This is a genomic window from Sulfuricaulis sp. (assembly GCF_040901545.1).
GTDB lineage: Bacteria > Pseudomonadota > Gammaproteobacteria > Acidiferrobacterales > Sulfurifustaceae > Sulfuricaulis.
In genome coordinates this window covers 68,658-184,000 of the sequence record NZ_JBBDYL010000054.1, presented here as the reverse complement: position 1 = coordinate 184,000, position 115,343 = coordinate 68,658, and the positions used below count along the sequence as shown (strand labels likewise).

At 53.7% G+C, this 115,343-nt stretch carries 106 protein-coding genes and 1 pseudogene (2 of these 107 cut by a window edge); 87 read left to right on the top strand and 20 right to left on the bottom strand.

Annotated elements, in window-relative coordinates; translation table 11 throughout:
• The 4 genes from glyA to WD823_RS11750 form a co-directional block, all read left to right on the top strand.
• Nucleotides 1-916, top strand: partial view of a serine hydroxymethyltransferase gene (glyA, locus tag WD823_RS11765; protein WP_368429687.1) — the 3' portion only. It extends 341 nt beyond the left edge of the window; only the last 916 of its 1,257 coding nucleotides appear in the window; its start codon lies off the left edge, out of view; its stop codon occupies nt 914-916.
• A gap of 94 nt (nt 917-1,010) precedes the next feature.
• Nucleotides 1,011-1,574, top strand: coding sequence for a transcriptional regulator NrdR (gene nrdR / locus WD823_RS11760; protein WP_368429686.1), 564 nt, complete (start codon nt 1,011-1,013; stop codon nt 1,572-1,574).
• On the top strand, nt 1,571-2,671 hold the full coding sequence (gene ribD / locus WD823_RS11755) for a bifunctional diaminohydroxyphosphoribosylaminopyrimidine deaminase/5-amino-6-(5-phosphoribosylamino)uracil reductase RibD (RefSeq protein ID WP_368429685.1): 1,101 nt from the start codon (nt 1,571-1,573) through the stop codon (nt 2,669-2,671). Before nrdR ends, ribD begins: the two co-directional genes overlap by 4 nt.
• Nucleotides 2,672-2,682: 11 nt before the next feature.
• Nucleotides 2,683-3,339: a riboflavin synthase gene (locus WD823_RS11750; protein WP_368429684.1), complete on the top strand. Its 657-nt coding sequence runs from the start codon at nt 2,683-2,685 to the stop codon at nt 3,337-3,339.
• A 5-nt stretch (nt 3,340-3,344) separates the two neighbouring features.
• On the opposite strand, the gene WD823_RS11745 is transcribed toward WD823_RS11750, so the two are convergent.
• Nucleotides 3,345-3,905 carry a hypothetical protein gene (locus WD823_RS11745; RefSeq protein WP_368429683.1) on the bottom strand — a complete coding sequence of 187 codons (561 nt, stop codon included), beginning with the start codon at nt 3,903-3,905 and terminating at the stop codon, nt 3,345-3,347.
• A 54-nt stretch (nt 3,906-3,959) separates the two neighbouring features.
• Nucleotides 3,960-5,165 (bottom strand): serine/threonine-protein kinase, encoded by a 1,206-nt coding sequence (locus tag WD823_RS11740; RefSeq protein ID WP_368429682.1) that lies wholly within the window; start codon nt 5,163-5,165, stop codon nt 3,960-3,962.
• Nucleotides 5,166-5,534: 369 nt separating this feature from the next.
• Here WD823_RS11740 and ribBA point away from each other — a divergent pair, with 369 nt between their 5' ends.
• From ribBA to WD823_RS11695, 9 genes are all read left to right on the top strand, one after another.
• Nucleotides 5,535-6,704 (top strand): bifunctional 3,4-dihydroxy-2-butanone-4-phosphate synthase/GTP cyclohydrolase II, encoded by a 1,170-nt coding sequence (gene ribBA / locus WD823_RS11735; RefSeq protein WP_368429681.1) that lies wholly within the window; start codon nt 5,535-5,537, stop codon nt 6,702-6,704.
• Nucleotides 6,704-7,180: a 6,7-dimethyl-8-ribityllumazine synthase gene (gene ribE, locus WD823_RS11730; protein WP_368429680.1), complete on the top strand. Its 477-nt coding sequence runs from the start codon at nt 6,704-6,706 to the stop codon at nt 7,178-7,180. The genes ribBA and ribE overlap by 1 nt, the downstream gene beginning before the upstream one ends.
• 9 nt (nt 7,181-7,189) lie before the next feature.
• Entirely contained in the window at nt 7,190-7,630 is a 441-nt protein-coding gene (gene nusB, locus WD823_RS11725) for a transcription antitermination factor NusB (protein ID WP_368429679.1), read from the top strand.
• A 9-nt stretch (nt 7,631-7,639) separates the two neighbouring features.
• Complete coding sequence (gene thiL, locus WD823_RS11720; protein ID WP_368429678.1) at nt 7,640-8,605, top strand: thiamine-phosphate kinase; 966 nt, start codon at nt 7,640-7,642, stop codon at nt 8,603-8,605.
• 124 nt (nt 8,606-8,729) lie between these two features.
• Nucleotides 8,730-9,929: a formate-dependent phosphoribosylglycinamide formyltransferase gene (gene purT, locus WD823_RS11715; protein WP_368429677.1), complete on the top strand. Its 1,200-nt coding sequence runs from the start codon at nt 8,730-8,732 to the stop codon at nt 9,927-9,929.
• 14 nt (nt 9,930-9,943) lie between these two features.
• Complete coding sequence (locus WD823_RS11710; RefSeq protein ID WP_368429676.1) at nt 9,944-10,360, top strand: HIT family protein; 417 nt, start codon at nt 9,944-9,946, stop codon at nt 10,358-10,360.
• Between the two features lie 273 nt (nt 10,361-10,633).
• The gene (locus WD823_RS11705; RefSeq protein WP_368429675.1) at nt 10,634-10,990 is read left to right on the top strand and encodes a DUF4870 family protein; all 357 of its coding nucleotides are present in this window, start codon (nt 10,634-10,636) and stop codon (nt 10,988-10,990) included.
• Nucleotides 10,991-11,012: 22 nt separating this feature from the next.
• Nucleotides 11,013-11,687 carry a tRNA (adenosine(37)-N6)-threonylcarbamoyltransferase complex dimerization subunit type 1 TsaB gene (gene tsaB, locus WD823_RS11700; protein ID WP_368429674.1) on the top strand — a complete coding sequence of 225 codons (675 nt, stop codon included), beginning with the start codon at nt 11,013-11,015 and terminating at the stop codon, nt 11,685-11,687.
• A 146-nt stretch (nt 11,688-11,833) separates the two neighbouring features.
• The gene (locus WD823_RS11695; protein ID WP_368429673.1) at nt 11,834-12,334 is read left to right on the top strand and encodes a hypothetical protein; all 501 of its coding nucleotides are present in this window, start codon (nt 11,834-11,836) and stop codon (nt 12,332-12,334) included.
• A gap of 98 nt (nt 12,335-12,432) precedes the next feature.
• On the opposite strand, the gene WD823_RS11690 is transcribed toward WD823_RS11695, so the two are convergent.
• From WD823_RS11690 to WD823_RS11650, 9 genes are all read right to left on the bottom strand, one after another.
• Nucleotides 12,433-13,260: a pyruvate, water dikinase regulatory protein gene (locus WD823_RS11690; RefSeq protein ID WP_368429672.1), complete on the bottom strand. Its 828-nt coding sequence runs from the start codon at nt 13,258-13,260 to the stop codon at nt 12,433-12,435.
• Between the two features lie 95 nt (nt 13,261-13,355).
• Complete coding sequence (locus tag WD823_RS11685; protein ID WP_368429671.1) at nt 13,356-13,865, bottom strand: NADH-quinone oxidoreductase subunit B family protein; 510 nt, start codon at nt 13,863-13,865, stop codon at nt 13,356-13,358.
• Between the two features lie 11 nt (nt 13,866-13,876).
• Nucleotides 13,877-15,445, bottom strand: coding sequence for an NADH-quinone oxidoreductase subunit C (locus WD823_RS11680; protein WP_368429670.1), 1,569 nt, complete (start codon nt 15,443-15,445; stop codon nt 13,877-13,879).
• A complete protein-coding gene (locus tag WD823_RS11675; RefSeq protein WP_368429669.1) occupies nt 15,442-16,908 on the bottom strand; it encodes a hydrogenase 4 subunit F in 1,467 nt (488 codons plus the stop codon). Before WD823_RS11675 ends, WD823_RS11680 begins: the two co-directional genes overlap by 4 nt.
• The gene (locus WD823_RS11670) at nt 16,905-17,582 is read right to left on the bottom strand and encodes a formate hydrogenlyase (RefSeq protein ID WP_368429668.1); all 678 of its coding nucleotides are present in this window, start codon (nt 17,580-17,582) and stop codon (nt 16,905-16,907) included. Before WD823_RS11670 ends, WD823_RS11675 begins: the two co-directional genes overlap by 4 nt.
• A 1-nt stretch (nt 17,583) precedes the next feature.
• Complete coding sequence (locus WD823_RS11665; protein WP_368429667.1) at nt 17,584-18,531, bottom strand: respiratory chain complex I subunit 1 family protein; 948 nt, start codon at nt 18,529-18,531, stop codon at nt 17,584-17,586.
• Nucleotides 18,528-20,552, bottom strand: coding sequence for a hydrogenase 4 subunit B (gene hyfB, locus WD823_RS11660; protein WP_368429666.1), 2,025 nt, complete (start codon nt 20,550-20,552; stop codon nt 18,528-18,530). The genes WD823_RS11665 and hyfB overlap by 4 nt, the downstream gene beginning before the upstream one ends.
• Before the next feature lie 135 nt (nt 20,553-20,687).
• Nucleotides 20,688-21,977, bottom strand: coding sequence for an HlyC/CorC family transporter (locus tag WD823_RS11655; protein ID WP_368429665.1), 1,290 nt, complete (start codon nt 21,975-21,977; stop codon nt 20,688-20,690).
• A gap of 158 nt (nt 21,978-22,135) precedes the next feature.
• Entirely contained in the window at nt 22,136-22,954 is an 819-nt protein-coding gene (locus tag WD823_RS11650; RefSeq protein WP_368429664.1) for an inner membrane protein YpjD, read from the bottom strand.
• Nucleotides 22,955-23,100: 146 nt separating this feature from the next.
• On the opposite strand from WD823_RS11650, the gene WD823_RS11645 reads away from it, so the two are divergent.
• The 3 genes from WD823_RS11645 (at nt 23,101) to WD823_RS11635 (ending at nt 25,929) form a co-directional block, all read left to right on the top strand.
• Nucleotides 23,101-23,865, top strand: coding sequence for a 3',5'-cyclic-nucleotide phosphodiesterase (locus tag WD823_RS11645; RefSeq protein WP_368429663.1), 765 nt, complete (start codon nt 23,101-23,103; stop codon nt 23,863-23,865).
• 86 nt (nt 23,866-23,951) lie between these two features.
• Nucleotides 23,952-25,307 carry a signal recognition particle protein gene (gene ffh / locus WD823_RS11640; protein WP_368429662.1) on the top strand — a complete coding sequence of 452 codons (1,356 nt, stop codon included), beginning with the start codon at nt 23,952-23,954 and terminating at the stop codon, nt 25,305-25,307.
• 118 nt (nt 25,308-25,425) lie between these two features.
• A complete protein-coding gene (locus WD823_RS11635) occupies nt 25,426-25,929 on the top strand; it encodes a sigma D regulator (RefSeq protein WP_368429661.1) in 504 nt (167 codons plus the stop codon).
• A gap of 19 nt (nt 25,930-25,948) precedes the next feature.
• Here WD823_RS11635 and WD823_RS11630 read toward each other — a convergent pair whose 3' ends face one another.
• Nucleotides 25,949-26,704: a YciK family oxidoreductase gene (locus WD823_RS11630; RefSeq protein WP_368429660.1), complete on the bottom strand. Its 756-nt coding sequence runs from the start codon at nt 26,702-26,704 to the stop codon at nt 25,949-25,951.
• Nucleotides 26,705-26,852: 148 nt separating this feature from the next.
• Between WD823_RS11630 and WD823_RS11625 the strand changes: the two genes are divergently transcribed.
• Entirely contained in the window at nt 26,853-27,068 is a 216-nt protein-coding gene (locus WD823_RS11625) for a hypothetical protein (RefSeq protein WP_368429659.1), read from the top strand.
• 22 nt (nt 27,069-27,090) lie between these two features.
• Here WD823_RS11625 and WD823_RS11620 read toward each other — a convergent pair whose 3' ends face one another.
• The 5 genes from WD823_RS11620 to WD823_RS11600 form a co-directional block, all read right to left on the bottom strand.
• Nucleotides 27,091-28,056, bottom strand: coding sequence for a diguanylate cyclase (locus tag WD823_RS11620; RefSeq protein ID WP_368429658.1), 966 nt, complete (start codon nt 28,054-28,056; stop codon nt 27,091-27,093).
• A gap of 87 nt (nt 28,057-28,143) precedes the next feature.
• The gene (gene rmuC / locus WD823_RS11615; RefSeq protein ID WP_368429657.1) at nt 28,144-29,364 is read right to left on the bottom strand and encodes a DNA recombination protein RmuC; all 1,221 of its coding nucleotides are present in this window, start codon (nt 29,362-29,364) and stop codon (nt 28,144-28,146) included.
• Nucleotides 29,357-30,022, bottom strand: a complete 666-nt coding sequence (locus WD823_RS11610) for an HAD family hydrolase (protein WP_368429656.1) — start codon at nt 30,020-30,022, stop codon at nt 29,357-29,359. Before WD823_RS11610 ends, rmuC begins: the two co-directional genes overlap by 8 nt.
• Nucleotides 30,015-30,725 (bottom strand): bifunctional 2-polyprenyl-6-hydroxyphenol methylase/3-demethylubiquinol 3-O-methyltransferase UbiG, encoded by a 711-nt coding sequence (gene ubiG / locus WD823_RS11605; protein ID WP_368429655.1) that lies wholly within the window; start codon nt 30,723-30,725, stop codon nt 30,015-30,017. The genes WD823_RS11610 and ubiG overlap by 8 nt, the downstream gene beginning before the upstream one ends.
• An 84-nt stretch (nt 30,726-30,809) precedes the next feature.
• A complete protein-coding gene (locus WD823_RS11600; protein ID WP_368429654.1) occupies nt 30,810-32,129 on the bottom strand; it encodes a TRZ/ATZ family hydrolase in 1,320 nt (439 codons plus the stop codon).
• Nucleotides 32,130-32,456: 327 nt separating this feature from the next.
• Here WD823_RS11600 and WD823_RS11595 point away from each other — a divergent pair, with 327 nt between their 5' ends.
• From WD823_RS11595 to WD823_RS11270, 66 genes and pseudogenes are all read left to right on the top strand, one after another.
• A complete protein-coding gene (locus WD823_RS11595) occupies nt 32,457-32,693 on the top strand; it encodes a hypothetical protein (protein ID WP_368429653.1) in 237 nt (78 codons plus the stop codon).
• A gap of 629 nt (nt 32,694-33,322) precedes the next feature.
• Nucleotides 33,323-35,002: an AIPR family protein gene (locus WD823_RS11590; protein ID WP_368429652.1), complete on the top strand. Its 1,680-nt coding sequence runs from the start codon at nt 33,323-33,325 to the stop codon at nt 35,000-35,002.
• 141 nt (nt 35,003-35,143) lie between these two features.
• On the top strand, nt 35,144-36,331 hold the full coding sequence (locus WD823_RS11585; protein ID WP_368429651.1) for an IS4 family transposase: 1,188 nt from the start codon (nt 35,144-35,146) through the stop codon (nt 36,329-36,331).
• A 357-nt stretch (nt 36,332-36,688) separates the two neighbouring features.
• The gene (gene mtnA, locus WD823_RS11580; RefSeq protein ID WP_368429650.1) at nt 36,689-37,753 is read left to right on the top strand and encodes an S-methyl-5-thioribose-1-phosphate isomerase; all 1,065 of its coding nucleotides are present in this window, start codon (nt 36,689-36,691) and stop codon (nt 37,751-37,753) included.
• A 377-nt stretch (nt 37,754-38,130) separates the two neighbouring features.
• A complete protein-coding gene (gyrA, locus tag WD823_RS11575; RefSeq protein WP_368429649.1) occupies nt 38,131-40,686 on the top strand; it encodes a DNA gyrase subunit A in 2,556 nt (851 codons plus the stop codon).
• A 335-nt stretch (nt 40,687-41,021) separates the two neighbouring features.
• Nucleotides 41,022-42,110 carry a 3-phosphoserine/phosphohydroxythreonine transaminase gene (gene serC / locus WD823_RS11570; protein WP_368429648.1) on the top strand — a complete coding sequence of 363 codons (1,089 nt, stop codon included), beginning with the start codon at nt 41,022-41,024 and terminating at the stop codon, nt 42,108-42,110.
• Between the two features lies 1 nt (nt 42,111).
• Nucleotides 42,112-43,275, top strand: a complete 1,164-nt coding sequence (locus WD823_RS11565) for a 3-phosphoglycerate dehydrogenase family protein (protein WP_368429647.1) — start codon at nt 42,112-42,114, stop codon at nt 43,273-43,275.
• A 4-nt stretch (nt 43,276-43,279) separates the two neighbouring features.
• On the top strand, nt 43,280-44,383 hold the full coding sequence (gene pheA, locus WD823_RS11560; RefSeq protein WP_368429646.1) for a prephenate dehydratase: 1,104 nt from the start codon (nt 43,280-43,282) through the stop codon (nt 44,381-44,383).
• Nucleotides 44,384-44,515: 132 nt separating this feature from the next.
• On the top strand, nt 44,516-45,625 hold the full coding sequence (gene hisC, locus WD823_RS11555) for a histidinol-phosphate transaminase (protein WP_368429645.1): 1,110 nt from the start codon (nt 44,516-44,518) through the stop codon (nt 45,623-45,625).
• 47 nt (nt 45,626-45,672) lie between these two features.
• Nucleotides 45,673-46,536, top strand: coding sequence for a prephenate dehydrogenase (locus WD823_RS11550; protein WP_368429644.1), 864 nt, complete (start codon nt 45,673-45,675; stop codon nt 46,534-46,536).
• 110 nt (nt 46,537-46,646) lie between these two features.
• Nucleotides 46,647-47,957 carry a 3-phosphoshikimate 1-carboxyvinyltransferase gene (gene aroA, locus WD823_RS11545; protein ID WP_368429643.1) on the top strand — a complete coding sequence of 437 codons (1,311 nt, stop codon included), beginning with the start codon at nt 46,647-46,649 and terminating at the stop codon, nt 47,955-47,957.
• 114 nt (nt 47,958-48,071) lie between these two features.
• A complete protein-coding gene (cmk, locus tag WD823_RS11540) occupies nt 48,072-48,761 on the top strand; it encodes a (d)CMP kinase (RefSeq protein ID WP_368429642.1) in 690 nt (229 codons plus the stop codon).
• Between the two features lie 118 nt (nt 48,762-48,879).
• On the top strand, nt 48,880-50,565 hold the full coding sequence (rpsA, locus tag WD823_RS11535) for a 30S ribosomal protein S1 (protein ID WP_368429641.1): 1,686 nt from the start codon (nt 48,880-48,882) through the stop codon (nt 50,563-50,565).
• A gap of 166 nt (nt 50,566-50,731) precedes the next feature.
• Complete coding sequence (locus tag WD823_RS11530) at nt 50,732-51,019, top strand: integration host factor subunit beta (protein WP_368429640.1); 288 nt, start codon at nt 50,732-50,734, stop codon at nt 51,017-51,019.
• A gap of 172 nt (nt 51,020-51,191) precedes the next feature.
• Nucleotides 51,192-51,488 (top strand): lipopolysaccharide assembly LapA domain-containing protein, encoded by a 297-nt coding sequence (locus WD823_RS11525; RefSeq protein ID WP_368429639.1) that lies wholly within the window; start codon nt 51,192-51,194, stop codon nt 51,486-51,488.
• Nucleotides 51,478-52,644, top strand: a complete 1,167-nt coding sequence (lapB, locus tag WD823_RS11520; protein ID WP_368429638.1) for a lipopolysaccharide assembly protein LapB — start codon at nt 51,478-51,480, stop codon at nt 52,642-52,644. Before WD823_RS11525 ends, lapB begins: the two co-directional genes overlap by 11 nt.
• Complete coding sequence (pyrF, locus tag WD823_RS11515) at nt 52,645-53,343, top strand: orotidine-5'-phosphate decarboxylase (RefSeq protein WP_368429637.1); 699 nt, start codon at nt 52,645-52,647, stop codon at nt 53,341-53,343. It abuts the gene before it with no gap.
• A 71-nt stretch (nt 53,344-53,414) separates the two neighbouring features.
• Nucleotides 53,415-54,413, top strand: a complete 999-nt coding sequence (gene rfaE1 / locus WD823_RS11510) for a D-glycero-beta-D-manno-heptose-7-phosphate kinase (protein WP_368429636.1) — start codon at nt 53,415-53,417, stop codon at nt 54,411-54,413.
• A complete protein-coding gene (rfaD, locus tag WD823_RS11505; RefSeq protein ID WP_368429635.1) occupies nt 54,410-55,423 on the top strand; it encodes an ADP-glyceromanno-heptose 6-epimerase in 1,014 nt (337 codons plus the stop codon). Before rfaE1 ends, rfaD begins: the two co-directional genes overlap by 4 nt.
• 34 nt (nt 55,424-55,457) lie before the next feature.
• Complete coding sequence (locus WD823_RS11500) at nt 55,458-56,759, top strand: nucleotide sugar dehydrogenase (RefSeq protein ID WP_368429634.1); 1,302 nt, start codon at nt 55,458-55,460, stop codon at nt 56,757-56,759.
• On the top strand, nt 56,747-57,292 hold the full coding sequence (gene rfaH, locus WD823_RS11495; protein WP_368429633.1) for a transcription/translation regulatory transformer protein RfaH: 546 nt from the start codon (nt 56,747-56,749) through the stop codon (nt 57,290-57,292). The genes WD823_RS11500 and rfaH overlap by 13 nt, the downstream gene beginning before the upstream one ends.
• 50 nt (nt 57,293-57,342) lie before the next feature.
• A complete protein-coding gene (locus tag WD823_RS11490; RefSeq protein ID WP_368429632.1) occupies nt 57,343-57,945 on the top strand; it encodes a winged helix-turn-helix transcriptional regulator in 603 nt (200 codons plus the stop codon).
• Between the two features lie 121 nt (nt 57,946-58,066).
• Nucleotides 58,067-59,038, top strand: a complete 972-nt coding sequence (locus WD823_RS11485; protein ID WP_368429631.1) for a UDP-glucuronic acid decarboxylase family protein — start codon at nt 58,067-58,069, stop codon at nt 59,036-59,038.
• Nucleotides 59,035-60,048 (top strand): NAD-dependent epimerase, encoded by a 1,014-nt coding sequence (locus WD823_RS11480; RefSeq protein ID WP_368429630.1) that lies wholly within the window; start codon nt 59,035-59,037, stop codon nt 60,046-60,048. Before WD823_RS11485 ends, WD823_RS11480 begins: the two co-directional genes overlap by 4 nt.
• A 40-nt stretch (nt 60,049-60,088) precedes the next feature.
• Nucleotides 60,089-61,495, top strand: coding sequence for a mannose-1-phosphate guanylyltransferase/mannose-6-phosphate isomerase (locus tag WD823_RS11475; protein WP_368429629.1), 1,407 nt, complete (start codon nt 60,089-60,091; stop codon nt 61,493-61,495).
• A gap of 2 nt (nt 61,496-61,497) precedes the next feature.
• On the top strand, nt 61,498-62,616 hold the full coding sequence (gene gmd / locus WD823_RS11470) for a GDP-mannose 4,6-dehydratase (RefSeq protein WP_368429628.1): 1,119 nt from the start codon (nt 61,498-61,500) through the stop codon (nt 62,614-62,616).
• 3 nt (nt 62,617-62,619) lie between these two features.
• On the top strand, nt 62,620-63,570 hold the full coding sequence (locus tag WD823_RS11465) for a GDP-L-fucose synthase family protein (protein ID WP_368429627.1): 951 nt from the start codon (nt 62,620-62,622) through the stop codon (nt 63,568-63,570).
• Nucleotides 63,571-63,798: 228 nt separating this feature from the next.
• A complete protein-coding gene (locus WD823_RS11460; protein ID WP_368429765.1) occupies nt 63,799-65,526 on the top strand; it encodes an ABC transporter ATP-binding protein in 1,728 nt (575 codons plus the stop codon).
• Nucleotides 65,527-65,757: 231 nt separating this feature from the next.
• On the top strand, nt 65,758-66,429 hold the full coding sequence (locus tag WD823_RS11455) for an FkbM family methyltransferase (protein WP_368429626.1): 672 nt from the start codon (nt 65,758-65,760) through the stop codon (nt 66,427-66,429).
• Between the two features lie 165 nt (nt 66,430-66,594).
• Entirely contained in the window at nt 66,595-68,838 is a 2,244-nt protein-coding gene (locus WD823_RS11450) for a glycosyltransferase family 4 protein (protein WP_368429625.1), read from the top strand.
• A gap of 86 nt (nt 68,839-68,924) precedes the next feature.
• A complete protein-coding gene (locus WD823_RS11445; protein ID WP_368429624.1) occupies nt 68,925-69,995 on the top strand; it encodes a glycosyltransferase in 1,071 nt (356 codons plus the stop codon).
• 25 nt (nt 69,996-70,020) lie between these two features.
• A pseudogene (locus WD823_RS11440) lies at nt 70,021-70,233 on the top strand (methyltransferase); the annotation flags it as partial.
• Between the two features lie 48 nt (nt 70,234-70,281).
• Nucleotides 70,282-71,298 carry a class I SAM-dependent methyltransferase gene (locus tag WD823_RS11435; RefSeq protein WP_368429764.1) on the top strand — a complete coding sequence of 339 codons (1,017 nt, stop codon included), beginning with the start codon at nt 70,282-70,284 and terminating at the stop codon, nt 71,296-71,298.
• A 58-nt stretch (nt 71,299-71,356) separates the two neighbouring features.
• The gene (locus tag WD823_RS11430; protein WP_368429623.1) at nt 71,357-72,151 is read left to right on the top strand and encodes a class I SAM-dependent methyltransferase; all 795 of its coding nucleotides are present in this window, start codon (nt 71,357-71,359) and stop codon (nt 72,149-72,151) included.
• Between the two features lie 86 nt (nt 72,152-72,237).
• Nucleotides 72,238-72,528, top strand: coding sequence for a glycosyltransferase family 2 protein (locus WD823_RS11425; RefSeq protein ID WP_368429622.1), 291 nt, complete (start codon nt 72,238-72,240; stop codon nt 72,526-72,528).
• 99 nt (nt 72,529-72,627) lie between these two features.
• Nucleotides 72,628-73,254 carry a hypothetical protein gene (locus WD823_RS11420; RefSeq protein ID WP_368429621.1) on the top strand — a complete coding sequence of 209 codons (627 nt, stop codon included), beginning with the start codon at nt 72,628-72,630 and terminating at the stop codon, nt 73,252-73,254.
• 138 nt (nt 73,255-73,392) lie between these two features.
• Entirely contained in the window at nt 73,393-74,367 is a 975-nt protein-coding gene (locus WD823_RS11415) for a GDP-mannose 4,6-dehydratase (RefSeq protein WP_368429620.1), read from the top strand.
• On the top strand, nt 74,364-75,536 hold the full coding sequence (locus tag WD823_RS11410; protein WP_368429619.1) for a DegT/DnrJ/EryC1/StrS family aminotransferase: 1,173 nt from the start codon (nt 74,364-74,366) through the stop codon (nt 75,534-75,536). Before WD823_RS11415 ends, WD823_RS11410 begins: the two co-directional genes overlap by 4 nt.
• Before the next feature lie 2 nt (nt 75,537-75,538).
• Nucleotides 75,539-76,522, top strand: a complete 984-nt coding sequence (locus WD823_RS11405; protein WP_368429618.1) for a glycosyltransferase family 2 protein — start codon at nt 75,539-75,541, stop codon at nt 76,520-76,522.
• 202 nt (nt 76,523-76,724) lie between these two features.
• On the top strand, nt 76,725-78,563 hold the full coding sequence (asnB, locus tag WD823_RS11400; RefSeq protein ID WP_368429763.1) for an asparagine synthase (glutamine-hydrolyzing): 1,839 nt from the start codon (nt 76,725-76,727) through the stop codon (nt 78,561-78,563).
• Nucleotides 78,564-78,585: 22 nt separating this feature from the next.
• Complete coding sequence (locus WD823_RS11395; RefSeq protein WP_368429617.1) at nt 78,586-80,112, top strand: hypothetical protein; 1,527 nt, start codon at nt 78,586-78,588, stop codon at nt 80,110-80,112.
• Between the two features lie 206 nt (nt 80,113-80,318).
• On the top strand, nt 80,319-81,458 hold the full coding sequence (locus WD823_RS11390; protein WP_368429616.1) for a glycosyltransferase: 1,140 nt from the start codon (nt 80,319-80,321) through the stop codon (nt 81,456-81,458).
• Nucleotides 81,458-82,366, top strand: coding sequence for a glycosyltransferase family 2 protein (locus WD823_RS11385; RefSeq protein ID WP_368429615.1), 909 nt, complete (start codon nt 81,458-81,460; stop codon nt 82,364-82,366). Before WD823_RS11390 ends, WD823_RS11385 begins: the two co-directional genes overlap by 1 nt.
• A 398-nt stretch (nt 82,367-82,764) precedes the next feature.
• Complete coding sequence (locus WD823_RS11380; protein WP_368429614.1) at nt 82,765-84,414, top strand: sugar phosphate nucleotidyltransferase; 1,650 nt, start codon at nt 82,765-82,767, stop codon at nt 84,412-84,414.
• 62 nt (nt 84,415-84,476) lie between these two features.
• The gene (locus WD823_RS11375) at nt 84,477-85,274 is read left to right on the top strand and encodes a class I SAM-dependent methyltransferase (RefSeq protein ID WP_368429613.1); all 798 of its coding nucleotides are present in this window, start codon (nt 84,477-84,479) and stop codon (nt 85,272-85,274) included.
• Nucleotides 85,274-85,987 (top strand): glycosyltransferase family 2 protein, encoded by a 714-nt coding sequence (locus WD823_RS11370; protein ID WP_368429612.1) that lies wholly within the window; start codon nt 85,274-85,276, stop codon nt 85,985-85,987. Before WD823_RS11375 ends, WD823_RS11370 begins: the two co-directional genes overlap by 1 nt.
• Nucleotides 85,984-86,574, top strand: coding sequence for a hypothetical protein (locus WD823_RS11365; RefSeq protein WP_368429611.1), 591 nt, complete (start codon nt 85,984-85,986; stop codon nt 86,572-86,574). The genes WD823_RS11370 and WD823_RS11365 overlap by 4 nt, the downstream gene beginning before the upstream one ends.
• A complete protein-coding gene (locus WD823_RS11360; protein WP_368429610.1) occupies nt 86,550-88,616 on the top strand; it encodes a uridine kinase in 2,067 nt (688 codons plus the stop codon). The genes WD823_RS11365 and WD823_RS11360 overlap by 25 nt, the downstream gene beginning before the upstream one ends.
• Nucleotides 88,613-89,383: an HAD family hydrolase gene (locus tag WD823_RS11355; protein ID WP_368429609.1), complete on the top strand. Its 771-nt coding sequence runs from the start codon at nt 88,613-88,615 to the stop codon at nt 89,381-89,383. Before WD823_RS11360 ends, WD823_RS11355 begins: the two co-directional genes overlap by 4 nt.
• 192 nt (nt 89,384-89,575) lie before the next feature.
• On the top strand, nt 89,576-90,646 hold the full coding sequence (locus WD823_RS11350) for a class II aldolase/adducin family protein (protein ID WP_368429608.1): 1,071 nt from the start codon (nt 89,576-89,578) through the stop codon (nt 90,644-90,646).
• Nucleotides 90,643-92,619 (top strand): hypothetical protein, encoded by a 1,977-nt coding sequence (locus WD823_RS11345; protein ID WP_368429607.1) that lies wholly within the window; start codon nt 90,643-90,645, stop codon nt 92,617-92,619. The genes WD823_RS11350 and WD823_RS11345 overlap by 4 nt, the downstream gene beginning before the upstream one ends.
• A gap of 99 nt (nt 92,620-92,718) precedes the next feature.
• A complete protein-coding gene (locus WD823_RS11340) occupies nt 92,719-93,942 on the top strand; it encodes a glycosyltransferase family 4 protein (protein ID WP_368429606.1) in 1,224 nt (407 codons plus the stop codon).
• Nucleotides 93,939-94,961 (top strand): polysaccharide biosynthesis protein, encoded by a 1,023-nt coding sequence (locus WD823_RS11335; RefSeq protein ID WP_368429605.1) that lies wholly within the window; start codon nt 93,939-93,941, stop codon nt 94,959-94,961. The genes WD823_RS11340 and WD823_RS11335 overlap by 4 nt, the downstream gene beginning before the upstream one ends.
• Nucleotides 94,962-94,984: 23 nt before the next feature.
• Nucleotides 94,985-96,085, top strand: coding sequence for an NAD-dependent epimerase/dehydratase family protein (locus WD823_RS11330; RefSeq protein ID WP_368429604.1), 1,101 nt, complete (start codon nt 94,985-94,987; stop codon nt 96,083-96,085).
• Between the two features lie 19 nt (nt 96,086-96,104).
• Nucleotides 96,105-97,232, top strand: a complete 1,128-nt coding sequence (gene wecB, locus WD823_RS11325; RefSeq protein ID WP_368429762.1) for a non-hydrolyzing UDP-N-acetylglucosamine 2-epimerase — start codon at nt 96,105-96,107, stop codon at nt 97,230-97,232.
• A 58-nt stretch (nt 97,233-97,290) separates the two neighbouring features.
• On the top strand, nt 97,291-98,367 hold the full coding sequence (gene rfbB / locus WD823_RS11320; protein WP_368429603.1) for a dTDP-glucose 4,6-dehydratase: 1,077 nt from the start codon (nt 97,291-97,293) through the stop codon (nt 98,365-98,367).
• Complete coding sequence (gene rfbA / locus WD823_RS11315) at nt 98,364-99,239, top strand: glucose-1-phosphate thymidylyltransferase RfbA (RefSeq protein ID WP_368429602.1); 876 nt, start codon at nt 98,364-98,366, stop codon at nt 99,237-99,239. Before rfbB ends, rfbA begins: the two co-directional genes overlap by 4 nt.
• 6 nt (nt 99,240-99,245) lie before the next feature.
• Entirely contained in the window at nt 99,246-99,788 is a 543-nt protein-coding gene (gene rfbC / locus WD823_RS11310; protein WP_368429601.1) for a dTDP-4-dehydrorhamnose 3,5-epimerase, read from the top strand.
• A complete protein-coding gene (gene rfbD / locus WD823_RS11305; RefSeq protein WP_368429600.1) occupies nt 99,785-100,675 on the top strand; it encodes a dTDP-4-dehydrorhamnose reductase in 891 nt (296 codons plus the stop codon). The genes rfbC and rfbD overlap by 4 nt, the downstream gene beginning before the upstream one ends.
• 31 nt (nt 100,676-100,706) lie before the next feature.
• Complete coding sequence (locus WD823_RS11300; protein WP_368429599.1) at nt 100,707-101,702, top strand: NAD-dependent epimerase/dehydratase family protein; 996 nt, start codon at nt 100,707-100,709, stop codon at nt 101,700-101,702.
• Nucleotides 101,702-102,736 (top strand): glycosyltransferase family 4 protein, encoded by a 1,035-nt coding sequence (locus tag WD823_RS11295; RefSeq protein WP_368429598.1) that lies wholly within the window; start codon nt 101,702-101,704, stop codon nt 102,734-102,736. The genes WD823_RS11300 and WD823_RS11295 overlap by 1 nt, the downstream gene beginning before the upstream one ends.
• A gap of 65 nt (nt 102,737-102,801) precedes the next feature.
• Nucleotides 102,802-104,727 (top strand): polysaccharide biosynthesis protein, encoded by a 1,926-nt coding sequence (locus tag WD823_RS11290; RefSeq protein WP_368429597.1) that lies wholly within the window; start codon nt 102,802-102,804, stop codon nt 104,725-104,727.
• 60 nt (nt 104,728-104,787) lie between these two features.
• Complete coding sequence (locus tag WD823_RS11285) at nt 104,788-106,143, top strand: UDP-glucose/GDP-mannose dehydrogenase family protein (RefSeq protein WP_368429596.1); 1,356 nt, start codon at nt 104,788-104,790, stop codon at nt 106,141-106,143.
• Between the two features lie 43 nt (nt 106,144-106,186).
• Nucleotides 106,187-107,056, top strand: a complete 870-nt coding sequence (gene galU / locus WD823_RS11280; protein WP_368429595.1) for a UTP--glucose-1-phosphate uridylyltransferase GalU — start codon at nt 106,187-106,189, stop codon at nt 107,054-107,056.
• Nucleotides 107,057-107,230: 174 nt separating this feature from the next.
• The gene (locus WD823_RS11275) at nt 107,231-107,788 is read left to right on the top strand and encodes a hypoxanthine-guanine phosphoribosyltransferase (RefSeq protein WP_368429594.1); all 558 of its coding nucleotides are present in this window, start codon (nt 107,231-107,233) and stop codon (nt 107,786-107,788) included.
• Nucleotides 107,785-108,537 (top strand): S-methyl-5'-thioinosine phosphorylase, encoded by a 753-nt coding sequence (locus WD823_RS11270; protein ID WP_368429593.1) that lies wholly within the window; start codon nt 107,785-107,787, stop codon nt 108,535-108,537. Before WD823_RS11275 ends, WD823_RS11270 begins: the two co-directional genes overlap by 4 nt.
• Nucleotides 108,538-108,616: 79 nt before the next feature.
• Here the strand turns inward: WD823_RS11270 and WD823_RS11265 are convergent, their stop codons facing one another.
• Entirely contained in the window at nt 108,617-109,192 is a 576-nt protein-coding gene (locus WD823_RS11265) for a CsiV family protein (protein ID WP_368429592.1), read from the bottom strand.
• Between the two features lie 66 nt (nt 109,193-109,258).
• Between WD823_RS11265 and def the strand changes: the two genes are divergently transcribed.
• Nucleotides 109,259-109,777 carry a peptide deformylase gene (gene def / locus WD823_RS11260; protein ID WP_368429591.1) on the top strand — a complete coding sequence of 173 codons (519 nt, stop codon included), beginning with the start codon at nt 109,259-109,261 and terminating at the stop codon, nt 109,775-109,777.
• A gap of 16 nt (nt 109,778-109,793) precedes the next feature.
• Here the strand turns inward: def and mfd are convergent, their stop codons facing one another.
• On the bottom strand, nt 109,794-113,276 hold the full coding sequence (gene mfd, locus WD823_RS11255) for a transcription-repair coupling factor (RefSeq protein ID WP_368429590.1): 3,483 nt from the start codon (nt 113,274-113,276) through the stop codon (nt 109,794-109,796).
• A gap of 203 nt (nt 113,277-113,479) precedes the next feature.
• On the opposite strand from mfd, the gene WD823_RS11250 reads away from it, so the two are divergent.
• From WD823_RS11250 to ispF, 3 genes are read left to right on the top strand one after another with little or no spacing between them, the layout of a single operon-like run.
• On the top strand, nt 113,480-113,986 hold the full coding sequence (locus WD823_RS11250) for a CarD family transcriptional regulator (protein WP_368429589.1): 507 nt from the start codon (nt 113,480-113,482) through the stop codon (nt 113,984-113,986).
• A 22-nt stretch (nt 113,987-114,008) separates the two neighbouring features.
• Entirely contained in the window at nt 114,009-114,728 is a 720-nt protein-coding gene (ispD, locus tag WD823_RS11245) for a 2-C-methyl-D-erythritol 4-phosphate cytidylyltransferase (protein ID WP_368429588.1), read from the top strand.
• Complete coding sequence (ispF, locus tag WD823_RS11240) at nt 114,728-115,207, top strand: 2-C-methyl-D-erythritol 2,4-cyclodiphosphate synthase (RefSeq protein WP_368429587.1); 480 nt, start codon at nt 114,728-114,730, stop codon at nt 115,205-115,207. Before ispD ends, ispF begins: the two co-directional genes overlap by 1 nt.
• An 80-nt stretch (nt 115,208-115,287) precedes the next feature.
• Here the strand turns inward: ispF and WD823_RS11235 are convergent, their stop codons facing one another.
• Nucleotides 115,288-115,343, bottom strand: the 3' end of a protein-coding gene (locus tag WD823_RS11235) for a hydroxymethylglutaryl-CoA lyase (protein ID WP_368429586.1). 874 nt of this gene lie beyond the right edge of the window; 56 of the gene's 930 nt are visible here — the last part of the coding sequence; its start codon lies off the right edge, out of view; the stop codon is at nt 115,288-115,290.

Below are 115,343 nucleotides of genomic sequence, written 5' to 3'. Positions count from 1 at the left end.
AACCGTTCTCGGCATGAGCCTCGCGCATGGGGGACATCTTACCCACGGATCCAAAGTGAATTTTTCCGGAAAACTCTATAACGCCGTCCAGTACGGTCTGAGCGACGTGACCGAGGAGATCGATTATGATCAAGTCGAAAAACTCGCGCTGGAACATAAACCCAAGATGATCATCGCGGGTTTTTCCGCTTATTCACGCGTCGTGAATTGGCAGCGCTTTCGCGATATTGCGGACCGGATCGGGGCTTATCTATTCGTGGACATGGCGCACGTGGCTGGTCTGGTCGCCGCCGGAATTTACCCAAACCCGGTTTCGATCGCCGATGTCACCACGACCACAACGCACAAAACGCTGCGCGGACCACGCGGCGGCATCATATTGGCGAAGGCCAATCCCGAGATTGAAAAGAAACTGAACTCGCTTGTTTTCCCCGGTACCCAGGGCGGCCCGCTGATGCATGTCATTGCGGCGAAGGCGGTGGCCTTCCGGGAGGCGTTGCAACCTGAATTTAATATTTACCAGCAACAGGTATTGAAGAATGCCCGCGCCATGGCGCGGGCAATTATGGATCGCGGGTTCAAGGTTGTCTCGGGCGGTACGGACAATCACCTCTTTCTGGTGAGCCTGATCGATAAGGGCATTTCCGGAAAGGATGCCGAAGCGGCGCTCGGTGAGGCCAATATTACCGTGAACAAGAATGCGGTACCGAACGACCCGCAATCGCCGTTCGTCACGAGCGGCATTCGTATCGGCACGCCGGCAATCACCACGCGCGGTTTTGGCGAAAAGGAAACCCGCGAACTGGCCGGATGGGTTTGCGACATCCTCGACCAGCTCAATGATAGCCCAGTCCGCGCAGCCGTGAAGACCAAGGCGCTGGAGATTTGTCGCAGGTTTCCGGTATATGAAACTTAGTAGCAAGTAACAAGTGGCAAGTAGCAAGTAGCTAGGAAAAATGTGCGTGAATTTTACTTGTCACTTGTAACTTGCTACTTGCTACTATTTTAATATGCGTTGCCCGTTCTGTTCCGCTGATGAAACCCGTGTCATCGATTCGCGGCTTTCCGACGAAGGGGATTCCGTGCGCCGCCGGCGGGAATGCGAAGTTTGTGGAGAGCGGTTTACAACATTTGAACGCGCCGAGTTGCGTTTGCCCCAGGTGATCAAATCGGACGGCCGGCGCGAACCGTTTAGCGAAAAGAAAGTGCTCAGCGGACTTTCCCGGGCGCTTGAGAAACGCCCCGTGGATACCGATGCGATCGAGAAAATCGTCGGACGTGTCCGGCATAAACTCATCGCCAGCGGCGAGGGCGAAGTCCCCTCGCGCAGAATCGGCGAGTGGATCATGGAGGAATTGAAAGAGCTCGACCCGGTGGCTTTTGTGCGCTTCGCTTCGGTTTATCGCAGCTTCCAGGATCTGAATGCTTTCCGCGAGGAGGTACAGCGCCTGCAGAGCGAGCCGAGCGCCGAGTTGCGCCGCAAACAGCTGTCGTTGATACCTGAGCCGGAGGTTCCCCCCAAACGAAACCAAGGTCCGGGAAGAAAGCCGAACTTGACGGGAAAAAAATCATGACGGTCTCCGCTGCGGATGCGCGCTTCATGGCGCGCGCTATGCAGCTCGCGCGCCGCGGCATGTATACCTCGGATCCGAATCCGCGTGTCGGCTGTGTCATCGTGAAGGACGGTAGAATCATCGGTGAAGGCTGGCATGAACGCGCCGGCCAGCCGCACGCCGAGATTAACGCCTTGAGCCAGGCAGGCAAGATTCATTCGCAGCGCGCCGGTGTGTATGTGACCCTGGAACCCTGTTGCCATTCGGGGCGCACACCACCTTGTACACAGGCGCTGATCGATACCGGCGTCATGCGCGTGGTCGCCGCCATGCGGGACCCCAACCCACAAGTTGCGGGAAAGGGTTTCAGGCAACTGGAAGCAAACGGCATCCAGGTGAATGTTGGCCTGATGGAGCGGGAAGCGGAGGCGCTCAATCCTGGATTTATCAGTCGCATGAAACGCGGTCGGCCTTATGTACGGGTGAAACTCGCCGCAAGTCTTGACGGACGGACGGCCATGGTGAAGGGGGAAAGCAAATGGATCACGAGCGAAGCCGCGCGTGCCGACGTGCAAAAATGGCGCGCTCGCAGTTCAGCGATTGTTACGGGAGTCGGCACGGTCCTCGCCGATAATCCGATGTTGACCGTGCGGGACATGAAGCTTGGCCGGCAGCCGTTGCGCGTGGTGGTCGACAGCCGTTTACGCACTCCGCCGACGGCGCGCCTGCTCCAAGGCGAGGGAAAGACCCTGATTGTCGCGGCCAATCAGGATGTCAACCTGGCGGAAAACCTCAAACGCTCCGGTGCCGAGGTTGCCTACATGGCGACGGAAAAAAATAACGTGGACCTGACGGCGTTGATGAAACATCTCGCGTGGCTGGAGGCCAATGAAGTGCTGATCGAGGCGGGTGAGACGCTTTGCGGTGCCATGTTGAAGGAGAAACTCGTCGATGAAATTGTGCTTTATTACGGTCCCCACGTAATGGGAAGCTGCGAACGTGGCATGTTCATGCTGCCGTCATTGACGCGTATGGCCAACCGCATCAAGCTTGATATCATCGATAGTCGACCAATCGGAAAAGATTGGCGGGTAATCGTAAAGGTAAGCGAGAAGTAACGGAATCAGCCATGTTCACCGGCATCATTCAGGATATCGGGAAAATCGTCTCGCTTGAGAACAAGGGGGGAGATGCTCAAGTCCGCATCGAATCCGGCAAACTTGAATTATCTACGGTCAAATCCGGCGATAGCATTTCAGTGAGCGGAGTTTGCCTGACGGTCTCCGCATCCCACGCCACGGAATTTTCCGCCGATGTCTCCGGTGAGACGCTGGCCCGCACCACATTGGGAAGTTTGTCTCTAGGCGACCCCGTGAACCTGGAAACATCCCTGACGCTGTCCACCCCCTTGGGTGGGCATTTGGTGAGCGGACACGTTGACGGATTGGGAAAATTGGTCAGTTGTCGCAAGCAAGGTCGATCGTTGCTATTGCGCATCCGGGCACCGGAGGGACTCAGCCGCTATCTCGCTGAAAAAGGCTCCATCAGCGTGGACGGCGTGAGCCTCACCGTCAATTCCGTGAATGGCCCGGAATTCGAGGTGAATATCGTTCCGCACACGCTTGCAAATACGACGCTTGGCAACCTCACTGCGGGGTCCATCGTTAACCTCGAGGCGGATATTTTAGCGAGATACCTGGAACGGCTGATTCAGTCAAAGCAAGCGTTGAGTAACGGGTCGGAGATTACCCGTGAGTTTCTCGCGCGGCACGGGTTCGTCAAATGATGCGATTATTTTCTCGAAACGACCTGGAAAGTCGCATTCGTTCTGGCGAGCACAATCCCCCGCGATTTATTTTTGGTCTTCATGATTAATTTACTGACGATTCGATAATTTCCCGGCGGCGCCTTTTCAGGAATAGGCAGGGGAAGTTCGGCGGCATAATATCCACTGGCCCGAAACTGATCGCCGACCGATTCCGTTTTAGTTGTAATCAGTTCGCCCTTGGCGGTATAAAATTCCCTGACTTCTTCCAGGACTTGACCGGTGGAGCTGCCACGCTGGATGTAGACCGCTTTGTGTATCGTAAGGTTATTGCACGGTTTAATGGCAGGCGGATCGATATCGATCTTGTATAGACGGATAGCGACCGGTTTTCCGCGCAGCGATAGTTTGGATAACCGTCCGACAGTTTCAGGATCTCCCGTTGCCGGTTGATATTGCGTGGTGTAGTCAGTGTCCTTGCGCTGTTCCTCAAACTGTTCACAGGTTTGTTCCTGGAATGTGGCGCAGCCGGATATCAAAAGGCCCAATCCGGTTAGCAATACCGGAAAAAACCGGCGAACCGACATGAGGCAAGGAAGATATTCCATGGCAAAAACTTGTTCCCTGAATTCCTAAACTGTCTATCCACCCCAGGCTTGGCGCAGCGATGCGTATTTGTCTTTCGATGGTTTGGCAGCCTGTTGCGTTATTTGAGGTTTCCGAGGAGACTGAATGGGCGCTTTCCGATTGGACGCTACCACGGTGGATTTATGCCGGATCGTTTTCTGCGCGCGTGCGGATTCGGCGATTGCGGATTGATGCCTGATTGTTTTCTGCATACGCCCGGTCTCGGCGATGGTGAATTCTGTTGGAGATTTGGGCAAAGGATAGAATTCAAATGCCACTGCGAGCAGGATCGCCGTTGCCACCAGCGACAAGTCCAGCCACTTCCCGCCCCAAATACGTCGTCCTGTCGTATCGGAACGCTGGCGCCAGGAATGTAACATGTCGGAAGTGGCATCGACGACGTACGAATGCCGGCGTTCAACGAGACCGAGCTTCATCAGATTAGCGCGAAATTCTTTCGCGCTCTGATAACGCCGGTTAGGTTCCTTTTCAATAGCCTTGAGGATGACCTGTTCCAGTTCGGGCGGGAGCCGGCGCTGGAATTCCTTCGGGCTGGGAGGATTTTCCATAACGTGGGCGTGCATGAGGGCGTAGTCACTCCGGCGCTCGAAGGGGAGGCGACCCGTGACCGCTTCGAATAGGCTGATGCCCAGCGTGTAAATATCAGACCGGCTATCGGTTTCACGCCCGTTGATTTGTTCCGGAGACATATAGAGAAGGGTTCCGACCATGGTGCCTTTCTGTGACGGATCTTGATTGTCCAGTAGCCGCGCAATGCCGAAATCCATCAACTTGATCTCGCCATGGCGTGTGATGAAAATGTTGCTGGGCTTGAGATCGCGGTGTACCACGCCCATTTGATGAATATATTCCACACCGCAGAGCGTCTGTTCGAAAATTTTTACTGCTTCGGAGACAGCCAGGGGACCGTGACGGCGTAAACGATTTTCGAGCGTTTCCCCCTCGACATATTCAAGCACCAGGATTTCTCCGGCGGGATGCTCCATCATTTCAAACAAGGTAATGACATACGGGCTGTTTAGACGGGCCAGTGCCCTGGCCTCGGTGCGAAACCGCTTCAGATAGTCGTGGAATTTGCAGAGGTGTGGCGGGAGCACCTTGAGCGCCACGGTCCGGTTCAATTCCGTATCGTGGGCGCGATACACCACACCCATGCCGCCGACGCCGACTCGGCTCAGGGTCAGGTAACGCCCGATCATGCTACCCGGTTCTAGCGGCTCTGCTGCCGTTTCCCCTGTGGAGGGCGATGCGGACTGCGTCCGCCTTTCTGCGAAACGGCCAGAAATGATGACGGTGCTCTGCAGTCTGTCACCCATTTTTCCTTTGGCGGACATCATTTAATTGCTACCGGATGAGAAACATATTCACGGATGCCACCCCAGGCGGAATCCGTCCCTATCCATTGAGTATGGTGGCGATATCTGCCGGATGAGGTGTCGCTGGATGAAAGCTCGAGAAATCCCGATAAGCGGTAACCCGGGTCGACCGGGCGATTCTGACGCTTGCAGCGCATCTGGCGCGAAAATAGGTGATAATACGCGCCCAATCCCTGTTTTTTATGAGATTTTATGCCGATCAGCCCGGTAAACGAGATCGTCGACGAAATCCGACACGGCCGTATGGTCATTCTGATGGATGATGAGGACCGTGAAAACGAAGGTGACCTGGTCATGGCCGCTATACATGCGCGCGCCGAGGATATCAATTTCATGGCACGCTACGGGCGCGGACTGGTTTGCCTGACGCTGACCCCCGATCGCTGCCGCCAGTTGCAATTGCCGCTCATGGTGAACAATACGGATCACCGACCCGTAACCAACTTCACGGTGTCCATCGAAGCCGCGGTCGGCGTGACCACGGGGATTTCCGCTGCGGATCGCGCCCGGACCATTCAGGTCGCGGTTAAAAAGGATGCCAAGCCGAGCGATCTGGTACAACCGGGTCATGTATTCCCGCTGATGGCTCAGCGCGGCGGCGTGCTCGCCCGGGCGGGACACACGGAGGCCGGCGTGGATCTGGCCCGACTCGCCGGATTGGAACCCGCCAGCGTGATATGCGAAATATTGAATGAGGACGGTTCCATGGCGCGATTGGGTGAGCTGGAAGCATTTTCCAGGCGCCATAGCCTCAAGATCGGTACCATTGCCGATTTGATCCGTTATCGCATGGAGCATGAATCCACCATCCAGCGCGTGGGTGAATGCATGCTGCCGACTGAATTCGGTGAATTCCATGTGATCGCCTATCACGATGATATCGGAGATGCCGTGCATCTGGCGCTGGTCAAAGGGGAAACGATTCGTAACCGCTCGACGCTGGTGCGGGTTCATGTACAGGAAAGCCTGCTGGATCTCGTGACATCGGCGCATCGTGCCGGTTCCTGGACGCTGCACCGCGCGCTGAAATATATCGCCAGAGAAGGGGCTGGAATCGTCGTTATCCTTCAACAGCAGGAGAAACCATCCGATCTCATGGAGCGCGTACGCCGTTTTCAGACACAAGACAAAACATTAGAATCGACGGGTGGTAGAAGGGAACGTGAGGAAATGCGCACATACGGGTTGGGGAGCCAGATACTCGCGGACCTCGGCGTCGGCAAGATGCGTGTATTGGGTCATGCCATGAAAGCCCCCGGGTTGTCGGGTTTCGGCCTCGAAATCGTGGAATATCTTGAGAGCGATGAGGACTTGTCGGCAACGTCACGGCACCAACAGAATAAAGAAAAGAAGGTATCCTGATGGCTGAAGTCAAAAATATTGACGGCGATCTGATCGCCCGCAACGCGCGGTTCGGAATTGCGTTGGGGCGGTTTAACAGTTTTATCGGCGAGCGGCTGCTCGAAGGTGCCGTGGATGCGCTCGTGCGCCATGGTGCTGAAGCGGCGAACATCGATGTCGTACGCGTGCCCGGCGCATTCGAAATGCCCCTCGTGCTTAAAACGATGGCCTCGTCCAAGAAATACGATGCCTTGATCGCGCTTGGCGCCGTGATACGCGGCGAGACTCCCCACTTCGAATACGTCGCGGCGGAATGTGCCAAGGGTGTTTCTCAGGTCAGCATTCAATACGATCTGCCGGTGGCATTTGGCGTGTTAACGGTGGATACTATCGAACAGGCGATTGAACGCGCCGGTAGCAAGGCCGGCAATAAGGGCGTCGATGCCGCGCTGACCGCCATCGAGATGGTGAATCTGCTGAAAAAACTGCGCGTGTGAGGGTAAAACATGAACAAGGGCAGTCGTCACAAAGCACGCCGTGCCGCCGTGCAAGCCCTGTATCAATGGCAGCTTACCCAGCAGGCGCCCGGTGATATTGAAGATCACTTCATACTCGACCATGAAATGAATGATGTGGATGTTGATTATTTCCACCATCTGGTACGTGAAATACCCCTGCACATGCACGAACTGGATGATCATATTTCCCCGCACCTGGACCGCAAGCTGAATGATATCGATCCGGTGGAACTTGCCTGCCTGCGTATCGGCACCTATGAATTCGAATTTCAACCGGAGATTCCCTATAAGGTAATTCTGAACGAGGCGGTCGAGCTTGCCAAAACGTTCGGCGCCGAGCACGGTCATAAATACGTGAACGCCATTCTCGACAAAATTGCCACGGGACTGCGCGCGCGCGAAATTCAGGCCGAGCGCTCCACGGCCTGAATCCGGCCATTGAACGAATTTGAATTAATTCGTACTTATTTCGCGCGCCAACCGGTGTCGCGCGCCGACGTAGCGGAAGGCATCGGCGACGACGCCGCCCTGCTGCGTCCCCCGCATGACCAGCAGCTTGCCGTCACCTCCGACGTGCTCGTGTTAGGGGTTCATTTTTTTCCGGATGCCGACCCCGAATCCCTGGGACACAAGGCGCTGGCCGTCAATCTCAGCGATCTGGCGGCCATGGGCGCCGAACCCGCTTGGTTTCTCCTGAATCTGACGCTTCCTGAAGCCGACACGCTTTGGCTTGAGATGTTCTGCCGCGGAATGTTTCGTCTCGCGCGCGAATTCAATGTGCAATTGGTCGGCGGCGATACCTCACGCGGACCGCTGAACATCGCGATCGAGGCACACGGTTTTGTGCCCCCGGCCGCGGCGCTGCGGCGCTGCGGCGCCAAGACAGGAGACCGAATATACGTCACCGGGACGCTTGGCGATGCGGCGCTGATGGTGAAACAACGCGCGGGAAAATTGCAACTTCCCCTGCTTGCCCTTGCGGCTTTTTCCGAGCGCCTCGACCGGCCCACGCCACGAGTAAGAGAGGGGATCGCATTGCGAAATATCGCGCACTGCGCCATCGATATTTCCGATGGTCTTCTGGCCGATCTGGGACACATCCTGGAGCGCAGCCAAGTCGGTGCGCGCATTTTTCTCGACCGGATACCGGTCTCCGAAACCTGTCGTTCACATTTGGGACAAGCCGGCTGGGATACGGTGCTGGCAGGAGGGGACGACTATGAGTTGTGTTTCACCGTGTCACCGGGAAAGCTTGAAGCCCTGGAAAAACTTCAGTTCAGTTGCAGATTTCAATGTATCGGCGAAATCGAGCGAGAACCCGGGATTCGAGTCATGGATGAATCCGGCAAGCCTTATCATCCTCGGGAAACGGGCCATGATCATTTCGCGGAAAAAACAAAGTGAATAGACAGGATTAACAGGATTTACAGGATTAGGAATAAAAGGCAAAACTAAATGTTTTTTTGATTTTAGAATCCTGTTAATCCTGTAAATCCTGTCCATTAATTTTCTTATGGAAATTATAAAAATGAAAATCGGCACGCCATTGAGTCCTAGCGCCACGCGCGTGATGTTGTTAGGGGCAGGCGAATTGGGCAAGGAAGTCATCATCGCCCTGCAACGGTTGGGCGTGGAGGTGATCGCCGTGGATCGCTATCCCCACGCACCCGGACACCAGGTCGCGCACCGTGCCCATGTCATAAACATGGCCGATGGATCGGCGCTGCGCGCACTCGTGGAAAAAGAGCGCCCGCACATCATTGTTCCCGAGATTGAAGCGATCGCCACCGACATGCTGGCCGAAATCGAGCGTGACAGGCTGGCAGAAGTGATCCCGACCGCGCGCGCGGTGCAACTTACCATGAATCGCGAGGGAATCCGGCAACTCGCGGCCGAGACGCTGGAATTGCCGACCTCCCGGTACGGATTCGCCTCCAGTCTCGGCGAGATGAAGCAGGTCATTGACGGCGGAATCGGATACCCGTGCCTGATCAAGCCGGTGATGTCGTCATCCGGGAAAGGCCAGTCTACCGTAAACGGGCCGGAGGATGTCGCCAAGGCCTGGGATTACGCCATGAGCGGCGCGCGCGTGAACCAGACACGCGTGATTGTCGAGGAGAAGATTGAATTCGATTTTGAAATTACCCAGTTGACGGTGCGCGCCATGGGCGCGGGCGGGAAAGTTGACACATATTTTTGCGATCCTATCGGGCATGTTCAAGTCAAGGGCGATTATGTCGAGTCGTGGCAGCCGCAGCCGATGACTGAAAAGGCCTTGATGCGCGCCCGTGAGATCGCCGGGAAAGTGACGGACAATCTCGGCGGGCGCGGGATATTCGGCGTCGAACTTTTCGTCAAAGGCGACCACGTGTGGTTTAGTGAAGTCAGCCCGCGCCCGCACGACACCGGCATGGTTACCATGATCAGCCAGATTCAAAATGAGTTTGAGTTGCATGCGCGCGCCATTCTGGGGTTGCCCGTATCGGTGGCGCTTCGGGCATCGGGGGCGAGCGCGGTGATTTACGGCGGCGTGGACGCTAAGGGCATTGCCTTCGCAGGCGTGGACGAGGCCCTGCGCATCCCGCAGTCCGATCTCCGCCTGTTCGGCAAGCCCGAGGCCTTCACGCGCCGGCGCATGGGCGTGGCCTTGGCCGGCGGCGACAATACCGATGAGGCCCGCGCCCGCGCGAAACTGGCGGCTTCCAAAGTCAAGCCGGTATCAGCCTGAATGGTGTCGATAGCATGATTTCGTGTTCGCTTTGTGATGCCGATCAGGAAACCTTGCTGTGGACCGACTCGCGATGCAGGGTCGTGCTGGTCAACGAACCGGAATACTCCGGCTACTGCCGTGTTATCTGGCATGAGCACATAAAGGAAATGACATATCTGGCTGAATCCGACCGCGCACACCTGATGCAGATTGTATTCCGGGTTGAGCAGATTTTGCGTGAAATAATGCATCCTGAAAAAATCAATCTTGCATCACTGGGAAATCAAGTTCCCCATATACACTGGCATATAATCCCGCGTTTTTCCGATGACGCCCATTTCCCGGATCCCGTATGGGCCGCGCGCAAACGTGACTCCAAATCGGACGGGTTGGAACGGGCCGTATTGACGCAGCGCCTGCGACAGAGTATTGCGGATATGCTCAATTGATGGCGCGACCATGAAACGCATGGGGTACCAAGTCATTCTTGCGTTTGCCGTGGGGATGATTTTTGCTCTCAGTTTGGTGAAATCAGTTATATTTACCGTGGCTTGGTGGAACGGCGAGCGAACCGCAGGGGCCTGGGAGTGACTGTGGATCGGAATATTGCCGGTACTGGTGTTCGTTTTTTTTCGATATTATTCGGTTTTTCGCCCGGGTTGCCGCGCCTGCCTCCCGCCGGAAGCTGAACCGAATGACCATCGTATGGGCCCTGGAACTCCATGAATACACCGCTAACACAGGATCACAAGTCTCAGGCTGATCTTCAATCCCTGAAAACGATTACCACGGTGGTGTATGCCTTGCAGGCGGTGGGCCTTCTGCTTGTGATCACCTACGTCATTGCCGTGATGATCAATTACCTCAAGCGTGACGATGTGCGCGGAACCTGGCTTGAGTCGCATTTCCGCTGGCAGATACGGACGTTCTGGTTTGGCCTTCTATGGTTTCTGCTGGGTGTTCTTACCTATATATTCATCATTGGCTGGATTATTCTTGCCGTGACCGCGATCTGGGTAATCTATCGTATTCTCAAGGGTTGGCTGAATCTCTACGACAATAAGCCGTTGCCCAATTAGATCGCTCGTTTTCATTACCGCCTTGAAAATTCTTTCCCTGGATACCTCCACCGATGTCTGTTCCGCTGCGATCTGGATGGATGGCGCCGTAGCGGAAAGATTCGAATCCGGCAACCGGCATTCCGAGTTCATTCTCGCCATGGTGGATGACCTGCTGGCGGAGGCAGGTCTTGCGCTCACGCAGCTCGATGCAATCGCCTTCGGCCGCGGGCCCGGGTCCTTTACCGGGCTGCGGATTGCCGCCGGTGTGGCGCAAGGTCTAGCTTACGGAGCAGGTCTGCTGGTCGTTCCTGTTTCATCGCTCGCCGCCCTGGCGCAAGGCGTGGACGCACCCAAAGTGCTCGCCGCCTTGGATGCACGCATGAATCAGGTTTACTGGGGGGCTTACAGGAAAAACCAAATGGGTATTGTTGAACTCGAGGGCGATGAGGCCGTAACCACGCCGCACGATGTGGTAATACCAAAAGATGAGGGTTGGACGGGCGCTGGCAGCGGATGGGATCAATATCATATTATCCTCTCGCAGCGTCTGGGGAATGGCGTCAGTTCATGGAAACGGCAAGTTTACCCGCGAGCCCGTCATGTCGCGCAAATCGGTGGTGTTCTATTCAGCAACGGCAAGGCAGTCCCTCCAGAACTGGCCTATCCCGTCTATCTGCGTGACAAGGTGGCGGAAAAAAAGCAGAATTTTCCCTGATAACCAACGTTTTTGTCTCATTTTAGTCTGATTGATCCTATTATGATGATTACCTGGATAGCGCGATGAAAAGATAAAGAATAATTGTCCTAGATGCAGTTATTTTTGGACGGCGATAAAAAAATACCCGCGGCAAGGAGAGTTTGGTGAATGCTCATTCGGTATCAAAAATACCGGCTTTGATAGTTGTTCTAGCACTTGCTTCGGGGTGCGCGACGATAACCACATCGGAAATGCAAGCAGTTAAAATTTCCACAATTACAGCCGACGGTATGCCGGTCATGGAGGCCGATTGTTCGGTGCAAAATGATCAAGGCAGTTGGCAAATTACAACACCGACCGTGGCCCACGTAAGGCGCTCCTCGAAAGATTTATTGGTTAATTGCAAGAAAGAAGGATTTCCTGACGGATCGATGCGTGCAATTTCCCGCGCGACCGGCGGTATGTGGGGTAATATTATTCTTTTTGCCGGGATCGGGGCAATTATCGATCACAACACGGGCTCTGGGTACGACTACCCGAATGAACTACCGGTTAAGCTGGGCGCGAACACCATTATTGATAAGCGCGATGACAAAAGTGATCCGCCGAAAGACGCCAAGAATGAAGATAGTCAGGAAAAAAATGACAGTATAGAAAAAAATTGACTCTTGAACAGCGACTTCGTTGCATATTTGGATCAATTAACCCTGTGATTGTTTGTAAACGATGCGACAAGAAATCTGGAGTCTCCGGTTGGAAGCATTTAACTCTCGATGCGTTTGCTCAGGCCGGCCCCGTACAGAATGGAAATGGCAATTTCCTCGACGGACTTGGTGGTAGTGTCCAGAATGGAGATGTGTTCCTGACGCAGTAGGGTCTCTCCGGCGCGTGTTTCAAAGCGGCAGTTTTCCAGCGACGCGTAGCGGCTCCCCGGCCGGCGTTCACTGCGGATTTTCGTGAGCCGCTCGGGATGTATCGTCAAGCCATAGAGTTTGGCGCGATACGGGACTAGCGGCTTGGGGAGTGCGTGGTCGACAAAATCGTCGGGGGTCAGCGGATAATTTGCGGCGAAAATTCCGTACTGCATCCCGAGGTAAATGCAGGTTGGTGTTTTGCCCGTGCGCGACACGCCGACCAGGATCACGTCCGCCCGGTCGTAAGTATCGGTGCTGACGCCGTCATCGTGCGATACCGTGTAATTCACCGCATCCATGCGGATCTGGTAGGCCACTTCGTTGCCCATGCCATGGCTGAGTCCAAGGGCATGGGACGATTCCAGGCCCAACTCCGATTCCAGTCGGCTGATGAAACCCGCGAAGAGGTCGAGGCACAACGCATCGGCGGTGGCGATTTCCGCGCGCGTGTCCTCGTTGATCAGCGTGCTGAGCACGATCGGGCGCCGTCCTTCCTGGAGCGCGGTGTTGTTGATTTCCAAGCGCGCGGCTCCGGCCTTTTCGACGGTGTCGATGAAGGGCAAGGAACGTTTGCGGAAATTCACGTCCGGGAATTGCGTGAGCAGTGTTTTGCCCACATGTTCCGCCGTGATGCCTGTTCGGTCCGAGACAAAAAAAACGGTACGCTGAAAATTCATTAGTGCCTGCCAATTGTGCTGTATTTTGGGAATATCCTGGCAGTATGCTACAGGGTATTTGTCTGCGCAAAGATTTTCACTGAAGCTTGCACATGTTATTTATTAATTGCGGCAAGGATGCCGCGCATCAGATCCATTGGCGTCGGTGGACAGCCGCGAATGACAGCGTCCACCGGTATTACGTTGGCGACGGCCCCGCAGGAGGCATAACTCACTCCGAATTCTCCACCGTTTGCGCCGCATTCACCTACCGCTATAACAAGCTTGGGCTCGGGTGTCGCATCGTAGGTACGCCGCAGAGCGGCTTCCATGTGGCGTGACACCGGGCCGGTGACGAGCAGCATGTCGGCGTGTCGCGGGCTCGCGACGAAATGCACGCCAAAGCGCTCAATTCCGTAATAAGGATTATCGAGCGCGTGAATTTCCAGTTCGCAGCCGTTGCACGAGCCGGCGTCCACCTGACGGATGGCCAGACTTCCGCCGAAAAGTTCGCCGATTTTTTCTTTCAGCCGCGCGCCGATTTCTGCCAGCGCCGGCTCGGCCATCTCTGGTACAGGCTCGGTAATGATGCCGATTCGCTGGATTTTGTTCAGGATACGCAACATATCACGCGTCTCTAGAGATCATGGCCCGAATAGGACCCATTGATGGATTTGTTGCATACCGGAAAATCCGGAACGATGTTATCGCGGATACACTTTTCGAGCGTGGGCCAGGTGAGCCAACTCGGGTCGCGCGGGAAAAAGCGCGCAATCCGGCCGTTATCGCCAAATCGAACGTAGGTCATGATTTCACCGCGGAACCCTTCGGTAAATCCGAGGCCTTCCGCTCCCGATGGCGGTATTCTCCAATCACGTCGAATTTGTCCCGCGGGAAGTTCGTCAATCAATTTTTCCATCAAAAAGCACGACGCCAGAATTTCCTCCGCCCGCACTTTAACGCGGGTTGCGACGTCTCCCTGCTGATACACAGGCACTTCCATGGAAAACCGGTTATACGGCGCATACGGTGAGTCCTTGCGCACGTCAAATGCCATACCGCTCGCGCGACCCACGTAGCCCAATGCTCCGAATGCCCTGGCGGTGTCAGGGTTGAGATAGCCGGTGGTGTCCAGCCGGTCTTCGAGTGACGGCAGGTCATCGATAATGTTGTACAAACCTTCGAGTTCCGTGCGCAGGAAAGTAATCTGTTTTTCCATGGCAACGGTAACTTGATCGCCCATATCCGAAGTTACTCCTCCGGGAATAATACAATCCATCATGAAACGATGGCCGTAGGCCTCGTGATTGACTCGTTGCCAGACTTCGCGCAAACGTCCGAACTGATAGAAAGCAAATGTGAAAGACACGTCATTGCATATAGCGCCGATGTCGCCGAGATGATTGGCGATGCGCTCGCGCTCGGCCATGATTGCGCGCAGAAACTCGGCGCGTTCGGGAATTTCCATCCCCGCGGCTTTTTCCATGGCCTGGCAGGCAGCCCAGGCGTGGGCCACGGTGGAATCGCCGGAGACCCGACCCGCCAGTCGTGCCAATGCCATGGCGTCGCGGCCTTCGGCGATTTTCTCGATGCCCTTGTGCGTATATCCCAACCGCTCTTCGAGATTCAGAATGGTTTCGCCCACGGCCTGAAACCGGAAATGCCCCGGTTCGATGATGCCGGCGTGCACCGGTCCGACGGGAATTTCATAAACGCCCCCGCCCTGGGCATGGAGAAAGGGATAATGCTCATCCGGCGCTGTCGGCACGGGAGGATGACCGTCGGCGGGAAATTCCCGTCGCAATGGATGTTCGCCTTCTTTCCACGCCTGATGTCGCGTCCAGCGGCGCGTGTCCGGATGACCGGTGAACGCGATGCCGAACATGTCCCGGATATGCCGTTCCGGACGGTCAGCCGCGGCGTAATACGGCGAATGCGACGGCAGCACGGGTTTCGCGCGCGGGACTCCGGTGCGCGCGATCGCGTAGGCTCCCTCCTTTTCAAAGCACGCATTCACGCTCAGCTCATCCCCCCGGTCTTCACCCCAGGCGGCGACCCAACGGCAGTTTTCGGTTCGCGCCGCTTCCGCGATCCGTCCCCAATCATCGGGATTCACCCGCATCAGGCAAGCGGGCGCGAATCCCGGCGCGCTTTCTTCCTGCATATAGACGTGCTGTCGTGAAAACAACTCAAACAGGGTTGTCATAATGGCGAACTCCCCGCAATCAGTATCGTGGCCTGCTCGAACCATTTCGCCAGAAACACGGGAATGGCGATACCCAGCCACAGTACCATCGCCAGTTGCAGCATCACCGGCAGCATGTTGGCGCGGACCGGTTTCTGTCCTTCCGGCACTTCGCCGTACACCATCGGATGCAGATGCCGGAACAGGCCGGCGAAGGCAATGGCCAGTCCGACCAGCAACGGCACTGTGAGCCAGGGCCAGCTTTTCATGGTGGCCGACAGCACCAGAAATTCACTGACGAATACCCCAAAAGGTGGGAATCCCGCGATGGCAACCGTGCCGATCAATAAACCCCAACCCACCGACGGTTGCGTCATGATCAGTCCGCGAATCTTATCGATCGTCTGGGTGCCGGCGATCTGCGCCGCATGACCGACGGTGACAAAGATTGCCGATTTGGTGAGTGAATGGACCGTCATGTGCAGCAAGGCCCCAAACGTCGCCAGCGGCCCGCCGATACCGAATGCAAAGGTCATGAGCCCCATGTGCTCGATCGAGGAATAACTGTACATGCGCTTGATGTCGCGCTGTCGGTGCAGAAACAGCCCGGCCACCATGAACGAGAGCAAGCCAAAACCCATCATGAGATGTCCCGCGAGATTATTTTGCAGCGATCCATCGACCAGCATTTTGACGCGCACCAGGGAATAGAGCGCCACGTTCAGCAGCAGCCCGGAGAGGATCGCCGACATCGGCGTGGGGCCTTCCGAATGCGCATCGGGCAGCCAGTTGTGCAGCGGCACCAACCCTACCTTGGTTCCGTAACCCACGAGCAGAAACACAAACGCAAGCGTCAGCACCGTGGGTTCGAGCTGCGACGCGGAACCGTAAAGAACATTCCACAGCAGCGCGTCGTCACGCACGGGGATAACGCGTTCCGCGGCGAAAAAAAGCAGCACCGTACCGAACAGCGCCTGGGCGATTCCGACACCGCAGAGGATAAAGTATTTCCACGCCGCTTCGACGGCCTCCGGTGTGCGATAAAGCGAAACGAGCAGCACGGTGGCGAGCGTGGCACCTTCCATCGACACCCACAGGATCCCCACATTGTTGGTAGTGAGGGCAGCAAGCATGGTGAACATGAATCCCTGGTACATCGAATGATATAGACGCATGCGACGACCGCTAAGGCGACGCGTTTCCACTTCGTGGCGCATGTATGGACGTGAAAAGATCGCCGTCGTCAGGCTCACCAGTGCCGTGAGCACCACGAGATAGACGTTAAAGGCGTCGATGTACAACATCCGGCCGGGCGAGATCAGTGTGCCGCCGTCGAATACCGTTAATGCCAGCCAAAGCGAGGTGATGAAAGTCGATCCCGACAGGACGACATTGATCCAGCCGGCTGCGCGCAGATGACCGACAAATGCCAGTAATAGAATGCCCGCCAACGGGATCAGCAGCGTCAGCCAGAGAGCGGTCATTCATCAACCTCCCGAAGCCGATTGAGCCGGTCGACGTCGAGTGAGTCGATCGAGGCGCGCATCTGGAAAAAGAACACGCCGAATAGAATCGCCGCCACCAGCACGTCGAAGGCGATCCCGAGCTCCACGATCATGGGCATGCCGTAGGTCGAGACGACCCCGGCGAAAAACAGGCCGTTCTCCATTGACATGAAGCCGATCACTTGGGCCATCGCCCGGCGCCGGGTGATCATGAGCAACATCCCGAGCAACACGATGGACATGCTCACGGCGATGATGTTGCGTGTCGCGGATGCGGCGAACTGCACGATCGGCAACGACACGTAGTAGCTGAATACCACCAGCGCCGCGCCCGCGAGCAGCAGCAATGAGGGGTAAGCAATGGGCTCGTTCTCGCGCTGGACATTGAGCCGTACCGCCAGGCGGTGCAGCAGCCAGGGAATGAGCAGCGCCTTAAGCGCGAGGGTAAGCGCGGCCGAGATATAAAGGTGCGTGTGGCCGGTGACATACGCCACCAGCGCGGTCGTGACCGCGAGCAATACTCCTTGCCAGCCGTAGGTATAGATGAGCGGCAGCTTGCGCCCCTGGGCCAGCATGAGGAAGGAGGTGAGTAGCGCGAGCGCCGCGAGTACGAGCACCGCCTGGTTGAAGAGACTCAGTTGCGCCAGCTCCATATCAGCCCCCCGTCTCCAGGATCACGTGGGTGAGCATGCCGAGCAGACTCAGGAGAAACGCGAAGCCGAGGAACTGCGGCGCGCGGAACAGCCGCATCTTGGCCATCACGGTCTCCCACACCACCAGCACGATCGCGAGCCCCATGAGCTTTACGGTGATCGCGACGGCGCCGATCCCGAGGGCCTCGGTCGTGAACTCCGCGGCGATGCCCCAGGGCAGGAAGATGTTCGCGATCAAGACGGCGTAGATCATGAGCTTGATCTGCGCGGCCCACTCAATGAGTGCGAGGTGCCGGCCCGAGTACTCGAGGATCATGGCCTCGTGGATCATGGTGAGCTCGAGGTGCGTGGCCGGGTTGTCCACCGGCACGCGCCCGGTTTCCGCCACGGCCACCATCATCAATCCCAGGATGGCGAAGACGAAGGAAGGCCGCAACACCAGTCCGCTGTTCAGTGTGAACAAGACGGCCTCCGACAGATTCGTGGTGGAAGCGGTCATGGCCATGGTGAACACCGTCATCAGCATGACGGGCTCCGCGAGCGCCCCGATCATCATTTCGCGCGATGCGCCCATGCCGCCGAAGGCGGTGCCGACATCCATCCCGGCGAGGGCGGTAAAGAAACGCGCAAGGGCAAGGAACCCGACCAGGACAATCACGTCCGCGATGGCGGTCGTCGGAAGTTGCACCGCCACCAGCGGCACGACGGCGGCGGTAAGAATGGTGGCGCCGAACACGATATAAGGCGTGGTGCGGAATACCCACGAGGCATGTTCCGCCAGCACCGTGTGTTTGCGGAACAGTTTCGCCATGTCTCGATAGGGCTGAAGCAGTGATGGCGCGGAGCGGTTTTGCATGTGACACTTCACGCGTTTCACCCAGCCGGCGAGCAGAGGCGCCATGAATAGGAATAGCAGTGTTTGCAGCGCGGCAAGCAACCAGGCCGTCATGTCACCACCCACAGGAGCAACAACAGCGTGAAGAATGAATACGCCAGGTAAGTGTGTATGCTGCCGGTCTGGATTCGGCTCACGCGGCGCGCGGCGGCGATGACGAGCTTCCCGATCGGTTCGTAGAGACGTGACCAGGATTTATCCTGTATGTGCAGTTGATGGCGGATGATTTCCGTGCGCTGTGGTTGCGTCGGGTTATGCAATTCCTCGATCTGTTCAGTGATGTCCCATACCGGTGCGAAAATACGGCGAATCGGCATGGAAAAGGCCGTAGCGGTGTATTGCATGCGTGAATTAAGCGCGCCAAAACCGCAATCCCAGGGATAACCGCGGCGGAACTTTACGGGATGGGCGCGCATCAGGACGTAACTGATGAGCGCAAACAGTACTATGCCAATAACGACCAGCGGCGCCGAGTAGGAAGCGACACGGGGAGATATCGGCGTGAGCCACAGCCAGCCTTGCGCCGTGGCGCTCACGGGCTTTACACCCAGCAGCATTTGGGGAATAGCATCGATAAGGTTGATCACCGCCGCTGGGAAAATACCGAAGATGACGCACAGCACCGCCAGCAAGCCCATGCCCGCGCGCATGCCGGTGTCCACTTCATGCGCATGCTCGACCTTGCGTCCGCGCGCTACGCCGAGAAAAGCGACGCCATAGACTTTGACGAAGCAGGCGGCTGCCAGGGCGGCGGACAACGCGAGCAGCGCGGCCGTGATCGGGATGATGGTTCGCAATACACCGCTGGCGAGCGATGGCGCCTGTAACGCGGCCTGGAAGGTGAGCCATTCGGAGACGAACCCGTTAAGCGGTGGCAGACCGGAGATGGCAAGACAGCCGATCAGAAAAAAAATAGCCGTTTGCGGCAGACGGCGGATGAGACCGCCCATGTTGTTGAGATCGTTTTCATGACTGGCATGCAGCACGGCGCCCGCGCCCAGAAAGAGCAGTCCTTTGAACAGGGCATGGTTCAGCGTGTGGTAGAGCGCGGCGATCAGTCCCAGTACGCCCAGCGCCGGCTGGCCCGCACTGATGAAGATCATCGATAACCCCAGACCCATCAGAATGATGCCGATGTTTTCCACGGAGTGATAGGCCAGCAGACGTTTCAGGTCATGTTGCATGAGCGCGTACAGCACGCCCAGCAAAGTAGACGCCGAGCCGATGATGAGCACCGCCAACCCCCACTGCCATTGAATGTCGCCCAGCAGATCGTAAGTGAAACGAATCAAGCCGTAGATCGCGATCTTGAGCATCACCCCGCTCATCAGCGCTGAAATATGCGATGGCGCGACCGGATGGGCCTCCGGCAACCAGGCGTGCAACGGCACCATGCCGGCCTTCATGCCGAATCCGAAGAAGGTCAGGGCGAAGGCGATGGAGGCCCAGGCAAGGGACAGATTCGCCGCGCGCATGGCTTCAAATGTGAAACTGCCTCCGAAACTCGCGAGCACACCGAAGCCGAGAAGAATGGCGAGACCGCCCATGTGAGCCATGAGCAGATACAGAAACGCGGCGCGGCGGTTGGCGGAGTGCTGATGCTGATACACCACGAGAAAATAAGAGGACACCGACATGAGCTCCCAGGCGACCATGAACACGAACGCATCGTCGGCAAGCAGGACGAGCAGCATTCCAAAAACGAACAAGCCGGTGAACAGACCCAGCGATGCCAGAGAGCGAATTTTGCTGTGGACGTATTCCTGCAAGTATCCGGGCGCATAGAGACTCACCGCGAGGACCAGCAGTCCGACAACGATGAAAAAGAAACCTGACAAGGGATCGAGCTTCAAATGCCAATGGAGCCAGGGCAAGCCCAGCCTTACCTGGTCGATCAGGGAAATTTCATCAATCAGCGACCACCCGCCGGCGCCGACGGCCAGCAGGCCGCACAACCCCAACCAGATTGATGAACCGTAGCGCAGCAGCCAGGGATAGCGCTCGGCATTCAGCGCGGTAATCCCCGATGCCAAGGCGCAGAACAATGACAAGTAAGCAAGGATCAGCGGCGACACGAAGGGAGAACCGGTGTTTGGGCGGCGCGGGCGAGGAGAATGACGAATATCTGCCTGTTGATGTTATTGATCCTGCTGAAGCGGCGCCGTGATCCTAGAGCCTGGAATTTGTAAATTCAAGTCGCCGATCCCGCCTCAGTCAGGAGCTGATCCGGCCGCGGGAACAGGACCCTCGGCCGGGCGGACGCGCGTAATTTCGATCGCGGTGCCGCGCGTGCGCAGGATTTCAACCTGGAAACCGTGGATCATGAGGCTGGTGCCGGGCTCGGGGATGTTTTCCAGATATTCCACAATCAGACCGTTCAACGTACGCGATTCCTCGGTGGGCAGGTTCCAGCCCAATTTCCGGTTGAGATCGCGCAAACTGACCGTGCCGCGAACGAGGAAACTGCCGTCCTTCTGCGGCAGGACGTCCTCCATCCGGCCGATGGTTTGGGTGGAGAAATCGCCCACGATCTCTTCGAGGATTTCGTCCAGCGCCACCAGACCCTGGATATCGCCATACTCATCGACCACCAGCCCGACTCGCCGTTTTACCTGCCTGAAATTCAGCAGCTGGGTGTTGAGCGTGGTGCCGGAGGGAATATAATAGGGTTCGATCAAGGCCTGTTCAAAAGCGTTCTTGTCCAGTTCCCCCTCGCGCACCAGATTAAGCACCCGTCGCACGTGAATCATGCCCATGACGTTGTCCAGGCTTCCGTGGTAAACCGGCAGTCGCGTGTATCGACTGGTGGAGACCTGGTTGAGGATTTCATCCAATTCAGCGTCGAGATTGATCCCCTCAATTTTTCCTCGCGGCACCATGACATCGTCGACGGTGATTTTTTCCAGATCCAGAATGGCCAGCAGCATGTCTTGATGCGTTTCCGGAATCAGCACGTCGGCTTCGCGCACGATGGCACGCAGCTCTTCAGCGGTTATTTCCTCGATCGGTTTTTTTTTGAAAGAAACGCCAAACAGGTGAAGCGTGCGGTTGGCAATGATGTTGATCAGCCACACCAGTGGATAAAAAATCCATAATAACGGTTGCAAAATGAACGCCGCCGGAAATGCGACACGCTCGGGATTGAGCGCCGCCAGGGTTTTGGGGGCGACCTCGGCAAAAACCAAAATCAGGAAAGTCAGCAGTCCCGCCGCCGCGGCGATTGCTTTTTCACCGTAGAGCTCCAGGGTGAGCAAAGTCGCCACGGAAGAAGCGGCAATATTGGCGAAATTGTTGCCGAGCAAAATCACGCCCAGCAGCCGGTCCGGTCGTGTCAGCAGTTTCAACGCCAGACGGGCGCCGCGATGCCCCGATTCCGCCTGGCCGCGCAGGCGGTAGCGGTTCAGTGTCATCAGGCCGATTTCAGCGGCCGAGAAAAAGCCGGACAGGAAAATAAGAAAAACCAGCGCGGCGATCATCACGCCAACGGGGATGTCGATCAAGATTACCGAATCCTTGTTGTTTGCATGTAGGAGATTCTACCATTCCTGTTGTAACGCTGTTGAGGCGTGCACCGGACTCGAACAGAAACAGCCTGAAAACTCGCGCCGTGAGGTATTTAATTGTGAATCAGGACGTGCCTGTGAAACCGGGAGGAACATCACCCGGGGCGGTGCAACAGAACCTCGAGCACGAATTTGCTGCCGAAATATCCCAGCACCAGCAGGACAAATCCGGCCAATGTCCAGTGAATTGCGTTGCGACCGCGCCAGCCGAGACGCCAGCGACCGACCAGCAAGATGGCATAAACGATCCACGCTACCACCGCGAGTACGATATGATGCGTAAACTTCAAAGGTTTGCCGAAAAGTTCGTCGGAAAAAAACACTCCACTGATGAGCGTGAGCGTCAGCAGCACAAATCCGATTCCGATCATCTGGAACATGATGTCTTCCATCATCTGCATCGGCGGCAAGGCTCTGATGAATCCGCCGGGTTGCCGGTGCCGCAGGTGACGCTCTTGCAGAAGCAGCATCAGGCTTTGCACGGCCGATAAGGACAGCAGGCCGTAGGCCAGAAAGGAAATGACGATATGTGCCGCCTGGATTCTGGAAGTGAGGGGTATGGACATTTGGCCGGGCCATAACCAGTCCACCAGTACCGTTAGGCTCGCCATGGGCATGATAATGACGCCGAGATTATCAACCGGACGGGAAAGCGAGGTAATAAGATAAAGCACCGCTATAATCCAAGCCACAAGCGAAAAGGCCGGGGTGAGCGCGAGATTCAATCCGCTTTCCAGGCGCAGCCCGGTGTAAAGCAACACGCCATGTAAAACAATTGCGCCGCATCCGAGACTGAAAATGCCGATCTTGGCGCCGCCACCGATTGATCGCCCGCGCAGCAGGTGTAATGCGAGCAGTATCCCGACGCTGAGGTACAACGCCAAGGCGAGGAAATTCAGGACGGGATTAGTCATAATGAGCCTGCGCATGATGGCATAGGTGGGTCCGCCTTTGAAAGGGCGAGGCGCTGATGAGGGCCGCGCCATCGGCGTCGCCGAACCGCGCCACGGAACCCCCGAATGCTGCGCGGATCAATGAATCAAGGAGGGTGACACACCACATGAAAATCCGGATCCTGGGAGCTAGCGGTGGCATCGGCGCTGCGGCGCGCACGACATCCATTCTGGTCGATCAGGATATCCTGCTCGATGCGGGTACGGGCGTTGGCGATCTGACGCTGGATGAATTGCGCGCCATCGATCATGTATTTTTGACGCACTCCCATCTCGATCATGTGGCCATGCTGCCGTTTTTACTCGACACCGTGGGGGCGAGCCGGCATTCGCCGGTGCGGGTATACGCCCAAGAGGCCACGCTGACGACGCTCCAACGCCACCTTTTCAACGGTGAATTATGGCCCGATTTCAGCCGTATCCCATCGCCGGCGGCGCCCTTCATGGGCTACCAGACATTGCCGGCGGGCGCTGCAATAACCCTGAATCACCGGACGTTGCGCAGTATTCCCGTGAATCATGTCGTTCCGGCGGTGGGCTATCTGGTGACCGGCGCCGGCGGCAGTCTGGCTTTCAGCGGCGACACCACGGTCACCGATGAATTCTGGCGCACGCTGAATGCCATCGGCGATCTCAGGCACGTCATCATTGAGACCAGTTTTCTGGATGCCGATGAAAATCTCAGCCGGATATCCAAACATCTGTGCCCCGCCATGTTGGCGGGTGAAATCAAGAAATTGAAGCCGGGACCGCAGGTTCACATCACGCACCTAATGCCGGGGTACGAAGACGACATCATGCGCGAGATCGCGCGGCATATCCCGCAAAGTACCCCTCAACGATTGATGCGTGGCAAAGTATTTGAACTGTGAATTTGCGTCTCGTGTCCGGCGCGCGGGACTCATCGACGGTTCAGCGTGAACTCAATGGAAAAAATCATGCGCGGTGGAGATAACTGATGTTCGACAATCTCAGCGGACGACTCCAAGCCACCCTCAAGCGTTTGCGCGGGGAAGGGCGGCTGACCGAGGATAATATTCGTACCGCCTTGCGGGAGGTGCGAACGGCGCTGCTGGAGGCCGACGTCGCGTTGCCGGTGGTCAAGGATTTCATCGAGCGTGTGCGGGTGAAAGCGGTCGGCCGGGAAGTGGCGTCGAGTCTTTCGCCGGGCCAGGTGTTGATCAAGCTCGTATACGATGAACTGGTCGCGCTCATGGGATCGGCCAATGAAAAGCTTAATCTTGCGGCTCGCCCGCCCGCGGTGATTCTGGTCGCGGGTCTCCAGGGCTCCGGCAAAACCACGACGGTCGCCAAGTTGGCCCGGTTTCTGATCCAGCGGGAGAAAAAAACCGTCATGGTCGCAAGCGTAGACGTATACCGCCCGGCGGCGATCGAGCAATTGCAGAAATTGGCGGCGTCGGTCGGTTCAGAATTTTTTCCGAGCCGTTCCGATCAATTGCCGGTCGAGATCGCGCGCCAGGCGGTGGACGCGGCGCGGAAGCGGTTGCTCGACGTGGTGTTGATCGACAGCGCCGGCCGGTTGCACGTGGACGAGGCCATGATGCAAGAAATACGCGCGGTGCACGCCGCGATCCAGCCGATCGAAACGCTATTCGTGGTGGACAGCATGACCGGACAGGATGCCGTCACTGCCGCGCAGGCCTTTAACCATGCCCTGCCGCTCAGTGGACTGATCTTGACGAAGACCGATGGCGATGCCCGCGGCGGCGCCGCCTTATCCATCCGGCAGGTGACCGGGCGGCCGGTCAAGTTTTTGGGAGTGGGCGAGCAAAGCGATGCGCTCGAAGCGTTCTATCCGGACCGCGTGGCCGCGCGCATCCTCGGCATGGGCGATATCCTGGGACTCGTGGAGGAAGTCACGCGCTCCGCCGACCGGGGCAAGGCGCGGGAAATGTCCCGGAAGCTGGCCAAGGGCAAGGGTTTCGATTTGGCGGATTTTCGCGATCAGCTGCGGCAGATGGAAAAAATGGGCGGGATGGCGGGCCTGATGGAAAAGTTGCCGGGAATCGGCGAGGTTTCCGAAGCGGCGAAGGCACAGTTGAGCGATCAACGGACGTCCCGGCTCGTCGCCATTATCAATTCCATGACGCCGCAAGAGCGCCATACTCCGGAAATTATCCGGGGGTCGCGCAAACGCCGTATTGCCGCCGGGTCGGGCACGGCGGTGCAGGAGGTAAACCGTCTGCTGAAGCAATTCGATCAAATGCAAAAATTGATGAAGCGCATGGGCAAAGGCGGATGGCAGCGCATGCTGCAAGATGTCAAGGGTCGGTTGCCGGGTTTTCCCGGATGACACCATCGATTTTGTCTAAGTGTTTCTATGGCGATGAACCATGTATTTTGATCGGTGTTAACAAATGACGGATGTGAGCGTATAGTTCCGCGACTCGGGGGAAATCAAGGGCGAATTCATGACGACGGAAAACAAGCAGAAATCGGTGCAGCGGAAGGCGAGGGGCAAGGAGCGCCGAACCGGCAGCCAGGAAATGGTGCAGAAACTGATCGCGGAGCGCACGGAAATGTTTTCCCTGTACTGTCAGCTGGCTGGCCTGCAACCCTTCGGAACCGGGAAAAACTCGCGCCTCAAGCAGGCCCAGGAACTGCTGCAGAAATTCTGCCAGGTTCTGGTGGACTACATTGCCGCCGGCCACTTCAGCCTCTATGAACGCATCATCAACGGCATGGAACGCCGGCGGCAAATCGCAACGCTGGCCGAAAAACTTTACCCCCGGATCGCCGGCGCCACCGAAACCGCGCTGGATTTCAATGACAAATACGATTGCGGCGATCACTGCGAGATTACCATGGCGTTTTCCGACGACCTTTCGCGTCTCGGTGAAAAACTCGCCAACCGCATTGAGCTCGAAGACAAATTGATTCAGCACCTCGTCTTGAACCGCCGCGCGGGCGAATAACAACCGCTCACCAGCACCGTTACTTTTGCATATAATCCCCGGCATTAAATCGCTGGCCGTTCAGGCCGCGGCTGTCAGGCCCCAGCAGGAAAAGATAGGCGGGCATGATGGCTTCCGGCGTGGGGAGTGTTTGGGGATCCTCGCCGGGATACAGACGGGCGCGCAGGGCGGTGCGCACCGCCCCGGGATTCAGACTGTTGGCCCGGATGCGCCCCTCCACGGCGATTTCGTCGGCCACGGTTTGCATCAACCCTTCCAGGGCGAAGCCGGAAACACCGTAGGCGCCCCAGTAAGCACGCCCCTTGCGTCCGGCATCGGATGTGGTGAAGACGATCGAGGCATCGGCGGATTTCCGCATCAGCGGCAGGCAGGCACGGGTCAGCATCCACGCGGCGTTCAGGTTTACCTGCAACACGCGCTGCCACATATCCGGCCGGTAGAGCTCGACCGGCGTCAGCGTGCCGGTCTCGGCGGCGTTGTGCAGCAGCCCGTCGAGCACGCCGAATTCCTGTCCGATAGTCTGCGCCGCCTGATCGAATTGCGCGGGGGTGGCCAGGGCCAGGTCGATCGACAGGATCGCCGGTCGCTTGAAACCCCGGCGTTCGATTTCATCGTAGATTTTTTCCAGCTTGGCAGCGGTACGACCCAGCAGGATCACGCTCGCACCGTGCGCGGCGAAGCTCAGCGCCGCGGCGCGCGCGATGCCGTCGCCGGCGCCGGTAATCAATATCGTACGCGCGGCAAGCAGGTTGGCGGCGGGTGAGTAAAGCGGCATGGATGAAATGATCGTTCAGGTCAAGCGCGGCATGAGCGTGGCGGGGGTCCGATTAAACCGGATTGTAGCGTAAGCCATTGGATTGCACAGTGGCCAAGGCCGGCGATCATGATTATCATGTAGCGAGGTTTCAGGCGAAGAGGACGTTATGAAAAAATTTATTTATGGCTTTGTCATCGGCGCGGTCCTGGCTTTTCCGATGGGGATCAACTTCGGCAAGGATGTGCCGCTGCTGAGCAATCCGTTTGCCGCCAAGCCGGACATTCCCAGTCGCATCGTCGAGCGCACCGGTGATCTCCTCCAGGAAACCAAAGAAACCATCCACGAAGCGACCAAGCCGGTACAGGAGCAGATGAAGAAGTAGGGCCGGTTTGCCCTCTGGATATTCAGGCGAAAGAGCTTCGGCCCTCGTCGTTGACGCAGATGCGGTTGCGCCCGCCTTTCTTGGCGAGGTAGAGCCGCCGGTCGGCCGCACCCAGAAGATGATCGATGCTGTCGCTGTAGTCCACGGCATACGAGGCGATGCCGATGCTGACGGTGATGGGCACGATCTTGTTCTCCGAGACGAATTTCTCCCCCTCGATGGTCGCGCGGATGCGCTCGGCCATGACGGCGGCGCTGAGTCGATTCACGCCCGGCAGCAGGATCGCGAATTCCTCGCCGCCGATGCGCGATACCGTGTCCTCCGGCCGCGTCATTTGCGTCAGGATGGTGCCGACGAGCATCAATGCCTCGTCGCCCGCCTGGTGTCCGAAGGTATCGTTGATTTTTTTGAAATAATCGATATCGAGCAGGATCACCGAGAGTTCCGACTTTTTAAGCTGCGCCAGTTCCAGCGCCGTACCGCCGTTTTCGAAAAATGCCCGGCGGTTTTTAAGCTTGGTCAGCGAATCGGTGGTCACCTGCGCCGCGAGCGCCCTTTTACTCGCTTCGAGCTCGCGGATGGTGCGCGACAGGCGATAGTGAACCTTGATGCGCGCCTGCAATTCCATCTCGTCGAGCGGTTTGATGAGAAAATCGTTGGCGCCGTTGAGAAAGGCTAGATTGCGATCGACGTTATCCTCGGCGGACGTCATCACGATCACCGGCAGGTTCTTGTGGCGGATGTCGTCGCTTTTACGGATCTTGACCAGCAATTGGTGTCCGGACATGTTGGGCATGTGGACATCGGTGATGACGAGATCGAATTCACGGTCCGAGTTAAGCAGCTTCCAGGCCTCGACACCGTCGTTGGCTTGGATTAATTGATAATTGCGGCCGAGATATTTGGTGAGCAGCGCGTGGGTCGTGTGCGAGTCTTCCACCAGCAGCAGCTGCGGCAACGGTTCAGTCGTCTGGATCTGTTTGGGCATGTTTCACTACACGGTCCGCACCGTTTCGGGAGAACAGTGTCATATAAAATATAGCATGGCCCGGAGTGCGGAATTTCCCGCAAAAAACTAGTTTTCCTGGAGATCGCGCACCGCCTTGTCGATTCGCTCAGGTTCTTCCAGCGCATTATCGCCGCCCACGCCCATCTCGGAAAATTTTCGTGCCCCCGGCAGCAGCTTGGCCTCGTAAGAACCCACGGTCTTGTTGTAATCGGCGACGGCGCTGTTCAGGCTGCGGCCGAGTTTCATGAGATGTTCGCTGAACGTGGCGAGACGCCGGTAAAGATCCTCCCCGACGTCACGGATCTGCTCGGCGTTGGCGGCGAGACTCTCCTGCCGCCAGCCGTAGGCGATGGCGCGCAGCAGGGCGACGAAACTGGTGGGAGTCGTGAGGATCACTTTCTGTTTCATGGCGTCTTCGATCAGATCGCGGTCCAGGTCGAGCGCCGCGGTCAGGAACTGTTCGCCCGGGATGAACAAAATCACGAAGTCCGGGGCGTTCCGGAATTGGGCCCAATAAGCTTTGCCGGACAATTCACGCACGCGTTCGCGCACTTTGCGCGCGTGGTGTTCCAGGTGCCGGCGGCGCGACTCGTCGTCGGTCGCCTCGACCGCGCTCAAATAGGCATCGAGCGGCGTTTTCACGTCGACCACGACCTCGCGCCCGCCGGGCATGCGCACGATCATATCGGGACGCAGCCGGCCCTCGTCGTTGTCCGTGTGTTCCTGTGTGTAAAAGTCGCAGTGCTCCACCATGCCGGCGAGTTCGGCCAGGCGCTTCAGGGTGAGCTCGCCCCACTGCCCGCGCACTTCCGGGCGGCGCAGGGCCTGCACCAGGTTGCGCGTCTCGCCTTGCAGCAGTTGCTGGGTCTGGGCCATGGTTTCCAGGTGTTTCGAGAGCGAGCCGTAGGCTTCCTTGCGTTCCTGTTCCATCAGGCGGATCTGATGTTCGGTTTTTTCCAGCGCCTCGCGCACCGGCTTGATCAGGTTCTCCACCGCCTTTTCCTTCAGTTCGAGATCGCCCTTGGCCTGCACGTGAAATTGCTTCAGCGTCTCCTGGGCGAGCTGCAGGAAAGCCGCGTTGTTTTCCTTCAAGGCGCGATGGGACAGGGCGGCGAACGTTTGCTCGAGTCCGGCGAGTTTCTCCTGCGCGGCGCGGCGTTCCATCTCAAGTGTTGTGGCGAGTTCGGCGAGGCGCTTCTGGTGACGCAGACGGGCGACGAGCCAGCCCAACGCGGCCGCGAGCAGGACGAACAGACCGAGGAATAATAGTGTCGTGTTATCAACCATGGCGCTCGAGCCACTCCAGAATTTCATGCGGTGAGTTGACCATGCCGTCGGCGCCCCAGCGATCCGGGGTTTCACTCCGGCTAATGTACCCGAACAGCGCCACCAGCGTCTTCATGCCGGCCAGTTTTCCGGCCTGGATATCGCGCTCGGCGTCGCCGACGTAGAGACACTGTTCCGGTCGGGCGCCGGCCGCGGCCGCGGCGTGAAGCATGGGTTCCGGGTGGGGTTTGCGGTTGTTGGTGGTATCGCCGCTCACAATGCACACCGGGGCGGGTTTTAAGTCGAGGCTCGCGATCAGCGGCTCGGTAAGAAAGGCCGGCTTGTTCGTGACGATACCCCATGCGATCCCGGCGGCGTGCAACGAAACCAGCAACGGCCCGATGCCGTCGAAGGGGCGCGTATGGCGGCAGAGGTTGTCAGCATACACCGCTAGAAACCGTTCGCGCAGCCGATCGAACTCCGCCTCGCCCGGGGCGACACCTAACCCCAGCTTGATCAACGCCGAGGCGCCGTGGGATACCACCGGACGGATGTCTTCAAACGCGAGGGTCTGCTTGCCTTCAGCTTGCAGCAGCGCGTTCAGCGCGTGGGCCATGTCCGGCGCGGTGTCGGCGATCGTGCCGTCGAGGTCGAACAAGACCGTGCGGATCTTAGTCACCGCGTGTGGTATAGGCGATGTAATTGACGTCCACCCCGCGCCCCAACCGGTACTGCCGCGTGAGCGGGTTGTAATGCATGCCGATGAATTCCTGCACCGACAGCCCCGCCTGCCGCGCCCAGCGTTCCAGTTCCGAGGGCTTGATGAATTTCAGGTACTCGTGCGTGCCCTTCGGGAGCAGATTCAACACGTATTCCGCCCCGACGATGGCGAACAGCCAGCTCTTCGGATTGCGGTTTATGGTGGAGATAAACACCTGCCCAACGGGTTTGACCAGCCGGGCGCAGGCCGCGATGCTCGAGGACGGGTCCGGCACGTGCTCCAGCATTTCCATGCAGGTCACGATGTCGTAGGAATCGGGCCGCTCGCGGGCGAGGTCCTCGGCGCTGATGTAGCGGTATTCGACTTTCCGGCCGGATTCCCTGAGGTGCAGCTTCGCCACCGCGAGCGGCGCTTCGCCCAGGTCGATGCCCGTCACGCTGGCGCCGAGCGCCGCCATGCTCTCCGCGAGGATGCCGCCGCCGCAACCGATGTCGAGCACGGTCTTGTCCTTGAGGCCGACCCGGTCGTTGATGTATTTCAAGCGCAGCGGGTTGATGTCGTGCAGCGGCTTGAATTCGCTGTGCGGGTCCCACCAGCGCGCGGCGAGCTGCGCGAATTTGGCAATCTCTTCCGGATCGACGTTCTGTGCAGTATGAGACATATAAATGGACAGGATTTACAGGATTAACAGGATTAACTCGAAGCCGGTATTCTATGACTATTTCCGTAAATCCTGAAAATTCTGTTAGTCCTGTCTAATTATTTTGTCGTGCCATTGTATGGCCTTGTCCCGCAGTTTGGCCTCGTTCATTCCGGTCAGATGGTACTTCGCCAGCAGGTGCTTGCCGTTTACCCACACGTCCGAAACCTGGTTGCGCGTGGTGGCGTAGACGATATGCGACACCGGATCGTACACCGGCTGGCTGGAAATGGCGGATAAATCGATGGCGGCGATATCCGCGGCCTTGCCGGCGGTGAGCGAGCCGGTGCGGGCTTCAAGCCCAAGCGCCCTTGCGCCGTTCAGCGTGGCCATGCGCAGCGCCGTGCGCGCCGGGATGGCGGTGGCATCCTGGCTCACGCCCTTGGCGAGCAGGGCGGCGATGTGCAGCTCTTCCAGCATGTCGAGGCTGTTGTTGCTGGCGGCGCCGTCGGTGCCGAGCGCCACGGTCACGCCGGCCCGCACCAGCGCGTGCACCGGGCAAAAGCCGCTCGCGAGCTTGAGGTTCGATTCCGGGCAATGCACCACGCTGACATTGTCCTGCGCCAGCGTCTTGATTTCAGCGGCTTCGAGCTGGGTCATGTGCACCGCGATCAGGCGCGGGCCGAGCAGGCCGAGTTTCGCCAGGCGCGCCAGCGGGCGCATGCCGTGCAGTTTCTGTCCTTCATTTACCTCGTGCGCGGTCTCGTGCACGTGCATGTGCACCGGAATATCCAGCTCATCGGCGTACATGCGGATTTTTTCCAGCGGCGCGTCCGAAACGGTGTAGGGCGCGTGTGGCGCGAAGGCGGTGGTAATGAGTTCGCTGTTGCGCAGCTCATCGTGCAGCTTGAGCCCCTTGTGCAGGTATTCGTCCGCGTTCTGCGCCCAGACGCTGGGAAAATCCAGAACGATGAGCCCGACACAGGCGCGCATGCCGGAGTCGTGGCAGACACGCGCGGTGACGTCGGGAAAGAAATACATGTCGTTGAAACAGGTGGTGCCGCTTTGCAGCATCTCGGCAATGGCGAGCTCGGTGCCGTCGCGCACGAAAGCCTCGCTCACCCACTTCGCCTCCGCCGGCCAGATGTGTTGGTTCAGCCAGTCCATGAGCGGCAGATCGTCCGCCAGCCCGCGAAACAAACTCATCGCCGCGTGCGTGTGCGCGTTCACCAAGCCCGGGATGACGGCATGGTGCGGGAGATCGTGCATTTCCGCATTGCCATAGTGCTTGACGGCATCGGCGGTGGGCAGCACTTCGAAGATTTTCCCATCGACGATAGCAATACTATGGTGATCCAGGGTTTTGCCATCAGGTTCGACGGGGATCACCCAGCGGGCATTTATTAAGGTGTCGATGGTTTGCATGGATTCTTAATATCGGGCGTTGGGCGAGAGAGAGTATATCGTATAAGTAATTCTTGACGGTTATATCTTGCTTTGGGACTATGTTTACATGTATTTTGAAATTCTCGGCGATATAACCCAAGTCGAGACATTTGCAATAGGTTCCAGTATTCGGGAAATTACCCGGCTTCGGAAATTATATGGTAAGGGCCGATGGCGGAAGCGAAAAGGCACTGCTAAAGTCAAATTATCGGACGGCAGTGTTCATGTCGCCGAGATCCATTGGTACGAAGCAACCGGTATCGGAAAGAAGGAATTCAAAATCAAGCGATTGCTAGAGAGTCTGCCATGACAAGATCATATCCATCGCCAAGGCATCTGGTTATATGCGTACGAAATAAAGGTTACGCAGCCTCGCTAGAGAAAAGAAAAATATATATAGCCATCCCTGATTCAGTGGCGGCAAAGCACGGCCAAATCCGTGTCGTTGACGAGTCTGGCGAAGATTATTTGTACCCCGAAAAATTCTTCAAGTCTGTATCACTTCCACCTTCCATCCGCAAAGCCATTCTGGCTGCTGCCTGAGATTATTTTTCCTGCTGAACCATCAGCGTCAACCCGCCCGGCTCGACCGGAATCACCCAGCGGGCGTTTATTAAGGTGTCGATGGTTGGCATGGGAGGATTTTTTTTGGGCGGGGGCAGTATAACCGACGTCTATCATCTCCGCGAAAGCGTAGATGATAGACATCGTCCCGGCAAAAGCTGGGTGAGACAGGGTTTTCATGAACACACTTAACATGTGTTCATGCCGCCGAACGGGTGCAGCGAGTTTTGTTGCACCCTGGGCAGCAACAGGTCTTGCATGGTTCTTGCGCTGCGCGCACGATTGAAAAGCTAATTGCGGGTGGCTCCGCCCCTGCACCGGGGGTGACTTTTGTTTCGGCAAAAGTCACCAAAACCATTCCCCCCGGAGCGCGCGAAAACCCCTTGCGTTTCTCGCCCCACCGGGCGCTCGACCAACTCGCCGGGCGCAAACCACACGCCTCGGGCTCAAACACGGTCTCGCTTGAATACTCCCGGTGGGGCTGCGGTACTCGGCGCCCGCTACGGGGTTAGAACAACAATTCATCTATTGCAGCATTTAACTAATTAACGTAGTTTTTTGCAGCATTCAATCAGAAAAATCACATCGCTGTTACAAAGGAGTGCTAAATGCCTACCTTACTGGATTGGAGCAATCTAAATAACAAAGTAAAAAGTTATAGTGATTTATATGATTGCGAAAATGAATCATCAGCATTGGCATATATAGTGCTCGAATACTTGCTCGATTTGACCCCAAGTGAAATTGAAGATTCATTAACTGATGGTGGGATGGATCGTGGTGTTGATGCGGTATTTGTAGATGATAGAGACGGGAAGAATATTGTGCATATCTTTCAGTTCAAATATGTTCAAACTTTCGAAAAATCAAAAAACAATTTCCCTGGTAAAGAGCTTGATAAGCTTTTGTCTTTTATTTCTGATGTGTTAAATAAAAGCCAAGAATTACAGAAGTCATGTAATCCACTACTTTGGAATAAAGTAAGAGAAATCTGGTCCGCAATTGATCGCCCAAAGGTGAGTTTTGAAGTTCACTTTTGTGCAAATATGGAAAGTCTTGCCAACGCAGAAAAAAAACGCGCTAATGATTCATTAGACAGATATAAATCGTTCCAAGTCCGGCATCATACACTTGAGTCAATATCAAATCTTTTTATAGAAAAAAGAACTCCTAGAATAAATCGTGCGGTAAGGCTCGTTGATTTGAATTATTTTGAACGATCTGATGGAAATATTAGAGGTTTGATCACATCTGTAACAGCAGAGGAATTAGTGAAAATTATTGAGGATGATGCCAATCCTCATCAAGTAAGATTGGATATTTTCAACGATAATGTGCGTGTGTACCTAACTAGCAAGAATCGCATTAATGAGAAGATAATTAAAACGGCTTTATCTGATCAGAATACTGAGTTCTGGTATCTGAATAATGGAATCACAATTACATGTGATTCATTTTCATATCAACCTGGTACGAGAGCGCCAGTTGTTGAACTTCAAAATGTGCAGATTGTGAATGGTGGACAAACATCTAATGCATTATTCGAAGCGTATAAACAGAAACCTGAGAGTGTAAAGAATGTTCTTGTATTAGTGCGTATTTATGAAACTAAGGAACGGCGAATTAGCACTGCTATTGCAGAGTCTACAAATAGTCAAACTCCTATTAAGACGCGTGATCTTAGATCAAATGATGAGATACAGAAGAAGCTTGAACAAGGTTTCCATGAAAATGGATTATTTTATGAACGCAAAGCCAGACAATTCTCGGATCAACCTAAACTGCAAAGGGTCGACGCACTTACTGCTGCTCAAGCATATCTTGCTTATACAATGGAACTTCCTGAAGTAGCAAAAAAGGATCGAGGAAGAATATTTGGCGATCTTTATGATTCAATTTTTAATGATGATATAACACCACAGAAATTGCACATACCTCTCCAGATATATTCAATTATCGATAAAAAGAAACGCGAGCTACAACAAAAAATAAAACATGATGAAGAGTTTAACACTGACCACCTTTACTTAATTGATGGTGCATACCACGTTCTGCATGCGATATCTGCCATGTGTCAAGCACGGAAATACGATTATATGGATCTAAAACAGGCAACCTCATTGATTGATGAAGCAGTCGAAATCGTAAGTGATGTTGTGAATGCGGAGTATGAAGAAGACCCTGCGTTTTCATTTAATCGATTCTTTAAAGACGCTTTAACTAAAAATAAAATTAGACAACAAATAATATCTGTATATGAGCAAGGGAAATTGAAACTTGACGTCTAGCATAGTTGGGGTCAGAGCCTGAGGTCTCCCCACATCTTCCATTGATCCTTCAACGATTTAGGGCGTAACCTATCTGCAAAAACGGCGTGCACGACGAGGTTTTTTGTTCCCCGTGGCTACCAACCGCGAGGAAACCCCGCCATGCACGCCACGAAAGTATTACAGAAGATTCTCTCCTCTGTCATCGCCGGGCTCGATGTGCGCAATGCCCGCAATCTCTTCTTGGCCGTGGAAGCGCTGCTCGTGGAGCGGCGTTTGACGCTCACGGAACTGGCCCGGCACTTTCCCGGTGCCGATCGCATCCACGCGCCCTTGAAGCGCTTCGACCGGTTGCTCGGCCACCGCGGGGTACAAGCGCTTCGCACCGCGTGTTATCAGGCGGCACTCCTTTGGCTGCTACGCCTGCCGCGCCCGGTACTCATCGTCGACTGGAGTGAGGTGAAGTCCGACGGCTGCTTCCATCTGTTGCGCGCTGCCGTGGTGGCCCGTGGCCGCACGCTCACCGTGTACGAAGAGGTGCATCCGACAGCCAAGCTCGGTTCGCCGCAGGTCGAGGCGGCATTTCTGGAACGACTCAGGTCGTTGTTGCCCGAGGGTATCCGTCCGATCCTCATCACGGACGCCGGCTTCCGGATTCCGTGGTTTCGTGCCGTCGAGGCGCTCGGCTGGCACTTTGTCGGGCGGGTGCGCCATCGCGCCCACGCGCGATTCCTCAAATCCCCGTACGAAAACGACTGGATCGCGGCTAAGGCACTCTACGCCCGCGCCACCGCGCGAGCGGTATCGCTGGGCGAAGTGGAATTGACTGAAACCAAGCGACTCGTCTGTCGGCTTACCCTCGTGCGCCGGCGAGCACGCGGACGTATTGATCTGACGCGCTACGGCCAACGCGCACGCAGCGCTTACTCGCGCAAAATCGCCCAACGCGAGCGCGAACCCTGGCTGCTGGCCGCTTCGGTTTCGCTTGGCCCCCTCTCGGGAGCTAAGATCGTGGCACTCTACGCCAAGCGCATGCAGATCGAGCAGTCCTTCCGCGATCTTAAGTCCCATCGCTACGGCGCTGCTTTCGAAGACACGTTGACGCGCGATCCGCGGCGTCTGGAGATGTTGCTGCTGATCCACATGCTCGCCACGCTCGCTGCCTGGCTCGAAGGACTCGCGCTTGTCACTGCCTCACTCATCGCACGACCGATGCTCGCCACCCGGCGAGTTCGATACTCGGCGGTTTGGCTTGGGTGGGAATCCTTGCGACGCCACGGAACACGATTATCCGAAGCGCCGGCGCCAACCTGTGCGCGGCTGCGTGATGTGCTTGCGCAGGCGGTGTGAGGCGGGGGAAGATGTGGGGAGACCTCAGGGTCAGAGCCGATTATCTAATGTAATTATCGTGTGCCAAGCCCTGAGAAGGTTTTGTTAACCCACCCCGTAGCGCGCGCCGAGTACCGCAGCCCTACCGGGAGTATTCAAGCGAGCCCCGTGTTTGAGCCCGTGGCGTGTTGTGTGCGCCCGGCGAGTTGGCGAGCGCCCGGTGGGGCGAGAAACGCAAGGGGTTTTCGCGCGCTCCGGGGGGAATGGTTTTGGTGACTTTTGCCGAAACAAAAGTCACCCACGGTGCAGGGGCGGAGCCACCCGCAATTAGCTTTTCAATTCGTGCGCAAAGCGCACTCGCTAGATATACTCCACTCCATGAGCGCTCCCGCCCCCAAATCCATTCCCTACGACAAAATCCGCGCGGTCGAGTGGGAACACGGCCGGTTGAAACTCATCGACCAGCGGATTCTCCCCGGCAAATTCGAGTATCTTTATCTCGACCATCTTCCGGAATGCGCCAAGGCGATCACCGACATGGCGGTGCGTGGGGCGCCGGCGATCGGGATCACGGCGGCCTATGCCATCGTGCTGGCGGCGCGCGACCGTTACAAGGAAAACCCCAAAGGCTGGCAGAAGGAGATACAGCCGGACCTGGATTTGCTGGCTAAGGCGCGCCCGACGGCGGTGAACCTGCGCTGGGCGGTGGAGCATATGCGCGGCATCATCAATGCCGGCATTACGGGCGATCCGGTGCCGCGATTGCTCGCCGAGGCGCAGCGTATCCATGCCGAGGACATCGCCGCCAACCGGCGCATGGGCGAGATGGGCGCGGCGCTGATCGAAAAGGGCAGCGGAGTGCTGACGCACTGTAATACCGGGGCGCTGGCCACCGGCGGTTACGGCACGGCGCTGGGTGTGGTGCGCGCCGGTTTTGCCGCCGGCAAGATCAAAAGTGTTTTCGCCAACGAAACCCGGCCTTGGCTTCAGGGCGCGCGCCTGACGGCGTGGGAACTGGTGCAGGAAGGGATCCCGGCGACCCTGATCGCCGACAGTGCCGCGAGCTATCTAATGAAGCAGGGCAAGGTGGCCTGGGTGATCGTGGGCGCAGATCGCATTGCCGCCAACGGCGACACTGCCAACAAGATCGGCACCTACATGATGGCGGTGGCGGCGCGGCACCACGAGGTCAAATTCATGGTGGTGGCGCCCACCAGCTCCGTGGACATGAACACGCCCGACGGTGCGGTGATCCCCATCGAGACCCGGGCCGAGGCCGAAGTGCTCAACGTCGGCGGCACCCGCACCGCACCCGAAGGCGCACAGGCCTGGAATCCGGCGTTCGACATCACGCCTGCGGAGCTGATCGACGCCATCGTGACCGAAAAAGGCGTGGTGATGAATCCCACCCGCGAGAAGCTGTCCGCGATGATGAAAAAATGAAAGCTATCTTGGATGATGTAGGGCGAGGCGGGGTTGTCGCCAATGTCCGGTGGACGTTGGCGCCGCTGAGCGGGGCAACGTGTTTTGTTGCGCCCTGGGCTTGCAACCCTGTGCACCGATTCGTAGCTTAATCAAAGCTCTTGGTGCGTGGGACGCACCCTACGAGAGTCGAAGCAAGGGGTTTTAAAATCGCTTTAGCGTTTTTCCCGCTGAATTTCGCTGTTTTCCACCCCGGAAATGTCCCCTTATTAGAGTGCAGTTAGGGGGGTATCCATGCTAAAATTTCGCGCTTCCACCGGTCCCAGGACAGGCAGAAAAATAATTACTTATCAGTTACTTATCAATAAGTTATCCGCGATCGGGTAACTGATTTCGACATGGAACAATTCGCCAAGGAAACCATCCCGGTCAATCTCGAAGACGAGATGCGCCGCTCGTATCTCGATTACGCCATGAGCGTGATCGTGGGCCGGGCGCTGCCCGACGTGCGCGACGGGCTGAAGCCGGTGCACCGGCGCGTGCTGTACGCCATGCACGAACTCGGCAACGACTGGAACAAGGCCTACAAGAAATCCGCGCGCGTGGTCGGCGACGTGATCGGTAAATACCACCCGCACGGCGACACCGCGGTGTACGACACCATCGTGCGCATGGCGCAGGACTTCTCCATGCGCTACCCGATCATCGACGGCCAGGGCAACTTCGGCTCGGTGGACGGCGACGCCCCGGCGGCGATGCGTTACACCGAAATCCGCATGGCGCGCGTCGCCCACGAGATGCTGGCCGATCTCGACAAGGAGACGGTGGATTTTGCGCCGAACTACGACGGCTCGGAGAAGGAACCGGTGGTGCTGCCCACCAAGTTCCCGAACCTGCTGGTCAACGGCTCCTCGGGCATCGCCGTGGGCATGGCAACCAACATTCCGCCGCACAACCTGAATGAAGTCATCAGTGCCTGTCTCGCCATCATCGATAATGAAAATGTCACCATCGACGAGCTGATCAAGCACATTCCCGGCCCGGATTTCCCCACGGCGGGGATCATTCACGGCGTCGAGGGCATCCACGAGGGTTACCGCACCGGGCGCGGGCGGGTGTACGTGCGCGCGCGCAGCGCGATCGAGACCGATGAAAAACGCAACCGTCAGGCCATCATCGTTACCGAGCTGCCGTACCAGGTGAACAAGGCGCTGCTGCTCGAGCGCATCGCCGAGCTGGTTCAGAACGAAAAGCTTGAAGACATCGCGGAACTGCGCGACGAGTCGGACAAATCGGGGATGCGCATGGTGATCGAGCTCAAGCGCGGTGCGGTGGCCGACGTGATCCTGAACAATCTCTACGAACACACCTCGATGCAGAGCGTGTTCGGTATCAACGCGGTGGCGCTGGTCAACGGCCAGCCGCGCCTGCTCAATCTCAAGGAGCTGCTGGAGGCCTTTATCCGCCACCGGCGCGAGGTGGTCACGCGCCGTTCGATCTACGACCTGCGCAAGTCACGCGATCGCGCGCACGTGCTGGAAGGGCTGGCGGTCGCGCTCGAGAGCATCGACGAGATGATTGCCCTCATCAAGGCCGCCAAGGATCCGGACGAGGCGCGCGTGAAAATGTTGGCGCGCGCCTGGCCGGCAAAGCTGGTTACCAAGATGTTGTCCGCGGGCGACGCCGGCCTGACGCGGCCGGAGGGTCTGGACAAGGTCTTCGGCTTGACGCCTAAGGGCTATCGGCTGACGGATGTCCAGGCGCAAGCCATCCTCGATCTGCGGCTGCACCGCCTCACCGGCCTGGAACAGGAGAAACTGCGCGGCGAGTACGGCGAAATCCTCAAGTCCATCGCCGATCTGCTCGAAATTCTCGGAAACCCCGACCGTCTCATGAAGGTCATTCGCGAGGAACTAATTGCGATCCGCGACCAGTACGGTGACAAACGCCGCACGGAAATCGTGCAGACCCGGGTGAGTTATTCCATGGAAGACCTGATCGCCGACGAGGACGTGGTGGTGACCATGTCGCACGCCGGTTACATCAAGTCGCAGCCGCTCGCGACCTACCGTGCGCAACGCCGCGGCGGCCGCGGCAAGACCGCGACCAGCATGAAGGAAGAGGATTTTGTCGACAAACTCCTGATCGCCAATACCCACGCCACGATTCTGTGCTTCACCAGCCTGGGCAAGGTGTACTGGAAGAAGGTGTACGAGATTCCCCAGGCCGGACGCGGTGCGCGCGGCAAGCCGATCGTGAATCTGCTGTCGCTGGTGGAGGGCGAGCATATCAGCGCCATCCTGCCGGTGAACGATTTCGCCCAGGGCGGGTATGTGTTTATGGCGACTTCCGACGGCACGGTGAAAAAGACCGAGCTGGTCGAATTCACCCGCCCGCGCTCCTCGGGGATTCGCGCCATCGAACTCAAGCCGGGCAACCGCCTGATCGGTGTCGGCCTGACCAGCGGCAAATGCGACATCCTGCTGTTCAGCGATGCCGGCAAGGTCGTGCGATTCGACGAAAAGGACGTGCGGCCGATGGGGCGCACCGCCAAGGGGGTGCGCGGCATCATGTTGCGGAAGACCCAGTCCGTGATCGCCCTCATCATCGCCTGCCCGGACGCGGTGGGCAAAGCCACGACGGTGCTCACGGCCACGAAAAACGGCTACGGCAAACGCACGATGCTTGCGGATTACCCGAAGCATCGCCGCGGCGGACAGGGCGTGATCTCGATCCAGGTCAGCGAGCGCAACGGCGCCGTCGTGAGCGCGTGCGTGGTCGGCGACGAGGATCAGGCCATGCTGATCACGAGCGGCGGCACGCTGATCCGCACGCGCGTCAAAGAGATTTCCATCGTGGGCCGGAACACCCAGGGCGTGACGCTGATCGGCCTCGAGGAAGGCGAATCGCTGGCGGGACTGGAGCGCGTGGCTGAGTCCGAGGAAGAAGATTAATAGATAGGATTAACAGGATTTAAACAGGATTAACAAGATTAGAAGCTGTCTCAAAAATAGTTTTAATGTAGGTTGGGTTAGGCGCGAAGCGCCGGTGAAACGGGGTAGTCATGAATGTCCGGTGGACATTCATGCCGCTGAACGGGTACAAGCGATTTTCTTGTACCCCGGCAACAACCAACGATTTGTTGGGGTTCGCTACGCTCACCCCAACCTACCTGGATCAGGTTCTTAATTTTGAGATAGGTTCTAAAAACTATTTTAAAGTAATCCTGTAAATCCTGAAAAATCCTGTTAATCCTGTGAAATTTTTTTATTACAAGGCAGCTACGTAAATGGCAAGAATATTTAATTTCAGCGCGGGGCCGGCGGTGTTGCCGGAAGCAGTGTTGCAGCAGGCGCAGGCGGAAATGCTGGATTGGCACGGCAGCGGTATGTCCGTGATGGAGATGAGTCATCGCGGCAAGGAGTTCCTCGCGATCGCCGAAAAGGCGGAAGCGGATCTGCGCGAGCTCATGAACATCCCGTCACATTATAAAGTGTTGTTCATGCAGGGCGGGGCGGCGGGGCAGTTCGCCATGGTGCCGATGAACCTGCTGCGTGGAAAAAAATCCGCCGATTACATCAACACCGGGGAGTGGTCGAAGAAGGCGATCAAGGAAGCAAAAATCTTTGCCGCCGTAAACGTCGCGGCATCGGGCGAAGCGACGAATTTCACCACGGTGCCGCCGCAAAATACCTGGAAACTCGATTCCAACGCGGCCTACGTGCACTACACCCCGAATGAAACGATCGGCGGCGTGGAGTTCGGTTTCATTCCGGAAACGGGCAACGTGCCGCTCGTGGCCGACATGTCCTCCACCATTTTGTCACGTCCGGTGGACGTGAGCCGGTTCGGGGTCATATACGGCGGGGCGCAGAAGAACATGGGTCAGGCGGGGTTAACGATCGTCATCGTGCGCGAGGATCTTATGGGGCAGGCCATGCCCGGTACACCCTCGATTTTCGATTACCGGATCACCGCGGACAACGGTTCGATGTTCAACACGCCGCCGACGTACGCGTGGTACATCGCGGGCCTCGTCTTCGAATGGTTGAAGAAAAACGGCGGGCTCAAGGCAATGGGGGAAATAAACCGGCGCAAGGCCGAGAAGCTCTACGCTTTCATCGATGCGAGCGGCGGTTTCTACCGCAATCCGGTGGAGCAACAAAGCCGCTCGTGGATGAACATCCCGTTTACGCTGAATGACCCGGCGCTCGACGAGGCCTTCCTCAAGGGCGCGAAAGCGGCCGGGATGATCCAGCTCAAGGGGCACCGTTCGGTCGGCGGCATGCGCGCGAGCATTTATAACGCCATGCCGGAATCGGGTATTGATGCGTTGATTGCTTACATGCGGGATTTCATGCAAAGGCAGGGGAAATAACATGTTCAAGATTCTGACGCTCAATAATATTTCTTCATTGGGACTCGCGCGCCTGCCCAAGGAACAGTTCCAGATCTCCTCCGACATGAAGGAGCCGGACGCGATCCTGCTGCGGTCGTTCAAGATGCACGACATGGAAATTCCCCCAAGTCTCAAAACCGTCGGACGCGCCGGCGCGGGCGTGAACAACATCCCGGTCGATAAGCTGACCAAGATGGGAATTCCGGTGTTTAACGCCCCGGGCGCGAACGCCAACGCCGTGAAGGAACTGGTGCTGGCCGGCATGCTGTTGGGCTGCCGGCACATCGGACCGGCCTGGGAATTCACCCGCGGTCTTTCCGGTACCGACGCCGAGATCAACAGGGCGGTGGAAGCCGGCAAGAAAAATTTCGCCGGCTTTGAGCTGCCCGGCCGCACGCTCGCGGTCATCGGGTTGGGCGCGGTCGGCCGCAGTGTCGCCAATCTGGGGATTGCGCTGGGCATGAAGGTGATCGGCTTCGATCCCGGTCTGACCATCGAGGGTGCCTGGCAATTGTCGGCCGACGCGAAAAAGGCGAACACCGTGGAAGAGGCGCTGCGCGTGGCGGATTTCGTGACATTTCACGTGCCGTCCATGGAGACGACCCGTAATCTCATCAACGCCGAGCGGCTCAAGGCCATGAAGAACGGCGTCATCATTCTCAATTTTGCGCGCGAAGGCATCGTCGACGACGCCGCGGTCAGCGCCGCCATCAAGGCGGGAAAGGTGTATGGCTATATTTGCGACTTTCCGAGCAACCTGCTCAAAAATCATGAACGCGTGGTGGCGCTTCCGCATCTGGGGGCGTCCACCGCCGAAGCCGAGGATAACTGCGCCATCATGGTGGCGGAGCAGGTGAAGGATTTTCTCCAGAATGGCAACGTGCGCAACGCCGTGAACTTCCCGGACGTGGCGCCGCCGCGCGAGACCGCCTACCGCCTGATCGTGGCTAATGCTAATGTACCCAACATGCTCGGCCTGATCTCCGAAACCCTGGGTCACGCCAAGCTGAACATCCATGACATGGTCAACCGCTCGCGCGGGGATTACGCCTACACGGTTGTGGATCTCGACAGTCCGGCACCGGAAGACGTGCGCCGCAAAGTCGCGGAGATTGATGGCGTGCTGATGGCGCGCATTGTTTGAGGACATGAATAGAAAAGGAACCAACGACGACGCGGCCGCGCGAATTGAAAACCTGCGCGAGCGAATCGATACACTGGATGAGAAGGTCCAGGCGCTCATCAGCGAGCGCGCGCGTCTCGCGCTCAAAATAGCCGAAACCAAGCAGCGGGAGGGGGGCAACAATTTCTACCGTCCGGAACGCGAGGCGGGTGTATTGCGCCAGGTGCTCGCGCGCAACAAGGGTCCGCTCACCGATGAAGCGATCGCGCGGCTGTTTCGCGAAATCATGTCGGCCTGCCTCGCCCTGGAATCGCGCATGCGGATTGCCTTTCTCGGGCCGGAAGGAACCTTCACCCAGGAGGCGGCGCTCAAGCACTTCGGCCAATTCGTCGATACCGTGCCGCTCGCGGCCATCGACGAAGTGTTTCGCGAAGTCGAATCCGGCAATGCCCACTTCGGCCTGGTGCCGATCGAAAATTCCACCGAAGGCGTGATCAATCATACGCTGGATATGTTCATGATGTCGCCGCTCAAAATTTGCGGCGAGGTGGAACTGCGCATCCATCATCATCTGCTCGGCAAGGGGAACGATCCGCACAGCGCCAAGCGCGTGGTCTCGCACCAGCAGTCGCTGGCCCAGTGCCGCGAATGGCTTGACGCCAATCTACCGGGTATCGAACGCGTGACCGCGGCGAGCAACGCGGAAGCGGCGCGGATGGCGGCGGCGGACGTCAGCTTGAATGCTATCGCCGGTGATACGGCCGCGCGTCTCTATGGCCTCAAGATATTCGCCAACAATATCGAAGACCGGCCGGACAACACCACCCGCTTTCTGGTGATCGGCACGGCGGACACCGCGCCCAGCGGCAATGACAAGACGAGCCTGCTGCTGTCGAGCCGCAACCGCCCCGGGGCGTTGCAGCGGTTGCTGACGCCGCTCGCGAAAAACGGGATTAACATGACCCGGATCGAATCGCGACCCTCGCATCAGAGCATGTGGGAGTATGTATTCTTCATCGATGTTGACGGCCATGTGAAGGATCGCAAGGTGGCCAAGGCGCTGGCCGAACTGGAAAAAGAAGCGGCATTCCTGAAACGGCTCGGTTCCTATCCCAAGGCCGTGTTATAACGCCATGAATCAATTCACAGGATTTACAGGATTAATCAGGATTAACAGGATTTTTAAGAAATTTTTCTTTAATCCTGTAAATCCTGCGAAATCTTGTTAATCCTGTCTATTGCTCTTGCGATGAACTTCCAAATGGACAGTAAGCAAGTCCTCGATCTTGCCGTTCCGGGAGTGCGGGGGCTTGAGCCTTACCGGCCGGGCAAGCCGATCGAGGAACTGGAACGCGAGTACGGCGTCACGGACGCCATCAAGCTGGCCAGCAACGAAAACCCCCTGGGGCCGAGTCCGCGCGCCGTCGACGCCGCGCGCGCCGTTTTGCACGACATCCATCGTTACCCCGACGGCAACGGTTTTGGACTGAAAAAGGCGTTGTCCCAAAAACTCGGCGTGACACCGGAATGCATCACGCTCGGCAACGGATCGAACGATATTCTTGAATTGCTGGCGCGCGCCTTTGTGCTACCGGATAACGAAGTGGTGTTTTCCGAGCATGCCTTTGCGGTTTACCCCATTGTTACCGGCGCCGTCGGCGCGAAACCCGTGGTCACGAAAACCCGGCATTGGGGACACGATCTCGCGGCGATGCAGGCTGCCGTGAATCCCCGGACACGCCTGGTGTTTATCGCCAACCCGAATAATCCCACGGGAACCTGGACCGGGAAGGATGAACTTGATTCCTTTCTCCGTGCCATGCCGGCGCATGTGCTGGTGGCGGTCGACGAAGCCTATTTTGAATACGTCGGCGAGCCGGATTATCCGAATACCGTCGCGTGGGCCGGCCGGTTTCCGAATCTCATCACGACACGCACGTTTTCCAAGATTTACGGGCTCGCGGGGTTGCGCGTGGGTTATGGCGTGTCCAGCCCGGAGGTGGCGGAGATTCTGAATCGGGTGCGCCAGCCGTTTAACGTGAACAGCGTCGCGCTGGCGGCGGCCACCGCCGCCCTGGAAGACGACGCGCACATTACGCGCGTCGCCCAGCTCAACCGGGATGGCATGCAGCGACTGACGGCGGCATTCCGGATGCTTGGACTTGACTACATTCCTTCCGCGGGCAATTTTGTGTGCGTGGATGTCGGCAAGCCGGCAGGGCCCATTTACGAGCAGTTGTTGCGCGAGGGTGTCATCGTGAGGCCGGTGGCGAACTACGGTATGCCGAATCACCTCCGAGTGACGGTGGGGTTGCCGGAAGAAAACGAAAGATTTATCAATGCTCTGGGAAAAGTGATTCGTGAGCCGTGAGTCGTAAATCGTGAGACAACTCACGACTTACGATTCACTGTTTTTATATGATTAATAAACTTTGCATCATCGGAGTTGGACTGATTGGCGGCTCGCTCGCGCGCGCCCTGCGCGCCGCCGGTCACGTCCACGAGGTGTCCGGATACGGCCGCAGCATCGCCAATCTGCAGCGCGCGGTGGAGCTCGGTGTGATCGATCGTGTCGAGGTATCGCTCGCGGATGCCGCGCGCCTCGCGGACGTGATCGTACTCGCCGTGCCGGTTGGCGGAATGGCGGAAATCCTGCAGCAACTGGCGCCCTTGTTGACGGACCAGGTCATCGTGACCGATGTCGGCAGCGTCAAGGGCGCGGTGGTCGCGGCGGCGCGCGCGGCGTTGGGGGCACGCTTCCCGCATTTTGTACCGGGGCATCCCATCGCCGGCAGGGAGCAGTCCGGTGTCGCGGCGTCGGTGCCGGATCTGTTTCGCCACCGGCGCGTGATTCTGACGCCGGGAACCGAGACCGACTCCACGGCACTGGCGCGCGTGCGGACCATGTGGGAGGCCGCCGGCGCCGAAACGATCGAGCTGACCGCCGAGGATCACGATCGGATTCTCGCGGTGAGCAGCCACCTGCCGCAGATGCTGGCCACTTGCCTGATGGACTTGGTGGTGCGGCACGATGACCACCGCGCGATTCTTGATTGCGCGGCCGGCGGTTTTCGCGACGTCACCCGCATCGCGGGGAGCGATCCCGTGATGTGGCGCGATATCTGTCTGACGAATCGGGATGCCATGGTCAACGCGCTGCGTCAGTACCACGCCGAGCTGCGTGACTTGATTTCCGCCGTGGAAAAAGGCGACGGTGAATGGCTGCTGGCAACCTTCTCGCGCGCCAAGCACGCCCGCGACGGCTTGAACAAGAAAAATTAATTCACAGGATTAACAGGATTAAAACTGGATTAACAAGATTAAAACTTTTAGAAATTAATCCTGTAAATCCTGAGAAATCCAGTTAATCCTGTCTATTTTTGGATGACACGGTGAGCAAGACAACAGATTATTTGGTCAAACCCGGCGGGAAGCTGACTGGCCGGGTGCGCGTGCCGGGCGACAAATCCATCTCCCATCGGGCGGTCATGCTCGGCTCGCTGGCGCAAGGCACCACTCGCATAACAGGTTTGCTGGAAGGCGAGGATGTGCTAGGTACGCTCGGCGCGTTTCGTGCCATGGGTGTAGCGATGGACGGCCCGAACCATGGCGCGCTGGCGATTCATGGCGCCGGTCTGCGTGGATTGACGACGCCGACAAAACCGCTCGACATGGGTAATTCCGGAACCGCCATGCGGCTCATGGCCGGAATTCTCGCGGGCCAGCAGTTCGACTCGGAATTGATCGGCGACGAATCGCTGAACAAGCGTCCGATGGAGCGCGTGGCCGAACCCTTGCGCCGCATGGGCGCGGTGATAACTACAGCGGCGGGCGGGCGGCCGCCGCTCAAAATCAAAGGTGGGCAAACGCTGCGCGGGATCGAATACCCGATGCCGGTTGCCAGCGCGCAGGTGAAATCGTGCCTGCTGTTGGCCGGGTTGTACGCGGAAGGCGATACCATCGTGAGCGAACCGGCGCCTACGCGTGACCACACCGAGCGCATGTTGCGTGGCTTTGGCTATCCCGTGCTGACACGGGACGCGCGCATCAGCCTGCGCGGCGGTGGAAAACTGGTGGCCTGCGAGATCGATGTTCCGGCCGATATATCCTCGGCGGCGTTTTTCCTGGTGGGCGCCAGCATCGCACCCGGATCGGATCTGATGCTCGAGCACGTCGGCATCAATCCCACTCGCACCGGTGTGCTGCGTATCCTGACGTCGATGGGCGCAAACCTGGAACTCATGAATAAGCGTGAAGTGGGCGGGGAACCGGTCGCGGATATCCGCGTGCGTGCCGCCCGGTTGCGTGGGATCCGGATTCCGGAGGAACAAGTGCCGCTGGCCATTGACGAATTTCCCGCGCTGTTTATCGCCGCCGCCTGTGCGGAGGGGGAAACCGTACTGACCGGCGCGCAGGAACTGCGGGTAAAAGAGTCGGATCGCATCGCCGTCATGGCACAGGGACTGAGGCGACTGGGGATTTATGCCGCGGAAACACCGGACGGTATTGTTATCCAGGGCGGCCGCTTTCGCGGTGGCGCGGTTGACAGCCACGGCGATCACCGCGCCGCGATGGCATTTGCCCTGGCCGCGCCGCGCGCCGCGGGGACCGTGACCGTCAGCGATTGCAAGAACGTGAGCACCTCATTTCCGGGATTTGTGGAATTGGCCGCGCGCGCGGGCTTGTCGATTAATATTGAGTAACGCAGGACATATTTTTTGCCAACCAGGGTGCTGATGAGACCGCGGGGTTTTGGGAGCAGAAATAATGATTTATCAGCGTTATTCTCAAGTAAATTCTGTGGCGGCAATTCACCCATGACAAACAAGATTCCGGTGTTGGCGCTCGATGGCCCAAGCGGCTCCGGCAAGGGAACGATCGGGCAACTATTGGCTCGGCGGCTCGGTTGGCATTTCCTGGATAGCGGGGCACTCTACCGGTCTTTGGGCGTCGCGGCGGAACAGGCGGGCGTTGATCTCAATGATAAAACCGCGCTGGCGCGACTGGCCCTGGAAATGTCTCTACGCTTCACGCCCCGGGAGGCCGCCGATACGGTGGATGTGCAGCTCAACGGGCAAGAAATCGGCGACCGGCTGCGTACCGAAGCAAGCGGCCGCCGGGCCTCTATCCTCGCCGCCATCCCCGAGGTTCGCCGGGCCTTGTTGCAGAAACAGCACTCATTTCGGCAACCGCCGGGTCTGGTGGCGGATGGACGGGACATGGGCAGCACCGTGTTTCCCGATGCGATACTTAAGGTGTATCTCACGGCGACCCCGGATGTGCGCGCCGAGAGAAGATATAAACAGTTGAAAGACAAGGGTTTCGATGTTAACCTCCGCGGGCTTTTTGATGAGATCCGTGAGCGCGATGCACGCGACGCCGTGCGGGAAGTTTCTCCGCTGAAGCCGGCCAAGGACGCGTGCATCCTCGATACCTCTCAGCTCGACATTTCCGGGGTGGTTGAGCGTGTGTATGGCCTGCTGCAAGCGCGGCAACGGCGGGGGTAGACATGCCTCTCGAGGAACAGGGCGTCAGGATTTCCGAGATTAACCAAACCCGAGCAACCCTATTCGCCGCATGACAGGCACGACCATCGTCACCGGCGACCGGAACCCACACATATTTATGACTGAAAGTTTTGCGCAGCTATTTGAGGAAAGTTTAAACAAAATTCACCTGCAATCCGGCGAACTGATCGTCGGCGAAGTGGTGCGAGTGGATGAGAACGTGGTGGTGGTCAACGCCGGACTGAAGTCCGAAGGCGTGATTCCCGTGGCCGAATTCCAGGACAGCCACGGTGATGTGAACGTCAAGATCGGCGACCGCGTGGAAGTCGTGATTGAGATGCTGGAGGACGGGTCGGGAGAGACCCGGTTATCGCGCGAGAAGGCCTGTCGCGCCAAGGTGTGGGAAGACCTGGAGAAGGCGTTCGAGGAACAATCGATCGTCACCGGCATCATGACCGGCAAGGTCAAAGGCGGCTATACCATCGTCATCAACACTATCCGTGCATTTCTCCCCAGTTCTCTCGTCGACGTTCGTCCGGTCCGCGATCCCAGCTATCTCGAAGGCAAGGAACTCGAATTCAAAGTCATCAAAATCGACCGCAAGCGCAATAACGTGGTGGTATCGCGCCGCGCCGTGGTCGAGAAAGAAATATCCGCCGAGCGCGAGGCGCTGCTCTCCGGCCTGGAGGAAGGCCAGACGGTCAAGGGTGTGGTCAAGAACCTCACCGATTACGGGGCGTTCATCGATCTGGGCGGTATCGATGGTTTGCTGCACATCACCGATCTGGCGTGGAAGCGCGTGAAGCATCCGAGCGAAGTTCTCAAAATCGGTGACGAGATCGAAGCCAAGGTGCTGCGGTATGACCGCGAGCGCAACCGGGTGTCGTTGGGCCTGAAACAACTCGGCGACGATCCCTGGGTGGACATCACCCGGCGATATCCGGAAGGCGGCCGCCTGTTCGGCAAGGTCACCAATATCACCGACTACGGCGCGTTCGTGGAGATCGAACCGGGCGTGGAAGGTCTGGTGCACGTGTCCGAGATGGACTGGACCAACAAGAATATCCATCCGACCAAAGTCGTGCAGCTCGGCGACGAAGTGGAGGTAATGGTGCTCGATATCGATACCGAGCGCCGTCGCATTTCGCTCGGCATGAAGCAATGTCAGCCGAATCCCTGGGAAGAGTTTGCCGCCAATCATAACAAGAATGACAAGATCAGCGGCAAGATCAAATCGATTACCGACTTCGGTATTTTCGTCGGTCTTGAGGGCGGCATCGATGGATTGATCCATTTATCTGATCTTTCCTGGGCGCACCCGGGCGAAGAGGCCGTGCATAATTATAAAAAGGGCGATGATATCGAAGCGATGATTCTCGCGGTCGACCCCGAACGCGAGCGCATCTCGCTCGGCGTAAAACAGCTCGAAGGCGACCCGTTTGCCAGCTTTGTGACGGCGCACGGAAAGGGTTCCGTCGTGAAAGGCGTGGTGACGAGCGTCGAAATCAAGGGGGCGGTTGTCAAGCTCGCCGATGAAATCGAAGGCTACTTGAGGTCTTCCGAGATCGCGCGTGACCGTGTCGAGGACGCCCGCTCGGTGTTGAAAGAGGGCGATAGCGTGGAAGTCAAGATCACCACCATCGACCGCAAGAATCGCAAGATTTCCCTCTCCATCCGGGCCAAGGACATGGAGGAGGAAAACGAAGCGGTGCAGGAATATGCCCGCAAGGGGGGCTCTGCCACTTCTTTGTTGGGGGACAAGCTCAAAGAAAAGTTGGGGGGCCAGGATAATTCCGAAACCTAGAAAAACCAGCGATTTTCAGGGGAACTCATCTGAATTCGCAGGCGCGGCGCGGGGAAGCGAGCTTTCCGGCGATCTCAGCCGGGGGCGGCGGCGCGGGCGGTCCTTGCGCAACCCCCCAGAAAGTGCTTGAAATCTTTCTACTTATTTTCTATAGGTAGAGTTGAGTATGACGAAATCAGAACTAATCAGTTTGCTGGCCGCCAAGCAACCACAGCTGGATTACCGTGACGTGGAGTTGGCGGTCAAGGAGCTCCTGGAGCAGATGTCCTCCGCCTTGTCTTCCGGCGACCGCATTGAAGTCCGCGGTTTTGGGAGCTTTTCCCTCCATTATCGTCCTCCGCGTACCGGCCGCAATCCCAAGACTGGCGCGGCGGTTCAGGTGCCGGACAAATTTGTTCCCCATTTCAAACCCGGGAAGGAGCTGAGAGAGCGCGTCAACAACGGATCGGAGTGACGCGGCTTTTGCTGGTTGTGGTGTGCAATACGGCATGTGGTTTCCCCATGTCGTTTTTTTATGTCTGAAAATCAGATACAAGCTACAAGTGTCAAGATACAAGCTTAGAATATACGCAGTTTTTCCTTGCATCTTGTAACTTGTATCTTGCATCTGCGTTGATGGAGGCCCCATGAAGCGGATAATTTACACTGTGTTGGCAATTTTGGTTTTGCTCATCGGTATTTCATTTGCCTTCCAGAACAGACAGCTGGTTGAACTTAATTATTATTTTGATCTGAAATGGAGCGGGCCGCTGTCATTGGCGCTGCTGGCGTCATTTACCGTCGGTGTTGTGGCAGGGTATCTTGCAAGCTTGCGCATGGTGGTGCGGATGCAGCGTCAACTCGTGCAGGCGCGCAAGGAAATCCGTCAGATCGAACAGGAAGTTATCAATCTGCGCGCACTGCCGATCAAAGATGTCATTTAATGCATCCGATCTGTTGTGGCTGCTGTTACCGCTGGCCGCTGCTTCCGGCTGGTACATGGCGCGTATCGAGCAAAGACGCCATGCCCGGCAGTCGCTGGATTTGCCATCCGCCTACTTCAAGGGACTTAATTTCCTGCTGAATGAACAACCGGACAAGGCCATCGAGATATTCATTCGTGTGCTGGAAGTCAATTCGGAAACCGTCGAGACACACCTGGCATTGGGCAATCTTTTTCGTCGCCGGGGCGAAGTCGAGCGCGCTATCCGAATCCACCAGAATCTGATTGCGCGCCCGACGCTGGACAAGGAGCAGCGCAGTCATGCGCTGCTGGAACTCGGCCAGGATTATCTCAAGGCCGGTCTTTTCGACCGCGCCGAGAATTTGTTTCTCGAACTTGCCGAAATCCAGGCCCACGGCGAACAGGCTTTGAAGCTCTTGTTGCACATCTACCAGCAGGAAAAGGAATGGGAAAAAGCCATCGGCGTGACTCGCAAACTGGCCCGAGTCTCAGGCAAGAACATGAATGAAATGATCGCGCATTTCTTCTGCGAGTTGGCGGATCAGAATTATGCGCGAAAAAACCACACTGCCGCGCGTGAAAATTTAAAGCAGGCGTTGGACGTGGATGAGAAATGCGTGCGTGCCAGTATTTTGCTCGGCGAAATTAACGCCCAGGAAGGAAAATATCGCCAGGCCATCAAGGACTGGCAGCTCATCGAGGAGCAGGATATTCACTACCTCGGCGAGGTGGCGGAACGGATTGCCGAGGCATTCAAGCAACTTAAAGATGAGCGCGGTCTATACAATTATTTTCAAGCCTCATTGCAGCGCCATGGCGGAGTGTCGCTGGCGCTGGCTTTTGCCGATGTCATCAGCAACCGGGACGGCGTGGAGGCGGCGGAAAAATTCATCGTGGAATGGCTGCGGCATACCCCCAACGTTCACGGTTTGCACAAACTGCTGGAGCTGAATCTGGTCAAGGCCTCTAACTCGGCGCGCAACGATCTGCTGATGTTGAAAGGCATCATCGAGGAGCTTCGCGGACAGCACCTTGGTTATGCCTGCGGACAGTGCGGATTCAAGGGCAAGGCGCTGCATTGGCTTTGTCCGGGATGCAATCGCTGGAACACCATCAAACCGGTGCGGGAAGAATAAATGTACGGACCGCGCATCATCGTTGCCCTCGATTTCCCCGACGTCGATGCGGCCCTGGCGTTTGCCTCCCAGGTATCGCCGTCGCAATGCCGGCTCAAGGTTGGCATGGAACTCTTCTCTTCCGGTGGTCCGGATGTGGTGGCCAATCTCGTCTCGCGCGGCTTTGATGTGTTTCTCGATCTCAAATTTCACGACATTCCGTCCACCGTGGCGAACGCCTGTGTGCAGGCAGCCAGCCTGGGCGTGTGGATGATCAATGTGCATGCCCTGGGAGGAAAGAAAATGATGCGGGCGGCACGCGAGGCGATTGACAGCAAGAGCCATCGTCCGCTGCTGACCGGCGTGACGCTGCTGACGAGCCATGATGACGACGATATGGCCGAACTGGGACTCGAACGCGGCACGGCATCTCACGTCGACCGTCTTGCGAGCCTGGCCCAGGCCGCCGGCCTGGATGGCGTGATCTGTTCCCCGCTGGAAGCCCCGCGGTTGCGCCGGCGATTTGCGAAAACGTTTCTTCTGGTCACGCCCGGGATACGGCCATCCGGGATCGATGCCAACGATCAGCGACGCACGCGTTCTCCGGCGCAGGCGGTGGCCGACGGGGCGGATTATCTGGTCATCGGCCGGCCGATCACGCGCGCTGCCAACCCACTGTCAGTACTCGAGTCGATCAACCGCGAAATTCAACTTCATTAGTGTTCATCGAATGCATCGTCAATCGACAGTTACGGTAATAGCCCGGATAATACCGGGCACATCAATAATCGATGATTACCGGCCAACGCATCCCGAAAAGGACAAGAAGGAACGTGTTGCCACAACTGCTTGAAAAAATCGCCCGGGTCAGGGTATTGGTGGCAGGAGACGTCATGCTGGATCGCTACTGGTATGGCGATGTTGAGCGTATATCCCCTGAAGCGCCGGTACCCGTGGTGGCGGTTACGCAGGCCGACGAGCGACCGGGTGGCGCCGCCAACGTGGCGCAGAATGTACGTACGCTGGGTGCCCATTGTTCACTGTTTTCAATCTGCGGCGATGACCGCGAGGCCGACAACCTTGAACGGCTTTTGGGCCAGGCTGACATCGACTGCCGCTTGCACCGGGACAAGCTGCTCAATACCACCGTAAAACTGCGTGTCATCTCGCGCCATCAACAACTCATTCGCATCGATTTCGACAGCCCGGTGAGCAAGGATGCGCGCGTGAAATTGCTCGATACCTACTTGAAGCACCTGCCGGAGCACGACGCTGTGATTGTGTCGGATTACGGCAAGGGCGGCCTTGGCTATATTCAGGAGATGATCCAGGCAGCGCGCGCGGCGTCACGTCCCGTCGTGGTTGATCCCAAGGGCGATGAGTACAGCGGATACCGTGGCGCGAGTTTGATTACGCCGAACCGCAAGGAATTTGAGCGGGTAGCCGGACGCTTCCACGATGATCGCGATCTTGAAAAGAAAGGCATCGCCATGGCCAGGGATCTTGATCTCGCCGGCGTGCTCGTCACACGCGGAGAGCAAGGCATGAGTTTAATGATGCAAGACGGGAAGGTAATACATATTCCGGCCCGTGCCCGGGAGGTGTTCGATGTGACGGGTGCAGGCGATACGGTGATCGCGGCAATCGGTTGCGCCTGGGCCGTCGGCAGCAAGATGGAAGATGCATTGCAGCTCGCGAACATGGCCGCGGGGATAGTAGTGGGCAAGCTGGGGGCGGCCACCGCCAGCCCGGCGGAAATTATCCACGAATTGTCCACGCAGGAGGCATGATGTACGTTGTCACGGGTGGTGCCGGTTTTATCGGAGCCAATCTGGTCAAGGCACTCAATGATCGGGGCGAAACGGATATATTGGTTGTTGACGACCTCGAGCAGGGTGACAAATTCAGGAATCTGGCAGATTGTAAAATCGCCGATTATCTGGACAAGCGGGATTTCCTCGAGCGTATCAATTTCGGCCATTTCAAAAAAAAGCTCAAGGCAGTGTTCCACGAAGGGGCCTGTTCCGACACCATGGAACATAATGGCGCCTACATGATGGCCAATAATTACGAGTACTCCAAGTCGTTATTGCATTATTGCCAGGCAAAACGCTTACCGTATTTATATGCCTCCTCGGCGGCGGTTTACGGCGCGGGAAAGATATTTCGCGAAACGCCCGAGTGCGAAGCGCCGCTCAATGTTTACGGTTATTCCAAGTGGTTGTTTGACGAATATGTCCGACGTCACTTGCCAAAACGGACCGCGCAAATCGCCGGATTTCGTTATTTCAACGTTTATGGCCCACGGGAGAGTCACAAGGGTCGAATGGCATCGGTGGCGTTTCATCATTTCAACCAGTTCCGTGATTCCGGCCAAGTCAAACTTTTCGAAGGCTGTGACGGTTTTGGCAACGGCGAGCAACGCCGGGATTTTATTTCAATCGAGGATGTTGCGAAGGTAAATTTGTTTTTCCTGGAACACCGGCAAAAAAGTGGAATATTCAACGTTGGAACCGGCAGGGCGCAAACCTTCAACGATGTGGCCTTGGCCGTGGTCAACAGCTTTCGTCGTCTGTCCGCAGAACCGCCCGTCGATCTTGAATCGCTACAACAAGATGGCCTGATTTCCTACATTCCCTTTCCGGAAGGATTGCAAGGGAAATATCAAAGTTTCACTCATGCCGACATATCGGCATTGCGGCGCGCCGGCTATAAAACACCGTTCCTGACCGTCGAGGAGGGAGTAGGCCGGTACATTGCCACTTTGGCGAAACAACATGACAGTGCCAACCTCCGGTAACCGGTATTTATCATTGACTGCATGACATAACGGCATGGACAAGCACGTATTCAGCAACAAAACAGTCGCCGTCGTCGGGTTGGGTTATGTTGGTCTTCCCCTGGCGGTGGAATTCGGAAAACTCCTGACCACCGTCGGGTATGACCTGAGCGAGACAAAACTGAACCAGTATCGACGGCATCGAGACCCGGCGGGCGGGCTCGACGAAGGCGACCTCCGGGCCGCGACCAAACTCCAATACACCAACGATCCCCGTCTGCTGGCGCAGGCTGATTTTATTATAGTGTCCGTACCCACACCCGTGGACGACGCGCATCAACCGGATTTCGAACCGTTACGAACCGCCTGCGAGGCCATTTCCCGGCACATGAAGAAAAGGGCGATCGTCATTTTCGAATCCACGGTGTATCCGGGAGCCACGGAAGAGGTCTGCATTCCGGTTCTGGAAAAAGGATCGGGTATGCGGTGGAAACAGGATTTTCATGTCGGCTACTCACCGGAGCGGATCAATCCGGGCGATAAGGATCATACCTTGGCCACGATTAAAAAGGTTGTTTCAGGCGACGATGCCTCCACGCTCGATGCCGTGGCGAAATTATATGAAATGATCGTCAAAGCCGGTGTCTGCCGTACGTCAAACATCAAGACCGCCGAAGCGGCAAAAGTGATCGAAAACACCCAGCGGGATCTCAATATCGCGCTGATGAACGAACTGGCTATCATTTTCAACAAGCTTGGAATCGACACGCTGGAAGTGCTCGAAGCGGCAGGCACGAAATGGAATTTTCTTCCCTTTCGGCCGGGCTTGGTAGGCGGACATTGCATCGGCGTGGATCCGTATTACCTTACCCAGAAAGCGGAACGGATCGGTTATCATCCGGAAGTGATTCTGGCGGGTCGCCGCATCAACGATGGGATGGGAAAATATGTCGCCGAACAGACCATCAAGCAGATTATCCAGGCCGGCCACTCGGTCAGCGGCAGTCATGTCATTGTCATGGGTGTTACTTTCAAGGAAGATTTTCCCGATATCCGCAATACGCGCGTGGTCGATGTAATCCATGAACTAAAATCATACGGAGCGCAGGTATGGGTGCATGATCCGGTTGCGGACGCGGAAGATGCGCATCGGGAGCATGAACTGACATTGCATGCATGGGAAAGCCTGCCAGCGGCCAAGGCCATCGTTGTCGCCGTCGCGCATAAGGAATTTCTCGCAATGAATACAGACGAGTATCTGAACAAACTCGACCGTGGCGGATGTTTCATTGACGTAAAATCACGATTCAATACCGGGGCACTGGCTGCCGCCGGGATCCATGTATGGAGGCTTTGATTTCCGCCTTGCGTAGCAAGCATGACGTTTCGACCGCGCGCCACTGGTATCTGGTTTATTGCAAAATGCGCCAGGAGAGCGTCGCGCGTGAGAACCTCGCGCGACAGGGCTACGAAACCTACCTGCCGATCCTGCGTGAAGCGCGCCGGCGACAGGGAAGGCGCATATCATTGATCGCGCCGATGTTCCCCCGCTATCTGTTTATTCATCTTAACAACCAGACTGACAATTGGGCCCCCATCCGTTCCACATTGGGTGTGGTGTCCGTGGTGCGTTTCGGGCGGTCCGCGGCACGTGTCCCGAATGATTTGATCACGGCCCTGAGGGCCCGGGAAGATGAGCAAGGGATCCAGATTCTTCCGGTCGAGGGCTACAAGCCCGGAAGCCGGGTGCGGATTACCCAGGGCAGTTTCGCCGGGTACGAGGGGATTTTTCAGGCGGCGACCGGACGCGACCGCGTGACCGTCTTGTTGGATGTTCTGGGCAGAAACGCCCGCACCGTCGTGGATTCCGCTTCGATCGAACCGGCCTGAAAAATGAGGGTGCTTGACCCTCGCACCCGAGAGTCTATAGTGTTCATTTAATGAACACTCAAACCGACAAGGAAGAACAGTTGGTCCTGGAACTGCTGGATGCGGTCGGCAAGCAAAGCAATGTCAGCCAGCGCCATCTTGCCAGCAACATGGGCATTGCCCTGGGGCTGGCCAATTCCTACCTCAAGCGCTGTATCCGCAAGGGCTTCATTAAAATCAGTGAAGCCCCGGCCAATCGTTATCTTTATTACCTGACGCCGAAAGGTTTTGCCGAAAAAAGCCGGCTCACGACGAAATACCTCGCTTATTCGTTTGCTTTCTATCGGCAGGCGGGCAAGTCCTGTATCGATGTTTTCAATAAATGCGAAATGCGAGGCTGGCGGGAGATTTTGCTGTACGGGATGTCCGATCTGGCGGAAATCGCGACGCTGCGGGCGCAGGAGCGAGATGTCGAGGTCATCGGCATTCTGGACCCCCATACCGAACGCCACCGGTTTGCCGGTGTTCCCGTCTGGCATTACCTTTCGCAAGCTGCACCGTATGATGTTTGCGTGCTGACCGAACTGAACGCACCATTGCTCAGTTACGAGCAACTGCTCAAGGAAATCGACAAGGAACGGGTACTGATTCCGGATATTTTGCGGCTGGAATGAATTTCTTCAGCCGAGTTTAAAACTGTTTGCTGCCTCAGAGGGGGAGGCCGTAATAATAGCTGTGCGGAATTTAATGTTCTGCAGGGCGGTAGCGTGTCCGAAAGTCCCACGGAGGATACACATGACAAACAAAAAACCCATACTCGGCCGTAAGCGCATATTGATCACCGGCGGTGCCGGCTTCCTCGGCTCCCACTTGAGTGAACGCTTGCTCGGCGACGGCCATGACGTCCTCTGCGTCGATAACTTCTTCACCGGCACCAAGGACAATATCCTGCACCTGCTCGACAATCCGCACTTCGAGCACATGCGTCACGACGTCACCTTCCCGCTCTATGTGGAAGTGGACGAAATCTACAACCTCGCCTGTCCGGCTTCGCCAATTCACTACCAATTCGATCCGGTGCAGACCACCAAGACCAGCGTGCACGGTGCCATTAATATGCTCGGACTGGCCAAGCGGGTGAAGGCCAAGATCATGCAGGCCTCCACCAGCGAGGTGTACGGAGATCCCGCCGTGCACCCGCAGACCGAGGACTACTGTGGCAACGTCAACCCGATCGGAATTCGCAGCTGCTATGACGAAGGCAAGCGTTGTGCCGAGACGCTCTTTTATGATTATTTCCGCCAACACAACTTGCGCATCAAGGTGGCACGCATCTTCAATACCTATGGTCCACGGATGCACCCAAACGATGGCCGAGTGGTCTCAAACTTCATCGTCCAGGCGCTCAGGGGTGAGCCCATTTCGGTCTATGGCGATGGCCAGCAGACCCGTTCGTTCTGTTACGTCGACGACATGGTCGAAGCCTTCGTGCGGCTCATGAACACCCCCGACGACTTCACTGGCCCGGTCAACGTGGGCAACCCGGACGAATTCACTATCCGCGAACTGGCCGAGAAAGTCATCGCGCTGACCGGTTCAAAATCGAAGATCGTCAACAAACCATTGCCCAGCGACGACCCGAAACAGCGCCAGCCAGACATCGCCCTGGCCCGAACCAAACTTGGCTGGTCACCGACCATTGCCCTCGACCAGGGTCTGCCGAAGACCGTGGCCTATTTCGACAACCTTTTGAAGAAGGACCCGTGAAACATATCCTCATCACGGGTGTCGCCGGATTTATCGGATCGGCGCTAGCACTCCGTCTGCTGGCGCGCGGTGACAAGGTGTTTGGGATTGATAACCTCAATGATTACTACGATGTCACACTCAAGGAAGCACGCCTCAAACGTTGCCAGGAACAAAATGGCTTCCGATTCCAGAAGCTGGACATTGCTGACCGTGAAGGCATGGCGCATTTGTTCCGGGAACGTCGCTTCGACGCCGTTATGCACCTCGCCGCCCAAGCCGGCGTTCGCTACTCCATCGAGAATCCTTACGCCTACATCGATGCCAACCTCGTCGGTTTTGGCAATATTCTCGAAGGTTGCCGCCATTCGAAAGTTGGCCATCTGGTGTTTGCCTCCTCCAGCTCCGTCTACGGCGCGAACACCAAACCTCCATTCTCCGAACACGACAACGTCGATCATCCGATTTCGTTCTACGCCGCCACCAAAAAGGCCAACGAACTGATGGCGCATTGCTATGCTTCGCTTTATCAGCTTCCTTGCACCGGGTTGCGTTTTTTTACGGTCTACGGACCGTGGGGCAGGCCGGATATGGCGCTGTTCAAATTTACCAAAGGCATTCTTAATGGTGAATCAATCCCGGTGTTTAACCATGGAAAGATGCTGCGTGATTTTACCTATATTGACGATATCGTCGAAGGCGTAATCCGGACGATTGACCACATTGCCTACCCGGACTCTGCCTGGTCGGGCGAGACACCTGATCCGGCAAGAAGTTATGCGCCGTACCGCATATACAATATAGGCAATAATTCACCGGTCGAGTTGATGCGATATATAGAAATCCTGGAAAAATGTTTGGGCAAAAAAGCTAAACTTGACATGTTGCCGATGCAGGATGGCGATGTACCGGTCACATTTGCCAATATGGAAACATTAGAGAGTGATGTTGGATTCCGGCCGCGCACCCCGGTTGAAGAAGGCATTTCCCGTTTTGTCGATTGGTATAAAGCATATTACGGAATTGCATGAAACATCCCGTCCAATCTCGTTTTTTTTCAAAGTTAACGACATGAAAATCTTCCCCGTCATCCTGTCTGGCGGATCCGGAACTCGGCTTTGGCCGCTGTCGCGCGAGCACTATCCCAAGCAATTATTGCCACTGCTTGGCGATCAGACATTACTGCAGCAAACTGTACTACGTCTCGATGGAATGGAAGATGTCGCTCCTCCCTTGCTGGTTTGCAATGAAGAACACCGTTTTCTGATTGCCGAGCAGTTGCGGCAAATCGGAAAAACGCCGGCGGATATGATTCTCGAACCGGTTGGGAGGAATACCGCACCGGCATTGACGCTGGCAGTGCTGGCGTTGCTAAAACATGCGACCAATAACAACGTGTTGATGCTGATTATGCCGGCCGATCACGTCATTCGGAATGTGAAGGAATTCCACGCCGCAGTAAGAGAAGGGGCGGCGCTGGCGCAGAAAGGCAGCTTGGTTACATTTGGTATAGTTCCGACGGCTCCTGAAACCGGATATGGATATATCAAGAAGGGTGATGATCATCGTGTATCAGCGTTTGTGGAGAAACCGGACTTGGAAACAGCCAGTCGGTATATTTCATCAGGCGATTATTTATGGAACAGCGGTATGTTCATGATGCTTGCCTCCGTCTGGATGGCGGAATTGAGAAAATTTCAACCGGCGATGCTCGACGCCTGCAAATCCGCGTATGACCAAGGACGCCGTGATTCTGATTTCTATAGAGTCAATTCACGGGTATTTGGCAACTGCCAATCGAAATCTATCGACTATGCCGTAATGGAAGCCACGGACAAAGCCGCCGTGGTGTCATTGGATGCCGGCTGGTCGGATATCGGTGCCTGGTCATCATTGTTGCAAGCCTCCCAAAGGGATGAGCAGGGGAATTTCGTCCAGGGCGATACCTATTTGCAAAATACTCGAAATTCACTGCTGATTTCACAACACCGGTTGCTGGCCGCTGTGGGTCTCGATGAAATTATCGCCGTGGAAACGCCAGACGCGGTGCTAGTTGCGCACAAGAGCCACTCGCAGCACGTGAAGGAAGTGGTCAACCGCCTTAAAACCGAGAAACGAAGCGAATATCAATACCACCGGCGGGTATATCGTCCCTGGGGATATTATGAAAGCATTGACGCCGGTCAGCGTTTCCAGGTGAAACGGCTGATGGTCAAGCCCGGTGCGTCGTTGTCGCTCCAGATGCATCACCATCGTGCCGAGCACTGGGTGGTTGTAAAGGGAACGGCCCGCGTGACAAGAGGGGAAGAAGTCTTCATGCTCACGGAAAATCAGTCCACTTACATACCGCTGGGCACGAAGCACCGTCTGGAAAATCCGGGGAATATTCCGCTGGAGATTGTTGAAGTGCAATCCGGAGGATATCTCGGCGAGGATGATATCGTGCGATTCGAGGACAAGTACAACCGGACGACATGAATATGCCCAAGAAAGCACTTATTACCGGTATTACCGGACAGGACGGCGCCTATCTCGCCGAATTCATGTTGCACAAAGGATATGAGGTTCATGGCATCAAGCGTCGCACATCGCTATTCAACACGGATCGGATTGATCACCTTTACCAGGACCCGCATGTTAAAGACCGCAAATTCACCCTGCACTACGGTGACATGACCGATTCCAGCAGCCTGATTCGCATTGTCCAGCAGATCCAGCCGCAAGAAATTTACAATCTCGCCGCCCAGAGTCACGTCGCGGTATCTTTTGAAGAGCCGGAATACACCGCGGATTCAGACGCCTTGGGGGCACTGCGATTGCTCGAGGCGGTGCGTATTCTGGGGCTGGAGAAAAAAACACGCTTCTACCAGGCGTCCACCTCCGAGCTGTACGGCAATGTTCAGGAAACACCGCAGCGCGAGACTACTCCTTTTTACCCACGGTCGCCCTATGCCGTGGCCAAACTCTATGCCTACTGGATTACCGTAAATTACCGCGAAGCCTATGGAATGTATGCCTGCAACGGTATTCTCTTTAATCATGAATCGCCCACGCGTGGTGAAACATTCGTGACTCGTAAAATCACGCGCGCACTTGCCCGGATCAAGCTGGGACTTCAGGATTGCCTGTACCTCGGCAATCTGGATTCCAGGCGCGACTGGGGACACGCGCGCGACTTCGTGGAGGCCCAGTGGCTGGTGTTGCAACAGGATCGGCCGGAGGATTATGTCATCGCCACTGGAGAACAATTCAGCGTCCGTGATTTTGTCGATGCCGCTGCGCGCGAACTCGGGATCTTAATCGAATGGCGCGGCAAGGGTACCAAAGAAACCGGCGTGATCGGCAGAATCGAAGGCAATGTAAAGAGCGCGCCAAAAAAGAATACGACGATTGTCAGGGTCGATCCCAGGTATTTCCGGCCCACGGAAGTCGATTCGTTGCTAGGCGATGCAACCAAGGCGAGAAGGAAACTCGGGTGGAAACCGAAGATCAGATTCAAGGAGCTTGTTGCCGAGATGGTTCGTGAAGATCTTAAATCAGCCGAGCGCGATGAACTGGTCAAGCGACATGGCTATTCCGCGTACGATTACCACGAGTAACACTTGAACCCAGACAGCAAAATATATGTTGCCGGTCATCAAGGTCTGGCGGGTTCGGCAATCACACGTCGCTTAATGGCTGAAGGCTGCTTCAACATCATCCATCGTACCCACGCTGAACTTGATCTCATAGATCAGAAAGCAGTAAAAGCGTTTTTCGAAGCAGAAAAACCCAAATATGTTTATCTGGCGGCGGGCAAAGTGGGTGGAATTCTTGCGAACAATACATATCCGGCTGAATTTATTTACCAGAATTTGATGATGGAAGGCAATGTAATACATGCCGCTTTTGAGAATCAAGTCAGGAAACTGTTATTTTTAGGATCAAGCTGCATTTATCCTAAACATGCACCCCAACCGATGAAGGAGGAACATCTCCTTACCGGCACTCTGGAGCCGACCAACGAGCCGTATGCCATCGCCAAGATTACCGGTATTAAAATGTGCTCCTCTTACAATCGTCAATACGGCACAAATTTTCTATGTGTCTTGCCGACCAACCTGTATGGCCCAGGCGACAATTATGGTCTCCAAAATTCGCATGTCTTGCCGGCGCTGATACGCAAAATCCATGAAGCCAAGACGCAAGGAGCAAACGAGGTGGTGGTGTGGGGAACCGGTTCGCCCAAGCGCGAATTTCTTTACAGCGATGACTTGGCGGACGCCTGCGTATTTCTGATGGGTCGATTCAACGCCGCGGATATCGGTGAGTTCATCAACATCGGGGTCGGCAAGGAGATCACCATCCGTGAAGTCGCCGAATTGATCGCCGATGTTGTCGGCTTCCGCGGATCTCTGGTCTTTGATACGTCCAAACCGGATGGTACTCCGCGCAAACTGCTGGATGTTTCTCGCTTGCGTGCGCTAGGCTGGCAAGCCAAAACCGGATTTCGTGAAGGAATCGCCAATGCGTACGCGGATTTTCTGCAGAATATCCCCCGCATCGCACAATAAAATCGCCGATATTTTGAAGAATTCCACTCGATAATGCCTCGTCCTTACCGAGTGCGACATACGAAACAAAGATCGAAATAATCCGTCTCTATCTTGATGCGCGATCTCTCCCAACTGGAACACCGGGAGCTTAGTTAAGTGAAAACACCTATCCTCACTGAAGGCCTACCAGACTTACTGTTGCAGCTTTGGCGTCATCTTAGCCGACGCCGTCAACGTCAGTTCGGGATGCTGTTGGGGTTGATGGTGATCAGTGCGTTCGCGGAGGTTGTCAGTTTAGGTGCCGTGTTGCCTTTCATCGGAATACTTACCGCGCCTGAGCGTGTGTTCAACCACCCAGTCGTCGCGGATTTGGCGCAGGCCCTAGGGATCGCTACAGCTGAGCAATTGGTCTTGCCTCTTACTGTTATGTTTGCTACGGCGGCTCTGATTGCGGGAGCAATCCGCATCTTTTTGTTATGGGTCACCACCCGGCTTGCGGTTGTCAGCGGTGCTGACCTCAGCATCGAGGTTTATCGACGTACCCTCTACCAGCCTTATTGGGTACACGCGGCCCGCAATAGCAGCGACACGATCAGCGGCATCACCAGTAAGGTCAACATCACTGTGTTTGGCGTACTGTTGCCGTTACTGACGCTTATTAGTTCATTCGTGTTGCTGACGGCCGTCATGATCGCCTTGATCGTTATCGATCCGGTTATTGCCTTGGTGGCAATAGTTGGCTTTGGCGCCAGCTATGGACTAGTCACCTGGCTGACACGCCGCCGCTTAGAACGTAACAGTATGCGCATCGCTTTCGAACAAACCCAGGTTATTAAAGCTCTGCAAGAAGGGTTGGGTGGTATTCGCGATGTGTTGTTGGACGGTACCCAGCCAATTTACTGCGATGTCTACCGCCAGGCTGACCATCCATTGAGGCAGGCACATGGAAACAACATATTTATCGGCGGAAGTCCCCGTTTTGCCATGGAGGCGCTGGGGATGGTGCTGATAGCCGTCTTGGCTTATGTGCTAAGCCGTCAAGTTGGTGGTATCGCCACGGCCCTGCCGGCGCTTGGTGCGCTGGCGCTCGGTGCGCAACGCCTGTTACCGGCCCTGCAACAGATCTATAGTGCCTGGGCGAGCATTGCGGGTAGCCGAGCCTCGCTGGCCGGTACCATCGAATTGCTTGACCAACCTCTACCGGCAGACGTGCTGCAACCCACTACCGCGCCGCTGCGTTTCCAGAAAGATATCCGCTTCAACGCTGTGCGTTTCCGCTACACCCATGACGGTCCTTGGGTATTAGACGGCCTCAATCTAGTCATCCCCAAGGGAGCACGGGTGGGCTTCGTCGGCAGCACCGGCAGCGGCAAGAGTACCACGCTCGACCTGCTGATGGGGTTGTTGATGCCAACACAGGGCGTGCTTCTGGTGGATGGGCATCCCATCCGCGGCAAGCGCATCAGGGCTTGGCAGCGAAGCATTGCACACGTGCCGCAAAACATCTTTTTGGCTGACACCACCTTGGCTGAGAACATCGCCTTTGGTGTACCGCGCGGCGACATCGATATGGATCGAGTACGGCAGGTGGCTCGCCAAGCCCAAATCGCTGAATTTATTGAGAGTCGACCCGAGGGTTACAACGCTTACGTGGGGGAGCGCGGTATTCGTCTCAGCGGCGGACAGCGTCAACGCATCGGAATCGCCCGTGCGCTTTACAAACAGGCCACAGTCCTGGTATTCGACGAAGCCACCAGTGCCCTCGACAATGCCACCGAACAGTCGGTGATGGACGCCATCGCGGCGCTTAATCGCGACCTCACCGTCCTGCTCATCGCTCACCGCCTCACCACCGTGCGGCGCTGCGATTCCATCGTAGAACTGGAGGGCGGTCGGGTGGTGGCACAGGGTACTTACGATCAGCTGCTTGAACGCAGCCCCAGCTTCCGCAGCATAGCCAAGGCGGTGGAGTGAGATTTTTCCTGGAAGCTGCAGGATCTGCGTTTTGGCAGAGGCGATCGGTTGCGCTGGGCCCACATCACGAAAATAGGGGAGATCAGGATGAATTCCCCCGTCATTAGGTCATTCATCTGGCGCCTAGGCCGAAAGCTTTACTGTTGGGCCAGACGAGAGGCTTCAAGCGGTCCTGAAACGAACGGCGAATATTGGCTGTTGCGGAACGTGTTAATAAAATCAGATTCCGATATGACGCAAATCCTTCTGGACATTGGGGCGTATAAGGGAGATTGGTCAAACCGCGCGGCTCTGCTGCTTAGCCGCGAAAAAATTTCAGGTTACGTGCACGCTTTCGAACCAAGTTCATCAACATTTGCTTATCTGTCTGAGAGATTCAAGGGAAGTGATCTGGTTAGCACGAACAAGATTGCATTGTCTGATCAATCGGGTGAAAGAGAGTTCTTCGTGGTTGGCGAGATGGTAGGAACAGATTCCCTGCTCAGAATTGATGGCGCGACCGTGGAGCACGTTCCCACACTACGGCTTGATGATTTTTTGGCTGAGAAGCGGATTGATCATGTCTTGTTCGCAAAGAGCGATACCGAAGGGCATGATCTAAGCGTCCTGCATGGCGCCGTCAAGATTCTCAGGCAGGGACGTGTCGATGTCTGGCAATTCGAATATAACCACAGGTGGATAGATGGAAGATCCTGCTTGAAGGAAGTTTTTGACTTTATAGCGGATAAGCCTTATCAGCTTGGGAAATTGTATGGGGATGGAATTGAAATTTACGATAGCTGGCATCCTGAGTTGGAACGGTTTTTTGAATCGAACTATGTATTGATTCTGAAGGGAAGCCGTTTTGAAATACTTTGTACCCGGGTTTTCTTCAACTACAGAAACGTGCTCATACCAGGCTGAAGAAGGGATTAATTCCACAATACGTTTATGACTGCATCAGTATCGTGATTTTGTTTTCTGCGCAGGCATATATTGTATTGCTGCGATCAGCAAAGGACAGGGCATCCTCATGATAGGTAAACTTCGCGCATCGAATCCTTTTAGCTTTGCGGGCGGGAACTAGCAATGAAATCTCTTTTTATTGCCGGAGATATCAACCGAATCGGTGGTATCGAGAAGTACAACAGGGACTTTTATTCCGCCCTCAGGAAAACGGGCGCAACCATCGTGCTTGTGGAAAGACGGAAAGGCGGAATTCTAGCCAAGCTCTCATTCGTATTTCGTGTTTTTTGGAAATACATTAAAGAGCGCCCTGATATTATTTTTTGCGGGCATTTGAATTTCTCCCCAATTTGCCTGGCTCTCAAATTATTATTTTGGACACCCTATACGATTGCGCTTTATGGGATTGAAATTATTGAAAGTCATGGCTGGCTCAAGCGCAGAGCGGTGCTCGGGGCAGAGCGAGTAATCACTATCTCCGAATACGCGAGAGGGCTGATTTTAAGGCAATATCCGGATTTAAATGAGCGCATCTTTATGCTGCCAAGCGCTGTGGATGGTTCCGTTTTCTTTATAAAAAAGAAGAATCAAAATTTGATAGATAAATACGGGATTGCAGGACGGCCAATTATCCTTTCGCTGGCGCGGCTCTCGACACCAGAGCATAAGGGACAAGACAGAGTTCTGGCATCACTCCCGTATGTTCTTGAGAAAATCCCAAACGCAGTTTACTTGATCGTTGGTGGCGGGACGGATGAACGGTTAAACGCCATTCTCAGGAAGCACCCGGAGCTTGCGAACAGTGTAATTATTGCGGGCCCGGCATCCAACGAAGAGCGGGCCGAGTATTACAATCTTGGCGATGTGTATGTACTGCCATCAAAATATGAGGGATTCAGCATTGTATTTATTGAATCATTGGCATGTGGCGTCCCGGTTATAGCCAGTGACGCTTTTGGATGTCGGGAGGGACTGCTCGAAGGTGAACTAGGCCTCTTGGTGCCTCCAGACGACTTGCAGGCCATAGCCAATGCGATAATCTCGATCTTGACCGAATCGGCACATCACTTACTTTTTGACCGGGAGCATTTACGCAAACGAACACTCGATATTTATGGGATTGATGCCTGGAATCAGCGAGTAGGTCAACTAGTTAAAGACCTCTTGCCAGAACGTCGCAAGAGGAAGCTGGCAATATTTATGTCTCATCCCATCCAGTACCAGGCGCCACTTCTTGGAAAACTCGCAAAAAATCAGCATTTCACTACGCACACGTATTTTTATTGGGATTTCGGTGTGAAAGAAACTTATGAGGCAGATTTCAAGAGAAAGATAAAGTGGGACATAACTGTTCTAGACGGGTATCAATACACTTTTCTGAGGAATTATTCATTCAGGCCATCGTCGAGCTTCTGGGGTGTTGTGAACTTTGGCGTGGTCTCGGAGATATTTCGCCATCGCTACGATGCTATCCTGGTGTTCGGCTGGGCTCACTTTTCAAATTGGCTTGCAATGCTCTCTGCGCGGTTGAACGGTACGCGCATTATTCTGCATGGCGAGAGCCCGATGAATCAGGAGATGCGTAAAAATAGGGGACTGAAGAGCCTTGTGAGGAACATGGTCTTGAAGAATCTCTTCAAGCATGTCTCTGCCTTTCTGTATATTGGCGAAGAGAACAAGAAATTCTACGAGCACTTTCAAGTTCCACAAAACAAGCTATTTTTTGCGCCGTATGCCGTAGACAATGAAAGATATTTTAATGAACAGAAATCATTGTCTGTTGACAAAATAGTATTAAGGAGGTCAGCAGGTGTTGCGGAAAATGGACCGGTTATTCTTTTTGTCGGGAAGCTTACCGAAAAGAAAAGACCAATGGACCTTCTGAAAGCGTATGAGATTCTACTTGATTCATGGATGGGCGGCGTTAAGCCAGTCCTCGTGTATGTCGGGGACGGGCCTCTGCGTGTTGACCTTGAGAATTACGTCGCGAATCATGGTCTTGCAGGAGTATCCTTCACCGGATTCAAAAACCAGCTTGAACTTTCCTCCTATTATGCGATTGCTGATGTTTTTGTATTGCCGTCTGGCTTGGGCGAGACCTGGGGTTTGGTGGTGAATGAGGCAATGTGCTTTGGGGTGCCTGTCATTGTATCGGACATGGTGGGATGTGGTGCAGATATCGTGAGGCATGGAGAAAACGGTTTTGTATTCCCATTGGGAGACAGCCTTAAGTTGGCGCAGTACCTCTCTGTAATGTTGAATGACGAGAAAGCCAGAAAAAATTTTGGTAGGCGATCGAGAGAAATTATCGAGAGTTATAGCCAGGAACGAGGCGTAAAGGGAATACAAGAGGCCCTTTATGTGTAGTCTCCATCGCGCGGATACGTCGCTTAACCGATAGCAGCAGATCGGTTGAGTTTTTCGACGATTGTTTAACACACCAGAAATATGAAATGAACAAGGTTCTCAGCATATTATTTGTCGGTGATTTAAACGAAGGTGGCAGGAGTCTCCAGAGGCGTGAAACACTAGGAATATTGGGGCATGATATCGTTGCGTTATCTTCTGTGCCTGTTCCGTTCATCGCCGGTATTGATAGCCTGTCACTTTTAATGCGCATTATGTGGAAGTTAAAACTTCCCCCCGATCCCACCCGCGTAAATCGTGCCATCCGGGCAGAGATTGATAAGTATCGATTCGATGTTGTCTGGATTGATAAGGGTGTGACTATTCGCCCAGCGACGCTTCAGTATATAAAAAGGCATTCCCCTGATTCTGTGCTTGTTTCGTGTTCCGAGGATGATATGTGTGCGAAGCACAGCCAGACATATTGGTACCTGCGCGGATTGAAGAATTACGACATCGTTTTTACAACTAAGACGTATAATCTTGTCGAGCTTAAAACGCTTGGGGCGCAACGTACTAGCCTCTTTCTGGATTCATATGATGAAAGGCTTCACCGCAGGGTGGCGCTTACCTCATCTGATATAAAACAGCTGGCCTGTGATGTCGGGTTTATAGGGTCATTTGAGAATGATCGGGCAGAACGGATGCTATATCTCGCAGAGCACGGCATTAAGGTAAACGTGTATGGAAATGGGTGGAGTAGATGGATAGGTAAAAATCCAAATTTGATTATTCATAACAAACCGCTCTACGGTGAGGATTATGTTAAAGCTATAAATGCAGCAAAGATTAATCTCTGTTTTCTTAGGAAAATAAATCGTGATGAAGTAACCAGCAGGAGTTTAGAAATCCCTGCCTGCGGTAGATTTATGCTAGGCGAGAGGACCAGGCGTCACCTAGAATTCTTCGAGGAATGCAAAGAGGCAGAGTTCTTTGAATCAAAGGAAGAGATGCTGGAGAAGGTTAGGTATTACCTTGAAAATAACGAGGAAAGAGAACAAATAGCACGAGCTGGCAGGGAGCGGTGCATAGCGAGTGGTTACAGCATGCGCGCGCAGATAGACAGGATGCTAAGCATTGCTTTTGTTGATCAGAAGATAATAAGCGTAGCCAATTAAATCTTACTAGAGTATTTATAGTTACATGAATAGCACTATATACAGAACCATTGATAAGTGCAGAGTATGCGGATCTCGAAAATTATCTAGTATATTGTCGCTCGGTAATCTTTATGTTTCTGATTTCTTGGACTCGCCCGATGTGTCCAGAGGAATAAGGGCTCCTCTGGAGCTGGTACTTTGCAATGTGAAGGATGGAGGTTGTGGATTGCTTCAACTAAGACATACAGTTTCCAGCGAAGCGATGTACAGAAACTATTGGTACCGTTCTGGCATCAATAAGACTATGACTGACGAGCTGATCGGTATCGCCGAAAAAGCCGAGTCGATTGCAAATCTAAAAGCTCACGATTACGTCATTGACATCGGTGCGAACGACGGTACTTTATTGAGGGGTTACAAGGTCACCGGGCTAAACATCGTAGGATTCGAGCCGGCAAGAAATCTGGAGCAGTATGGCAAGCAAGGCACCACAAGGATTATTGTTGATTTCTTCAATCATTCTACTTGGGAAAAAGAATTTGGCGAAGTGAAGGCAAAGGTTATTACCGCTATCGGTATGTTCTACGACTTGGATGATCCAAATGCTTTTGTTGCTGACGTCGTGAAATGTTTGGATGACGAGGGTTTGTTGATTATCCAAATGATGTATCTTCCCTCTTTTTTGGAGAGAAACGCCTTTGATGGAATCTGCCACGAGCACCTGGAATACTATTCTCTTTGCTCTCTAGAAAATATACTTAAGCGACACGGATTGGAGGTTTTTGATGTGGAGATGCGTGAACAAATAAATGAAGGAAGCGTGCGTTTTTATATACGGAAAGAGCATAAAGGAACCTCTCATAAGATTTTAGACGGCGCAATCAATAGAGTCGTTGCTCTAAGAGAAAAAGAAGCGGGGCTTGGCCTCGACGGCAAAGAAGCCTATGAAGCGCTTGTGAAGCGAATTTTGACTGAAAAGGAAAAGGTCGTTTCGTTTATAAAACGAGAGGTGTCGAAAGGCAAAAAGGTACATGGATATGCCGCTTCGACCAAGGGAAACACCACGCTTCAGTTTTACGGCCTTACTCCAGACTTGATTGAAGCTATTGCTGATCGGAATCCTCAAAAATATGGAAAGTTTGCCTCTGGAACGTTAATACCAGTAGTTTCTGAAGAAGATTCTCGCTTCCAGAAGCCTGACTATTACTTTATATTGGCTTGGCACTTTTTACCCGAATTCTTAAGCCGGGAGAAGGAATTTCTGCGAGGTGGTGGTAAATTCATTGTTCCTATGCCAACGTTTAGAGTGATAGGCGGTTAATTTAACTATTACCAGGGTACAATAATTTTTGTAAAGCTGTAATGTTAAGGATATGGTAATGATCAATCCGCACATTGAGAAACACAAAGAGGAAAATCTTGTAGGTAGTTCTATGTCCGAATCCGCTCAAAACCGTGTGTTGAAATATTATTTTCAGACAACCTCAGCGGTGGGGGTCGCGGGCAAAACACCGGATTATAAGCAGTCGACAGCAGGATTAAAGCGTGCCTTAGGTAGTTGGTTGGATATATCGGGAAAGGATGTTGTCGATTTGGGTTGCGGCACTGGAGAACTTTGCTGGCTTGTCAACTATCTTGGGGCACGTACGGTGGTTGGGGTAAACCTAAGTCAGGAAGAAATAAACATCGCAAGCCAGCGCATAACGGCTAAGTTTGTAAATAAAGATATCGTTTCATTTCTAACCCAACAACCAAATGGGTCATATGATCGGATATTTGCCATGAACATCCTTGAGCATGTCAGCAAGGACGAGCTGGTCCAGGTTCTTGAAGAATCTGCTCGCTGTTTGCGTGATGACGGCCAGTTGGTGGCTATGGTGCCCAATGCGACCTCACCGTTTGGGTGTATGACTCGGTATTGGGATATTACTCACCAACTGGCCTTCACCCCCAGTAGTGTGAGGCAGCTTATGCGGCTGTGTGGTTTTTCAAAAGCTGAATTCAGAGAATTGGGACCAAGACCTCATGGCGTGATTAGTGCAATACGCTATCTGCTCTGGCAAGCCTGTCGCGCAATGATCTGGTTTAGGTTAATGATAGAGACGGCGTCTGTGAAGGGAGGTATCTACACAGCGGACATGTTGTTCAGGTTAACCAAAGAGGACAGTAAGTAACAAGAATAACCGCGGGTGGTAGTTATTAATGGAATATTGATAGGCATATTAGCATTGTGAATGAAAATTAAAAAAATTATTTGAATATGTCTATATCACAATATCAAAACCAGCAGAACCACATACTTCTTAGTATTTGCATCCTCACTTACGACCAATTATCGGAAATTGAACGTCTACTCAACAGTCTTGTGCCTCAAGTAACAGATGAGGTTGAAATAATTATTCGTGACGATAGCACGAATAATGAAACAGGACTTCTTGTTAAAAGATTCGCAAATATTCTTCCGATTCGTTATTTTCACGGAAACAAGGAAGGAATAGATAAAACTGTAATTTTTCTAACAGAAGAAGCTCAAGGTAAGTTCGTTTGGTGACTTGGTGATGATGATGTTGTGCAGGGAGGGGTTGGCCAGGTACTTGATGCAATCAGGAATAACCATGACCTAACCTTTATCTGGGCCAATTATCAACTTGTGGGCACCAAAAGTCTTGCAATCAATTTACAATCAAGCCGTTTTTTCTCCAGCAGGGATAAAATTCTAGAGTTGGGAGGGACAGCTCTTGGTTTTGTGTCATCAACAGTTTTCAACCGTGAATTGGCTCTGCCTGGTATTGATCGAGCCAGAATGTATATTGGTTCCGCTTTTGTAAACTTATATTTAATACTTTACGTTATTTCTCAACCAGGGAAACACTATTATATTCATGGTCCGGTGGTGATCTGTCATCCAGCAACAGTTGATGAGATCAAGGCAGTAGTGGTCAAGCGTCCTGGATTGATTAAAAATAATGCATTTGAAGTATTTGGTGTCAATTTTTCAAAAATAGTCCGAGAGTTTACGACAGTTTTCTCATCCCCCGCCATCAGGCGGACAATTAAAAAAAGTTTTGGTCAGACATGGCGTGGCGTACTAGTGGCTTGGGTGGGTGGTTGGGATACTCCAAAAGGAAAAAGGATAAGGATGATAAAATATTTCTGGATGTATCCAGAGTGTTGGATTGCGCTTTTTCTTTTTCTTACTCCATTGTCTGTGAATAAAATTCTTTATCGAATCTATAAATCCCTCCGTCCTAATCGGAAATTGAGTGTGGTTGGGTGATACATCTAATTCCTCTGAGAGCTTTCTCGCTATCCTAAGTTTAACCTTCAGCATAATCGAATTCGTAGAGGATCTGGATCCTTTCGAAGTCCATGACGTCCGTATGTTTTCTGGCGCGTAATTTTTTAATTACGAGTTATGAAAAAGGCTCTAATTACAGGTATTTCTGGCCAAGATGGCTCATATCTTGCGGAGCTCTTGCTGGAAAAGGACTATGAGGTGCATGGAATAGTTAAGTCACTGAATGGGGAAGAAGTCCAACGGCATTGGCGAATCGGCGGAATAATCAACAACTTGACATTGCATGGCTGTGACATAACAAACAATGATCAAGTGGAATCGATATTTTATTCTGTGATGCCAGACGAGGTTTATCATCTCGCTTCCGATGTTCAACCTCTACTGATCTTTGAGGAAGACAAAAATACATTCGATATAAATTTTCTTGGTACGTTTAATCTTCTCCATGCTGTAAAGAAATACAAGGATAACTGTCGACTATATTGCGCTGGTTCAAGTCTGATGTTCGGCCATGTTCAAGTATCACCCCAGAATGAAACTACACCCATGAATCCGACCACTCCTTACGGAATTGGAAAAGTGGCGGCCCACCACTTTGCAAGAATGTATCGTGAAGCTTATGGTGTATACGCCTGTACCGGAATACTTTTTAACCATGAATCACCCAGAAGAGATGAAAAATTCCTGCCAAGAAAAATAGCCATGGCTGTAGCCAATATAAAATCTGGGAAACAGGAAAAGCTTTTATTGGGTGATATAGAACTAAAGAGGGATTGGGCATATGCGGGCGACGTAGTGGAATCGATGTGGCTTATGCTTCAACAGGACATTCCAGACGATTTCGTCATTGGTTCCAGCGAGCTTCACTCAATCAAAGAACTCTTACAAATAGCTTTTCGATTTGTTGATCTAAACTGGCAGGACTACGTGGTCTTAGACTCAGGATTATTAAGAAATGTTGAATATGCGAATCTTTGTGCTGACAGCAGAAAAGCGAGGGAAAAGTTAGGCTGGACGCCCAAAGTTCATTTTAAAGAATTGGTTGAACTGATGGTGCAGAATGATCTCGAACTGGTAAAAATGAAAAAATGATTAAACTTCAAAAGTCGACATTCTTTAAAGAAAAAGAAACAAAACTAAAGCTTTGTGAATTTATCACCAAAGCCAATGTATTGAGTATGGGTGAAGAGTGCAAAAAATTTGAGCTGAATTTTGCAAAGAAGCAGAACAGGGGCCATGCTGTTTTTGTGAATAGTGGAAGCAGCGCTAATTTGCTTCTTATTCAGGCGTTATTGAATTCCGGACGGTTAAAAAAGGGTGATATTGTTGGTGTTTCGGCGCTTACTTGGGCCACAAATATAATGCCGCTAATTCAACTTGGATTGCAGCCGTTTCTTGTTGACTGTGAAATAGACTCATTGAACGTTTCAAGCAGGACTTTCAGAGAGGCGCTAGATATCCAACCGAATATGAAAGCATTCTTTTTGACGAATACACTTGGCTTATCTGATGATATTGGCAGAATCGTCAAACACTGTACCGACAATGGAATTGTTTTCTTCGAGGATAATTGTGAAGCATTGGGTTCTGTGGTTGATGGTAGGCTTCTTGGAAATTATGGTATCGCGTCAACATTCTCATTCTTTGTGGGACATCATATTTCTGCGATTGAAGGCGGTATGATTTGCGTAGATGACGATGATCTGTACAACCATCTGATAATGGCACGGTCTCATGGGTGGGACAGAAATCTTAGTACCGATGCCCGGAAGGAAATTAGGAAACGTTATGGTATAAGCGATTTTTTTGCTAAGTACATATTCTATGACTTAGGCTATAACGTAAGGCCTACTGAAATTAACGGGTTTTTAGGAAACAATCAGATTATTTACTGGGATGAGATTGTAAACAAGAGACACCAGAACTTCACTCGTTTGCATCAGGTTATCGTAGAAAATAATAAACTGGTCCCAATACGATTTGGGCATATGAGTTTAGTTTCCAGTTTTGCAATACCAGTTATTCTTCGAGATTTGTCCACTGTTAAGAGTTACATGAAGAGATTCATTGATGCAGAAGTTGAGATTCGGCCGATGATTGCTGGCAATATGGCCAGACAACCGTTCTACCAGAAGTATATAAGTAATCCTGGAAATCAACCTAATGCAGAATTCATTCATAAAAACAGTTTTTACTTTGGGAATAATCCAGAACTGACCGTTGAGGAAATTGAATTATTGAGCGGTTTATTGAAAGAATGACTATGCCTCAGAAGAACATTCTGCTCTCAGTCTGTGTGCCGACTTACAATCAATCTGATGCAGTACGAAAGCTTTTCGAAAGCCTGATACCACAGTATGTTCCTCAGATAGAAATTATTGTTCGTGATGATAGCGACAATAGCGAGACAGAAGAAATTGTTAATGAATTTAGAAAAATAGCTCCCATCCGGTATTTCCGAGGTAAAAAACAGGGTCTAGACGCCGCTATAGTGTTCCTGACTGAAGAAGCGAGTGGATTATTTGTCTGGTGGATTGGAGATGATGTCATCGGTCCCGGGGCAATCCAGAGGATTCTTTCTTTGATCGAGGAGCATCAGGATTTATCCTTCATCTGGGTTAATTCACATAATATAAAAAATAAAGATGCACTCACAGTCAATGACCATCGGTGTCGTTTCTTCTTAGATAGAAATGAAATTCTGGACATAGATATAGGGCTTCTGGGATTTATTTCTGCAACTCTTTTTAAGAGGGAACTTGCCATCCCTGGAATGGCGCAAGCCAGGAAGCATGTCGGATCTGCGTTTGTATGTATGTACATTGTGCTTTATGTCATCGCCCAAGATGGAAGGTGCTACTTCTTGGGCACTCCATGTTTCTCCAGCAATCCCAAACCATCTGGTGAAGTTCGCTGGTATGATCAGTTTCAGGTGTTTGGGATAAACCTGTTTCACATTGTTATGGAATTCGAAGGCAGCTTTGATAAGCGTCAGATCAGAAGGGCATTATCCAGAAATCTCGCTAGGGTTGTTAAGGCAATAATTGTGGAATGCGCCCTAGGACTAAAGACAGGATTTGCTTCGCCTTCACCAAAATTGAAACCTCTGGCCAGATTGTACTGGAGTTATTGGGTATTTTGGGCCGCCCTGCCGCTGTTGATCTTGCCAAAATTTATCTTGAGAGGACTGTATGGCCTATATAGAAAATTATTCTCTAGGGATGCCCTATATTTAGAGTCGCATTGACGACATCCTATTTATTCAGCTGTAGCAGTACATTCGAGTATCTGGTTAATCAGTTTTCATGTGCGCGTTCGCGAACTTTGCCCTGATTGCCCCTTCATGGGTGTCTATTTGCATGTCGTCAAGACAATCCATGGTTCTAACCGTGGTTGTATTATGCAAGGCAAATTGCTTGACTGGATGAAAGTATAGAGGTTACTTGTTGATGTGCGGATTAGCTGGGGCTTTTTTATTTCGTGGAACACAGGATCAGCACGTCATTGAGAAAGCGGTGCATCGGATGTGCGAACGCATGCAGGCGCGCGGCCCGGATGCCCTAGGCTATTGGAGTGATTCAAAAGTTGGTCTTAGCCTGGGCCATCGCCGTCTCTCGATCCTCGATTTGGAGCCCCGCGCTAACCAGCCCATGCATTCTGACGACGGCCGTTATGTCATCGTTTTCAATGGCGAGATTTATAACTTCCTCGAACTGCGTCGAGTGCTCGAACGCGATGGCGAGGCTTTCCGGACATGGAGCGATACGGAAGTACTGCTCAAGCTTTATGCCAGAGAGAGCGAGGGTATGCTATCCCGGTTGCGCGGCATGTTTTCCTTCGCGATTTGGGATCGACAATCCCGCGATATGTTATTGGCACGCGATCCTTATGGCATCAAGCCGATGTATATCGGTCGCTGTAATGATGGTTGGCTGATTGCGTCCCAGGTCAAAGCTTTGCTGGCTTCAGGACTGATTTCGCATGACCCCGATCCACAAGGGCAGGCTGGCTTTTGGCTCCTGGGCAGCGTGCCCGAGCCGCGTACCTGGTTTCGAAATATCAGCGCGCTGCCAGCCGGTAGCTGGTGCCGTATCACCGCCGACGGCCAGTTTTCTGGCCCGTACAAGTATTGGGATATCGGCGATTCCTGGCGCGATGCACCGGAATGCCGATTGACGCTGGGTGAGGCGCAGGAAGTGGTACGGGCTGCTGTGTCCGAATCCGTGTGCCAACATCTGGTGTCCGACGTGCCGGTTGGTGTGTTCCTGTCCGGCGGCATCGACTCCGGCAGTCTGGCTGGCCTGATTAATGATGCCGGTGACTCGGGCATGCAGGGCATTACGATTGCGTTCAACGAATTTCAAGGAAGGCACGAGAACGAAGCGCCCGTGGCGGCAGAAATTGCCCAAAGTTATGGCTTCCGGCATCACGTGCGCATCATTACCCGGCAGGAGTTCGATGCCGACCTACCGCGCATCCTCTCGGCCATGGATCAGCCCAGTATCGATGGTATTAACACCTGGTTTGCGAGCAAGGCAGTCGCCGAGCTCGGACTCAAGGTCGTGATTTCGGGCGTGGGCGGTGATGAGCTGTTTTATGGCTATCCCAGCTTCCATCAACTTCCCAATCTTGTCTCGCGCTGGAACCGGCTGGCATGCATTCCTGGTGCGCGGCCGGCGGCGAATTTGGCGCTGGCACTGCTCACGCGCCGCAGCGGCAATCCGCGCTGGCGCTGGCTGACGCGTCAGGCTGGAAACTTGTACGGTGCGTACTGGCTGCGCAGAGGACTTTTCTCCCCTAATGAATTACCTGAGTTGATGGATGGGAAATATTCCCCTGAGGAGCTACTAAGCCTGAACCCTGGCTCTCAACTGGAAACAATGGTAGAGGCCTTGCCGGCTGACGCCATGGCAGCCGTCGGCCAGATCGAATCCATGGTTTATTTGCGCAATCAGCTGTTACGCGACAGCGATTGGGCCAGCATGGATCATAGTGTCGAGTTACGCACGCCACTCGTGGATGCTTGGCTGCTACGGGATCTGATGCCTGTGCTCAGGTCGTTCGGACGATTGAAGGGAAAGCACATGCTTGCTGCCAGCCCGGCAACACCATTGAGTCGGAGTATTATAGAGCGCGTGAAAACGGGATTTAGCATTCCGTTGGGTATATGGGTGAATGGGGCGCTTGGTACTACGGTTGCAGTACCGGCCAGATCTGTTGCGACTCAGAATGGTGCTACCAGTAGACGCTGGGCTATGGCTGTATCAAAAGCAGTCTATGCACGGTAATTAATTTAAATTTAGGGTAAGGATGCGACAAACAACCACTATTACCACACTGCTGGCCGCTCTTGTTGTCGGGATTTCCGCAGGCTTCATTTATCTGCTCTCGATAACGAACTTTATCGGTCTGAGAACGGCATTTGTTCTGCTGACGTCACTGTTACTGATTTATCTGGCGCTAGAGGTCAATCGGGTTCGCCGTCTGCATCCCGTGCGATGGTTGATTAATCCTGCGGTGTTGTGCTCGCTAATGGTGTTTGTATTAGGTTTCGGCGTAACGAATTTTATGTACTTCTTGCCCGAAGACATCCTTCATTTAGTCTGGTCTCGGCGGGAAATTACCGCTTCAATGAACAAGTTGATGCTGCTGGCTATCATCGGCGCAGTCGCGATGTGGCTAGGATATTGGTCGCCCCTTGTTGCGAAATTGATGACCAGAGAATCGTTGATTGGGTTTCGAAAAAAGTTTTTTGTATTTAATGCAGAACCAAAAGCTTGGGTTTTAGTAGGGCTTGTGCTCACTGGTCTTGCGAGCCGCTTTATTCAGATTCAGCTTGGATTATTTGGTTATTCCAGCACTTATGATCGGCATATCGAGGCTGCCTCTTACACGCAATATCTCTCCATGGGGTCATCTCTCGGTAAACTGGCGTTAGTGATTGCTGCTTTACAGTATTATTCCCCGCAGCCTGGACGACACGCGAGAGCATGGCTTATTGGGCTACTTGTCTACGAGATCAGTTTCGGTTTTTTAACCGGCTCCAAAGCTGCAGTAATAATGCCATTCATCATTGTAATGCTATGTCAATATTTACGAATCGACCGCGCTTCACGCCATTGGTTTATCGCAATTCCCCTTGCATTAATAATTTCCTATGCGGTAGTTGAACCCTACCGGGTTGCGCTTAATGCGAACCCTGAATTCAAGGGGGCATCCTTAACAAGGACGGCGAATACCTTGATGCAATCGACATTGTCTTCGGCGTATGAAGCTGGCACGGAAGAAAAGGTTTTACTCTTATCCGGCAAGGAAAAAATGGCTTTACTCTTATTGCACATCATTAAAAGATTGAATCTTACTTACGTCGGATCATTGGGGATTGCGTTTGCTGACAACAATGAAAGCTTGCCCGCAGGCAGCCCGGAGTTTCTCCGAAATATTCTGCTCGCGCCTTTGCATGCGTGGATTCCTAGGTTTCTCTGGGAGGGGAAGCCTCTTGGGAATGCCGGCATGTGGTATACACAAACAATAATGGGACTTGACCAGATTACTACAACTGCCATGGGACCGTTTACTCACTTGTATTTTGCTGGCGGAATCATTGCAGTTTTTTTGGGTTTCTTATTTATCGGGTTCATTCAACGAGTTACTTTTTTTGTTACGCAACCATGGATTTCGCCCGCTGGCGGTGTTGTATTCCTATGCATACTTTCGACATTAATCGTCTGGGAGAATTCGTTTAACGGAGTTATCGTCTCACTTTTCCGTGAGCTGCCACTTATTCTGATTCTCCAGTTTTTTCTTTACAAACACGCATCGCGAATTCCTGGTTGATGAAAAGGAATTACGGGCGCACCATCCACACCTTTCCCACCATTCGATTCACCGCCGCCGTCTTTGAAGCGGTTCCCAATATGGCCTAGGCCATGAAGGCTTGAAAGGATACCGGTGATAAAGTACGGCTAGCCCAAGTGGCGACAATTGAAAGAAATTTCCCTAACGCTTTGGGTGGAATTTATTGTTAGGCCGTTTCGATGACCATGGAAAAGATACTCATCCATGCTCTTGGCGCCGCCATGGGCGGCGCGATGCGTCACATCACCAATTTCCTACCGGAGCTGGGCAGGTGCGACGCGAATCGCGAATACGTGGTTCAGGTTCGGGAATCATTTCCGGCATTGGATGTCGCGGAAAATATCCGATTTGAGCGCGTCCCGGATCATGCGTGTTCATCATGGCCAAAGCGTATTGCAGGCGATGTGTTTAAATTGCCACAGCGACTCAGGCGGGAAAAATATTCAGCAGTCGTATCGCTCACCAACTTCGGCCCGGCCTGGTCGCCGGTGCCGCATATCTTTTTTCAACGCAACGCCCTTTATTATTGTCCTTATTATCTGGAAAAAATTGGCGGGTGGCTGAAGGTTGAAACAGTATTACGACGTCGGTTCGCGGTGGAATCGATGAAGCGGGCTGATTTGATCGTGACGCCTAGCCATGCCATGGGCGAAATGATTCGTGAAGCCTGCCCGCAAACTCGGAACAAACGCTTCCATACGCTTTACCACGGCTTCGCCAAGGAGAATTTGGCGGGGCCACTGGAAGAAAAGTTCGCGCAAGCACTGACCTCGGGTAAAGGGATAAAGCTCCTTTTCCCGGCGCACGCGGCTGCCCACAAAGGTTTTGATGTTTTGTTCCAAATGTTGGCTCGTCTCAAGTCGGATGACGTAGAATTTTGTCTATTTACAATCGTAGCCCGGGACGATTGGCCGGAAGGTGTCGAGAACTTTGAGCGTACTGTCAGTGAACTAGGGCTGACAGATCAAGTGATTTTTTTGGGGCGGGTGCCTCAGCACCAGATGGGACAACTTTACGCGCTATGTGATTTGATGGTGTATCCGTCGCTGTGTGAATCGTTTGGCTTTTCCATGATCGAGGCCATGGGGCATGGCCTGCCGATTGTGGCTGCTGATACGGCGATCAATCGAGAAATGTGTGGGGAAGGCGCGCTTTATTACTCTCCGCTTGATGCGGCAGCGGGGGCCCTGACCATAAAAGAGGCACTGTCGTCAAACGTTTTGCAACATTTGCGTGAGGGCGGGAGCAGGCGTTTGACCTCATTCGATTGGAGTTGGAAGCGCTATGCTCAGGAGTTTGTGGATATGATTGGGCTAGTCACATAATGAACGAGGTTTTCCCTTCACGCAGTAGTATGGCAGAGGACGGTGACGTAAATAAAAATCTGACTGATTTAGCAGTAATCATCCTGACCTTCAATGAGGAAGCCAATATCGCCCAAGCTCTCGAATCTGTCATCGGCTGGGCCGGAGAAATCTTTGTTCTCGACTCTTTCAGTACCGATCGGACAATTGAAATTACAGAACGCTATCCCTGCTCCGTCCATCAGAACCGATTCGAAAACTTCGCAAATCAACGTAATTTCGCGCTGAACCATTTGCCGATTCGGTCTGAATGGATATTTTTTCTCGATGCGGATGAATGGCTACCCAAAGATCTGAAAACAGAAATATCTGATCTTATTGTTAGGAATCCTGATGAGATCGGTTTTTACATCAAAAGAAGATTGATCTGGATGGGAAGATGGATTCGGCGCGGCTATTATCCATCATGGATTCTGCGCCTCTTTCGTCGCGGCCATGCGCGCTGCGAGGATCGTACTGTGAATGAGCACCTGATTGTGTCGGGCAGTATAGGGCATCTGAATCAGTTTTTCGTGCATGAGGACCGCAAAGGAGTGAGTGATTGGATCGTCAAGCACAATGGCTACGCGATGCGGGAAGCCCTAGAGCTGATCAAGCCTATCGATCATGGTGTTCAAGAAATTAATGCTCGCTTCTGGGGCACTCAGGCGGAGCGGAAACGGTGGCTGCGCCATCACGTCTGGAATCGCATGCCTCCTCTGGTCAGGCCCATCTTTTATTTCATTTATCGGTATGTTTTGAGCGGAGGCTTTCTGGATGGGCGGGAAGCGTTTATTTATCATTTCCTCCAAGCTCTGTGGTACCCGATGCTTATCGATGTGAAATATCTTGAGGTTAAGCGCGCCAATGCCCAGAAAAGAGAGCCGTAATAGACAGCATGTGTCGATGGTGACATACGAGATCTCGATACTTGCTGGAAAGTCATGTGCTGTGTCGACTATGTTATCCACCTAAACGGCCATCAGTACTATTTTCTATTTCACGTTCTGTCGAAGACTCCCATTTAACCAATCAGCCCAACATCGACGGCTACCTATGGCGGTCACCCTGGCGGAGCCTGGAACAGGCCGGTGTTGGGGCAGATTTTCCACTTGAAAATGAAGCAGCTTATTACGCGCGCTTGTCAGATTCCAGGCGATGGATGAAAGCGACATGGCCAAAATCGTAATGCCTGCCAACGCTATGTCGCTGCCTGGCGTGTGAACAACACAAATTTGAATGATTATCACAAGATGTTCGACGCGGTCATCGCGTCCAGACAACTGCCATGCAAATAATCATTCCGATGTCTGGTTTCGGTGAGCGTTTTCGCAAGGCTGGTTATACGGTGCCGAAGCCGCTCATCGAAATAGATGGCAAGCCGATCATCGCGCATGTCATTGACTTGTTTCCGGGCGAGACAGATTTTATCTTCATCTGTAACCGTGATCATCTTGCCGAGCCATCTTACCGATTGGAGGAAACCATCCATCTCTATTGCCCGACTGGTCGGGTAGTGGGTATTGGTTCTCACAAACTCGGTCCGGTTCATGCCGTTCTTCAGGTTGCTGACCTGATTGATCAACGCCAGCCCGTTGTCGTCAATTATGCTGATTTCACATGCTATTGGAACTGGAGGCATTTCTGCCACTTCGTCGCGCACTGCAAGTGTGATGGAGCGATTCCCGCCTACAAGGGATTTCATCCCCATACGTTGGGGGCGACCAATTACGCCTACATGCGTGAAGCCGATGGTTGGGTGCTTGATATACAGGAAAAACAGCCTTACACGGATAACCGAATGGAGGAATACGCTTCAAGCGGAACTTATTATTTTTCCAGTGGGCAAATGATGCTGGATGCATTGCAGGCCGCGAGAGATCGCAATCTTAATGTTGCTGGCGAGTTCTATGTCAGCCTTTCCTACAAGCCGATGCTTGAATCAGGCAAGCGGATCGCGGTCTACGATCTGCAGCACTTTATGCAGTGGGGCACGCCGGAAGACGTGGCGGAGTACCGAATGTGGTCGGACACCTTTCGTCGCCTTATCGACCCTGTTTATGCAAACGTTCCGAGAGTCAGTGGCACAACCCTGATCCCTATGGCCGGCCTGGGCGAGCGCTTTACACGTGAGAGTTATGTGGTCACGAAGCCACTAATACCGGTGTCGGGTAAGCCGATGGTGGTACAGGCGACTGCCGACCTTCCTGCCACTGCGCGCCATGTATTTGTTTTACGCCGCGACATGCCTGAATTGGACTCGATCAGGAACACATTACATGAAACATTCCCGGGTACGAATTGCGTGATTCTTGACGGGGCAACTGACGGTCAAGCGCGTACAGCATTGCTGGGCCTGCGCGCCGGTTTAACTGTAACGGAAAATGACGGCGCACTTACAATCGCGGCCTGCGATAATGGTGCGCTTTATCGGCATGATAACTTGCAAGCACTTCTCGATGATCCCGATACGGATGTCATCGTCTGGGTTGTGCGTGGTTACCCTAATGCCGTGCGGCATCCTCAGATGTACGGTTGGGTCGCTTGCGAAGGTCGGAGCGACCGCGTTAGTCGAGTGTCAGTGAAAAAACCGTTGGCAGATCCAAAGCATGACCCCATAATCACCGGCACATTCACGTTTCGTCGCGGCAGCGACTTCGCGCGCGCGGTGGAGCGGATGATTGAGCGCGATGCCAGAGTTAATGGCGAGTTCTATGTCGATACCAGCATCGAAGACGCGCTCGCCCTCGGGCTAACGGTGCGAATCTTTGAAATCGATAGCTATATTTGCTGGGGCACTCCGAACGATTTACGTACTTTTGAATACTGGCAGTCATGTTTTCATAAGTGGGAAGGACATCCATATCGCCTTCATTTGGACAAGCATGTGTCTAGTAATGTTGTAAGCGAGGTAAATCAGCGCCTCATCAAACGGTAAATCTTAACTTTGCAACAGATTTATTCCATTTGAGTAGCACCCATTATTGATAGGAATAACCTATGCTGCGAGGCACTTATTTTCCACGACACGATGAAAATCGGATGTTACATGAAGGTGATGTAGAGGCGGCTCGCGATAGGTTTTTCCGTGAGCGCCCCATAAGTGTCACTTATTTACTTCGACAACGCTATTCATGGATGAATGAGTACCTATTGGGCTGTAAGGCAGTCGTCGAGCTAGGAGCTGGTGCTGGGCTTAGTAAAGAGTTTCTTGATTGCCCAAACATAATTCTATCGGACGTGGTAAAGCGGCCTTGGATAGATATTGTTGTCGATGCTTTAAATCTACCATTTGGGAATGATAGTCTTGACGCCGTAATATGCAGTCATATGATCCATCATTTGGCGAATCCCGCCCGATTCTTTAGTGTAGTTAGAACAAAACTTAAGCTAGGCGGTTTCTTGCTTATCCAAGATTTACATACGAGTTTGATGCTGCGCATCCTTCTAAGAATAATGCGGCACGAAGGCTGGTCATACGACATTAACGTTTTCAATGAGAATACTATTGCCAACGATCCCTCAGATCCTTGGTCAGCCAATTGCGCGATTCCTGAATTGCTATTTAGCGATGAGTTGGCATTCGAAAATGAAATTCCCGGATTCCGATTTCTAAAAAATGAATTAAACGAATCCTTGTTATTCCCCTTATCTGGCGGGGTCATTGCTAAGACACGCATTATCCAGTTCCCATCAAATGTCTATAAGGTCGTGCAGACCGTTGACCGTTTTCTTGTGTATTTATTTCCAAACGTATTTGCTGTAGGACGCTCTGTTGTCCTCGAGAAAACTTCATAATGCATAATGCTGCACCGAAACTATCGCTCGTTATCCCCTGCTACAACGAAGCCGCCAATTTACCGCTGTTATTGCCGAAATGCGCCAAACTGGCAGAGCCTGGGAAGATCGAAGTTCTTCTGGTCGACAACGGTTCTATTGACGGTACCTCAAGCATTTTGGCGGAATTATTACCGTTTTGTTCTGGTTGCCGTAGCGTTCGGGTGGAAAATAATCAGGGTTACGGTTTCGGTATTCTAAGCGGTTTGCGTGCCGCTAAAGGCCAACTGCTTGGCTGGACCCATGCGGATTTGCAGACTGATCCGGTTGATGCACGGCGAGGGCTTTCAATGTTCGAGATTCACGGAGCTGATATCTTCGTCAAAGGTCGCCGCTACGGACGTCCCTTGGGCGATACACTCTTTTCCGTCGGCATGAGTGCCTTTGAGACTTTGTTACTAAACCGTCCTTTGTGGGATATCAACGCCCAGCCGACGTTATTTAGCCGGGCCTTTTTCGAATCCTGGCACGAACCGCCCCATGATTTCTCGCTCGATCTCTACGCCTACTTTCAGGCAAAACGTGCTGGACTTCCAGTGCATCGCTTCCCGGTGCGTTTCGGAGTGCGTGTTTATGGAGCTTCACATTGGAACTTGAATTGGGCGGAGAAACGCAAATTCATACGCCGCGCGGTTAGTTTTGGTTTACAACTGCGGAAGTCAACCAAGCAATGATGTTGATTGTACACCGTTGTAATACTGTCGCCGAATTGCTGGCGACGCCTGTCGAGTACGGCGTCGAGATTGACATTCGAAGTTTCGGTAGCCGATTAATTATTCATCATGAACCTTTCATCGAAGGCGAGGATTTGTCCGTTTGGCTGGATAATTACCGACATGGAACACTGATTCTCAATGTAAAAGAAGAGGGCTTGGAGCAGCATCTGCTTGATCTGATGACTGAACGCGGCATCGAGAACTTCTTTTTCCTCGACCAGTCATTCCCATTCATAATCAAGATAGCTTACCAAGGCGAACGCCGCTGCGCGGTTCGCGTGTCGGAATACGAGCATATCGACACGGCGATGACGCTGGCTGGAAAAATCGATTGGGTCTGGGTTGACTGCTTCAGTCACTTTCCGCTATCCGGCGCTGATGCCAACCGACTGCATCTGGCCGGATTCCAATTATGCCTGGTTTCGCCGGAACTACAGCAACGTACCTCTGAAGGCGAAATTCCTGCGCTGCGCGCGTTGTTGGCAGAACGTGGCATAGTGCCCGATGCGATATGCACCAAGTGGCCAGCGCGATGGAAAGCATGACACCGCTGTTGCGGCATCCACTCTTTCTCACCGGCCTGGCAATCAGAGTAGGGTTGCTCGTTATGGTGTTGCCATCAGCCACGCAGCACTGGTATGCGCCATTTCTCGCTCATAGCCTAGAAACGTTCACCCTAGACCCGTGGAGTGCTTATCTGGCAGCGGGTGGTGACCGTCTCGCCTTTCCCTACGGCTACGCCATGTGGTTGATTTTTCTGCCTCTCAGCGCGTTAACGTCGCTGTTTGAGCTCCCTGTAGCCATCGGCTATGGTTCAACCCTGTTACTCGCAGACGTTGCCTTGCTATACACGCTGCGGCGTTTAACCGACGTTGCGCTCGACACGCTGCTGGCGTTGTACTGGATGTCCCCCATTATCCTCTTTGCCACTTATTGGCTGGGTCTTAACGACCTGCTGCCGATACTGCTGCTCATACTCGGCCTGGTTGCACTGCGCGACGCGGCACCTCGGCGCGCCGCAGTATTCGTGGCACTGGCGGTCTCTGCAAAGCTAAGTATGATCCTAGCGGTTCCGTTCCTGCTTGTTTATTTGTTCCACAACAAGCGGCTGCTTGTTTTCTTCCTTCCATTCTCTGCCGTACTGGTGATAGCACTGTTAATGCTGCAGACGCCTTACATCCTATCGACAGGTGGCCGAGATATGCTGTTCGGTAACCCCGAGCTGGCCAAGATCTATGACATCTCGTTGTCCGTCGGTAATGACCTGCAAGTCTATATGTTGCCGCTGGTCTATCTTTTGGCGTTATTCGGTGCGTGGCGTGTCCGGCGCATGAGCTTCGAACTGTTACTGGTACTGCTGGGCTTGGCTTTTTTTCTCGTTCTGCTGTTGACACCGGCTTCACCGGGATGGTTTGTTTGGGTGCTGCCTTTCCTGGTTCTCTACCAAAGCAAAAGTGACCGCATGGCAATAGCATTGGTAGGTGCGTTTAGCCTTCTCACCATTGGTTTGAGCGGTTTGTTGGCGCCGCTGCCGTCGCTGCCTGTCACGGACTGGCCAGCCGGCATTCGGGCTGCCGAGTGGTTTGGTTTGTCGACGCGTGTGTTGTCACTATGGCAGACGCTGCTGTTGGCGACCGGCCTGATTCTTGTCACACGCATGCTGCGCGAGGGGATTCATGCCAATGAATATTTTCGCCTTTCGCGCAAACCATTCGTGCTCGGGATAGGCGGTGATTCCGGCTCCGGAAAGTCTACGTTGGCAAACTCAATCGAAGGCCTGTTTGGGAAACACTCGGTAGTACAGGTATCCGGCGATAACTATCACCTGTGGGATCGGCATAAACCGATGTGGCAAGTAATGACGCATCTCAATCCACGCGCTAACGATTTAGCTCGCTTAAACCACGACGTACAGGCGCTGGCGAATGGAGAGGCCGTCCTGGCTCGGAAATACGACCATGCCAGCGGGAAAATGGGCAAGCCCCAAATTCTAAAAAGCAACGACTTCATCGTTGTTAGCGGCTTGCATGTCTTTTCCCTGCCGCTGCTGCGCACGCTGTGCGACCTGAAGGTTTACCTTAATATGGACGAGGCATTACGTGTTCACCTGAAATTACTCCGTGATTCTGCACAAAGGGATCATGCTCGTGAGCATGTTCTGGAGACTGTCGCACGGCGTGAACCGGACGCCGTTCGTTACATCCGGTCGCAGGTCGCGCACGCAGACTTAGTGCTATCGCTCCAGCCTATTCATCCTAATACCCTAGACAAAGCTGACTCGCCTCTTCGGCTCAAGCTCGGTGTCATGGCGCGTCATGGAATGTACTACGAAAGTTTAGTGAGGGTATTGATCGGCGTTTGCGGCATGCATGTGGATATCGCCCAGGAAAGCACCGATAGTGCAGTAGAACTCACCATTGACGGTGATGCCGATAGCGATGATATAGCTCTCGCTGCACGCGAATTGCTGCCGCAACTCAATGAACTTCTGGATATAACTCCGGCTTGGCATGGCGGGATGATGGGAATAATGCAACTAGTTATTCTGTCCCACATAACTCAGGCCCTTCGCACCCGCTTACAATGACGCTTAACATTTATAATCCTGATGCATTCACGAGCAAGCCGGAAGCTGTGTTGTTCGATACTGATAATACCTTGTATCCCTACGAACCAGCACACCAGGCGGCGATGCTGGCGGTGCGAGCCAAAGCGTCGCGACTGTTCGGTATCGAGCCGGATAAGTTTGATCAGTCCTTTAATGCCGCGCGAAAAACAATCAAGGAACGTTTGGGTCAAACCGCCAGCTCACATAGCCGGCTCCTATATTTTCAGCAAATGCTGGAAATTATTGGCTTAAGGTCACAAGTGCTACTGGCGCTGGATCTGGAGCAGACTTACTGGCGCACTTTCCTTAGTAACGCGCAGTTGTTCGCTGGGGTTAAAGAATTTCTCGATGATTTGCGTATCGCCGGCATTCCGACGGCTATCGTTACCGATCTGACGGCACAAATACAATTCCGGAAAATCGTCTACTTGGGTCTCGACCATTACTTCGATTACATCGTCACCAGTGAGGAAGCGGGTTTCGATAAACCTCACCAAGCTCCTTTCGAAATCGCAGCACAGAAGATGCAATCAAAGGGAGGTTGTATTTGGATGATCGGCGACAACCCGGTGACAGACAATGGCGGTGCTCGTGCGGCGATCGGTGCCGTGATAATCCAAAAAGTCCACAAGGGGGTTGAAATTGGGGATGGCGAGAATCGACCGGATTGTGTAATAAATAATTTTGAAGAATTGCGTATATTACTTACTAAGCTCCTTCGCCAGAACCTATATCAAAAACGGTAGGGTGCGCCCTGTGCACCGATCCACGGTTTAAACGAAGCCACTTGGTGCGTGGGACGCACCCTACAAAAACCGAAACAGGGTATTTTGAGATAGGTTCTAATGAGATTTCTTACGATTGTTCATGCCGAATAAATTATTTACCTTAAATTAAGTATGCACTTAACTTTCGCATCAATTTAGGAAAATTACTGGATGGACGAACTCTTGCTGACCAAGCACTTTGTGACACTCTCGCGTTATGCCGGGTCACGGTTCGACCTGCTGCAAGCAGGTGGCGGAAACTCCTCCGTCAAGTTGGATGATCGCCGAATGCTCGTGAAGGCATCGGGCGTCCTCCTTTCCGAAGTTGAGTCGGGTAAAGGATACGCGGTCGTTGACTATCCTGAGATTGCCGCTATTCTGGAAACCCCCTCTAGATGGGGCGATGACGACAAGCACCGTCGCGACTCAAATGTAAGTCATTTGATAGCGCTGGGAACAATAACACCTGGAGCCAGGGCGTCAATAGAAGTCTTTTTGCACGCCATCCTGGGTAAGTTTGTACTTCACACTCACCCGATAGGTGTCAATATCATCGCCTCGCAGAGTGATTGGGATAAAAATCTCACCGCACTTTTTCCGGATGCATTGTGTGTACCATATCGAACACCTGGAATTGAACTTGGACTCGAATTGAATGCGCAAGTAAAAAAATATATCGCAAACTATGGATATAAACCGCAATTAATCTTTTTACAGAATCATGGTCTGATAGTGAGCGCCGAATCGATGGAGGCAGTGCAGCAAATCACCGAGGATACTGTTGGAAAATGTTGCGAGTGGTCCAGAGTGGATCTTGGGCGATATAAGCAGGTAACGGCGATTGCGAATTTTGTTGGGGACGGCTCAGTTGCTTATCTGTGCGAAGACCGAGCGATTTTAGATCTGCTTAAAACACAAAAGACTCTGTTTTCCCTGAAACCGTACTGTCCGGACGGTTTTGTTTTTTGCGGGGCCGCACCACTTGTGGTGGAAAACTTAAGTGATCCAGGGGCCCTCGATGCATACCGGGTTAAATATCACGACACTCCGAAGGTAATTCTTTATGACGGTCAAATCTATTTTATTGCCAAGAATACCAAAAAGACAATGGAGATTGAGGAGGTATACAAGGCCCATTTGCTAACCCTTGCCTCTATGAAGGGGAGAATAAACTCTTTAAGCGACGAAGCACTAACTTACCTGAGCAATTGGGATGCTGAGAAATATAGGAGAGATATGTGAATCATGGCTGGCTTTTAGACGTTGACTCTTCGGCAAAAAATGAAGCATTTTCATTGTCGAAAATAATACAAAAGCCAACACACATCATCAATTTCAATTGGGCATCTATACTCTTTTTTTCGTTCTTCCTGGCTTATGGTTATTATGGTGCCTTAACTCCTGAAATCAGCCAGTTTAAGGAAAGCCCCACAACCTCAGCGCTAACACTGTGTCTTCTCACGGTTATTCTTGTATTGCTCGGATTGCTCGCATGGAAAGCACCTGCCAGATTTCAGGATTCTATTAAAATCCGACGAAGGGATTTTATTGTATATCTTTCCTACTTCGTCATATTGTTTTCATTTTTGTATAACCAACTGCAGTTTTCGCTGTATAGCGATGAAATCTCATATTCCGCGACATCCCACGGCCACAGTATTCATATTTCCCTGGCTCTGGTAAAGCAGCTATACGCGCTCGACGGTATAGCATTTCAGTATCTGGTTCAGGCTATCAGCCTGATCCTGCTTACTTCATTATTGGGTCTCTTTATACTTTCAAAGCGACTTACCTGGAGAAGTAGAATCATAATCTTTTCGCTCCTCCTGATACTTGGCAGACTGGCATTCACGTACACGGGTGGCAACGGATCACCTCATCCGCCACTACATCTAATACCTCCATTCATTTTTGGCTCAGTATTCGGGATTACCGATTTTGCATTTAAATTCTCTTACTTTGCTATTTATGTGATTTTCATCCTTGTGCTTTATAGGATGATACTTAGAGTATTTCCATTCGCACAATCATATCTGCTCGCTCTTGCTATCGGAACGATACCCTTGCTTTGGCATATGGCCGGTGTTGTTGACCATTCTCTTTGGGCATCTGTTTCTTTTACCTTGGTCATCGTTGAGGTCGCTACATCGATAAAGCTAAACTACATAAGATTGTTTAGCTTTATATCTATTGCGGTAATGATGCGCCAACCTTCATTTCTAGCCATTCTCCCGGTTTTGATGCTCTTTATTTATGAAGAATTCAAATACAATGAATGGCGAAACTGCTTAACTAAATCCATTTTTATGCTTACCCCGGCTTTACTCTTTATTCCATTTCTAGGGAAAAGTCTGATTTCCGGAACACCATCTACTGACGCGCTGAACACCGGTTCAATGCTTCGGCGCGTCTTTGACGCTGTTGATTCGGATATTGTCTGGTCCTCTATTACCAACTCCGTTCCGTACTGGTGGATTATTTTTATTCCGCTTGCATTCATCCCGCTTTCCGGAAGAATGGTCAGCAGGAATATTATTCTGTTGTTTTTCTTTTCGACCGCAGTGTGTGTGTATTATTCAATACACCCATCATTATGGGGATACGCGAAATACCAGGCAGAATACGCTGTTCCATTCGCCATTATTGGTATGTTGCTGCTGGCAGTAAGGCTCTCAACATTCCATTTTGCAAGGCGCGCTGTTGCAACGCTTGCTTTAATTATCATTGTTTTAAATATTTCCGATTTTATGCGTATCCCAAAAGACGAAGTACGTATAGCCATGTCCATGGATACAAATCAGCGAGCTTCTGAAGCTAAACATCCCGGCGAACACTATCTAGTGGCATTTCCTTATAATTATCGTGCTGCATACGACGCCATTAAAAAGGAAGGTCTTACAGAAAATTCCTACTCAATAGGTTCTACGTACGGAATTCTTCCTGAAATTATGAATGGATATTCAATCAAATCCATTCGAGCTGTACATGACATCTTTGTTGATCAGGAGCATAACAGACAAACCGCACCAGCAGCTGGATGGGATATTGAATATGTCGAAAGTGACGACCGTATAAAAGTTGTGCTAATTGGGTTAGTGTCCGGAAAACAAAAACTGATTGATGGATTTAAGACAAGAAGTTGGAGCGTTATGGGTGAATACAAAAATCACCAATATGGCACGTCTGTCGTTGCCTTGAAGAGACCTGTAGCATAGTTGTCCAACCCCGAAAGGCTTACTCCGCAAAGAATTGCTCTCAATTCTCCAGAACGAGTTGTAATCACAGTATATTGCTCATACTGAAGTTATTCATTTATGAAGGTATTAATTGTTACTCAGTACTTTCATCCAGAAAACTTCCGGGTTAATGATCTGGCTGAATGGCTGGCGGAGCGTGGCCACGAGGTTACCGTGCTTACCGGTATTCCAAACTACCCGTCAGGAAGATATTTCTCCGGCTATGGACTATTTAAACGACGGATGGAAACGTGGAATTGCATATCTGTCGTACGTGTCCCACAGGTTCCACGTGGCGGCGGCGGAGTACTAAGGCTTGCACTTAACTATATCTCGTTCGCTGTTATGGCGAGTCTTTATGGTTTGTATCGATTAAGAGGAAGATACGATGTTATATTTGTCCATGAGCCATCGCCGATCACGGTTGGGATCCCGGCGATTGTGATGCGCAAGCGATCAGGCGCACCGATCTTTTTCTGGGTACTCGATCTCTGGCCTGAGAGCATCGCCGCGGCGGGCGATATACATGCCTCCTGGATGCTGGACTTATTGGAAAAGCTTACGCGATGGATCTACAGCCATTGCAAGAAGGTGCTAGTGGCATCGCGGGCGTTTATCCCGCGAGTGGGCGCGATGGGCGTCTCCGAAGATCGCATCGTATACTTTCCCAACTGGGCAGAAGCTATATTTCAACCAAGTGTCGACATTGAACCCCCAGTGCCCTTGCCTCGGGGGTTCCGTGTGATGTTCGCCGGGAATATCGGTGTCGCGCAAGATTTTCCGGCTGTCCTTGAAGCCGCTGAACGGCTCAAGGGCTATCCGGACATCCACTGGATAGTACTAGGTGATGGCCGCATGGGCGAATGGGTGCGTGAAGCAGTGGTCCGACGTGGGATTGTAAATACAGTTCACCTGTTAGGTAGCTATCCACCCGAACAAATGCCACGGTTCTTTGCCCATGCCGACGTGATGTTAGTGAGTCTCAAGCGCTCACCAATCTTTGCGTTGACCATCCCGGGTAAAATTCAGTCATACCTGGCATGTGGTCGCCCCATTGTGGCTATGCTGGATGGCGAGGGAGCGTGGGTTGTTAAAGAGTCCGGTGCAGGGCTGACATGTGCGGCGGAGGACGCCGATGGTCTGGCGGACGCTGTTCTGACACTGGCAAACATGCCGAAAGACCAGCGGGAAGCGATGGGTCGGAAGGGCAGGTATTATTTTGAAGCCAATTTTACGCGCGATATGCTTTTCAGAAATTTGGAAACCTGGATGACTGAATCAATCAAGGAAAAGAAGCAATGACAACGTCAAACGACCTATTTCGCGACAAGACCGTATTGATCACCGGAGGGACGGGTTCTTTCGGTCATGCGTTTCTAAGCTATCTTCTGCCGTTGGGTTGCCGGGAGATACGCATCTTCAGCCGCGACGAGCTAAAGCAGGAGCAGATGCGGATAGACCATGCCAATCCGGTACTAAAGTTCCACATCGGCGATGTGCGTGACCGACACAGCGTGGACAGCGTCATGAACGGCACAGATTATGTGTTCCATGCGGCGGCATTGAAACAGGTTCCATCCTGTGAGTTCTTCCCGATGCAGGCAGTGCTGACCAACATCATCGGCAGCCACAATGTTGTCGACTCCGCCGTGCAGCACGGCGTTCGTCGCGTGGTATTTCTCAGCACGGACAAAGCGGTATATCCAATCAACTCAATGGGCATGACCAAGGCGCTGATGGAGAAAGTGGCCCAATCCGTGGCGCGCGGCTTGAATGAGAGTAAAACCATTGTCTCCAGTGTGCGCTATGGCAATGTGATGTGCTCGCGCGGTTCCGTCATTCCCCTATTCATCAAGCAGATCAAGGAACGGAAGCCGCTGACCGTGACAGTCCAGGAAATGACACGATTCCTGCTGCCGCTGCGCCATGCCATTGAACTCGTAGCCTTCGCCTTTGAGCACGCGCGTCAAGGCGATCTGTTCGTCCGGAAGGCGCCCGCCTGCACGATCGGCGATCTCGCAATGGCACTGAAGAATCTGTTCAAGTCAGACGTGCCGGTCAAGGTCATTGGGATGCGCCACGGCGAAAAAATCTATGAAACCCTGGCAACACGCGAGGAGCTGCGCAAGGCAGAGGACATAGCGGAGTATTTTCGGGTTCGCATGGACGATCGAGATCTGAACTACAGCAAGTATTTCACGGAAGGGGATACTAAAGAAGTGGATACCGAGGATTATACTTCACACAATACGGTTCGGCTGAATGCCAAAGAGGTCGAAAAGCTGTTACTTACCCTGCCTGAAGTTGTTTCAGAGCTTTGAGCTTGCGCAAGGACGCCGGGACAGTGAAACAGATAGGCATAACCGGCATCGACGGTTTAATCGGTTGGCATATTCGCTGTTTCTTGAACGGTTGCTCCAATATCCGTGTGTTATCCGGCGACCGCGCAACATTTGCCACGAGCGATCAACTGGATCAATTTGTTGCCGGGTCTGATTTCATCGTACACCTGGCCGGCCTGAATCGGGGAGATGACCATGAAATCGAAACTACGAACATTGCCCTGACGACGTCATTAATCAGTGCATGCGAGCGTACCGGACGAACACCGCATATCGTATTCGCGTCATCCGTTCATGTGACACGCGACACAGCTTATGCCAAGTCCAAACGGCTATGCGCGCGGCTGTTGGACGAATGGGGGAAGCGTCACGGCGCACGAGTTACAACTCTTATCATGCCTCACGTATTTGGCGAGTGTGGCAAACCATTCTATAACTCAGTAGTTTCAACGTTTTGTTATCAGTTGGCCAATGCCCAACAACCTCGAATCGAGCAAGACAGCACACTTGAGCTGGTCCACGCACAAAGTGTTGCGGAACGGGTATTTGATGTGATCATGGGTGGGCGCAGTGGAGAAATCGTCATCAAAGGCATCCCGATGACAGTCAGTGAATTACTGAAAAAACTGGGGCGGTTTGCACAGCTGTACAACGACCAGATTGTTCCTCCCCTCGGGACGGAAATTGACCTGGCTTTATTCAACACGTATCGCTCCTATCTTTATCCCGCACACTATCCCGTTGTCGTAGAGAGGAAATCGGATGAGCGGGGATCACTGTTTGAGGCAGTCAAAAGTCTTAACGGCGGGCAGTGTTTTATTTCTACGTCAAAACGAGGCATCACTCGGGGTAATCATTACCACAGACTCAAGATAGAGAGGTTTTTCGTGCTGGACGGCAAAGCGACAATCCGAATTCGGAAACTGTTTTCAAACGAAATATCGGAATTCCTGGTAAGTGGCGACAAACCTCAGTACATCGACATGCCCACGCTACATACGCACAACATTATCAACACTGGCGATTCGACTCTGACTACCTTGTTCTGGGCCCATGAAATTTTCGATTCTACGCGCCCAGACACGTATCGAGAACAAGTTTAAGGATACGACGATGAGAAAAATAAAAAAGATAAAGGTTATGACGGCGGTGGGAACGCGTCCGGAGATAATCCGTTTATCTCGAGTTATGGCGCATCTCGACGAGCACACGAACCATATCACGGTGCATACCGGTCAGAACTATGATTATGAGTTGAATGAAATTTTCTATAAAGAACTTGGGATCCGGAAACCGAATTATCTTCTGGATGCTGCAGGGCGATCGGTTGCTGAAACCATCGGCACCATTCTCATCAAGATCGATCCAATTCTGGAAACAGAGAAACCGGATGCTTTCCTGGTTTTAGGCGACACAAACAGCTCTCTTTCCGCGATAGTGGCGAAGAAGCGAAAGGTTCCGCTTTTCCACATGGAGGCTGGTAACCGGTGCTTCGACCAGCGTGTTCCGGAAGAGACAAACCGTAAAATAATCGACCACATCGCAGATATAAACCTTCCATATAGCGATCTGGCGCGGGAGTATCTGTTGCGCGAAGGGATCGCGCCAGATCGGATCATCAAGACGGGGAGCCCAATGTACGAGGTGCTAAGGCATTATGCAGACTTGATTGATAGATCCAATGTTTTGGAAAGACTCGGACTTAAGGAGCGAGACTATTTTGTTGTCAGCGCGCATCGTGAAGAGAATATCGATTCGATCATAAACCTGGAGAAACTAATTACGGCCTTGAACCGGATCTCTGAGATTTATGGAAAGCGGATAATCGTCTCAACCCATCCCCGCACCAGGAAACTCTTGCAAAAGCAGGGTATAAAGCTCAGTAATGAAATCGAATTGCTGAAGCCGTTGGGATTCCCGGATTACGTGAACCTACAAAAGAATTCTTATGCGGTGCTTTCTGACAGCGGCACCATTACTGAGGAATCCTCTATTCTCAACTTCCCGGCAGTAAATATTCGCGAGGCGCATGAACGCCCGGAAGGAATGGAAGAAGCAGCCGTCTTGATGACGGGATTAGAAATTGATCGAATCATGCAAGCGCTCGCTGTTGTGGAAAGACAGTCACGCGATTTAGATCGATCCCTGCCGATAGTTCGCGACTATCTGGTGCCAAACGTGTCGGAAAAAGTCCTTCGGATAATCCTCAGCTATACGGATTATGTAGACCGGGTGGTATGGTCGAAATGAATCGGTACTTTGTGTTGAATCACGCGATCATCATCGCAGCGCATGTCGGTAAAAGACGATGAGTGTCATGCTGGTAACGGGTGGTGCCGGGTTTATTGGGTCTAATTTTATCCGAAGCTGGATAGCTGAAACTGGTCAGGCCATAGTCAACCTGGATAAATTGACTTATGCGGGCAACCTGGAAAACTTGCAAGGCCTGAGAAACGATCCGCGTCATAACTTCGTCAAAGGCGATATTGCCGACCGGGAGTTAGTCGGGAAATTACTGTCTCGATACCAGCCTGATGCGATTGTGCATTTCGCCGCTGAAAGCCACGTGGATCGCTCCATTCTTGGCCCGGAGGATTTTATAACTACAAACATAATCGGTACCTTCCGTATGCTTGAGGCGACGCGCGCCTACTGGGAGTCGCTCGCGACGGATAAGAAGGGAAAATTCCGTTTCTTGCATGTTTCCACCGATGAGGTGTATGGATCTTTAGAGGCCGAGGATGAACCATTTACCGAATCAACACCGTATGCGCCGAACAGTCCCTATGCAGCGTCGAAAGCAGCTTCAGATCATTTGGTTAGATCTTATTACAGCACCTACGGTCTGCCCACCATAACAACCAATTGCTCGAACAATTACGGACCATACCAATTTCCGGAGAAGTTGATCCCGCTGGTAATCGTCAATGCCATTAAGGGGAAGTCGCTACCTATTTACGGTGACGGTCTTAATGTTCGAGACTGGCTGTATGTTGCGGATCACTGCAGCGCCATCCGAACTGTTCTTGCGCGTGGCCGTGTTGGCGAGACGTATAATATTGGTGGGGATAGCGAAAAAAACAACCTAGAGGTCGTCCACACCGTTTGTGCGGTGCTCGATGAACTACATCCTGACTCGCCCGTGATCCCTCATGCCAAGCTTATTAAATTCGTCAAGGACCGCTCTGGCCATGATCGACGCTACGCAATCGACGCTTCAAAAGTTAAACGAGATTTGGGCTGGGTACCGCAGCAAAGCTTTGCGGATGGAATCCGCGAGACGGTTAAATGGTATCTGGACCACCTGGATTGGGTGGCGCAAGTACAAAGTGGCGAGTACCGGAAATGGATTGACATAAACTACGGGGGAAGACAACTGATATGAAAGGCATCGTCCTTGCCGGCGGCGCGGGCAGTCGCCTATACCCGGTAACTCAAGTTGTCTCGAAGCAACTACTGCCGATCTACGACAAGCCGATGATTTACTATCCCTTGTCTACCCTGATGCTGGCGGGGATCCGCGATATCCTGGTGATATCAACGCCCCAGGATACACCCCGGTTTGAGCAGTTGCTGAGTGATGGCAGCCAGTGGGGATTGAATATTCATTATGCCGTGCAGGCTTGGCCTGGAGGGATCGCTCAAGCATTTATTGTCGGAGCTGACTTTATCAACGGAGAGTCCTGTGCTCTTGTCTTGGGGGACAATATCTTCTACGGTCACGATCTCGTTCGTGTCATTCAAGCGGCGGCACAGAAAAGTTCCGGTGCCACGGTATTTGCCTATCCGGTGAGAGATCCTGAGCGATATGGCGTCATCGAGTTTAACCAAGACGGGAAGGCACTTTCAATTGAAGAGAAACCGAAGAACCCGAAGTCTCGATATGCGGTGACCGGCCTATATTTCTATGATAATCAGATAGTATTGCTGTCACGTTCGCTGAAACCATCCGCACGCGGTGAAATTGAAATCACGGACGTGAATAAATTCTATCTCAAGCGCGGTCAGCTCGATGTGATAGTCATGGGACGTGGCATGGCATGGCTGGACACCGGGACCCACGAGGCCCTTCTCGAGGCCGCTCGCTTTATTGAGACCATCGAGAAACGACAGGGCCTTAAGATCGCATGCCTTGAAGAAATCGCCTATCGCATGGGTTATATCACGGCCGATCAGCTTGAAGCGCTTGCTGGCCCTCTAAGCAAGAGCAGCTACGGACAATACCTGCGTGGGTTATTGCGCGAGCGCATCTTCTGATTCTGAATGAATGTGATTCAAACTTCTCTACCCGACGTGCTCATTCTTGAGCCTGAAGTCTTTAGTGATGAACGAGGGTTTTTCTTTGAAAGCTATAACAAGAAAGCGCTTGAAAAGGCAGGCATCGCAGATGAATTTGTACAAGAGAATCTTTCATGTTCAGTTCGCAATGTTCTGCGAGGACTTCACTACCAGATTAAGCGGCAACAGGGAAAGCTTGTCAGAGTAATCCAAGGCGAGGTTTTCGACGTTGCTGTAGATATCCGGAGAAGTTCCCCAAATTTTGGCAAGTGGGTGGGTTTTAACCTCTCGGCGGGAAACAAACGCGCGATTTGGATCCCCCCTGGTTTTGCGCATGGTTTTCTTGCCCTTTCGCAAGTAGTTGAGTTGCTTTACAAGACGACGGATTATTGGGCACCGGAGCACGAGCGCTGCATTATCTGGAATGACCATGATCTTGCGATTAATTGGCCATTGCAAGGTGACCCGATACTCTCCGCCAAAGATAAGATGGGGCAGAAAATTAAAAACTCAGAGTTTTACCCTTGACTCGAATACTGCTCACGGGAAACAACGGTCAGATTGGTTGGGAGTTATTACGAACTCTCGCAACGCTGGGGGAGGTGGTCGCACTCACCCGAAATGAATTGGATCTTGGCAACCTTGATTTAACCAGACAAGCGGTCCGTGAACATAAGCCTACCCTGATTGTGAATGCCGCCGCTTACACGGCAGTGGACAGGGCCGAGGAGGAAAGCACACTTGCCATGGCTATTAATGGGATTTCTCCCGGTGTTCTTGCCGAAGAAGCCATGAGAATCGGAGCGCCATTGATTCATTATTCCACGGATTATGTATTCGATGGGGAAAAAAATGATCCATATAGTGAAGACGATATGACCAACCCGTTAAACATATATGGCAAAACCAAGCTTGCGGGAGAGCAAGCTATACAGGCTGTCGGTGGTGCATATTTAATATTCCGCACAAGCTGGGTGTATGGCATGCGTGGAAATAATTTCCTTTCAAAGATATTAAAGAACGCGGAAGAACACGATTCACTCAGCGTGGTAAACGATCAAATCGGAGCCCCCACTTGGAGCCGCATGGTCGCGGAGGCTACGGCACAAATCATTGCTAAAATCAGTTGTCGTTCCAACCCCAAGTTATTCTTTGAAGAGATTAGCGGGATTTACCATTTAACAGCGGCGGGAAAAACATCATGGTATGGTTTTGCTGAGGCAATACTTGCAAACCGGAGTGGTTTGACGGCAGTGCCACGCTTAGTGCCTATCAGTTCCGACAAGTATGCATCACCGACGATTCGACCGCTAAATTCTCTACTGTCTAATGCAAAACTGAATAGCCGATTTAACATTAGTTTACCTGCGTGGATGACTGGTTTGGAGCTCTGCATGAATGAGGCTAATGTTTAGTACTGTTTAAAAACACAACTATTTAATATTAATGATTTGCGAATTTGATAAAAAGCATATTCTTGTCACTGGTGCAACAGGATTTATCGGCCGGTATTTGACGAGTGCCTTGATTAAACAAGGCTGTATCGCGACTACATTTAGCCGCAAGCCGCCGGAAAACGCTTGTAAAGATTGCAATACCATTGTTGGCGACCTCTCGGACACGACATCACTTGTCGGAATATGTCAGGGTATTGAAATAGTTTTCCATCTCGCAGGGGATTCCGGCGCGTATGAGGAATTGGATGAAAAAAACAAAAACTATAATTGGCAGGTAACCGTTGATGGAACTCATGCGTTAGTTGAACAGTCGGTTAAATCCGGTGTAAGTCGATTTGTATTTTTCAGCAGTGTCAAAGCCATGGGTGAAAATAGTGATGAATATCTTGATGAATCCGCGGAATGTCGGCCTGTCACCGGATACGGCAAGGCGAAATACGAAGCAGAACGACTTGTGCTTGAAGCCAATCGACATGGAATGGCATCGACAGTCCTACGCTTGCCCATGGTATACGGACCCGGGTGTAAGGGAAACCTGCCGCGAATGATTCAGGCGGTTGCTCGCGGTCGTTTTCCATCATTGCCGGATACAGGCAACAAGCGCTCCATGGTGGATGTACGTGATGTAGTTCAAGCAGCAGTATTGTCAGCCAGTAATCCGGTTGGTGCGGGAAAGGTATATATCGTGACTGATGGACAAGCTTATTCAACTAGACAAATTTATGAATGGATTTGTTCCACCGTACAACGGCCTGTTTCACCTGTAGTTATCCCGCTCCCATTGTTGCGGATCGCAGGATTTGTCGGGGATACAATCGGCAGACTGAGAGGGCGCCGTATCGCGTTCAATTCTGAAGCCTTGAAAAGAATTATCGGATCGTCATGGTATAGCTCAGAAAAAATTTGTCGGGAATTGAACTTCCACCCGGCGCACTCTCTTGAATCTTCTCTGCCTGATATAACTGCAAGCCTGATAAGAATCTAATGGGTGCGCTTGCGATAGTCATTCTCACTCTCGGTGCTCTGGTAATTTCCGTAATCCTTACACGTCGATTCTGTGATCCAAACTCTTCAGCATATATACTTGATCATCCCAATGAACGATCGCTGCATGATCGACCCGTGCCACGGGGCGGCGGTTTGGCCATCCTCATTGCCATCGGGGCAAGTGGTTCGATTCTCTCTGCGCTTAATGTCAATCAGGACCTTGCCGGAATCGGAATCAGTATTTTGCTTGTGGCTGGAATCTCTTTTATAGATGATCGTTATTCCATCTTCCCCATTTTCCGGCTTGTAGTCCATGTAGCCGCTGCCGCTGTGGTTCTTTATAGCGGTTTTATCCTGACAACAGTGGAATTCCCGGGGTTTGAGTGGAATTGGCCCATCGTCGTCGGCGCTGTCATTTTAGTATTATTTGTTACTTGGATGATCAACCTTTATAACTTTATGGACGGGATGGATGGACTTGCCGGGGGAATGTCGGTAATTGGTTTCGGGTTCTTTGCCATGATGGGATGGATCACGGGGCATGAGATTTTCTTGAGTGTCAGTCTTATTACGGCCGCTGCTACTGCGGGTTTTCTGGCTTATAATTTTCCGCCCGCGCGTATTTTCATGGGTGATGTCGGCTCGTCCACATTGGGACTTCTGGCGGCGACACTATCGCTATGGGGTTCCAGGGACGGCGTTTTCCCGTTTTGGATAGGAATACTCGTTTTTTCACCTTTTATCATGGACGCTACCGTAACACTCTCGCGTCGACTGCTGCGGAATGAGAAGGTTTGGCAAGCACACAAAACCCATTTCTACCAGCTGCTTGTTCAATCCGGCTGGGGACACCGTCGGACGCTGCTGCTCGAATACGCCATCATGCTAGGTTGTGGATTATCCGCTCTTTGGGGCAGATATGCCGCAGCTGAAGTACAGATATCAATACTGATAGGTTGGATTCTATTTTATCTTGCATTCTTTTACTGGGTATCGGGAAGGGCCACGAGCGATGAAAAGGCGGGGATTTAATAAGGTTATTTAACTATAATGAGACAAAATCACAGGCAAAGCTCCAGAACGGATCACATTAAAGAATGAAAAAATTCGTTTGGCTCTTCAGATCCCGGCTCGCAGCCTTCACGCACGATCTGCTGATGATTCCCGTCGCCTGGTTCTGCGCCTATTGGATGCGTTTTAATCTCGACGTGATTCCGACAGAATTTTTCTATCAGGCGCTGACAATGCTTCCCGTCATCTGGGCAGCGCAAGGCGGAATGCTCTGGTATTTCGGTCTCTATCGCGGGATCTGGCGGTTCGCTTCAATTCCCGATCTGGTGCGTATCATCAAGGCAGTAACTGCGGGTGTATTGGTTGCCGCCACCGCAAGCTTTATCCTGACGCGCCTGCAGGACGTTCCCCGTTCGGTATTTATCCTGGATGGCATTATTTTGGTGCTGTTGCTGGGTGGCCCGAGATTTGCCTACCGCTGGCTCAAGGATCGCCATATATATAGCAGGATTCATGATCGCAACTTTCAACATAATGGTGAGGTTAAAAACGCACTGATAGTCGGCGCCGGAAAGGCCGGTGAAATGCTGGTGCGTGATTTGCTGCGTGAATCGACGGGTTCATTCCTGCCGGTCGCATTTGTGGACGACAATCCTGACAAATTAGGCAAAGAGATTCACGGAATCCCCGTTGTCGGCCGCTGTGAGCTGATCCCCGAAATTGCGCAGAGACTCGGAATCAATCTTATAATCATCGCTTTGCCCTCGGCAACCTCGCGTCAGATTCGGCGTATCGTCGAGATCTGTGAAACCACGGGTCTGACGTTTCGGATTCTTCCTCAGCTGGAGGATTTGGTCAGCGGACGCGCAAGCCTCAAGGATTTGCGCGATGTCAGTATCGAAGACTTGCTGGGACGCGAACCCGTCAAATTGGATTGGAACGCCATCACCGATGCGAACCGTGACAAGGCAGTCCTGGTAACGGGTGGCGGCGGCTCCATCGGCGCGGAACTGTGCCGCCAGATTGCCAGGTTGAAGCCGGCCAGCCTGATCGTGCTCGAACAGAGCGAATATAATCTGTACCGCGCAGACTTGGAGCTGCGTCGAGAATTTCCATCATTGTCTCTTGTCAGCCTCCTGGGAGACGTCACCGATGCCGTGCGTGTTGAGCAAATCCTGAGGACATACGCGCCTTCCGTGATTTACCATGCAGCGGCTTATAAGCACGTGCCGATACTTGAGGATCAAGCACGCGCGGCGCTTGTCAATAATGTCCTGGGAACCCGAGTCATCGCCGATCTGGCAGACAAGTATGCGTGTGAAAGTTTTGTCTTGGTATCCACCGACAAGGCCGTCAATCCAGCCAATATCATGGGGGCCAGCAAGCGGCTGGCCGAGATGTATTGCCAGAGCTTGAACGCCAGGTCAAAAACCAAATTCATCACCGTTCGATTCGGAAACGTCCTGGGTTCTTCGGGCAGCGTGATTCCGCTCTTCCAGCAGCAGATCGCCCAGGGAGGGCCGGTGACCGTGACCCATCCGGATATCACGCGCTATTTCATGACCATACCCGAGGCATGCCAGCTGATTCTGCAAGCGGGCGTGATCGGGCAGGGTGGGGAAATTTACATACTGGACATGGGTATTCCAGTAAAAATTTCCTATCTCGCCGAACAGCTGATACGCCTGTCCGGCAAAGTACCGGGAGAAGACATTGAAATCATTTATACCGGCCTGAGACCGGGTGAAAAGCTGTATGAAGAACTTTTCCACGGCGCGGAAGAACAAACAAAAACCAGCCACCCGAAGATTTTACTGGCACATTGCCGGCAGATGGATAGAGATGCGTTGGTAACGGCTTTAGACTCGATACAGCGGGCTTGCAACCAGAATGATAACCACGTTCTACGTGCTATGCTGATTGAATTGGTCCCTGAACATACCGGGTTGGCTCAGTCAAATAATGAACAGGAAAAGGGCGCGGTAATTTATCCCTGGAAACAGACCAAATGACTTGTTCGAAAGCGTTCGAATAACGTATTTCTCTTTTTTTTCCAGCAGGAAATTAACGATATGAAGTTGACGATTATCGGTACGGGCTACGTCGGCCTTGTCACGGGCGCCTGTTTTGCGGAAATGGGCAACAACGTCACGTGCGTCGACATAGACCAACACAAGATTGCAGGACTTAAAAAGGGGGTGCTACCCATCTATGAGCCCGGGCTCGAGCCGATGGTGGCGAACAACCACAAAAACGGTCGGCTGAGGTTCTGCACGTCGTTAACCGATCCGGCGGCAAAATCCAATATGTATTTCATTGCCGTCGGCACGCCGCCTGAAGAAGACGGTTCGGCGGACCTGCAATATGTCCTCGGAGTTGCCAGAGAGATCGGCCGCCATATTACGCAACATACCATCGTGGTGGACAAGTCCACCGTTCCGGTCGGAACGGCTGACAAGGTCAAGGCTGCCATTGACGATGAATTGGCCAAACGTGGCGCTAAAGTTTCGTTCGATGTCGTCAGTAATCCTGAATTCCTCAAGGAAGGCGCGGCCGTGGAGGATTTCATGCGCCCGGACCGGGTCATCATCGGCACGGACAGCGAACAGGTTCGCAAGGTGATGCGCGATCTCTATCTGCCATTCATGCGTACTCACGAACGCCTGCTCTTCATGGGGGTGCGGGACGCCGAGATGGCCAAGTATGCCGGCAATGCCATGCTCGCCACCAAGATCTCGTTCATGAATGAGATCGCCAATCTTTGCGAACGCTTGGGCGTGGACGTCGAGAATGTTCGCAATGGAATCGGATCCGATTCACGTATTGGTTATTCGTTTATCTATCCGGGCGCCGGCTATGGGGGCTCATGCTTTCCAAAGGACGTGAAAGCCCTGATTCGCATGGCCAAGGATCATGACTATGAACCTAAAGTGCTCGGCGCGGTGGAAGCCCGGAACAATGCGCAAAAACAGGTATTGTTCGAAAAAATCCGGCATCGTTTCGGTCCCAACCTGAAAGGGTTGTGCTTCGGTGTCTGGGGCCTGGCTTTCAAGCCCGGTACGGACGATTTGCGCGAGGCTTCTTCCGTCGTATTACTGAATGCGTTGATAGGCGCCGGCGCTTCGATCAAGGCATACGACCCGGTGGCCATGCAAACCGCCAGACGCGAGTTTCCCCGCGCCTGGTTTGACAGCAATCAGTTAAAGCTGATGGATGAACAGTATCAAGCGCTCGAAGGCGCAGATGCCATGGTCCTGGTAACGGAATGGAAGCCGTTCCGACATCCTGATTTCGACCGGATCAGGAAAATCATGAAGCAAGCGGTGGTATTCGATGGACGGAACCAGTACGACCCGGCACTCCTGCGCCAGGCCGGATTTGAATACAGCGGCATAGGCCGCGCAACACCTGACAAAATTAACCTATAATCAGATTCATTATAAAATTCCCGCGACAAATCAGAACAGGAAAATGAATCAAGTTACAAAAGCAGTCTTTCCCGTGGCGGGGCTGGGTACGCGTTTTTTGCCTGCGACCAAGGCTAATCCCAAGGAGATGCTCCCGATTGTCGATAAACCGCTCATTCAATATGCCGCGGAAGAGGCGATTGCGGCCGGAATAGATGAATTGATTTTTGTAACCGGACGGAACAAGCGGTCGATCGAAGACCATTTCGACAAAGCTTACGAACTCGAAGTGCAGCTCGAGGCTGACGGGAAAAAGGATCTTTTGGGCATGGTGCAAAATGTTTTGCCGAATTCCGCCTCCTGCGTTTATATCCGGCAGGCCGAGGCATTGGGGCTGGGACACGCCGTGTTGTGCGCCAAGCAGGTGGTGGGCAACGATCCCTTCGCGGTTATCCTGGCGGACGATCTGATCAGTGCCGCACCCGGCGCGCTGAAGCAGATGGTGGATCTGTATATCAGGCATCAGAGTTCCGTAATTGGCGTGCAAACGATTCCCAGAGAGGCAACGCGTAGTTACGGAATTGTGAAGGGCATACCTGCGGGGGATCGGTTGTACAAAGTGGAAAGCATCGTCGAAAAACCGGCCCCGGAAAAGGCTCCTTCTACTCTGGCCGTGGTCGGTCGTTACATCCTTACTCCGCGTATTTTCGGTTTGCTGGAAAGCGTCCAGCCCGGAGCAGGGGGAGAGATCCAGCTGACAGACGGTATTGCCGCCTTGCTGTCACATGAACAAGTCCTGGCTTACGAATTCTCTGGCAAGCGTTATGATTGCGGCAACAAGTTCGGCTATCTGCAAGCAACCGTGGAATACGCGCTGGCTCATCCGGAACTGAAAGACCAGTTTCTGATTTACCTGAAAGGTTTGAAACTCTGAGCATCTTTTTCACGGTATCGCGGCCGGTAACGATGGCGCGTTCGGATACCATACGTGCGCAGTGAAATGGTGTCGTGCGTACAAAGATATATATAATTCGGGTGTGCAACGACATCGGCTTATTATAATTGACACAAAACCGTCTCCGTCCCAAACCAGATTCACGGATCGACATTGACTACCATCAGTGCGCAGCAGGCATGGGAGATATTGCATCAGGCAGACTGCCTGCATACTCCAGAAGCGGTGGAAACGGCTCTGGCCAGGATGGCCGCGCAAATCACTCAGGCCATCGACGGCGATGATCCGCTGGTGGTATGCGTCATGACGGGCGGAGTAGTGCCTTTCGGGAAGATTCTTCCCCAGCTCCATTTCCCGCTTCAAATTGATTATGTCCACGCCACCCGATACAAAAACCGATTGCACGGCGGCCAGCTCCAGTGGATCTCTGGACCGCACCACAACCCGCGTGATCGGGTGGTGTTGCTGATTGACGATATTCTGGATGAAGGCGCCACCCTTGCCGGTATCGAGACGCGCTACCGGGGCGAAGGGGCGCGCGAAGTTTACAAGGCGGTCCTGGTCGTGAAAGACCGTCCTCGAAAACATGAAGTCAAAATTGAATTCGCCGGCCTCGAAGTACCCGACCGGTATGTTTTCGGTTGCGGCATGGATTATAAGGGTTACCTGCGGAATATCGCCGGCATCTATGCGGAGGGAAAACCCGAATGACAGCCGTGGCGATCATTGGCGGCAGCGGCCTGACCAATCTCAAAAATCTGCGAATCTCGCGGCGTGAAGTCATTCGCACTCCTTACGGCGAGCCGTCGGCACCGCTGGTTTACGGAGTATTGAGCGGGCGCGAAGCGGTATTTCTCCCGCGACACGGACCCGGCCACACCATCCCGCCGCATGAAGTCAATTACCGCGCCAACATCTGGGCCATCAAACACACGGGTGTCAGCCGCGTCATCGCCATTAATGCTGTCGGCGGCATCTCACCCGATTATTTGTTGCCAGGGACGCTGGTGATACCGGATCAGATTATCGATTACACTTATGGGCGCGCCCATACATTTTTCGACAGCGAGCAAAAACAGGTGACTCATGTCGATTTTACGGATCCCTATTGCGAGGAACTGCGTCAAACGCTGATCGATGCCGCCCGCCGCGCCCGGCTCAGCACCATCGGACACGGAACCTACGGCGCGACCCAGGGACCACGGTTTGAAAGCGCGTCGGAGATTCGGCGCATGGAGCAGGACGGAGCGGATATCGTCGGCATGACCGGCATGCCCGAGGCCGGACTCGCGCGCGAACTCGAACTTTGTTACGTCTCGATTGCGGTCGTGGTGAACCCTGCGGCCGGAAAAGCCGAAGCTGCGATCAGTATCAGGGAAATTGAAAAAAATCTGGAATCGGGCATGTCCAAGGTTCGCGCCCTGTTGGAGCAGGCCATCCCTTTAATTGTCCAGGGCTGAAAGCGCGCAACACGCTTCAACGAGGTCGAGTATTACCCGAAACGAAAATATCGGTGCTACTTGCTCCGGGGAATCCGGGTTAATTTTCTTTTACCGGCGCGACGCGAACCAGCACGCCGAATTTTGGATGGTCGAAATAATGGGTTTCCAGTAATTTGATGCGCCGGAACTCATTGAGGCGATAAATCCGCGTATCGCCTCCCGCTACCCCAAATAATCCTGTTCTCGCTGGTTCGCGGAGGATCAGGTTGATTTCCATCAAGAGATAGCGGCTAGAATAAAACCGCAGTGCGCCATCGAGACCCTCCGCCGGATTGTCGATTTTCACCGGTTTCGACGATGACTTGACCTCGGCATTCTGCTGCCAGCGCAGGCGCGCCAGGACGCGATGCCGGCCTGACTGTTCAAGCGCCAAGGCCGCAGGAGAAAGCAAGGATTCCGCGGGGGGCTTCTCGCCAAGAACGACAGCCTCGGCAATATCCCCATTCTCCAGCCTGGTTTGCTCAATTCGCCACAGCTCATCGCCTTCCATGTCCGGAAGCTGATTTGAAAAAACAATCACCTCGACTTCATACAGATTGAGGGCCTGTGTGGCCGCGTGCGGCAAGACTCCTGGCATCAGGAGCGGAAAGATAATAAGGAATAGGCGCCGCACGTTGTTTTCCTCGGTTTGGATTCTTTATAGTATCGCTTATTCTTTATCTAATATCGAGATGGCAAGATGACCGTCAGACGCGTGCTCAAGATGGGGGATCCGCTCTTGTACAAAAAGGCCGAGCCGGTACAGAAGTTCAATACGCCGGAATTGGATGCGCTGATCGCGGACATGTTCGACACCATGGCCGAATTGAACGGCGCCGGTCTGGCGGCCCCGCAAATCGGCGTCTCGGAACGCGTGGTCGTCTTCAGTGTCGAAGCCAATCCCCGTTATCCCAACGTCGAGCCGGTGCCATCCACGGTGTTGGTCAATCCGAAACTGATGCCGATAGGTGATGAAATGGAAGACGGATGGGAAGGGTGTCTCAGCGTGCCGGGACTGCGCGGTCTCGTGAGCCGTCATCTAACACTCCGCTATACCGGCTTTGATCAGCGCGGTCAACCCATCGACCGCACGGTTTCCGGATTCCATGCGCGCGTCGTGCAGCATGAGTGCGATCACCTTGATGGTATTCTGTACCCCATGCGATTGCGAGACATCCGCATGCTGGGGTTTGAAGACGCGCTGTTTCCCGATCTGTAGCAATGTTCATATCCCGTTATCTGAGGGTTGCCGATTTTGCCTCGGGCGTCAGTGCTTCGAGAAACTGATATATGGCCTGGACGCGTGATTCTACGTCCGGCGTGTCGCGCGTGATACGCAGGCGATTCGGGCCGTCGAACCGGTAAGTGTTCGGCGCGGTTCTGATCAGCCGCAATATCAATCCGGGATCGATATCGGGTTCCTCGGTAAATTCAATTCTCACCCCGCGCGGGCCGGCATCGATTTTCTTGATGCCCAGAGGCGTAGTGAGGATTTTCAGTTCAGTGGCCCGGAACAAAAGCTGCCCGGCGGCAGGCAGAACCCCGAAACGGTCGATCACTTCTTCTTTCAGTTCCTGCAACGCTTCGATTTTTTTAACGGACGCAATGCGTTTGTAGAGAATCAGCCGCATGTGCACGTCCGGCAAGTAGTTTTCGGGTAACAGCGCCGGTACATGCAGATTGATTTCCGCTCCGCTGTGCAGCGCGGTATCCGTCTCCGGCAACCGTCCCGCCTGCAACGACTGAACCGCCCGGTTCAGCAATTCCGCATACAGCGTAAATCCCACCTCATCGATCATTCCGCTTTGCGTCTCACCCAGCAGTTCGCCAGCCCCGCGGATTTCCAGGTCATGTGAGGCGAGCGTAAACCCCGCCCCCAGTTCCTCAAGCGATTCAATGGCTTCCAGGCGTTTTGCCGCCTCATCCGCCAGTGCGCGCCGGTCCGGTATCAGTAAGTAAGCGTAGGCACGATGATGCGATCGTCCAACGCGTCCGCGCAATTGGTGCAGCTGCGCCAACCCGAACTTGTCCGCACGTTCAATGATGATGGTATTGGCGGTCGGCACGTCAATCCCGGATTCGATGATGGTCGAGCACACCAGCACGCTGAAACGCTGGTGGTAAAAATCGAGCATGATGCGTTCCAGTTTCCGCTCTGGCATTTGTCCATGAGCAATGCGGATGTCGGCTTCGGGCACGAGTTCCCGCAAGTCGCGCGCGATCCTTTCGATCGTTCGCACTTCGTTGTGCAGGAAATAAACCTGCCCGCCACGGCGGATTTCGCGCAAGCAAGCCTCGCGAATAACCGATCGGCTCCATTCGCTGATGAACGTTTTAACCGACAAGCGACCTTCCGGTGCGGTCGTGATCAGGGAAATGTCCCGCAGACCGGCCAGCGAAAGATTCAGCGTGCGCGGGATGGGGGTGGCGGTCAGCGTCAGGATATCCGCTTCGCTGCGCAGTTGTTTCAGGCGTTCCTTCTGACGCACGCCGAAGCGATGTTCTTCGTCGATGATGACAAGCCCAAGACGCTTGAAACGCATGTCGCTCTGCAGCAGCCGGTGGGTACCGATGACGATATCCACCGATCCGTCCGCAAGCGCCGCGATCACCTGACGCTGATCGGCCTGGCTGCGAAACCGCGACAGCATTTCGATGCGAATCGGCAGCCCGGCGAAGCGATCCTGGAAGTTCTGAAAATGCTGTTGCGCGAGCAACGTGGTTGGTACCAGCACGGCGACCTGTGATTTGCCCATCACCGCGAGCAAAGCGGCGCGCATCGCCACCTCCGTCTTGCCGAATCCCACATCGCCGCAAACCAGCCGGTCCATGGGTTTGAGGGATTGCATGTCTTGCAAGACTTCGCGAATGGCGCGTTCCTGATCCGGTGTTTCCTCGAAAGGAAACGCGCCGGCGAAGGATTGATAGTGTTCTTCGGGCGGTGGAAAAGCGTGGCCGGCACGCGCCGCACGCAGCGCCTGAATTTCAAGCAATTCCGCGGCGGCATCGTGCGCCTTTTCCAGCGCGCGGCGTTTGGCTTTTTCCCATGCTTCGCCACCGAGCTTGTGCAGCGGCGCGTGTTCCGGGTCGGTGCCGGTGTAGCGGCTGATCAAATGCAGTGACAGCACCGGGATATATAGTTTGTCTCCGTCCGCGTACTCAAGCGCGAGAAATTCCGCCGCTCCGTCGCCGATATCGAGCGTTTGCAGTCCCAGATACCGCCCCACGCCATGGTCTTCGTGCACCACCGGATCGCCGATATTTAATTCCGCGAGGTGGCGAATAATCGCTTCCGGTTCGCGTTCCATGCGTTGGCGCCGGCGTCGCTGGGCCGCGCGTTCGCCGTAAAGCTGCGCCTCGGTGATGACGGCGATCTCACGCTCCTTCAGCAGCAGTCCTTTTTCGAGGTCGGCCACCGTCAGCCCCAGCTTTACATTGTTCGCGAGAAAGGCCTGCCACCCAGCCACGTCCACTGGCGGCAAACGGTTTTCCTCGAATAAACCGCGCAGCGTCTCGCGCCGGCCGGCGGATTCGGCGACAAACAACACGCGTCCCGGATAGGCGCGCAGGTAATCGAACATGGCCCGGTAAGGCGCATCGGATTTGGGATCCACCGGCAAGCTTGCCGGTGGTCTGGCGTCGCAGTTAATTACTGTTTCGCCAGGCGCTGAAAATGCGGCGGCATCCGGGCTGTATTCAATCAGTTCCACCCGAGGCCATGCCTGTAATCCTTCCATGAACGCCCGCGCGCCGATGGTTATTGCTGACGGTTCCAGCACCGGCCGCTCCAGGTCATGGCGCATTTCGCTGTACCGCTGTGCAACCTCGGTTTGAAATTGACTTGCCGATTCGGACAGGTTTGCCTCGGTCACACATAAAGCGGAACCCGGGAGATAGTCGAAAATCACCGCCAGCTGTGAAAAAAACAGCGGGAGGTAATACTCGGCCCCCGGCGGACTGATGCCTTGGCTGATATTCCGGTACAGCGGGACTTTTTGCGGATCGCCTTCGAAGCGGGCGCGGAAAGCCTGACGGAATCGCTGAATTGCCTCCTCAGTCATGGGAAATTCACGCGCCGGAAACAGCCGGATGGCATTGATGGACTTTCCGGACCGCTGGGTCGCCGGATCGAATTCCCGGATGGATTCGATTCGGTCGCCGAACAAATCAAGTCGAAACGGTTGCTGGCTGCCAGCCGGATAAAGATCGACGATGCCCCCGCGGACGGCGAATTCTCCGGGCTGCATGACTTGGGACACGCTGTGGTAATTGGCGCGCGTCAATTGCGCCCGCAGTGTTTGTATTTCAATCCGATCCCCGACGTTCATCAGGAAGCTGTGCCCGGCGATGTAGTCGCGCGGCGGCAGTCGATGCATGAGCGTGGATACGGAGGCCAGCACCACCCCGCGGGTCAGGTCTGGCAGTCGATAGAACGTTTCCAGCCGCTGCGAAATGATGTCCTGGTGGGGCGAGAACATGTCGTAGGGCAGACATTCCCAGTCAGGCAACGGCAGGAGGGGAAGATCGGGGGCGTAAAAGCCGATCTCATCCGCCAACCGCTGGGCGGAGTGGCTGGTGGAGGTAATCGCCAGCAGCGGACCGCCGTGCGTTTGGGCGGCCAAGGCGATGGCCAGCCCGCGGGCGCTGCCGGCCAGTCCGCCCCAGGCGATCCGGTCCCCGGGACGGGCCGGCAGTTCTAGCTTAAGTGGTGAATCCAATCGATTATTCGGGAATAGTGTTTGTCGCCGGTGCTTCGCCAAGGGTTGGTATTCTACCCCAAGCTCCAGGGTGAGTCGCCCCGGGAAAAAGTCCAAAAAATATTGTCAGGGGAGCAGGTTACGTGCATAATTTAATCCAATTGAACAATACTGTCCCGTAACATATCAACCGCGACATTGACTCGACCCCTGGAGGGTGCTGAATGGCGAAACATCCGCGCTACAAGGTAGGCGATACGGTTTTTTATCCTTCCGCCGGTGTCGGCGTAATTCTGGCAGTAGAAGATATTTATCATTTCGGTCAAGTTGAATCCTGTTTCGTCATCCGCATTCAGGACACGCAGATGACGGTGAAAGTTCCCCGTTCCAATCTCGAGCGCAGCGGTATCCGCCCGTTGCTGGATGGCAAAAAACTCAAGGAATTGTTCAAGATACTTTCCGCTAAAAGCAAACGGCGCGTCACCGGCGGCAATTGGGCCGAGCGCTGCAAGGACATTGAACGCCGAATCAACTCCGGCTCCTGTCTCGAACTGGGTGAAGTAGTGCGCGATTTGACGCGCTGGAAAAAACAATCCGGCCTATCTTTCGAAGAGTCCATGCTGCTTGAAACGGCGAACAGCTATCTCGCGCGCGAAGTCGCCGCGGTGCAGGGAATCGCGCCCGATGCCGCCAGGAACCGCATCCTCAGTTTTATCGAAGAGCGCGCCTGATCGTCTCAAGGCGTAACCTCCCGTGACCGTCGCGAACGGAATCTGGGCTCTGATCCCGGCGGGCGGACAGGGCCTGCGGATGCTGGCGTCCACCCCGAAGCAGTATCATCCGATTCTGGGCCGCCCCGTGCTCCTGCACACCCTCGAACGTCTGTGTGCGCATCCGCGTATCCGCGGCGTGCTCGTCGGCGTTTCGGAGCACGACCATCACTGGCAGGCATTTATTCCGATTCTGGTACGCCTGCCGAAATATCTCGGCAAATACACCGGCGGTGAAACCCGTGCTCACACCGTGCTCAATGGCCTCAAGGAATTGGCCAAGCACGCGAAACCCGATGAATGGGTCATGGTACACGATGCCGTGCGCCCGTGCGTGCGTCATGCGGATCTGGATAAACTGATCGTGGCGGTGGGAGCGGACGAGGAAGGCGGATTACTGGCCCTCCCGGTTTCCGATACCGTCAAGCGTGCCGATATGGAAGGGCGCATCATTGCAACGGTTGAGCGCGCGGGGTTGTGGCGTGCGGCCACGCCGCAGATGTTCCGCATCGGTAAATTGCGAAATGCGCTGGAAGCGGGATTGAAACATGGCGATAAAATCACCGACGAAGCCTCGGCGATCGAAGCCGCGGGCGGACATCCGCGCGTGGTCGCGTGTCACGGCGACAATATCAAAATCACGGTGGCCGAGGACCTCTACTTGGCTGAATTGATTTTGAAGCACCAACAAGGAAACGCCTGATGCGCGTCGGACATGGTTACGACGTGCATCCACTGGTTTCCGGACGCGATCTCATTCTGGGCGGGGTGAAAATCCCGCACAACAAGGGATTGCAGGGTCATTCCGACGCCGATGTTCTGATTCACGCCGTGTGCGACGCCTGCCTCGGCGCCGCCGGGCTCGGTGACATCGGCCGGCATTTTCCCGACTCCGATCCCCAATACAAGAATATCGACAGCAGGAAACTTCTTCATAAGGTCAAGGAGGCGTTGACTCGGCATGGATGGAAAGTGGTTAACATCGACAGCACCGTGATCGCACAGACCCCGCGCTTGTCAACTTATCTTCCGCGGATGAAACAAAATATCGCCGCCGATCTCGGACTCGCGGAGTCCGACGTGAACATCAAGGCGACCACGACTGAAAAGCTTGGTTTCGTCGGGCGGGAAGAGGGCATCGCCGCCCAAGCAGTAGTGCTGATCGACAATGATTCACCGTGACGCCATTCGCTGTGGATGACTCGAAGACCGGACCGCGATTGACCGCTTCGTGTTATTATTCGCCGTGAAAAAAGCAAGAATCAGGAAATAGGTGTTTTTGGAACTCCGGCGTCGTGCAGATCGGTGATCTTGCCGG

What these genes read in the sequence shown, in the direction of transcription:
- WD823_RS11705 (WP_368429675.1), top strand. Translation starts at nt 10,634, where the DNA reads ATGAATACACCGCTAACACAGGATCACAAGTCTCAGGCTGATCTTCAA.
- WD823_RS11665 (WP_368429667.1), bottom strand. Translation starts at nt 18,531, where the DNA reads ATGACGGCCTGGTTGCTTGCCGCGCTGCAAACACTGCTATTCCTATTC.
- WD823_RS11600 (WP_368429654.1), bottom strand. Translation starts at nt 32,129, where the DNA reads ATGCAAACCATCGACACCTTAATAAATGCCCGCTGGGTGATCCCCGTC.
- pyrF (WP_368429637.1), top strand. Translation starts at nt 52,645, where the DNA reads ATGTACGGACCGCGCATCATCGTTGCCCTCGATTTCCCCGACGTCGAT.
- pheA (WP_368429646.1), top strand. Translation starts at nt 43,280, where the DNA reads ATGAATAGAAAAGGAACCAACGACGACGCGGCCGCGCGAATTGAAAAC.
- rfaD (WP_368429635.1), top strand. Translation starts at nt 54,410, where the DNA reads ATGATGTACGTTGTCACGGGTGGTGCCGGTTTTATCGGAGCCAATCTG.
- WD823_RS11500 (WP_368429634.1), top strand. Translation starts at nt 55,458, where the DNA reads ATGGACAAGCACGTATTCAGCAACAAAACAGTCGCCGTCGTCGGGTTG.
- WD823_RS11590 (WP_368429652.1), top strand. Translation starts at nt 33,323, where the DNA reads ATGCCTACCTTACTGGATTGGAGCAATCTAAATAACAAAGTAAAAAGT.
- serC (WP_368429648.1), top strand. Translation starts at nt 41,022, where the DNA reads ATGGCAAGAATATTTAATTTCAGCGCGGGGCCGGCGGTGTTGCCGGAA.
- ribE (WP_368429680.1), top strand. Translation starts at nt 6,704, where the DNA reads ATGGCTGAAGTCAAAAATATTGACGGCGATCTGATCGCCCGCAACGCG.
- WD823_RS11290 (WP_368429597.1), top strand. Translation starts at nt 102,802, where the DNA reads ATGAAAAAATTCGTTTGGCTCTTCAGATCCCGGCTCGCAGCCTTCACG.
- WD823_RS11670 (WP_368429668.1), bottom strand. Translation starts at nt 17,582, where the DNA reads ATGGAGCTGGCGCAACTGAGTCTCTTCAACCAGGCGGTGCTCGTACTC.
- ribD (WP_368429685.1), top strand. Translation starts at nt 1,571, where the DNA reads ATGACGGTCTCCGCTGCGGATGCGCGCTTCATGGCGCGCGCTATGCAG.
- WD823_RS11690 (WP_368429672.1), bottom strand. Translation starts at nt 13,260, where the DNA reads ATGAATTTTCAGCGTACCGTTTTTTTTGTCTCGGACCGAACAGGCATC.
- WD823_RS11550 (WP_368429644.1), top strand. Translation starts at nt 45,673, where the DNA reads ATGATTAATAAACTTTGCATCATCGGAGTTGGACTGATTGGCGGCTCG.
- WD823_RS11650 (WP_368429664.1), bottom strand. Translation starts at nt 22,954, where the DNA reads ATGACTAATCCCGTCCTGAATTTCCTCGCCTTGGCGTTGTACCTCAGC.
- WD823_RS11395 (WP_368429617.1), top strand. Translation starts at nt 78,586, where the DNA reads ATGCGACAAACAACCACTATTACCACACTGCTGGCCGCTCTTGTTGTC.
- WD823_RS11335 (WP_368429605.1), top strand. Translation starts at nt 93,939, where the DNA reads ATGACAACGTCAAACGACCTATTTCGCGACAAGACCGTATTGATCACC.
- WD823_RS11270 (WP_368429593.1), top strand. Translation starts at nt 107,785, where the DNA reads ATGACAGCCGTGGCGATCATTGGCGGCAGCGGCCTGACCAATCTCAAA.
- WD823_RS11685 (WP_368429671.1), bottom strand. Translation starts at nt 13,865, where the DNA reads ATGTTGCGTATCCTGAACAAAATCCAGCGAATCGGCATCATTACCGAG.
- ubiG (WP_368429655.1), bottom strand. Translation starts at nt 30,725, where the DNA reads ATGTCTCATACTGCACAGAACGTCGATCCGGAAGAGATTGCCAAATTC.
- gyrA (WP_368429649.1), top strand. Translation starts at nt 38,131, where the DNA reads ATGGAACAATTCGCCAAGGAAACCATCCCGGTCAATCTCGAAGACGAG.
- galU (WP_368429595.1), top strand. Translation starts at nt 106,187, where the DNA reads ATGAATCAAGTTACAAAAGCAGTCTTTCCCGTGGCGGGGCTGGGTACG.
- WD823_RS11380 (WP_368429614.1), top strand. Translation starts at nt 82,765, where the DNA reads ATGCAAATAATCATTCCGATGTCTGGTTTCGGTGAGCGTTTTCGCAAG.
- WD823_RS11525 (WP_368429639.1), top strand. Translation starts at nt 51,192, where the DNA reads ATGAAGCGGATAATTTACACTGTGTTGGCAATTTTGGTTTTGCTCATC.
- purT (WP_368429677.1), top strand. Translation starts at nt 8,730, where the DNA reads ATGAAAATCGGCACGCCATTGAGTCCTAGCGCCACGCGCGTGATGTTG.
- rfaE1 (WP_368429636.1), top strand. Translation starts at nt 53,415, where the DNA reads ATGATTACCGGCCAACGCATCCCGAAAAGGACAAGAAGGAACGTGTTG.
- WD823_RS11455 (WP_368429626.1), top strand. Translation starts at nt 65,758, where the DNA reads ATGACGCAAATCCTTCTGGACATTGGGGCGTATAAGGGAGATTGGTCA.
- def (WP_368429591.1), top strand. Translation starts at nt 109,259, where the DNA reads ATGACCGTCAGACGCGTGCTCAAGATGGGGGATCCGCTCTTGTACAAA.
- WD823_RS11435 (WP_368429764.1), top strand. Translation starts at nt 70,282, where the DNA reads ATGACTGACGAGCTGATCGGTATCGCCGAAAAAGCCGAGTCGATTGCA.
- WD823_RS11445 (WP_368429624.1), top strand. Translation starts at nt 68,925, where the DNA reads ATGAACAAGGTTCTCAGCATATTATTTGTCGGTGATTTAAACGAAGGT.
- WD823_RS11385 (WP_368429615.1), top strand. Translation starts at nt 81,458, where the DNA reads ATGAACGAGGTTTTCCCTTCACGCAGTAGTATGGCAGAGGACGGTGAC.
- WD823_RS11625 (WP_368429659.1), top strand. Translation starts at nt 26,853, where the DNA reads ATGAAAAAATTTATTTATGGCTTTGTCATCGGCGCGGTCCTGGCTTTT.
- WD823_RS11565 (WP_368429647.1), top strand. Translation starts at nt 42,112, where the DNA reads ATGTTCAAGATTCTGACGCTCAATAATATTTCTTCATTGGGACTCGCG.
- ispF (WP_368429587.1), top strand. Translation starts at nt 114,728, where the DNA reads ATGCGCGTCGGACATGGTTACGACGTGCATCCACTGGTTTCCGGACGC.
- WD823_RS11390 (WP_368429616.1), top strand. Translation starts at nt 80,319, where the DNA reads ATGGAAAAGATACTCATCCATGCTCTTGGCGCCGCCATGGGCGGCGCG.
- hisC (WP_368429645.1), top strand. Translation starts at nt 44,516, where the DNA reads ATGGACAGTAAGCAAGTCCTCGATCTTGCCGTTCCGGGAGTGCGGGGG.
- WD823_RS11530 (WP_368429640.1), top strand. Translation starts at nt 50,732, where the DNA reads ATGACGAAATCAGAACTAATCAGTTTGCTGGCCGCCAAGCAACCACAG.
- rmuC (WP_368429657.1), bottom strand. Translation starts at nt 29,364, where the DNA reads ATGGTTGATAACACGACACTATTATTCCTCGGTCTGTTCGTCCTGCTC.
- WD823_RS11485 (WP_368429631.1), top strand. Translation starts at nt 58,067, where the DNA reads ATGACAAACAAAAAACCCATACTCGGCCGTAAGCGCATATTGATCACC.
- lapB (WP_368429638.1), top strand. Translation starts at nt 51,478, where the DNA reads ATGTCATTTAATGCATCCGATCTGTTGTGGCTGCTGTTACCGCTGGCC.
- WD823_RS11645 (WP_368429663.1), top strand. Translation starts at nt 23,101, where the DNA reads ATGAAAATCCGGATCCTGGGAGCTAGCGGTGGCATCGGCGCTGCGGCG.
- WD823_RS11680 (WP_368429670.1), bottom strand. Translation starts at nt 15,445, where the DNA reads ATGACAACCCTGTTTGAGTTGTTTTCACGACAGCACGTCTATATGCAG.
- cmk (WP_368429642.1), top strand. Translation starts at nt 48,072, where the DNA reads ATGACAAACAAGATTCCGGTGTTGGCGCTCGATGGCCCAAGCGGCTCC.
- rfbA (WP_368429602.1), top strand. Translation starts at nt 98,364, where the DNA reads ATGAAAGGCATCGTCCTTGCCGGCGGCGCGGGCAGTCGCCTATACCCG.
- WD823_RS11415 (WP_368429620.1), top strand. Translation starts at nt 73,393, where the DNA reads ATGAAAAAGGCTCTAATTACAGGTATTTCTGGCCAAGATGGCTCATAT.
- nusB (WP_368429679.1), top strand. Translation starts at nt 7,190, where the DNA reads ATGAACAAGGGCAGTCGTCACAAAGCACGCCGTGCCGCCGTGCAAGCC.
- rfaH (WP_368429633.1), top strand. Translation starts at nt 56,747, where the DNA reads ATGGAGGCTTTGATTTCCGCCTTGCGTAGCAAGCATGACGTTTCGACC.
- WD823_RS11595 (WP_368429653.1), top strand. Translation starts at nt 32,457, where the DNA reads ATGACAAGATCATATCCATCGCCAAGGCATCTGGTTATATGCGTACGA.
- gmd (WP_368429628.1), top strand. Translation starts at nt 61,498, where the DNA reads ATGCCCAAGAAAGCACTTATTACCGGTATTACCGGACAGGACGGCGCC.
- WD823_RS11250 (WP_368429589.1), top strand. Translation starts at nt 113,480, where the DNA reads ATGGCGAAACATCCGCGCTACAAGGTAGGCGATACGGTTTTTTATCCT.
- rfbB (WP_368429603.1), top strand. Translation starts at nt 97,291, where the DNA reads ATGAGTGTCATGCTGGTAACGGGTGGTGCCGGGTTTATTGGGTCTAAT.
- WD823_RS11365 (WP_368429611.1), top strand. Translation starts at nt 85,984, where the DNA reads ATGATGTTGATTGTACACCGTTGTAATACTGTCGCCGAATTGCTGGCG.
- WD823_RS11405 (WP_368429618.1), top strand. Translation starts at nt 75,539, where the DNA reads ATGCCTCAGAAGAACATTCTGCTCTCAGTCTGTGTGCCGACTTACAAT.
- WD823_RS11740 (WP_368429682.1), bottom strand. Translation starts at nt 5,165, where the DNA reads ATGATCGGGCGTTACCTGACCCTGAGCCGAGTCGGCGTCGGCGGCATG.
- WD823_RS11430 (WP_368429623.1), top strand. Translation starts at nt 71,357, where the DNA reads ATGATCAATCCGCACATTGAGAAACACAAAGAGGAAAATCTTGTAGGT.
- WD823_RS11300 (WP_368429599.1), top strand. Translation starts at nt 100,707, where the DNA reads ATGATTTGCGAATTTGATAAAAAGCATATTCTTGTCACTGGTGCAACA.
- WD823_RS11750 (WP_368429684.1), top strand. Translation starts at nt 2,683, where the DNA reads ATGTTCACCGGCATCATTCAGGATATCGGGAAAATCGTCTCGCTTGAG.
- WD823_RS11675 (WP_368429669.1), bottom strand. Translation starts at nt 16,908, where the DNA reads ATGACCGCTCTCTGGCTGACGCTGCTGATCCCGTTGGCGGGCATTCTA.
- WD823_RS11620 (WP_368429658.1), bottom strand. Translation starts at nt 28,056, where the DNA reads ATGCCCAAACAGATCCAGACGACTGAACCGTTGCCGCAGCTGCTGCTG.
- WD823_RS11340 (WP_368429606.1), top strand. Translation starts at nt 92,719, where the DNA reads ATGAAGGTATTAATTGTTACTCAGTACTTTCATCCAGAAAACTTCCGG.
- WD823_RS11635 (WP_368429661.1), top strand. Translation starts at nt 25,426, where the DNA reads ATGACGACGGAAAACAAGCAGAAATCGGTGCAGCGGAAGGCGAGGGGC.
- mtnA (WP_368429650.1), top strand. Translation starts at nt 36,689, where the DNA reads ATGAGCGCTCCCGCCCCCAAATCCATTCCCTACGACAAAATCCGCGCG.
- WD823_RS11490 (WP_368429632.1), top strand. Translation starts at nt 57,343, where the DNA reads ATGAACACTCAAACCGACAAGGAAGAACAGTTGGTCCTGGAACTGCTG.
- WD823_RS11460 (WP_368429765.1), top strand. Translation starts at nt 63,799, where the DNA reads ATGCTGTTGGGGTTGATGGTGATCAGTGCGTTCGCGGAGGTTGTCAGT.
- rpsA (WP_368429641.1), top strand. Translation starts at nt 48,880, where the DNA reads ATGACTGAAAGTTTTGCGCAGCTATTTGAGGAAAGTTTAAACAAAATT.
- WD823_RS11285 (WP_368429596.1), top strand. Translation starts at nt 104,788, where the DNA reads ATGAAGTTGACGATTATCGGTACGGGCTACGTCGGCCTTGTCACGGGC.
- WD823_RS11375 (WP_368429613.1), top strand. Translation starts at nt 84,477, where the DNA reads ATGCTGCGAGGCACTTATTTTCCACGACACGATGAAAATCGGATGTTA.
- WD823_RS11295 (WP_368429598.1), top strand. Translation starts at nt 101,702, where the DNA reads ATGGGTGCGCTTGCGATAGTCATTCTCACTCTCGGTGCTCTGGTAATT.
- WD823_RS11450 (WP_368429625.1), top strand. Translation starts at nt 66,595, where the DNA reads ATGAAATCTCTTTTTATTGCCGGAGATATCAACCGAATCGGTGGTATC.
- ribBA (WP_368429681.1), top strand. Translation starts at nt 5,535, where the DNA reads ATGCCGATCAGCCCGGTAAACGAGATCGTCGACGAAATCCGACACGGC.
- WD823_RS11425 (WP_368429622.1), top strand. Translation starts at nt 72,238, where the DNA reads ATGTCTATATCACAATATCAAAACCAGCAGAACCACATACTTCTTAGT.
- WD823_RS11370 (WP_368429612.1), top strand. Translation starts at nt 85,274, where the DNA reads ATGCATAATGCTGCACCGAAACTATCGCTCGTTATCCCCTGCTACAAC.
- WD823_RS11350 (WP_368429608.1), top strand. Translation starts at nt 89,576, where the DNA reads ATGGACGAACTCTTGCTGACCAAGCACTTTGTGACACTCTCGCGTTAT.
- asnB (WP_368429763.1), top strand. Translation starts at nt 76,725, where the DNA reads ATGTGCGGATTAGCTGGGGCTTTTTTATTTCGTGGAACACAGGATCAG.
- WD823_RS11630 (WP_368429660.1), bottom strand. Translation starts at nt 26,704, where the DNA reads ATGCCGCTTTACTCACCCGCCGCCAACCTGCTTGCCGCGCGTACGATA.
- WD823_RS11585 (WP_368429651.1), top strand. Translation starts at nt 35,144, where the DNA reads ATGCACGCCACGAAAGTATTACAGAAGATTCTCTCCTCTGTCATCGCC.
- WD823_RS11355 (WP_368429609.1), top strand. Translation starts at nt 88,613, where the DNA reads ATGACGCTTAACATTTATAATCCTGATGCATTCACGAGCAAGCCGGAA.
- WD823_RS11745 (WP_368429683.1), bottom strand. Translation starts at nt 3,905, where the DNA reads ATGTCGGTTCGCCGGTTTTTTCCGGTATTGCTAACCGGATTGGGCCTT.
- WD823_RS11475 (WP_368429629.1), top strand. Translation starts at nt 60,089, where the DNA reads ATGAAAATCTTCCCCGTCATCCTGTCTGGCGGATCCGGAACTCGGCTT.
- nrdR (WP_368429686.1), top strand. Translation starts at nt 1,011, where the DNA reads ATGCGTTGCCCGTTCTGTTCCGCTGATGAAACCCGTGTCATCGATTCG.
- ffh (WP_368429662.1), top strand. Translation starts at nt 23,952, where the DNA reads ATGTTCGACAATCTCAGCGGACGACTCCAAGCCACCCTCAAGCGTTTG.
- WD823_RS11410 (WP_368429619.1), top strand. Translation starts at nt 74,364, where the DNA reads ATGATTAAACTTCAAAAGTCGACATTCTTTAAAGAAAAAGAAACAAAA.
- rfbC (WP_368429601.1), top strand. Translation starts at nt 99,246, where the DNA reads ATGAATGTGATTCAAACTTCTCTACCCGACGTGCTCATTCTTGAGCCT.
- WD823_RS11710 (WP_368429676.1), top strand. Translation starts at nt 9,944, where the DNA reads ATGATTTCGTGTTCGCTTTGTGATGCCGATCAGGAAACCTTGCTGTGG.